This is a genomic window from Citrobacter sp. B72 (assembly GCF_016894305.1).
GTDB classification, from domain to species: domain Bacteria; phylum Pseudomonadota; class Gammaproteobacteria; order Enterobacterales; family Enterobacteriaceae; genus Citrobacter; species Citrobacter portucalensis.
The window spans coordinates 2,126,495-2,241,837 of sequence record NZ_CP069801.1; the positions used below are offsets into that span (position 1 = coordinate 2,126,495).

The 115,343-nt window shown below is 50.6% G+C and carries 107 protein-coding genes, 1 tRNA gene and 2 pseudogenes (2 of these 110 running past the window's edge); 51 read left to right on the top strand and 59 right to left on the bottom strand.

The window, feature by feature from the left end; all coding sequences use genetic code 11:
- Positions 1 to 1,014, top strand: the end of a protein-coding gene (prc, locus tag JQN59_RS10165; RefSeq protein WP_149607417.1) for a carboxy terminal-processing peptidase. 1,035 nt of this gene lie to the left of the window's left edge; 1,014 of the gene's 2,049 nt are visible here — the last part of the coding sequence; its start codon lies beyond the left edge, outside the window; its stop codon occupies positions 1,012 to 1,014.
- Between the two features lie 192 nt (positions 1,015 to 1,206).
- A complete protein-coding gene (htpX, locus tag JQN59_RS10170) occupies positions 1,207 to 2,088 on the top strand; it encodes a protease HtpX (protein ID WP_003034964.1) in 882 nt (293 codons plus the stop codon).
- 46 nt (positions 2,089 to 2,134) lie between these two features.
- Here htpX and JQN59_RS10175 read toward each other — a convergent pair whose 3' ends face one another.
- Positions 2,135 to 3,508, bottom strand: a complete 1,374-nt coding sequence (locus tag JQN59_RS10175; RefSeq protein ID WP_048216186.1) for an MFS transporter — start codon at positions 3,506 to 3,508, stop codon at positions 2,135 to 2,137.
- Positions 3,509 to 3,682: 174 nt separating this feature from the next.
- Between JQN59_RS10175 and kdgR the strand changes: the two genes are divergently transcribed.
- Complete coding sequence (kdgR, locus tag JQN59_RS10180) at positions 3,683 to 4,474, top strand: DNA-binding transcriptional regulator KdgR (RefSeq protein WP_003833778.1); 792 nt, start codon at positions 3,683 to 3,685, stop codon at positions 4,472 to 4,474.
- A 114-nt stretch (positions 4,475 to 4,588) separates the two neighbouring features.
- Here the strand turns inward: kdgR and JQN59_RS10185 are convergent, their stop codons facing one another.
- Positions 4,589 to 4,828, bottom strand: a complete 240-nt coding sequence (locus JQN59_RS10185) for a YobH family protein (RefSeq protein ID WP_003034975.1) — start codon at positions 4,826 to 4,828, stop codon at positions 4,589 to 4,591.
- A gap of 164 nt (positions 4,829 to 4,992) precedes the next feature.
- Between JQN59_RS10185 and mgrB the strand changes: the two genes are divergently transcribed.
- The 6 genes from mgrB (at position 4,993) to rlmA (ending at position 9,335) form a co-directional block, all read left to right on the top strand.
- Positions 4,993 to 5,136, top strand: a complete 144-nt coding sequence (gene mgrB / locus JQN59_RS10190; protein WP_003034977.1) for a PhoP/PhoQ regulator MgrB — start codon at positions 4,993 to 4,995, stop codon at positions 5,134 to 5,136.
- Positions 5,137 to 5,210: 74 nt separating this feature from the next.
- On the top strand, positions 5,211 to 5,495 hold the full coding sequence (locus JQN59_RS10195) for a YebO family protein (RefSeq protein ID WP_149607419.1): 285 nt from the start codon (positions 5,211 to 5,213) through the stop codon (positions 5,493 to 5,495).
- Positions 5,496 to 6,131: 636 nt separating this feature from the next.
- A complete protein-coding gene (locus JQN59_RS10200) occupies positions 6,132 to 6,275 on the top strand; it encodes a DUF2627 domain-containing protein (protein WP_003034983.1) in 144 nt (47 codons plus the stop codon).
- 12 nt (positions 6,276 to 6,287) lie between these two features.
- Positions 6,288 to 6,497 carry a transcription antiterminator/RNA stability regulator CspE gene (gene cspE / locus JQN59_RS10205; protein ID WP_001062678.1) on the top strand — a complete coding sequence of 70 codons (210 nt, stop codon included), beginning with the start codon at positions 6,288 to 6,290 and terminating at the stop codon, positions 6,495 to 6,497.
- A 219-nt stretch (positions 6,498 to 6,716) separates the two neighbouring features.
- Entirely contained in the window at positions 6,717 to 8,462 is a 1,746-nt protein-coding gene (gene ftsI / locus JQN59_RS10210) for a peptidoglycan glycosyltransferase FtsI (RefSeq protein ID WP_003833773.1), read from the top strand.
- Positions 8,463 to 8,525: 63 nt separating this feature from the next.
- Positions 8,526 to 9,335: a 23S rRNA (guanine(745)-N(1))-methyltransferase gene (gene rlmA / locus JQN59_RS10215; protein WP_149607420.1), complete on the top strand. Its 810-nt coding sequence runs from the start codon at positions 8,526 to 8,528 to the stop codon at positions 9,333 to 9,335.
- On the opposite strand, the gene mntP is transcribed toward rlmA, so the two are convergent.
- From mntP to manX, 5 genes are all read right to left on the bottom strand, one after another.
- Entirely contained in the window at positions 9,332 to 9,898 is a 567-nt protein-coding gene (mntP, locus tag JQN59_RS10220; protein WP_020996621.1) for a manganese efflux pump MntP, read from the bottom strand. The two genes, rlmA and mntP, sit on opposite strands and share 4 nt — an antisense overlap.
- A 434-nt stretch (positions 9,899 to 10,332) precedes the next feature.
- Complete coding sequence (locus JQN59_RS10225) at positions 10,333 to 10,791, bottom strand: DUF986 family protein (RefSeq protein WP_048216190.1); 459 nt, start codon at positions 10,789 to 10,791, stop codon at positions 10,333 to 10,335.
- A 60-nt stretch (positions 10,792 to 10,851) separates the two neighbouring features.
- Positions 10,852 to 11,703, bottom strand: coding sequence for a PTS mannose transporter subunit IID (locus JQN59_RS10230; protein ID WP_003833769.1), 852 nt, complete (start codon positions 11,701 to 11,703; stop codon positions 10,852 to 10,854).
- Positions 11,704 to 11,715: 12 nt separating this feature from the next.
- Positions 11,716 to 12,516: a PTS mannose/fructose/sorbose transporter subunit IIC gene (locus JQN59_RS10235; RefSeq protein WP_003021004.1), complete on the bottom strand. Its 801-nt coding sequence runs from the start codon at positions 12,514 to 12,516 to the stop codon at positions 11,716 to 11,718.
- A gap of 58 nt (positions 12,517 to 12,574) precedes the next feature.
- Positions 12,575 to 13,537: a PTS mannose transporter subunit IIAB gene (gene manX / locus JQN59_RS10240; protein ID WP_003833768.1), complete on the bottom strand. Its 963-nt coding sequence runs from the start codon at positions 13,535 to 13,537 to the stop codon at positions 12,575 to 12,577.
- Positions 13,538 to 13,850: 313 nt separating this feature from the next.
- On the opposite strand from manX, the gene JQN59_RS27245 reads away from it, so the two are divergent.
- Together JQN59_RS27245 and yoaE are read left to right on the top strand one after the other, a co-directional pair.
- Positions 13,851 to 14,009 carry a protein YoaL gene (locus tag JQN59_RS27245; protein ID WP_370766360.1) on the top strand — a complete coding sequence of 53 codons (159 nt, stop codon included), beginning with the start codon at positions 13,851 to 13,853 and terminating at the stop codon, positions 14,007 to 14,009.
- Entirely contained in the window at positions 13,997 to 15,556 is a 1,560-nt protein-coding gene (yoaE, locus tag JQN59_RS10245; RefSeq protein WP_008785026.1) for a CNNM family cation transport protein YoaE, read from the top strand. Before JQN59_RS27245 ends, yoaE begins: the two co-directional genes overlap by 13 nt.
- 6 nt (positions 15,557 to 15,562) lie before the next feature.
- On the opposite strand, the gene JQN59_RS10250 is transcribed toward yoaE, so the two are convergent.
- The 4 genes from JQN59_RS10250 to pabB all read right to left on the bottom strand — a co-directional run bounded on the left by JQN59_RS10250 (position 15,563) and on the right by pabB (position 20,786).
- Positions 15,563 to 17,164, bottom strand: a complete 1,602-nt coding sequence (locus JQN59_RS10250; protein ID WP_008785025.1) for an EAL domain-containing protein — start codon at positions 17,162 to 17,164, stop codon at positions 15,563 to 15,565.
- Positions 17,165 to 17,294: 130 nt separating this feature from the next.
- Positions 17,295 to 18,659, bottom strand: a complete 1,365-nt coding sequence (gene sdaA / locus JQN59_RS10255; RefSeq protein ID WP_003833765.1) for an L-serine ammonia-lyase — start codon at positions 18,657 to 18,659, stop codon at positions 17,295 to 17,297.
- A 183-nt stretch (positions 18,660 to 18,842) separates the two neighbouring features.
- Positions 18,843 to 19,421: a CoA pyrophosphatase gene (locus JQN59_RS10260; protein ID WP_003020991.1), complete on the bottom strand. Its 579-nt coding sequence runs from the start codon at positions 19,419 to 19,421 to the stop codon at positions 18,843 to 18,845.
- Positions 19,422 to 19,424: 3 nt separating this feature from the next.
- On the bottom strand, positions 19,425 to 20,786 hold the full coding sequence (gene pabB, locus JQN59_RS10265) for an aminodeoxychorismate synthase component 1 (protein WP_188110090.1): 1,362 nt from the start codon (positions 20,784 to 20,786) through the stop codon (positions 19,425 to 19,427).
- 83 nt (positions 20,787 to 20,869) lie between these two features.
- Between pabB and JQN59_RS10270 the strand changes: the two genes are divergently transcribed.
- Entirely contained in the window at positions 20,870 to 21,049 is a 180-nt protein-coding gene (locus JQN59_RS10270) for a YoaH family protein (RefSeq protein WP_003020986.1), read from the top strand.
- Between the two features lie 6 nt (positions 21,050 to 21,055).
- Here JQN59_RS10270 and JQN59_RS10275 read toward each other — a convergent pair whose 3' ends face one another.
- The gene (locus JQN59_RS10275; protein ID WP_003020984.1) at positions 21,056 to 21,400 is read right to left on the bottom strand and encodes a RidA family protein; all 345 of its coding nucleotides are present in this window, start codon (positions 21,398 to 21,400) and stop codon (positions 21,056 to 21,058) included.
- Between the two features lie 141 nt (positions 21,401 to 21,541).
- Between JQN59_RS10275 and JQN59_RS10280 the strand changes: the two genes are divergently transcribed.
- The 5 genes from JQN59_RS10280 (at position 21,542) to rnd (ending at position 27,975) form a co-directional block, all read left to right on the top strand.
- Positions 21,542 to 23,452 carry an ATP-dependent DNA helicase gene (locus tag JQN59_RS10280; protein ID WP_003020980.1) on the top strand — a complete coding sequence of 637 codons (1,911 nt, stop codon included), beginning with the start codon at positions 21,542 to 21,544 and terminating at the stop codon, positions 23,450 to 23,452.
- Between the two features lie 58 nt (positions 23,453 to 23,510).
- Positions 23,511 to 24,206 (top strand): tRNA (adenosine(37)-N6)-threonylcarbamoyltransferase complex dimerization subunit type 1 TsaB, encoded by a 696-nt coding sequence (gene tsaB / locus JQN59_RS10285; RefSeq protein WP_057066805.1) that lies wholly within the window; start codon positions 23,511 to 23,513, stop codon positions 24,204 to 24,206.
- 94 nt (positions 24,207 to 24,300) lie between these two features.
- The gene (locus JQN59_RS10290; RefSeq protein WP_003020975.1) at positions 24,301 to 24,885 is read left to right on the top strand and encodes a Slp family lipoprotein; all 585 of its coding nucleotides are present in this window, start codon (positions 24,301 to 24,303) and stop codon (positions 24,883 to 24,885) included.
- A 204-nt stretch (positions 24,886 to 25,089) separates the two neighbouring features.
- Positions 25,090 to 26,775 carry a long-chain-fatty-acid--CoA ligase FadD gene (gene fadD / locus JQN59_RS10295; protein ID WP_125362605.1) on the top strand — a complete coding sequence of 562 codons (1,686 nt, stop codon included), beginning with the start codon at positions 25,090 to 25,092 and terminating at the stop codon, positions 26,773 to 26,775.
- Between the two features lie 84 nt (positions 26,776 to 26,859).
- On the top strand, positions 26,860 to 27,975 hold the full coding sequence (gene rnd, locus JQN59_RS10300; RefSeq protein WP_057066803.1) for a ribonuclease D: 1,116 nt from the start codon (positions 26,860 to 26,862) through the stop codon (positions 27,973 to 27,975).
- Positions 27,976 to 28,024: 49 nt separating this feature from the next.
- Here rnd and JQN59_RS10305 read toward each other — a convergent pair whose 3' ends face one another.
- The 4 genes from JQN59_RS10305 to JQN59_RS10320 form a co-directional block, all read right to left on the bottom strand.
- Positions 28,025 to 28,990, bottom strand: a complete 966-nt coding sequence (locus JQN59_RS10305) for a PDR/VanB family oxidoreductase (RefSeq protein WP_149607422.1) — start codon at positions 28,988 to 28,990, stop codon at positions 28,025 to 28,027.
- Positions 28,991 to 29,061: 71 nt separating this feature from the next.
- Positions 29,062 to 30,186 carry a carnitine monooxygenase, oxygenase subunit YeaW gene (gene yeaW, locus JQN59_RS10310; protein WP_003833746.1) on the bottom strand — a complete coding sequence of 375 codons (1,125 nt, stop codon included), beginning with the start codon at positions 30,184 to 30,186 and terminating at the stop codon, positions 29,062 to 29,064.
- 44 nt (positions 30,187 to 30,230) lie between these two features.
- Positions 30,231 to 31,832, bottom strand: coding sequence for a BCCT family transporter (locus JQN59_RS10315; protein WP_149607423.1), 1,602 nt, complete (start codon positions 31,830 to 31,832; stop codon positions 30,231 to 30,233).
- Positions 31,833 to 32,083: 251 nt separating this feature from the next.
- Positions 32,084 to 33,166 (bottom strand): tartrate dehydrogenase, encoded by a 1,083-nt coding sequence (locus JQN59_RS10320; RefSeq protein WP_149607424.1) that lies wholly within the window; start codon positions 33,164 to 33,166, stop codon positions 32,084 to 32,086.
- 103 nt (positions 33,167 to 33,269) lie between these two features.
- Between JQN59_RS10320 and JQN59_RS10325 the strand changes: the two genes are divergently transcribed.
- Positions 33,270 to 34,187 carry a LysR family transcriptional regulator gene (locus JQN59_RS10325; protein ID WP_003833741.1) on the top strand — a complete coding sequence of 306 codons (918 nt, stop codon included), beginning with the start codon at positions 33,270 to 33,272 and terminating at the stop codon, positions 34,185 to 34,187.
- 86 nt (positions 34,188 to 34,273) lie between these two features.
- Here JQN59_RS10325 and minE read toward each other — a convergent pair whose 3' ends face one another.
- Genes minE through minC form a run of 3 tightly spaced genes read right to left on the bottom strand, consistent with a single transcriptional unit; the run spans position 34,274 to position 36,087 of the window.
- Positions 34,274 to 34,540, bottom strand: coding sequence for a cell division topological specificity factor MinE (minE, locus tag JQN59_RS10330; RefSeq protein WP_003833739.1), 267 nt, complete (start codon positions 34,538 to 34,540; stop codon positions 34,274 to 34,276).
- A gap of 3 nt (positions 34,541 to 34,543) precedes the next feature.
- Positions 34,544 to 35,356, bottom strand: coding sequence for a septum site-determining protein MinD (gene minD, locus JQN59_RS10335; RefSeq protein WP_003020956.1), 813 nt, complete (start codon positions 35,354 to 35,356; stop codon positions 34,544 to 34,546).
- A gap of 23 nt (positions 35,357 to 35,379) precedes the next feature.
- Positions 35,380 to 36,087, bottom strand: a complete 708-nt coding sequence (gene minC / locus JQN59_RS10340) for a septum site-determining protein MinC (protein WP_003833736.1) — start codon at positions 36,085 to 36,087, stop codon at positions 35,380 to 35,382.
- Between the two features lie 126 nt (positions 36,088 to 36,213).
- On the opposite strand from minC, the gene JQN59_RS10345 reads away from it, so the two are divergent.
- The 3 genes from JQN59_RS10345 (at position 36,214) to JQN59_RS10355 (ending at position 37,775) form a co-directional block, all read left to right on the top strand.
- A complete protein-coding gene (locus tag JQN59_RS10345) occupies positions 36,214 to 36,507 on the top strand; it encodes a YcgL domain-containing protein (protein WP_003833735.1) in 294 nt (97 codons plus the stop codon).
- Between the two features lie 69 nt (positions 36,508 to 36,576).
- A complete protein-coding gene (locus tag JQN59_RS10350; RefSeq protein WP_103014318.1) occupies positions 36,577 to 37,236 on the top strand; it encodes a fumarylacetoacetate hydrolase family protein in 660 nt (219 codons plus the stop codon).
- Between the two features lie 92 nt (positions 37,237 to 37,328).
- Positions 37,329 to 37,775, top strand: a complete 447-nt coding sequence (locus JQN59_RS10355) for a YcgN family cysteine cluster protein (RefSeq protein ID WP_003020944.1) — start codon at positions 37,329 to 37,331, stop codon at positions 37,773 to 37,775.
- Positions 37,776 to 37,801: 26 nt separating this feature from the next.
- Here the strand turns inward: JQN59_RS10355 and JQN59_RS10360 are convergent, their stop codons facing one another.
- The 6 genes from JQN59_RS10360 to JQN59_RS10385 all read right to left on the bottom strand — a co-directional run bounded on the left by JQN59_RS10360 (position 37,802) and on the right by JQN59_RS10385 (position 41,393).
- Positions 37,802 to 39,085 (bottom strand): tyrosine-type recombinase/integrase, encoded by a 1,284-nt coding sequence (locus tag JQN59_RS10360; RefSeq protein WP_149607425.1) that lies wholly within the window; start codon positions 39,083 to 39,085, stop codon positions 37,802 to 37,804.
- A 34-nt stretch (positions 39,086 to 39,119) separates the two neighbouring features.
- On the bottom strand, positions 39,120 to 39,368 hold the full coding sequence (locus JQN59_RS10365) for an excisionase family protein (RefSeq protein ID WP_047500635.1): 249 nt from the start codon (positions 39,366 to 39,368) through the stop codon (positions 39,120 to 39,122).
- A 57-nt stretch (positions 39,369 to 39,425) separates the two neighbouring features.
- A complete protein-coding gene (locus tag JQN59_RS10370; protein WP_149607426.1) occupies positions 39,426 to 39,674 on the bottom strand; it encodes a hypothetical protein in 249 nt (82 codons plus the stop codon).
- A gap of 69 nt (positions 39,675 to 39,743) precedes the next feature.
- Positions 39,744 to 40,052, bottom strand: a complete 309-nt coding sequence (locus tag JQN59_RS10375) for a hypothetical protein (protein ID WP_149607427.1) — start codon at positions 40,050 to 40,052, stop codon at positions 39,744 to 39,746.
- A 100-nt stretch (positions 40,053 to 40,152) separates the two neighbouring features.
- Positions 40,153 to 40,731, bottom strand: a complete 579-nt coding sequence (locus tag JQN59_RS10380; protein WP_121539944.1) for an HNH endonuclease — start codon at positions 40,729 to 40,731, stop codon at positions 40,153 to 40,155.
- Positions 40,728 to 41,393, bottom strand: coding sequence for a hypothetical protein (locus JQN59_RS10385; protein ID WP_442781401.1), 666 nt, complete (start codon positions 41,391 to 41,393; stop codon positions 40,728 to 40,730). The genes JQN59_RS10380 and JQN59_RS10385 overlap by 4 nt, the downstream gene beginning before the upstream one ends.
- Positions 41,394 to 41,419: 26 nt before the next feature.
- On the opposite strand from JQN59_RS10385, the gene JQN59_RS10390 reads away from it, so the two are divergent.
- The 3 genes from JQN59_RS10390 (at position 41,420) to JQN59_RS10400 (ending at position 44,054) form a co-directional block, all read left to right on the top strand.
- Positions 41,420 to 42,567, top strand: a protein-coding gene (locus tag JQN59_RS10390) for an IS3 family transposase (RefSeq protein ID WP_204528199.1) whose coding sequence is annotated in 2 segments (ribosomal slippage) — positions 41,420 to 41,657 and positions 41,657 to 42,567 — 1,149 coding nt in all. Because the reading frame shifts where the segments join, the coding sequence is not laid out codon by codon here.
- A complete protein-coding gene (locus JQN59_RS10395; protein WP_149607694.1) occupies positions 42,530 to 42,853 on the top strand; it encodes a hypothetical protein in 324 nt (107 codons plus the stop codon). Before JQN59_RS10390 ends, JQN59_RS10395 begins: the two co-directional genes overlap by 38 nt.
- Positions 42,854 to 42,908: 55 nt before the next feature.
- Positions 42,909 to 44,054 carry an acyltransferase family protein gene (locus JQN59_RS10400; protein ID WP_188110101.1) on the top strand — a complete coding sequence of 382 codons (1,146 nt, stop codon included), beginning with the start codon at positions 42,909 to 42,911 and terminating at the stop codon, positions 44,052 to 44,054.
- 270 nt (positions 44,055 to 44,324) lie between these two features.
- On the opposite strand, the gene JQN59_RS10405 is transcribed toward JQN59_RS10400, so the two are convergent.
- The 3 genes from JQN59_RS10405 to nhaB form a co-directional block, all read right to left on the bottom strand.
- A complete protein-coding gene (locus tag JQN59_RS10405; protein WP_003020940.1) occupies positions 44,325 to 44,666 on the bottom strand; it encodes a DUF1971 domain-containing protein in 342 nt (113 codons plus the stop codon).
- A gap of 110 nt (positions 44,667 to 44,776) precedes the next feature.
- Positions 44,777 to 45,307, bottom strand: a complete 531-nt coding sequence (dsbB, locus tag JQN59_RS10410) for a disulfide bond formation protein DsbB (protein ID WP_149607696.1) — start codon at positions 45,305 to 45,307, stop codon at positions 44,777 to 44,779.
- Positions 45,308 to 45,448: 141 nt separating this feature from the next.
- Positions 45,449 to 46,993, bottom strand: a complete 1,545-nt coding sequence (gene nhaB / locus JQN59_RS10415) for a Na(+)/H(+) antiporter NhaB (protein WP_008785014.1) — start codon at positions 46,991 to 46,993, stop codon at positions 45,449 to 45,451.
- Positions 46,994 to 47,229: 236 nt separating this feature from the next.
- Between nhaB and fadR the strand changes: the two genes are divergently transcribed.
- Positions 47,230 to 47,949, top strand: coding sequence for a fatty acid metabolism transcriptional regulator FadR (fadR, locus tag JQN59_RS10420; protein WP_003833559.1), 720 nt, complete (start codon positions 47,230 to 47,232; stop codon positions 47,947 to 47,949).
- 102 nt (positions 47,950 to 48,051) lie between these two features.
- Here fadR and JQN59_RS10425 read toward each other — a convergent pair whose 3' ends face one another.
- Positions 48,052 to 49,584 (bottom strand): SpoVR family protein, encoded by a 1,533-nt coding sequence (locus JQN59_RS10425; RefSeq protein ID WP_149607697.1) that lies wholly within the window; start codon positions 49,582 to 49,584, stop codon positions 48,052 to 48,054.
- Positions 49,585 to 49,906: 322 nt separating this feature from the next.
- Here JQN59_RS10425 and JQN59_RS10430 point away from each other — a divergent pair, with 322 nt between their 5' ends.
- Both JQN59_RS10430 and dadX read left to right on the top strand, forming a co-directional pair.
- On the top strand, positions 49,907 to 51,205 hold the full coding sequence (locus JQN59_RS10430; RefSeq protein ID WP_003833553.1) for a D-amino acid dehydrogenase: 1,299 nt from the start codon (positions 49,907 to 49,909) through the stop codon (positions 51,203 to 51,205).
- Positions 51,206 to 51,217: 12 nt separating this feature from the next.
- A complete protein-coding gene (gene dadX, locus JQN59_RS10435; RefSeq protein ID WP_003833552.1) occupies positions 51,218 to 52,288 on the top strand; it encodes a catabolic alanine racemase DadX in 1,071 nt (356 codons plus the stop codon).
- Positions 52,289 to 52,458: 170 nt separating this feature from the next.
- Here the strand turns inward: dadX and JQN59_RS10440 are convergent.
- Positions 52,459 to 54,126, bottom strand: a pseudogene (locus JQN59_RS10440) (potassium/proton antiporter); the annotation flags it as partial.
- Between the two features lie 97 nt (positions 54,127 to 54,223).
- Complete coding sequence (ldcA, locus tag JQN59_RS10445) at positions 54,224 to 55,138, bottom strand: muramoyltetrapeptide carboxypeptidase (RefSeq protein WP_149607699.1); 915 nt, start codon at positions 55,136 to 55,138, stop codon at positions 54,224 to 54,226.
- Positions 55,139 to 55,236: 98 nt separating this feature from the next.
- Between ldcA and emtA the strand changes: the two genes are divergently transcribed.
- On the top strand, positions 55,237 to 55,848 hold the full coding sequence (gene emtA / locus JQN59_RS10450) for a membrane-bound lytic murein transglycosylase EmtA (RefSeq protein WP_003020914.1): 612 nt from the start codon (positions 55,237 to 55,239) through the stop codon (positions 55,846 to 55,848).
- Between the two features lie 11 nt (positions 55,849 to 55,859).
- Here the strand turns inward: emtA and ycgR are convergent, their stop codons facing one another.
- Positions 55,860 to 56,594, bottom strand: a complete 735-nt coding sequence (ycgR, locus tag JQN59_RS10455; protein WP_003833545.1) for a flagellar brake protein YcgR — start codon at positions 56,592 to 56,594, stop codon at positions 55,860 to 55,862.
- A gap of 201 nt (positions 56,595 to 56,795) precedes the next feature.
- Here ycgR and JQN59_RS10460 point away from each other — a divergent pair, with 201 nt between their 5' ends.
- Positions 56,796 to 57,050: a GlsB/YeaQ/YmgE family stress response membrane protein gene (locus JQN59_RS10460; RefSeq protein WP_048212573.1), complete on the top strand. Its 255-nt coding sequence runs from the start codon at positions 56,796 to 56,798 to the stop codon at positions 57,048 to 57,050.
- Positions 57,051 to 57,425: 375 nt separating this feature from the next.
- Here the strand turns inward: JQN59_RS10460 and JQN59_RS10465 are convergent, their stop codons facing one another.
- From JQN59_RS10465 to JQN59_RS10545, 17 genes are all read right to left on the bottom strand, one after another.
- Positions 57,426 to 59,396, bottom strand: a complete 1,971-nt coding sequence (locus tag JQN59_RS10465; protein WP_149607700.1) for a TonB-dependent receptor plug domain-containing protein — start codon at positions 59,394 to 59,396, stop codon at positions 57,426 to 57,428.
- Between the two features lie 23 nt (positions 59,397 to 59,419).
- Positions 59,420 to 60,277 (bottom strand): ModD protein, encoded by an 858-nt coding sequence (gene modD / locus JQN59_RS10470; RefSeq protein WP_149607701.1) that lies wholly within the window; start codon positions 60,275 to 60,277, stop codon positions 59,420 to 59,422.
- Positions 60,274 to 61,086 carry a class I SAM-dependent methyltransferase gene (locus tag JQN59_RS10475; protein WP_032943738.1) on the bottom strand — a complete coding sequence of 271 codons (813 nt, stop codon included), beginning with the start codon at positions 61,084 to 61,086 and terminating at the stop codon, positions 60,274 to 60,276. Before JQN59_RS10475 ends, modD begins: the two co-directional genes overlap by 4 nt.
- A 9-nt stretch (positions 61,087 to 61,095) precedes the next feature.
- Positions 61,096 to 61,857, bottom strand: a complete 762-nt coding sequence (locus tag JQN59_RS10480; protein WP_149607702.1) for an ABC transporter ATP-binding protein — start codon at positions 61,855 to 61,857, stop codon at positions 61,096 to 61,098.
- Positions 61,854 to 62,813 (bottom strand): FecCD family ABC transporter permease, encoded by a 960-nt coding sequence (locus JQN59_RS10485; protein WP_394810792.1) that lies wholly within the window; start codon positions 62,811 to 62,813, stop codon positions 61,854 to 61,856. Before JQN59_RS10485 ends, JQN59_RS10480 begins: the two co-directional genes overlap by 4 nt.
- A 26-nt stretch (positions 62,814 to 62,839) precedes the next feature.
- On the bottom strand, positions 62,840 to 63,862 hold the full coding sequence (locus JQN59_RS10490) for an ABC transporter substrate-binding protein (protein ID WP_149607703.1): 1,023 nt from the start codon (positions 63,860 to 63,862) through the stop codon (positions 62,840 to 62,842).
- A 207-nt stretch (positions 63,863 to 64,069) separates the two neighbouring features.
- Positions 64,070 to 65,782 carry an alpha,alpha-trehalase gene (locus tag JQN59_RS10495; RefSeq protein WP_128612278.1) on the bottom strand — a complete coding sequence of 571 codons (1,713 nt, stop codon included), beginning with the start codon at positions 65,780 to 65,782 and terminating at the stop codon, positions 64,070 to 64,072.
- A gap of 170 nt (positions 65,783 to 65,952) precedes the next feature.
- Positions 65,953 to 67,383, bottom strand: coding sequence for a dihydroxyacetone kinase phosphoryl donor subunit DhaM (gene dhaM / locus JQN59_RS10500; protein WP_149607704.1), 1,431 nt, complete (start codon positions 67,381 to 67,383; stop codon positions 65,953 to 65,955).
- Between the two features lie 10 nt (positions 67,384 to 67,393).
- Positions 67,394 to 68,026 carry a dihydroxyacetone kinase subunit DhaL gene (dhaL, locus tag JQN59_RS10505; protein WP_020996617.1) on the bottom strand — a complete coding sequence of 211 codons (633 nt, stop codon included), beginning with the start codon at positions 68,024 to 68,026 and terminating at the stop codon, positions 67,394 to 67,396.
- A gap of 11 nt (positions 68,027 to 68,037) precedes the next feature.
- Positions 68,038 to 69,108 carry a dihydroxyacetone kinase subunit DhaK gene (gene dhaK, locus JQN59_RS10510; RefSeq protein ID WP_149607705.1) on the bottom strand — a complete coding sequence of 357 codons (1,071 nt, stop codon included), beginning with the start codon at positions 69,106 to 69,108 and terminating at the stop codon, positions 68,038 to 68,040.
- A 325-nt stretch (positions 69,109 to 69,433) separates the two neighbouring features.
- Positions 69,434 to 70,708 carry a Glu/Leu/Phe/Val family dehydrogenase gene (locus JQN59_RS10515; RefSeq protein ID WP_020996616.1) on the bottom strand — a complete coding sequence of 425 codons (1,275 nt, stop codon included), beginning with the start codon at positions 70,706 to 70,708 and terminating at the stop codon, positions 69,434 to 69,436.
- A gap of 322 nt (positions 70,709 to 71,030) precedes the next feature.
- On the bottom strand, positions 71,031 to 71,999 hold the full coding sequence (locus JQN59_RS10520) for a Csu type fimbrial protein (protein WP_149607706.1): 969 nt from the start codon (positions 71,997 to 71,999) through the stop codon (positions 71,031 to 71,033).
- A 13-nt stretch (positions 72,000 to 72,012) separates the two neighbouring features.
- Positions 72,013 to 74,298, bottom strand: a complete 2,286-nt coding sequence (locus tag JQN59_RS10525; protein ID WP_149607707.1) for a fimbria/pilus outer membrane usher protein — start codon at positions 74,296 to 74,298, stop codon at positions 72,013 to 72,015.
- Between the two features lie 55 nt (positions 74,299 to 74,353).
- Positions 74,354 to 75,076, bottom strand: a complete 723-nt coding sequence (locus JQN59_RS10530) for a fimbrial biogenesis chaperone (RefSeq protein WP_048224094.1) — start codon at positions 75,074 to 75,076, stop codon at positions 74,354 to 74,356.
- A 14-nt stretch (positions 75,077 to 75,090) separates the two neighbouring features.
- Entirely contained in the window at positions 75,091 to 75,621 is a 531-nt protein-coding gene (locus JQN59_RS10535) for a Csu type fimbrial protein (protein WP_149607708.1), read from the bottom strand.
- 309 nt (positions 75,622 to 75,930) lie between these two features.
- Positions 75,931 to 76,662, bottom strand: a complete 732-nt coding sequence (locus JQN59_RS10540; protein WP_103014328.1) for a MerR family transcriptional regulator — start codon at positions 76,660 to 76,662, stop codon at positions 75,931 to 75,933.
- A 203-nt stretch (positions 76,663 to 76,865) separates the two neighbouring features.
- Entirely contained in the window at positions 76,866 to 78,095 is a 1,230-nt protein-coding gene (locus tag JQN59_RS10545; protein ID WP_149607709.1) for a diguanylate phosphodiesterase, read from the bottom strand.
- A 318-nt stretch (positions 78,096 to 78,413) separates the two neighbouring features.
- Here JQN59_RS10545 and ycgZ point away from each other — a divergent pair, with 318 nt between their 5' ends.
- The 4 genes from ycgZ (at position 78,414) to JQN59_RS10565 (ending at position 79,949) form a co-directional block, all read left to right on the top strand.
- Complete coding sequence (gene ycgZ / locus JQN59_RS10550) at positions 78,414 to 78,650, top strand: regulatory protein YcgZ (protein WP_003833500.1); 237 nt, start codon at positions 78,414 to 78,416, stop codon at positions 78,648 to 78,650.
- A gap of 40 nt (positions 78,651 to 78,690) precedes the next feature.
- Positions 78,691 to 78,963, top strand: coding sequence for a hypothetical protein (locus JQN59_RS10555; RefSeq protein ID WP_008784991.1), 273 nt, complete (start codon positions 78,691 to 78,693; stop codon positions 78,961 to 78,963).
- Between the two features lie 34 nt (positions 78,964 to 78,997).
- Positions 78,998 to 79,264 (top strand): biofilm development regulator YmgB/AriR family protein, encoded by a 267-nt coding sequence (locus tag JQN59_RS10560; protein WP_008784990.1) that lies wholly within the window; start codon positions 78,998 to 79,000, stop codon positions 79,262 to 79,264.
- Between the two features lie 133 nt (positions 79,265 to 79,397).
- Positions 79,398 to 79,949 carry a LuxR C-terminal-related transcriptional regulator gene (locus JQN59_RS10565; RefSeq protein WP_149607710.1) on the top strand — a complete coding sequence of 184 codons (552 nt, stop codon included), beginning with the start codon at positions 79,398 to 79,400 and terminating at the stop codon, positions 79,947 to 79,949.
- 76 nt (positions 79,950 to 80,025) lie between these two features.
- Here the strand turns inward: JQN59_RS10565 and JQN59_RS10570 are convergent, their stop codons facing one another.
- The 3 genes from JQN59_RS10570 to JQN59_RS10580 all read right to left on the bottom strand — a co-directional run bounded on the left by JQN59_RS10570 (position 80,026) and on the right by JQN59_RS10580 (position 83,765).
- Positions 80,026 to 81,285 carry an MFS transporter gene (locus JQN59_RS10570; protein ID WP_149607711.1) on the bottom strand — a complete coding sequence of 420 codons (1,260 nt, stop codon included), beginning with the start codon at positions 81,283 to 81,285 and terminating at the stop codon, positions 80,026 to 80,028.
- A gap of 65 nt (positions 81,286 to 81,350) precedes the next feature.
- The gene (locus JQN59_RS10575) at positions 81,351 to 82,298 is read right to left on the bottom strand and encodes an aminoimidazole riboside kinase (protein WP_149607712.1); all 948 of its coding nucleotides are present in this window, start codon (positions 82,296 to 82,298) and stop codon (positions 81,351 to 81,353) included.
- Positions 82,299 to 82,328: 30 nt separating this feature from the next.
- The gene (locus tag JQN59_RS10580; RefSeq protein ID WP_149607713.1) at positions 82,329 to 83,765 is read right to left on the bottom strand and encodes a glycoside hydrolase family 32 protein; all 1,437 of its coding nucleotides are present in this window, start codon (positions 83,763 to 83,765) and stop codon (positions 82,329 to 82,331) included.
- A 174-nt stretch (positions 83,766 to 83,939) separates the two neighbouring features.
- Here JQN59_RS10580 and JQN59_RS10585 point away from each other — a divergent pair, with 174 nt between their 5' ends.
- The 7 genes from JQN59_RS10585 to fucO all read left to right on the top strand — a co-directional run bounded on the left by JQN59_RS10585 (position 83,940) and on the right by fucO (position 92,034).
- Positions 83,940 to 84,935 (top strand): LacI family DNA-binding transcriptional regulator, encoded by a 996-nt coding sequence (locus JQN59_RS10585; RefSeq protein ID WP_048216224.1) that lies wholly within the window; start codon positions 83,940 to 83,942, stop codon positions 84,933 to 84,935.
- Between the two features lie 522 nt (positions 84,936 to 85,457).
- Positions 85,458 to 86,312 (top strand): amidohydrolase family protein, encoded by an 855-nt coding sequence (locus JQN59_RS10590; RefSeq protein ID WP_103014332.1) that lies wholly within the window; start codon positions 85,458 to 85,460, stop codon positions 86,310 to 86,312.
- A 13-nt stretch (positions 86,313 to 86,325) separates the two neighbouring features.
- Positions 86,326 to 87,705, top strand: coding sequence for a PTS transporter subunit IIC (locus JQN59_RS10595; protein WP_053071042.1), 1,380 nt, complete (start codon positions 86,326 to 86,328; stop codon positions 87,703 to 87,705).
- A 28-nt stretch (positions 87,706 to 87,733) separates the two neighbouring features.
- Positions 87,734 to 88,729 (top strand): aldo/keto reductase, encoded by a 996-nt coding sequence (locus JQN59_RS10600; protein WP_048216225.1) that lies wholly within the window; start codon positions 87,734 to 87,736, stop codon positions 88,727 to 88,729.
- Positions 88,730 to 88,776: 47 nt separating this feature from the next.
- On the top strand, positions 88,777 to 89,877 hold the full coding sequence (locus tag JQN59_RS10605) for a mandelate racemase/muconate lactonizing enzyme family protein (RefSeq protein ID WP_048216226.1): 1,101 nt from the start codon (positions 88,777 to 88,779) through the stop codon (positions 89,875 to 89,877).
- Between the two features lie 29 nt (positions 89,878 to 89,906).
- Positions 89,907 to 90,803 (top strand): dihydrodipicolinate synthase family protein, encoded by an 897-nt coding sequence (locus JQN59_RS10610; protein ID WP_149607714.1) that lies wholly within the window; start codon positions 89,907 to 89,909, stop codon positions 90,801 to 90,803.
- 79 nt (positions 90,804 to 90,882) lie between these two features.
- The gene (fucO, locus tag JQN59_RS10615; RefSeq protein WP_149607715.1) at positions 90,883 to 92,034 is read left to right on the top strand and encodes a lactaldehyde reductase; all 1,152 of its coding nucleotides are present in this window, start codon (positions 90,883 to 90,885) and stop codon (positions 92,032 to 92,034) included.
- A 53-nt stretch (positions 92,035 to 92,087) separates the two neighbouring features.
- Here fucO and JQN59_RS10620 read toward each other — a convergent pair whose 3' ends face one another.
- A complete protein-coding gene (locus JQN59_RS10620) occupies positions 92,088 to 92,699 on the bottom strand; it encodes a GntR family transcriptional regulator (RefSeq protein WP_048216229.1) in 612 nt (203 codons plus the stop codon).
- A gap of 529 nt (positions 92,700 to 93,228) precedes the next feature.
- Between JQN59_RS10620 and JQN59_RS10625 the strand changes: the two genes are divergently transcribed.
- From JQN59_RS10625 to JQN59_RS26945, 6 genes and pseudogenes are all read left to right on the top strand, one after another.
- Positions 93,229 to 94,149, top strand: a complete 921-nt coding sequence (locus JQN59_RS10625) for a helix-turn-helix transcriptional regulator (RefSeq protein WP_048216230.1) — start codon at positions 93,229 to 93,231, stop codon at positions 94,147 to 94,149.
- A 38-nt stretch (positions 94,150 to 94,187) separates the two neighbouring features.
- Positions 94,188 to 95,285: a hypothetical protein gene (locus JQN59_RS10630; RefSeq protein ID WP_048216231.1), complete on the top strand. Its 1,098-nt coding sequence runs from the start codon at positions 94,188 to 94,190 to the stop codon at positions 95,283 to 95,285.
- 46 nt (positions 95,286 to 95,331) lie between these two features.
- Positions 95,332 to 96,903, top strand: coding sequence for a cobalamin adenosyltransferase (locus JQN59_RS10635; RefSeq protein WP_149607716.1), 1,572 nt, complete (start codon positions 95,332 to 95,334; stop codon positions 96,901 to 96,903).
- Positions 96,900 to 97,166, top strand: a complete 267-nt coding sequence (locus tag JQN59_RS10640; protein ID WP_048224059.1) for a YkgJ family cysteine cluster protein — start codon at positions 96,900 to 96,902, stop codon at positions 97,164 to 97,166. Before JQN59_RS10635 ends, JQN59_RS10640 begins: the two co-directional genes overlap by 4 nt.
- Positions 97,167 to 97,268: transfer RNA gene (locus JQN59_RS10645), tRNA-Thr, on the top strand. It abuts the gene before it with no gap.
- A gap of 167 nt (positions 97,269 to 97,435) precedes the next feature.
- A pseudogene (locus JQN59_RS26945) lies at positions 97,436 to 97,630 on the top strand (tyrosine-type recombinase/integrase); the annotation flags it as partial.
- 6 nt (positions 97,631 to 97,636) lie between these two features.
- Here JQN59_RS26945 and JQN59_RS10650 read toward each other — a convergent pair.
- Positions 97,637 to 98,137, bottom strand: coding sequence for a hypothetical protein (locus JQN59_RS10650; protein WP_048216234.1), 501 nt, complete (start codon positions 98,135 to 98,137; stop codon positions 97,637 to 97,639).
- A complete protein-coding gene (locus tag JQN59_RS10655; protein WP_239484220.1) occupies positions 98,127 to 98,918 on the bottom strand; it encodes a winged helix-turn-helix domain-containing protein in 792 nt (263 codons plus the stop codon). Before JQN59_RS10655 ends, JQN59_RS10650 begins: the two co-directional genes overlap by 11 nt.
- A gap of 277 nt (positions 98,919 to 99,195) precedes the next feature.
- Between JQN59_RS10655 and JQN59_RS10660 the strand changes: the two genes are divergently transcribed.
- Both JQN59_RS10660 and JQN59_RS10665 read left to right on the top strand, forming a co-directional pair.
- Complete coding sequence (locus JQN59_RS10660) at positions 99,196 to 99,729, top strand: hypothetical protein (protein ID WP_128612292.1); 534 nt, start codon at positions 99,196 to 99,198, stop codon at positions 99,727 to 99,729.
- 371 nt (positions 99,730 to 100,100) lie between these two features.
- The gene (locus tag JQN59_RS10665; protein WP_149607730.1) at positions 100,101 to 107,066 is read left to right on the top strand and encodes an autotransporter outer membrane beta-barrel domain-containing protein; all 6,966 of its coding nucleotides are present in this window, start codon (positions 100,101 to 100,103) and stop codon (positions 107,064 to 107,066) included.
- Positions 107,067 to 107,286: 220 nt separating this feature from the next.
- On the opposite strand, the gene ychF is transcribed toward JQN59_RS10665, so the two are convergent.
- Both ychF and pth read right to left on the bottom strand, forming a co-directional pair.
- Positions 107,287 to 108,381: a redox-regulated ATPase YchF gene (gene ychF, locus JQN59_RS10670; protein WP_003020818.1), complete on the bottom strand. Its 1,095-nt coding sequence runs from the start codon at positions 108,379 to 108,381 to the stop codon at positions 107,287 to 107,289.
- Positions 108,382 to 108,496: 115 nt separating this feature from the next.
- Complete coding sequence (gene pth, locus JQN59_RS10675) at positions 108,497 to 109,081, bottom strand: aminoacyl-tRNA hydrolase (RefSeq protein ID WP_048216236.1); 585 nt, start codon at positions 109,079 to 109,081, stop codon at positions 108,497 to 108,499.
- Between the two features lie 274 nt (positions 109,082 to 109,355).
- Here pth and ychH point away from each other — a divergent pair, with 274 nt between their 5' ends.
- Positions 109,356 to 109,637 carry a stress-induced protein YchH gene (ychH, locus tag JQN59_RS10680; protein WP_003833480.1) on the top strand — a complete coding sequence of 94 codons (282 nt, stop codon included), beginning with the start codon at positions 109,356 to 109,358 and terminating at the stop codon, positions 109,635 to 109,637.
- Positions 109,638 to 109,763: 126 nt separating this feature from the next.
- Here ychH and lysC read toward each other — a convergent pair whose 3' ends face one another.
- Positions 109,764 to 111,125 carry a lysine-sensitive aspartokinase 3 gene (lysC, locus tag JQN59_RS10685; RefSeq protein ID WP_048216237.1) on the bottom strand — a complete coding sequence of 454 codons (1,362 nt, stop codon included), beginning with the start codon at positions 111,123 to 111,125 and terminating at the stop codon, positions 109,764 to 109,766.
- Positions 111,126 to 111,733: 608 nt separating this feature from the next.
- Here lysC and JQN59_RS10690 point away from each other — a divergent pair.
- Both JQN59_RS10690 and JQN59_RS10695 read left to right on the top strand, forming a co-directional pair.
- Positions 111,734 to 113,119 (top strand): diaminobutyrate--2-oxoglutarate transaminase, encoded by a 1,386-nt coding sequence (locus tag JQN59_RS10690; protein WP_008784983.1) that lies wholly within the window; start codon positions 111,734 to 111,736, stop codon positions 113,117 to 113,119.
- A gap of 15 nt (positions 113,120 to 113,134) precedes the next feature.
- Positions 113,135 to 114,598 carry a pyridoxal phosphate-dependent decarboxylase family protein gene (locus JQN59_RS10695; protein ID WP_149607717.1) on the top strand — a complete coding sequence of 488 codons (1,464 nt, stop codon included), beginning with the start codon at positions 113,135 to 113,137 and terminating at the stop codon, positions 114,596 to 114,598.
- A gap of 97 nt (positions 114,599 to 114,695) precedes the next feature.
- Here the strand turns inward: JQN59_RS10695 and dauA are convergent, their stop codons facing one another.
- On the bottom strand, positions 114,696 to 115,343 hold the end of the coding sequence (gene dauA, locus JQN59_RS10700) for a C4-dicarboxylic acid transporter DauA (RefSeq protein WP_239484225.1). It continues 1,008 nt past the right edge of the window; the window shows 648 of its 1,656 coding nt (coding positions 1,009–1,656); its start codon lies beyond the right edge, outside the window; its stop codon occupies positions 114,696 to 114,698.

Sequence of the window (115,343 nt, forward strand, 5' to 3'; positions counted from 1 at the left end):
AAAATGTCCGTGAAAACCGTTGGCAAAGAAAAAGTCGGCGTACTGGATATTCCTGGCTTCTATGTAGGCCTGACTGATGATGTCAAAGTCCAGTTGCAGAAACTGGAAAAACAAAATGTCAGCAGCGTGATTATCGATCTGCGTACCAACGGTGGTGGCGCACTGACCGAAGCGGTCTCGCTTTCCGGTCTGTTCATTCCTTCCGGCCCGGTGGTTCAGGTTCGTGACAATAACGGTAAAGTGCGTGAAGACAGCGATACCGACGGCGTTGTGTACTACAAAGGCCCGCTGGTGGTATTGGTCGATCGCTTCAGCGCCTCAGCATCAGAGATTTTCGCTGCGGCAATGCAGGATTATGGCCGAGCGCTGATCGTTGGTGAACCAACCTTCGGTAAAGGCACCGTTCAGCAGTATCGCTCCCTGAACCGTATTTACGATCAGATGCTGCGTCCGGAATGGCCAGCGTTGGGTTCTGTTCAGTACACGATCCAGAAATTCTACCGCGTAAACGGTGGCAGCACGCAGCGTAAGGGTGTTACGCCAGATATCATCATGCCGACAGGTAATGAAGAAACTGAAACCGGCGAGAAGTTTGAAGATAACGCGCTGCCGTGGGACAGCATTGATGCTGCGACCTACACCAAGTCAGATAATCTGACGCCGTTCGGACCTGAATTGCTGAAAGAGCACAATGCACGTATTGCGAACGATCCTGAGTTCCAGTACATCATGAAGGACATTGCGCGTTTCAATGCGATGAAGGATAAGCGCAACATCGCTTCTCTGAATTACGCTCAGCGTGAAAAAGAGAATAACGAAGATGACGCAATGCGTCTGGCGCGTATTAACGATCGGTTCAAGCGTGAAGGCAAACCGCTGCTGAAGAAACTGGACGATCTACCGAAGGATTACCAGGAACCGGATCCGTACCTGGATGAAACGGTAAAAATCGCGCTCGACCTGGCGCATCTTGAAAAAGAAAAGCCAGCGGAACAGCCCGCAACCAGTCAATAACCTCGAACAGGCACAAGAAATTGTGCCTGTTTTTTTAACAAGCGCATGAAGACGTCAGTCTGATACGATAAAATGTAAAGTTGTGTCTTTCTGGTGACTTAGCACCTATGGATGCTTGAAAATAGTCATAAGACCCATACGATATGGGTAATCGCATAGTGCGTTTTGTTAAATTGAGGTTAAAAGAAAATTATGATGCGAATCGCGCTCTTCCTGCTGACGAACCTGGCTGTGATGGTCGTTTTCGGGCTGGTATTGAGCCTGACAGGGATTCAGTCAAGCAGCGTTCAAGGCTTGTTGATCATGGCACTGCTGTTTGGTTTTGGTGGTTCCTTCATTTCGCTGCTGATGTCCAAATGGATGGCGTTAAAGTCCGTTGGCGGGGAAGTGATCGAACAGCCTCGCAATGAAAGAGAACGCTGGCTGATGAATACAGTCGCGAACCAGGCCCGCCAGGCCGGGATCGCTATGCCGCAGGTTGCAATCTACCATGCGCCAGATATTAACGCGTTTGCTACCGGTGCGCGCCGGGATGCCTCGCTGGTGGCTGTAAGTACTGGCCTGTTGCAAAACATGAGTCCGGATGAAGCCGAAGCGGTTATCGCGCATGAGATCAGCCACATTGCTAATGGCGATATGGTTACCATGACGTTAATTCAGGGTGTGGTGAACACTTTCGTTATCTTTATCTCACGTATTCTGGCGCAGATTGCCGCTGGGTTTATGGGCGGCAACCGCGATGAGGGAGAAGGTAGCAACGGTAACCCGTTAATCTACTTTGCGGTAGCGACGGTACTGGAGCTGGTATTTGGTATTCTGGCGAGCATTATTACGATGTGGTTCTCACGTCATCGTGAATTCCATGCGGATGCAGGCTCAGCGAAACTGGTGGGTCGTGAAAAAATGATCGCCGCGCTACAGCGCCTGAAAACCAGCTATGAGCCGCAGGAAGCGACCAGCATGATGGCGTTCTGCATCAACGGTAAATCCAAATCGTTGAGTGAGCTGTTTATGACTCACCCGCCGTTGGACAAACGTATTGAAGCGCTGCGCAGCGGTGAATACCTGAAATAATTGGCAGCAGACTTAAAATAAAAAGCGCGTCGACAGACGCGCTTTTTTATGCCTGAACTCGCGGTTGTGTGATTCGTAAGCCACTCACGATTGCGGCTAGCGAAGCCAGAATACCCGCTGTTATCAGCGAAACGTGTGTTCCGCTGTCGCCAAACTGATTTAGCATCAGCGCAACCAGTGCGGCCCCGGTACTCTGGCCCAGTAAACGCGCCGTTCCAAGCATACCGCTCGCGCCTCCGCTACGATCACGCGGCGCGGAGGTGATGATGGTGTGATTATTCGGTGACTGGAACAAGCCAAAACCCGCACCGCACAAAATCATTGGCCAGATGATATTAAAATCAGAAGGTGATGCGGGCAGCAACACCAGCGAAAACAGCCCACACGCCATTACTGCCATGCCCAGCGCGCCCAGCAGACCCGCATGAACACGTTCAATCAAATATCCTGCCAGTGGGGCCATCACCATGGTTGCCAGTGGCCACGGCGTCAGCAGCAGGCCCGTTTCAACCTCGCTGCGCCCGAGAACCGTTTGCATGAAAAATGGGAGAGAAACCATCGCCAGCATCTGTGCGCTGAATGAACAGATTGAAGTACAAATAGAGAGTGAAAACAGCGGAATGCGCAGCAGATCAACCGGTAGTAACGGTACTGGCAATGCGAGTTGGCGGCGGATAAAGAAAAACCCTACCACGAGAAGCCCCACAAGTTCAGCACCAATCAGTTTTAGCGACTGTCCCTGCGCAAATCCGCTGAGTGCCGTGATTAACAAACCGAATGTTAAGGCGTTCATCACTGCGCTGGGCAGATCGAAGCGCGGTTTATTGCTACGTGATGAATTGGGTGGCAAAAAACGCATAGCCAGTAGCAGGGCGATGATCCCCAGTGGAACGTTAATCAGGAATAGCCATTTCCACGAGGCAATAGAAAGAATAGCCGCCGCAATAGTCGGACCCGCTGCCGAGGATACAGCCACGATAAAGGAGTTAATACCCATTCCGCGGCCAAGCTGGCGCTGAGGATAAATGAGTCGGATCAATGCCGTATTAACGCTCATCAGCGCCGCGCCGCCAAACCCCTGAGCCACGCGCGCTAACGTCAGCATATGCAGCGAGTCTGACAAGGCACAAAACAGCGACGCCAACAGAAACACGACCAGACCACACTTATAAATGCGTCGGTAGCCAAACATATCACCTAAAAAAGAGAGCGATAACAGCGAAACAACGATCGCAATTTGGTAGGCGTTCACAATCCAGATTGAGCTGGCGGGTGAGGCCTGAAGATCGGTGGCGATAGTGGGGAGGGCAACATTCGCTATTGCGCCGTCGAGTACTGCCATAGAGATGCCAATAACAATGGTTAAAATTGCGCCATATCGCTGGGGCAATGGCAGACCATCGGTCTGAGTTTTTTCCATAGGAAGTCAATATTGTCGGAATTTATGATGAGAATAATAATTTTAGCATTGATATTCAGGCGTTAGGTCGCAGATTTGTAACTAAGTAAGCAAAGAGCGATTGCGAGGGCTGATACGTGAAATTATAATAAAAACCGGTTCTGATTTTTATAAAACACTCGAAAGGGGTGATAAATGGCAATCGCAGATCTGGATAAACAACCCGATTCTGTATCTTCCGTGCTGAAGGTTTTTGGCATCCTGCAGGCGCTGGGTGAAGAGCGCGAAATTGGTATTACCGAGTTGTCGCAACGCGTCATGATGTCGAAAAGCACCGTTTATCGCTTTTTGCAGACCATGAAAACGCTGGGCTATGTGGCACAAGAAGGGGAGTCTGAGAAATACTCACTGACCCTGAAACTATTCGAGCTGGGTGCTCGCGCGTTACAAAACGTCGATCTTATCCGTAGCGCTGATATTCAGATGCGCGAACTTTCGCGCCTGACCAAAGAAACAGTACACCTTGGCGCACTGGATGAAGACAGCATCGTCTACATTCATAAAATCGATTCCATGTACAATCTGCGCATGTATTCTCGCGTAGGTCGCCGTAATCCACTGTACAGCACGGCTATCGGTAAAGTTCTACTGGCATGGCGTGACCGCGATGAAGTGAAGCAAATTCTGGATGGTATTGAGTACAAACGCAGTACCGACCGTACTATTACCAATACTGATGAATTGCTGGTACTGCTGGATAAAGTCCGTGAGCAGGGCTACGGTGAAGACAACGAAGAACAGGAAGAAGGTCTGCGCTGCATCGGTGTGCCGGTGTTTGACCGTTTCGGTGTGGTGATTGCAGGCTTGAGTATTTCATTCCCGACGCTGCGTTTCTCAGAGGAACGTTTGCACGAGTATGTGGCGATGCTGCATACGGCTGCGCGGAAAATTTCAGAACAAATGGGTTATAACGACTATCCGTTCTAATCTGGCGTAATAGCGTCAACTTAAAAACCCCGGGTATTTTTGTATCTGGGGTTTTTTATGAACAGTCATAACGTTAGTTGGTGCAAATAACGTAGCGTATGTATTGTTGCTATATTAACCGTTATCAATAATGACCGTACTTTTTCTTAACAAGGGACAATCCGACAGGCCAATGATACCGCTGTTTGTGTGGACGTATTGTGCGGTGCTGGTTCCGCGGGCGGTCAGATATTGGCATTGCAAGCCCAGACCCGCTGCATTCTCCTTACTTCCAATCAAAATTCCGTAGCCGCTCAGTAATAAACCGATCCAAACCAGAGCTAACAACACAATAGCGCGGATTATCAGACGCATTACAACCTCTTATCTTTTCTCGTTATTATTAGATTAGCCTGTACATGGGATGAAACAAGTGAATCATTCCTAAAAAGATTGAATGCCGATACAGTTAACGCTGGGTTTAGGTAACGCATGATAATTTATAGACATAAGATGTAGATTCGAAGAGTGGAGCTGGAGTGAAAAAAATTCGCTGGGTAGTGCTGATAGTTGTCGTGCTGGTATGCATACTGATGTGGGCGCAAGTGTTCAACATCATGTGCGATCAGGATGTACAATTTTTCAGCGGTATTTGTGCCATCAATAAATTTATTCCCTGGTAAGCGCATTTTTGCCACAGTTGATTACCTTCTTGTGCGGCAGTGGTAAACTACGCTGTCTACATTGAGGTGGTGAAATGAACGAAGTTTTGAATTCTGGCGCGTTGAGTTTGGCGTCTTTGGCTGTATCGGTGGTGATTCTGGTTGTCGGGCTTGTACTGTGGTTTTTCGTCAATCGGGCAAGTTCGCGTACTAATGAGCAGATTGAGCTGCTTGAAGCATTGTTAGATCAGCAAAAAAGACAGAACGCATTGCTCCGTCGCCTTTGCGAAGCTAACGAACCTGAAAAAGCAGCAGAGCCTGCTGCGGTCACAGCGAAGGATGACGATGATGACATCATCCGCCTGGTAGCTGAGCGGTAAAAACGGTATGACAGGGTGAGGATCTGTTGCTTTTGTTCTCAGATGTTTCATCCTGTCACCAACGTGCCAGATTATTTTCTTCTGTATATGTCGTGTAATTAGCACTCTGATACGCGTGTAAACTCAGTATTTTCAGATGCTTCAACCAATTAATATCTTATCCCCGGTCTGATATAAATATAATTTCCCATACGATAAAAATATGATTATGTCATTTTTGTGATAGCGATCGTTTTATTAACAGCGAAACGTTTCTCTTACTTTTTTTGTGCATTGTCATCATTCTTTCATTATTTTGGTGCAAAAGCAGAAGGCGGATCTCATTTTTACGCTTGTGACATTTTATGCATTACTAAGCATAAAAAATGATATCCGGCACACCCTGTAACAGCTAATCTGGAACAACCGAAGCTATTGAGCTATGGTAGAAATGTCCCGGCTATGGTGCAAGCCAGGCGGGGGATGGGGCGAGCGGCGGGAATATAACACTACTCGGTGTGGCGCATAACTGTGCAGTTGCTGTTTGATGAACGACGGGATTTGTGCGACCGATCGAGACACGTTTAAAAATGGCTTGCCATTATTAACGTTGTATGTGATAACACGTTTTGGGTTAAACGAGGTACAGTTCTGTTTATGTGTGGCATTTTCAGTAAAGAAGTCCTGAGTAAACACGTTGACGTTGAATACCGCTTCTCTGCCGAACCTTATATTAGTGCCTCAAGCAGTAATGTCTCAGTTTTATCTATGTTATGCCTGCGGGCGAAGAAAATACTCTAAGGAATTTTGCAAATGGCAAAGATTAAAGGTCAAGTTAAGTGGTTCAACGAGTCTAAAGGTTTTGGTTTCATTACTCCGGCTGATGGCAGCAAAGACGTGTTCGTACACTTCTCCGCTATCCAGGGTAACGGCTTCAAAACTCTGGCTGAAGGCCAGAACGTTGAGTTCGAAATTCAGGACGGCCAGAAAGGTCCGGCTGCTGTTAACGTAACAGCTATCTGATCGACACCACTGATTTGAAGCGCATATGCGCAACCATCTCAGATATAAAGCCTCGCCTATGCGGGGCTTTTTAATTCAAAATACGTCTAAATATTTCTAAATGCCCTTCCATTAGCGCTTTGTTGCAAAGGCGTGATGTTCGTAGCATAGTTTTCCCCGCTTTCTTACGACATTTCTCGTTAAATCAGACACCTGAAAAACTATCTTGCTGGAGACCAGGTGAAAAAGAAAAACGACGGCGACGCGCGCAATTTTACTCCCGTACGTTTTGCCCTGCTTTGTGTGGCAATATTATTGAGTCTGGGATTGCTGCTGGGTCGGGTTGCGTGGCTGCAAATTGTCACGCCGACGAGTCTGGTGAAACAGGAAGACATGCGTTCGTTACGTGAGGTAACTATTGCCTCGCCGCGCGGGATGATTACCGACAGAGAAGGGCGACCGCTGGCGGTAAGTGTTCCGGTTAACGCCGTATGGGCCGATCCTAAGACCATCATCAGCAAGGGAGGCGTGGGTTACAACGAACGCTGGCAGGCTCTGGCAAGGACTCTGCATTTGTCACTGAGTACGCTGGCGGAACGCGTTAACAGTAATCCTGGCGGACGTTTTATTTATCTGGCACGACAAATTTCCCCTCAGCAGGCTGAGTGGGTAGATGATCTTAATCTCCCGGGCATCAACCTGCGCGAGGAATCCCGCCGGTTCTATCCCGCAGGCCACGTAGCGGCGAATCTCATTGGTTTTACCAACATTGATGGACAAGGCATTGAAGGGCTGGAAAAGAGCTTTAATAACCAGCTGATGGGTAAACCTGGCTCCCGTCTGGTACGTAAAGACAAATTTGGCCATGTCATTGAGAATATCACCGAAGTTACGCCTGTACCTGCACACGAATTACAGCTCAGCATCGATGAGCGTCTGCAGACGGTCACCGAAGATGCGTTGGACAATGCCGTTACGTGGAATAAAGCAGAATCAGGAGCCGCAGTGCTGGTCAACATTGCTACCGGTGAAATACTGTCCATGGCGAGCTTTCCTGACTTCAACCCCAATAATCGTGATGGCGCGGTACTGGATGATTTTCGTAACCGTGCAATTAGCGATACGTTTGAACCCGGTTCAACCGTTAAACCGCTGGTGATCATGACTGCACTCCAGCAGGGGATAGTACAACCCGACAGCGTGATTGATACCCATCCTTTTTACCTTGATGGGCATCGTATTCGTGACGTCGGATTTTACCCGGAACTGTCGCTGACCGGAATTTTGCAGAAATCGAGCGATACCGGCGTGTCGCACCTTTCATTGGCTATGCCTGTCCAAAAATTGCTGGATACCTATAAGAGCTTTGGCTTTGGCGATCCAACCGGACTGGGATTAACCGGTGAAAGCAGCGGTTTAATGCCTCAACGCCGCTACTGGAGCGATTTGGATCGCGCGACCTTTGCATTTGGTTATGGATTAATGGTAACGCCGCTGCAGTTGGCACACGTATATGCAACCATTGGTAGTTTTGGTATCTATCGGCCCCTTTCGATTACCCGTATTGACCCGCCGGTAATCGGTACCCGAGTGATGCCGGAGGCGCTGGTTCACCAGGTTGAACATATGATGGAAAGCGTTGCGTTACCCGGTGGTGGGGGAACTAAAGCCGCGGTCAGGGATTATCGCGTGGCGGTTAAAACAGGAACGGCAAAGAAAATTGGTGATGACGGTAAGTATGTCGATAAATACGTGGCCTACACGGCAGGCGTTGCGCCAGCGAGCGACCCGAAATTTGCACTGGTGGTCGTCATCAATAATCCGCAAAACGGTGCTTATTATGGTGGGGCTGTCTCTGCGCCTGTCTTCAGCCAGATAATGGGTGATGTCCTGCGTCTGGAGAACGTTAAACCGGATGGCATGCCTGCTGACTCCGATCATCTGCTGGTGATGCACGGCAGCAACGTATCCTCGCCGTCGCTGTAAGTTATTTTCCCAGGGCGCAATTCGCGTTACACTTGCGCCCTTAAGTCACCTGCCGGAGTTGTCATGTCGTTTTCCTGTCCTCTTTGCCACCAGCCTCTTACTCAAGCGAATAACAGTTTTGTCTGCCCCGGGCGGCACCAGTTTGACGTGGCGAAAGAAGGGTATGTCAACTTACTGCCGGTTCAGCATAAACGATCGCGCGATCCGGGTGACAGCGCTGAGATGATGCAGGCGCGACGGGCATTTCTTGATGCCGGGCACTATCAACCGTTGCGTGATGCGATTGTGAATGTGCTGAAAGAGAAGTCGACTTCAGAAGATGCAGCGATCCTGGATATTGGCTGTGGGGAAGGGTATTACACCCATGCGTTTGCCGACGCGCTGACGGGTTGTACAACCTTTGGTCTTGACGTCTCCAAAGTGGCAATTAAAGCTGCAGCCAGACGCTATCCGCAGGTGACCTTTTGCGTTGCCTCCAGCCATCGTCTGCCGTTCGCAGATGAGTCAATGGATGCCATCATCAGGATCTACGCGCCCTGTAAAGCGCAAGAGCTGGCACGCGTGGTTAAACCGGGGGGATGGGTTATCACCGCCACGCCAGGACCGCGTCATTTAATGGAACTGAAAGGGCTTATTTATGATGAGGTGCGTTTGCATGCGCCGCACACAGAGCAACTGGACGGTTTTGTTCTGCAACAGAGTATTGCGCTGGGGTATCAGATGCAGCTTCAGGGCAGCGAGGCCGTTGCGTTACTGCAAATGACGCCGTTCGCCTGGCGGGCAAAGCCGGAGGTGTGGAAAACGTTAGCGGAGAAAACGACGTTTGACTGCCAGACCGATTTTAGTATTCATGTCTGGCAGTGTCTGAATTAACCGTGGAAGTGTGCCCAGAGGATCTGGGCACCGATACCAATCAGCACCACCCCACCCAAAATTTCTGCTCGTTTGCCCAGCATCGGGCCAATGAAACGACCAATCATCATGCCGAGCGTGGACATAATCAATGTGGCGCAGCCGATGGCCAGCGCGGTGGCAATAATATTGACCTGCAGGAAAGCCAGACCCACCCCGACGGCCATTGCGTCGAGACTGGTGGCAATGGCGGTGGTAACCAGCAGCCAGAAACCATGACGGCGCTGCGGTTCTTCATCCTCATCACCGTTATCGCGAAAACCTTCGATTATCATTCGCCCGCCTAAAAAGATCAGCAGAATGAAGGCGATCCAGTGGTTCCACTCCAGCACGAATTTGCTGGCCAACATACCCATGCCCCAGCCAATCAGCGGCGTAAGCGTTTCAACTGCGCCGAATATCAGACCTGTGCGCAATGCTTCAGAAAATTTGGGTTTATGCAGGGTGGCGCCTTTGCCAATTGATGCAGCGAAAGCATCCATCGACATGCCAAAAGCGAGAAGAACGGTAGCGGTGAGATTCATAACAGCGTCCTGACCGGGGTATCCATAAAACACATCACTGCCCCCAGTAACCATGCATACAGGCCGGAATCACTGTAAATACAGCGCCATTCAGATATGCATTGCAGTTGATGTGCCTATGGTCTCGCCTGACTGAACCTGTAAATTCAGTCCGTACGCGCCACGTTTTTCAACGAGTATGTTGACACGTACATTTCCGGAGTCTGGAAATCGGCTACTCCCCAACGACGGGCGCAACCTTAACATATTTTGAGAATATAAAACAAGAAACGCAGAAATAATAGTTGACTTCTAATTGAAAACGATTTTCATTTAGATTTATTTTATAAATAAAACGTTAAAATAAATAACATTGTGGACAGTTAAATATAGCCTTGGCTATGTTTGTTTTTATACTGATATATAAAAAACATAGTTCAGGCTATATTTGTAACCTATTGATTTGAAATTAAAAGTTTATATATCTTCTCAAGATCGTCTATATTTCGTACGCGGATCAACAATCTTCGATGTTCTAATTGCATCACTAATACACCGTCTTCAGATAAATTCATCTCTTTAATGCGGTTATATTCAATCCAGACGTTGGCGAAGAAAAAACCTTTCTGCTTGAAGATGATTTTTGGCGTACGGATCCAGAACAGATACAACCCCATCAATACCAGTGCACATAATAACCATGTGGTAAATTGCGCGCCGTGGCTGGTGATGTTGTTGTAGATAAGAATAGCTACCAAGCCAAGGAAGATAACGCTGTCGACTCTGCTGCGGGGAAGCAGGGCGACAGTAAGCAGAGTAGGGCCATTACGGCGGGGCATGATGAACTGATCGTAAATGGCATACGCCAGCAGCGAAAAGATGAATAGAACCAGCACCAGGTCCGTGATAGTCATGAATCCTCAACCCTCTAAATAGAAAAACCGGGGGCAAGCCCCCGGTGATGTACAACAGTCTTACAGGCCGAGCAGTCCGACAGCGTAGCCCGCGATACCGATGACGAAGAAGCCAACGATGATCCACAGCGGGTTCACTTTTTTACGCAGCAGCCACATACAGGCGAATGTCAGCAGCAGAGGAACCAGACCCGGCATCAGCTGGTCAAGGATAGTCTGCACGGTGGTAACACGAGTCTGACCATCCTGACCGGTGATAGTGGAAACCACCAGCGGGATGTTTACGTGCGTCCACTTGTTAACCAATGCTCCCATGACAAACAGGCCGAGGATTGACGCCCCCTCGGTCAGTTTCTGCAGGAAGCCGCCGCCCATATCTTTAACGATATCGACACCTTTACGGTAGCCATATGCCACACCGTAATAACGGGTTGCCAGACGAACCAGGTTAAACAGGATGAAGAACAGCAGTGGCCCCAGCAGGCTGCCGCTCATCGCAATACCTGCGCCGAGTGCGGCGAAGACCGGACGTACGGTACCCCAGAAGATCGGGTCACCGACGCCTGCGAGCGGACCCATCAGACCAACTTTGATACCGTTGATGGCACCATCGTCAATCTCTGCGCCGTTTGCACGCTGTTCTTCCATTGCCAGCGTAACGCCCAGTACTGGAGCCGCTACGTATGGATGGGTGTTAAAGAATTCCAGGTGACGCTTAATCGCTTGCTTACGTGCATCGTTGTTTTCCGGGTACAAGCGGCGGATAGCCGGTACCATGGAGAAACAGAAACCCAGCGCCTGCATACGTTCGAAGTTCCATGAACCCTGAAACAGGTTAGAACGAATGAACACGCCACGAATGTCACTCGGAGTGAGTTTTTTCTCGGTGGTAGTTTTAGTCATATCAACCATTTCGCTCACCTGCTAGTCCAGTTCGTTATCGAGATCGTTATTGCCAGCCGCCGCAGCAGGTGCACCGGCTACGCGGTTATATTTCGGGCTCAACTGAATGTAGAGGATGGCCATGACTGCGCCAATCACACCCAGAGCAACCAGGTTGAAGTTAGTAAATGCCGCGGTGACGAAGCCGAGGTAGAAGAATGGCATCAGATAGCCTGCGCGCATCATGTTGATGACCATCGCATAACCAACCACTACGATCATACCGCCTGCGATGTTCAGACCACCGGTTACGACTTCCGGAATGGCGTTAAGCATGCTCTGAACTTCACTGGTACCAACAGAAATCGCAACGATTACCGCCGGGATAGCGATACGCATAGCCTGCAGGAACAGAGAGGATACGTGCAGCCAGGAGAGCGCAGTCAGGTTACCGTTTTCGGCTGCCTTATCCGCTGCGTGCTGGAATGCTACGGTGATTGTACGAACGATAATGGTCAGTACCTGGCCTGCTGCTGCCAGTGGGATAGCCAGCGCGATACCGGCACCAATGCTTTGGTGACCCGCGATAACCAGAACGGTAGAGATAATTGAGGCCAGTGCGGCATCTGGTGCAACCGCAGCACCGATGTTCATCCAGCCCAGGGCGATCATTTCCAGGGTACCACCGATGATGATACCGGTTTTCATATCCCCGAGAACGGCACCAATCAGCGTACAGGCCACCAACGGACGGTGGAACTGAAATTCATCGAGTACCGACTCCATACCCGCGATACATGCGACGATGAACACCAGCACAATCTGAAGAGTGGTAATCTCCATTGTACTTCTCCTATTGCTATACAGACTTAAGTGTGAAAACTAAGTAAATGCCAGGGAATTATTTCACCTTGGCAATCAAATCCATCATTTTCAGTTTCTGATCGGTAGAAACCTTACGGGCCTCAAGCTCAATACCGCGTTCGTTGAGTTTCTTGAAGGCTTCGATGTCTTTGTCATCGACAGAAATTGCGTTGTTTACCTGCGTTTTACCCTGACGGAAAGCCATACCGCCAATGTTCACGGAGGTAATTTTCACACCACCTTCAACGATACGTTCTACGTCGGTTGGGTTGGTGAACAACAGCATCACACGCTCACCTGCATATTTCGGGTTGTTGTAGACGCGGATCATTTTCGCGACATCAACCACATGCGCCGTCACACCCGGAGGTGCTACCTGAGTCAGCAGCGTTTTACGCACGGTATCGGCGGCAACTTCATCACTGACGACGATAATGCGCGTTACGTTGGTTTCTTTGGTCCAGCGAGTTGCCACCTGACCATGGATTAAGCGGTCATCAATACGCGCCAGGCCGATCTGCATATAATCGTTCGGACCCATCGGTTTCGCGGGGGTTGCTGCTTTAGGTGCCGCGACGGGGGCAGGAGCGGCTTTTTCCACCGGTTTTGCTTTCAGCGCTTTCACGCCTTCGCTACCGGTTTCAACGGCCAGTGCCACTAATTCATCAAAGCTTGGGTTGTCATCACGCGCCATGAAGGTCTCAACCAGCATGGGAATGTTCACACCGGCGATTACTTCGTAATGCTCTTTATCGACGACAATGCGGCTCGCAGCGTTAAACGGGCTGCCTCCCCATGTGTCAACGAGAAACAGCACGCCTTTACTGGTATCGAGTTTTGCCAACTGAGCGTTGTACTTTTCGATCAGCGTTTCAGCATTTTCGCCTGGAACGAAATCGATCCAGCCGACGTTTTCCTGCTCGCCTAACAGCATCTCTGCCGTCTTAAGTAACTGCTCTGCAGCCCAACCATGTGTGCCTATTACAATAGCAATGGTCACTTGCTACCTCCTTTATTATCGTTAACACATCAACGTGAAGATGTATTTGAATCGTCGTCCGCAATCGAATCGATTCAGATAAGGGTTACAAAGAAAAACCTATGATTTTCGTGAATTATTTTAGATATCGAAAAAAATATTTTATGTGATGAAGATCCGTAATTTAACTTCCGATTAAAAGAAATTTCGAAGGGTGAAATATCTCCGAAACGACTTATTGCAAAGGAAGGTAAATCTTTGCTACAAACCACTTCTCTCTGTTATGTTTAGCATCTGTTTAATTACTCAGGAGTATAGGGCAGTAGCCCACCATATGGATCGTCACCGACGTCATTTCACCTTCAGGCCGTATCAAGCCTGTCAGATTGGCACTTTTTGCCACAAATTTTCTCTGCATATCGCTTTAACGCCTGAGATCCTCAGCGCGCAGTTTGGTCATTCCTTAAGCAGGAGCTTGTCATGGAACTATTAATGGACCCGCAGATTTGGGTGGGTTTGCTCACGCTTGTCGTTCTCGAAATTGTTCTGGGTATTGATAACCTGGTCTTCATTGCGATCCTGGCTGATAAGCTGCCGCCGAAACAGCGAGATAAAGCGCGTTTAATCGGTTTGTCACTGGCACTGATTATGCGTCTGGGCTTGTTGTCCGTGATTTCGTGGATGGTGACGCTGACAAAGCCGCTGTTCACGGTAATGGACTATGCGTTCTCGGGGCGCGATCTGATTATGCTGCTGGGGGGTATCTTCCTCTTGTTCAAGGCTACGACAGAGCTGCATGAGCGACTGGAAAACCGTGAACATGATACCGGGCAGACGAAAGGGTATGCGAGCTTTTGGGTTGTCGTAACGCAGATTGTCATTCTCGATGCGGTGTTCTCGCTGGATGCCGTGATTACGGCGGTCGGCATGGTCAACCATCTGCCAGTGATGATGGCGGCAGTAGTGATTGCCATGGCCGTGATGCTGCTGGCCTCTAAGCCGCTGACACGATTTGTGAACCAACACCCGACGGTGGTGGTGCTGTGTCTGAGCTTCCTGTTGATGATTGGTCTGAGCCTGGTTGCCGAAGGGTTTGGCTTCCATATTCCGAAAGGTTATCTGTATGCGGCGATTGGTTTCTCGATCATCATCGAGCTGTTTAACCAGATTGCCCGTCGTAATTTTATTCGCCACCAGTCGACGCTGCCGCTGCGTGCACGTACTGCCGATGCAATCCTGCGTCTGATGGGCGGTAAACGTCAGGCCAGCGTGCAGATGGAATCCGATAACCCGGTGCCGGTTCCTGTCCCGGAAGGCGCGTTTGTGGAAGAAGAACGCTATATGATCAACGGCGTCCTCTCCCTGGCGTCGCGTTCGTTACGCGGCATTATGACGCCACGTGGTGAAATCAGCTGGGTTGATGCCGACCTGAGCGTGGCGGAAATTCGCGAGCAGTTGCTCTCTTCACCTCACAGCCTGTTCCCGGTGTGTCGTGGCGAACTGGATGAAATCATCGGTATCGTGCGTGCTAAAGAGCTGCTGGTGGCGCTGGAAGACGGTGTGGATGTGGCGGCGATTGCCTCTGCTTCTCCGGCTATTGTTGTTCCGGAGACGCTGGACCCGATCAATCTGTTGGGCGTACTGCGTCGTGCCCGCGGTAGCTTCGTTATCGTCACTAACGAGTTTGGCGTAGTACAGGGGCTGGTCACGCCGCTGGACGTATTAGAAGCCATTGCCGGTGAATTCCCGGATGCCGATGAAACACCTGAAATTATTGCTGATGCAGGTGGTTGGTTGGTCAAAGGCGGTACCGATCTGCATGCGTTGCAACAGGCGCTGGACGTGGATACGTTAGTGAATGAAGACGAAGACATCGCCACGGTGGCAGGTTTAGTCATTGCGGCTAACGGCCATATTCCACGTGTCGGTGATGTTATCGAAGTCGCACCGCTGAGCATTACGATTGTCGAAGCGAATGACTATCGTGTGGATTTAGTTCGCATTGTTAAAGAACAACCCGCTCACGACGAAGACGAGTAACCGGGTTTAGCGAAACGGCATGACGGGCATACTGTGTCGCCCGTTATGTCGGGTGGGCGGCGGCGTGCTGCCCGCCAGCCATTTTGGGAAATCACGCAGCGGCATTGGCTTTGCGTACAAAAAACCTTGCAACAAATGTACGCCGTGTCGGCGCAAATGCTGAGCCTGCGCCTGGGTTTCAACGCCTTCCGCCACCAGTTCTATATTCAATTTTTTCCCCAAAGCGATAATGATGTCTGTGACGGTTGAGTTCACGGCGTCTGTTCCTATGGCCGAAGTAAATGATTTATCGATCTTCAGCACATCCGGGCGTAGTTTTTCCAGCCAGGAGAGCGAGCTGTTACCGGTACCGAAATCATCAATCGCCAGTTTTACGCCAAGCCGATTTAATTCGCGTACGACCCGATAATCCACATCCAGTAACGCATCGCGTTCGGTCAGTTCGATAACCAACTGCTGGATTGGGTGCTGGCTGAACCAGTACTGATTAAGATCTTTTAGCAGCGTGCCGTTACGAAAATGGCTGGCGGCGACATTAATCCCAATATGAAACTGACTGCTCATCGGGAAAACGTGTCTTTGCTGAATGGTTTCTGCGATGACATGACGGGTTAGCGGCACAATCAGGTTGTGCTCCTCAGCGATGGGAATAAACACTTCCGGAGAGATCCAACCCTGGCGTGGGTTATTCCAGCGTAGAAGAATCTCCACGCCCATGCATTGCTGGGTTTGCGCATTAAGCAGCGGCTGGCAAAATAGCTCGAATTCCCGAGCAGCAAGGGCCAGATTAATCTCCCAGGAAAAACTCATTCTGCTGGCAGTCGCCAGCCATGCCAGGTAGCCCACTAATAAACTCAGGATCACCGCCAGCGGCAGCTGTGTTGGCAGATGTTTAATCGCCAGTTCACTGGGACCGGGGCCGGTGACGCTAATGGTAAACGGGAAATGTTGAGATGACAGCTGGTAGCGTTTTTCATCATTTAGCTTAGGCAGAGTATCGACCACACCTTGATCATACAGTAGATGCCGATTACCAACGGTTAAGCTGGCATCGGTGATCTGCGGCGGCTGGGGTTCAAGCAACATAGACGACAATAAATCGATATTGACGATTTCCAGCACGCCATCTTCACCATCGGCAGAGGATGGATACCATTGCGTCAGAATCGGGCTGCCTTTTATCAGTGAATGGTCAGTAGACAGCAGCAGTTGCGGTTCCCGGCTGGGTAATTCGGGCTGTAGTTGACGAATGGGGACATTGCGATACCCAAAAATGCTGGAGCAATAGAGGATCCCGCTTTGAATCAGATTAATAGAACGCACCGTTTGCAGTCTTGCGGCATGTTTGCTTAACGGTAAACGTGCCACTGAGCAGGGGAGGCCAATTAACGGCAGCAATACATCACGTCCGGTCTGCAAGGGTAAAAGCACGTCATCCAGTTCTTCTACAGCATGGTTGGCAAAGGTGACGATATTTCGGTGATTTAAATTACGCTCCGAAATAAATCGAACAGTTAATGTGAGGATGAGCGTCAGTAGTGCACATACTGTGCAGACGATTAAGCGATTCCGGCGATAATTTTTAATGATCCGTTGTGCTGTTTGCATGCGGGCCGCCCGATAAGCCGTTGGTCACAGAAGCCAACAGCAACAGAGCAAGTGTAGTGGGGAAAATTACAGTAGACGAGGGAGAGGGGGCAAATTCGCCCATCCGTCGCAGATGGGCGAAAACTAAGTATTAGTCACATTGAACTTTGATTGCCAGGCCACCGCGTGACGTTTCGCGGTATTTGGCGTTCATGTCTTTACCTGTTTCGTACATGGTCTCAATGACTTTATCCAGCGAGACGCGCGGCGCGCTGGTACGGCGCATTGCCATACGCGCAGCGTTGATCGCCTTCACTGAAGCAATGGCGTTACGCTCAATGCACGGAACCTGTACCTGACCGGCAACCGGATCGCAGGTTAAGCCGAGGTTATGTTCCATGCCGATTTCGGCAGCAACACACACCTGCTCAGGGCTCGCGCCCAACAGTTCAGCCAGACCAGCGGCAGCCATGGAGCAGGCTACGCCCACTTCACCCTGACAACCTACTTCTGCACCAGAGATTGAGGCGTTCATTTTGTACAACGCGCCAATTGCACCGGCCGCCAGGAAATAGCGGGTATAGATATCTGGGCTGACGGACTCGATGAAATGATCGTAATAGGCCAGTACCGCAGGCACGATACCGCAGGCACCGTTGGTTGGCGCTGTCACTACGCGACCGCCCGCGGCGTTTTCTTCGTTAACGGCCAGCGCGAACATGTTCACCCAGTCGATCACGTTCATCGGATCGTTGGACAGCTTATCGCTGGAAACCAGCATACGACGCAGAGCTGAAGCACGACGAGGAACCCGCAGCGGACCCGGCAACACACCTTCGGTGTTCATGCCACGATCGATACAGGCCTGCATGGTTTGCCAGACGTGGCCAAAGTATTCTTCAATCTCTTTTTTGCTGTGCAGAGCAAGTTCGTTCTGCATCGCCATGCCAGAGAGAGACAGGCCGGTGCTGTTGCAGTACTCCAGCATTTCAGTCGCGGATTTGAACGGATAAGGCACGCTGACCTCGCCCGCGGCATCCTGACCAAAATGTTCTTCATCAACGATGAATCCACCGCCGATTGAGTAGTAGGTTTTGCTATAAATGACGGTTTCGCCATTGTACGCATGGATCTGCATTCCGTTTTCATGCAGCGGCAGGTTGCCGTTGTGAAAACGCATCCCGTCATTCTGCGGGAAATCCACTTCGTGCTGACCTTGCGCAAGCAGCAGGCGTCCACGCGTTTCTACGTCGCGGATAAATCCGGGGATGCTATCAATATCCACGGTAGCAGGCTCATTGCCCGCCAGACCCATAATAATGGCGATATCGGTGTGGTGACCTTTACCCGTGAGCGACAGTGAACCATACACGTCGACGGCGACACGAGTAACGCTGTCCAGTAATCCTTTTTCGACCAGGTCATCGACGAACTGTTTACCCGCCTTCATAGGCCCTACGGTATGGGAAGATGAGGGACCAATCCCCACCTTAAACATGTCGAATAGACTAATCACGATAATACTCCTACAGGGCGACTGGGCTTTCCAGTAACGATGTTATAACTGCGCATAGTGTAAGAGGGAACGCGGCGATCGGCTTAACTATTCACATGAATTAAACTAATAGATAACCGCGGTTTTACTAATGTTGTGACCTGAGTTTCAAGTTGTCTATGGCGCGCGTAAAGATAAGTATAGTCAGGGCTTGACGCCAATTTGCAGCGCCAGCTCACGAATTATTCCGGCAGTCATTCCCCAGACGAAATATTGCTCATACCAGGAAAGCCATACGCGATGTGAATCGCCACGACGGTAAATATCCAACGGGTGGTAACGACCTAAATGCAGGGCCTGGGCCAGCGGCATTTCGAACACTGCTGAAACTTCATCTTCACTGGCGCGATACGGCAGATTAGGCGGGATAATGCCTACCACTGGGGTGACCTGGAAACCGGTCACGCTGTCGACCGGCGGCAGAACGCCGATCACTTCTACGCATGAAGGTGGGATCGCCACCTCCTCCTGTGCCTCGCGAAGGGCGGCGGCAATTAACGAGGCATCACTGCTATCCACCGCCCCACCGGGGAAGGCGACCTGTCCGGCGTGCTTGCGCAGGTGAACGGAACGCTGGGTTAACAACAATCCCGGCTGTGGACGACGCACGACGGGGATCAGTACGGCGGCCTGGCGCTGGTTTAACGCGGCATGATTGACCTGCGGGCGCAGGAGTTGAAAGCGCGATAAAAAATCATCAAGCGTCAGGCTGCTGTATTCCACGTCTCAGTTCTCCAGTTGGTGCAAAATACGATTCACTTTATCAAATGTTTCCTGATATTCAGCGTCTTCCTGACTGTCCGCCACTATGCCGCCGCCAGCGGAACAATAAATTTGTCCGTTTGTGGCTGTCAGCGTGCGAATGGTGATGCTGGTATCCATATTGCCGCAGAAACTCAGATAACCGATGCTGCCACACCAGGCATTACGTCTTTGTGGCTCCAGTTCGTCAATAATTTCCATCGCCCGCACTTTCGGCGCACCGGTAATAGAGCCGCCGGGGAAGGCTGCGCGTAGCAGATCGGTGGCGTGTAATGACTCTGGCAGACGTGCGGTAATGGTGCTGACCAAATGATGAACGGCAGGGAACGGTTCGACGACAAACAGCTCCGGAACCTGTACCGAACCCGGTACGGCAACGCGGCCAATATCATTACGCATCAAATCGACGATCATCAGGTTCTCCGCACGATCCTTCGGCGAATTCGCCAGCCGCCGGGCCTGCTCACGATCGGCATCGGCATCTTCAAGCCTGGGCAACGTACCTTTAATAGGACGCGTCTGGATATGCTGGTTCTCCAGCAGAATAAAACGTTCCGGCGAAAGACTGAGGATAACGCCTTCCTCAAGACGAATAAACGCGCTGAACGGGGCGCGGTTAGCGTGATTGAGTTTGACAAATGCCTGCCACTCATCCCCCTCGTAATGCGCCTGAAAACGCTGCGCGAGGTTGACTTGGTAACAATCGCCGCTGTGCAGATAGCCCTGTACCTGGCGGAATTTTTCGCCGTACCGGGCGCGGCTCATATTGGACTGCCACGCCGAGGTCAATATAAACGGCTCACGCGTTGGCGGCTGTTGCGCGTCCAGCCATTTCAGGCGAGCCTCGACATCGGTATGGCTGAGCAGGGATACGGTCTGCAACTGGTGGTCAACAATCAGCGCCCAGTCGTAAATGCCAACGGCCATATCCGGTAGCGTAATATCGCGCTCAGCAATAGTCGGCAGATATTCAAAGCGTCGGCCAAGGTCGTAGCCAAACAGACCTAACGCGCCGCCCTGAAACGGCAGATCCGGGTGATACTCGGGGTGAATCTTGTGTGCAGCTAGCGCGGAATGTAATACCGTCATTGGATCATCAAGCGAGCGCGTGATTGCGTGCCCGTTCTGCACTACGGTCTCTTCAGCACGTGTAACCAACGTGGTGACGGGGTCCGCCACCAGAATATCAAAGCGGTTATGCGGATGGTCGGCTTGACCTGAATGCAACAGCATCGCCCAGGGCAGATGGCTTAATGTCGAAAAATAGCGTTCAGCGGCGTCCTGACGCCAGGGTAATGTGATTACTGCGGGAGATAACGTCTTCATCAGTCCTGACTCGTTGCTACTCTACTGGCTAACTGCCCGGTAGCATGAAATAATTAGCGCAGACAATTTAGCAGGAGTTAACAATGTTTGCAGGTTTACCTTCACTCAGTCATGAGCAGCAGCAAAAAGCGGTAGAGCGTATTCAGGAGCTGATGTCGCAGGGGATGAGCAGCGGACAAGCCATTGCTCTGGTTGCTGAAGAGTTACGCGCCAGTCATACCGGCGAGCGGATCGTGGCGCGTTTTGAAGATGAAGACGAATAACGCCGCTTAAACTGCAGCGATTATCTTAATCTCAACTTTGTATTTCGGGTTCATCAATCCGGCCTGAACGGTACAACGTACCGGCGCGTGGCCAGCAACGACCCACGCGTCCCAGGCTTTGTTCATGGCGGCAAAATCGTTTTTGTCTGCCAAAAATAGGGTGGCATCAAGAATACGTGACTTGTTGCTGCCTTGTTTTTCCAGCACCGCATCAATTTGCGCCAGCGTATTTGCCGTCTGCTCAAAGGCGTCTGCATCCAGATTTTCCGGCACGCCGGTGTAATACAGCGTGTTGTTGTGGATTACCACGTCGGACCAACGCGCTTCGGCATCAATGCGCACAATCGTCATAAATCATTCCTCATTTACGTTTTTTCATAATAGCTTTGGGTTGCGCCAAGACTGCCATAATGTTGTGCCCACGTCACCTCTTCAACTGGCGAAAGACCCGCTGGCCTGACATAATCCCTGTTCAAATGAACAGGGGGCAGTGTGACGGACGATTTTGCAGCAGACGGTCAGTTGGCTAAAGCGATACCGGGTTTTAAACCGCGAGAACCACAGCGGCAGATGGCCATCGCCGTCAGTCATGCCATCGAAAAATCACAACCACTGGTGGTAGAAGCCGGAACCGGAACGGGTAAAACCTACGCTTATCTTGCCCCAGCGCTGCGTGCCGGAAAGAAGGTCATTGTCTCCACGGGCTCGAAGGCGTTACAGGATCAGCTATACAGCCGCGACCTCCCGACCGTCGCTAAAGCACTGAAGTTCACCGGTAAACTGGCGCTGCTGAAAGGGCGTTCAAACTATCTGTGCCTTGAGCGTCTTGAACAGCAGGCGCTGGCGGGTGGCGACTTGCCGGTACAAACGTTAAGCGACGTCATCCTGCTGCGCTCCTGGTCAAATCAAACCCTTGATGGGGACATCAGCACCTGCGTCAGCGTGGCGGAAGACTCTCAGGCCTGGCCGCTGGTGACCAGCACTAATGACAACTGTCTGGGCAGCGACTGCCCGCTGTATAAAGAGTGTTTTGTCGTTAAAGCGCGTAAAAAAGCGATGGATGCGGATGTCGTCGTGGTTAACCATCATCTGTTTCTCGCCGATATGGTGGTAAAAGAGAGCGGGTTTGGCGAACTGATCCCGGAAGCTGATGTGATGATCTTCGATGAAGCGCATCAGTTACCGGATATCGCCAGCCAGTACTTTGGTCAATCGCTCTCCAGTCGCCAGCTGTTAGACCTGGCGAAAGACATCACCATTGCCTATCGCACCGAGCTGAAAGACACTCAGCAGCTGCAAAAGTGCGCCGATCGCCTTGCACAAAGCGCTCAGGACTTCCGCTTGCAGCTTGGTGAGCCGGGCTATCGCGGAAATCTGCGGGAACTGCTGGCCGACCAGCGCGTACAGCGCGCGTTTTTGCTGCTCGATGACACGCTGGAGCTGTGTTATGACGTGGCGAAGCTGTCTCTCGGGCGTTCGGCATTGCTGGATGCCGCGTTTGAGCGCGCCACGCTTTATCGTGCGCGTCTGAAGCGCCTGAAAGAGATCAACCAGCCAGGCTTCAGCTACTGGTATGAATGCACCTCCCGCCATTTCACCCTCGCGCTGACGCCGCTTACGGTGGCGGATAAATTCAAAGAAGTGATGGAACAAAAGCCGGGCTGCTGGATTTTTACTTCCGCGACGCTGTCGGTAAACGATGACCTGCATCATTTCACTGCACGACTGGGTATTGAAGATGCCGAGTCGATGCTGCTGCCGAGCCCATTTGATTACACGCGCCAGGCGCTGCTGTGCGTACCGCGTAATCTCCCGCAAACCAATCAGCCGGGGGCTGCACGCCAGTTAGCATCCATGCTGCGACCTATTATCGAGGCGAACAACGGTCGCTGTTTTATGCTGTGCACTTCGCACGCGATGATGCGCGATCTGGCGGAACAATTCCGCGCTACTATGACGCTTCCCGTACTGCTGCAGGGCGAAACCAGCAAAGGACAACTGCTACAGCAGTTTGTCAGCGCAGGTAATGCGCTACTGGTTGCCACCAGCAGCTTCTGGGAGGGCGTGGACGTGCGCGGCGATACGCTGTCGCTGGTGATAATCGATAAACTGCCATTTACCTCGCCGGACGACCCGCTGTTAAAAGCCCGAATGGAGGATTGTCGACTGCGCGGCGGCGATCCGTTTGAAGACGTCCAGTTGCCGGATGCGGTAATCACCCTGAAGCAGGGTGTAGGGCGTCTGATACGTGATGCTGACGATCGCGGCGTGCTGGTGATTTGCGACAATCGTCTGGTTATGCGGCCATACGGCGCCACCTTCCTGGCGAGTCTTCCTCCTGCGCCGCGGACGCGTGACATCGCTCGCGCGGTTCGCTTTCTTGCCATACCAACGACTGAGTAATTTGTTACGGAGTGTGGTAAGATGCGCGCCAAATTTATTGATCTGATCACAAACACCCATGCGAATTCTGGCTATCGATACCGCCACAGAGGCGTGCTCTGTTGCCCTGTGGAATGACGGTACTATCAAGGCTCTCTTTGAGCTTTGCCCACGAGAACACACCCAACGAATTTTACCGATGGTTCAGGAAATCCTGGCCGCTGGCGATCTCACGTTAACCGATATCGACGCCCTGGCGTTTGGTCGCGGTCCCGGCAGTTTCACCGGCGTGCGTATCGGTATTGGCATTGCTCAGGGGCTGGCGTTAGGCGCAAACTTACCGATGATCGGCGTCTCCACCCTGGCGACCATGGCACAGGGCGCCTGGCGTAAGTCGGGCGCGACTCGCGTACTGGCGGCGATTGACGCGCGAATGGGCGAAGTCTACTGGGCCGAATACCAGCGTGATGACAACGGTAACTGGCACGGTGAAGAAACCGAAGCGGTGTTAACCCCCGAGCAGGTACATGAGCGTTTATTGCAGCTGTCTGGCGACTGGGTGACGGTCGGGACGGGCTGGCCGGCATGGCCTGAGCTTGGTAAAGACAGCGGGCTGACGCTCAGCGATGGTGACGTGCTGCTTCCAGCGGCTGAAGACATGCTGCCCGTCGCCACGCAAATGCTGGCTGCGGGTGAGACCGTAGCGGTTGAACACGCTGAACCGGTTTATTTACGTAACACCGTGGCGTGGAAGAAACTTCCCGGTAAAGAATGAATCTTAGTAGTAGAACCCCGGCTAAGACGTACAGTCGTCAGTAAACAGCATTGTGATTATGCCGGGGCTGGCGCTAAGAAAAGGGAGTCGCAATATGGCGGTGCAAAAGCAGTTATTGAAAGGTGTGTTGGCGGGGGCCTTAGCGTTAATGCTTAGCGGCTGCGTCACCATCCCGGATGCGATTAAAGGTTCGAGCCCGATGCCGCAGCAGGATCTGGTGCGGGTGATGAATGCGCCGCAGCTGTATGTCGGACAGGAAGCGCGTTTCGGTGGCAAAGTGGTGGATATTCAGAACCAGCAGGGAAAATCCCGTCTGGAAATTGCCACCGTTCCGCTCGATAGCGGTGCACGCCCCGTGCTGGGTGAAGCCTCTCGTGGGCGGATTTATGCTGATGTAAATGGCTTTCTCGACCCGGTAGATTTCCGTGGTCAGTTGGTCACCGTCGTCGGCCCGATAAGCGGTACGGTGGACGGAAAAATCGGTAATACGCCGTATAAATTCATGCTGATGCAGGTAACTGGTTATAAACGTTGGCATATTACTCAGCAGATTGTCATGCCGCCTCAGCCTATCGACCCTTGGTTCTACGGTGCGCGTGGCTGGCCTTACGGCGGCTACGGCGGATGGGGCTGGTACAATCCCGGCCCGGCACAGGTTCAGACCATAGTAACAGAGTAACTCTTTGTTTTATTGGTAAAAGAAACAGCGGCTCGTCCGCTGTTTCTGCATTAACGTGGATATAAGAAAAATAAATAGTGACGTGCTTCGCAACCTTGTCGTTGTGTAATAAACAAACTGGTACGCTGAGTTAATATTATGTTAACAGTTTGTTTATTGCCTGGGGTTGTGATGACGACGAATACGCATTTTAGAGGTGATGTATTGAAAAAGGTTTGGCTTAACCGTTATCCCGCTGGTGTTCCTGCGGAGATCAATCCTGACCGTTATCAATCCCTGGTGGAACTCTTTGAACACTCAGTAAGACGCTATGCCGATCAGCCCGCGTTTGTAAACATGGGGGAGGTGATGACCTTCCGCAAGCTTGAAGAGCGTAGCCGTGCGTTTGCCGCTTATTTACAACAGGGGCTCGGGCTGAAAAAGGGCGATCGCGTCGCGCTGATGATGCCGAATCTGCTGCAATATCCGGTCGCACTGTTTGGGATTTTACGTGCCGGCATGATCGTCGTGAACGTGAACCCGTTGTATACGCCTCGCGAGCTGGAACATCAGCTCAACGATAGCGGCGCGTCGGCGATTGTCATCGTGTCCAACTTTGCACATACGCTGGAAAAAGTGGTCGACAAAACGTCGGTGCAACACGTGATCCTGACGCGTATGGGCGATCAGCTGTCGACCGCCAAAGGAACGTTGGTTAACTTTGTCGTGAAGTACATCAAGCGCCTGGTGCCGAAGTATCACCTGCCGGATGCCATCTCGTTTCGCAGTGCGCTGCAAAACGGCTATCGCATGCAGTATGTGAAACCCGAAGTGGTGTCGGAAGATCTGGCGTTCCTGCAATATACCGGCGGGACAACCGGCGTGGCGAAAGGCGCGATGCTCACGCACCGCAACATGCTGGCTAACCTGGAGCAGGTTAACGCCACCTACGGCCCGTTGCTGCATCCGGGCAAAGAACTGGTGGTAACGGCTCTACCGCTGTATCACATTTTTGCGCTGACGATGAACTGCCTGCTGTTTATTGAGCTGGGTGGTCAAAACCTGCTGATTACTAACCCGCGTGATATCCCAGGACTGGTCAAAGAACTGGCGAAGTATCCGTTTACCGCGATGACCGGCGTAAATACGCTGTTTAACGCGCTGCTGAATAACAAAGAGTTTCAGCAACTGGACTTCTCGTCACTGCACCTTTCAGCAGGTGGCGGAATGCCGGTTCAACAGGCGGTAGCTGAACGTTGGGTGAAGCTGACGGGGCAGTATCTTCTGGAAGGTTATGGCCTGACGGAGTGCGCGCCGCTGGTGAGTGTCAACCCTCACGATATTGACTACCACAGCGGAAGTATCGGTTTACCGGTTCCCTCCACTGAGGTCAAGCTGGTGGACGACGACGACAACGAAGTGCCGCCGGGAGAACCGGGTGAGCTGTGTGTGAAAGGTCCACAGGTGATGCTGGGCTACTGGCAGCGACCAGACGCCACTGACGAAATCATCAAAGACGGCTGGCTGCACACCGGCGATATTGCGGTGATGGATGATGAAGGCTTCCTGCGTATTGTCGATCGTAAGAAAGATATGATCCTGGTGTCCGGCTTTAACGTCTACCCTAATGAAATTGAAGACGTGGTTATGCAACACCCTGGCGTGCAGGAAGTGGCTGCGGTTGGGGTTCCGTCCGGCAGCAGCGGTGAAGCGGTGAAAATTTTCGTAGTGAAGAAAGATGCCTCGTTAACCGATGACGCACTGGTCACTTTCTGTCGTCGTCACCTGACGGGCTATAAAGTACCAAAGCTGGTGGAGTTTCGCGATGAGTTGCCGAAATCTAACGTTGGTAAAATTTTGCGACGAGAATTACGTGACGAAGCGCGTGCCAAAGTGGACAATAAAGGCTGAGCGTTAAGTCAGCCAGTAGAAAACGCCGGGAAATCCGGCGTTTTTTTTGGCGCAAACCTAAGAGAGCACGATTTGAATTATCAAATGATCACCACGGACGACGCGTTGGCCACGCTGTGCGAAGCCGTCCGTGAATTTCCGGCGATAGCCCTGGATACAGAATTTGTTCGCACGCGTACCTATTATCCGCAGTTGGGGCTGATCCAGCTGTTTGATGGCAAACACGTTGCTCTGATTGATCCGCAGGGGATCACCGACTGGTCGCCGCTGCGCGATATTCTGCGTGATACTGCCATCACCAAATTCCTGCATGCAGGTAGCGAAGATCTGGAAGTGTTTCTCAACGCTTTTGGCGAACTGCCGCAGCCGTTGATTGATACACAAATTCTGGCTGCTTTTTGCGGTCGTCCGCTGTCGTGGGGGTTTGCCGCGATGGTGGAAGAGTTTACGGGGGTGGCGCTGGACAAAAGCGAATCCCGCACCGACTGGCTGGCCAGACCGCTGACCGAGCGTCAGTGTGAGTACGCGGCGGCTGATGTCTGGTATCTATTACCGATCACCACAAAACTGATGGTTGAAACTGAAGCCAGCGGCTGGCTGCCAGCCGCACTGGACGAATGTCGCTTAATGCAGCAGCGTCGCCAGGAGGTTCTGGCGCCTGAAGACGCATGGCGCGATATCACTAACGCCTGGCAGTTGCGTACTCGTCAGTTGGCCTGCCTGCAACTGCTTGCCGACTGGCGACTGCGTAAAGCGCGTGAGCGCGATCTGGCGGTGAACTTTGTGGTGCGTGAAGAACACCTGTGGGCGGTCGCTCGTTATATGCCAGGGAGTCTGGGTGAACTGGACAGCCTCGGGCTTTCCGGTAGTGAAATTCGCTTCCACGGCAAAACGCTGATTTCTCTGGTAGAAAAAGCGCAGGCTTTACCGGAAGAATCACTGCCACAGCCGCTGCTGAATTTGATGGATATGCCTGGATACCGCAAAGCGTTTAAAGCTATTAAGGCGCTGGTTGCCGAGGTAAGTACTGAGCATAATCTTAGCGTCGAACTGCTGGCTTCACGCCGTCAAATCAACCAGCTACTCAACTGGCACTGGAAATTAAAGCCGCAGCAGACCCTGCCGGAGTTGGTTTCCGGTTGGCGTGGCGAACTGATGTCCGATCGTCTCAACGCGCTGCTGCAGGAATATCCGCAGTAAGTCACCAGGCTCGCCGGGTTGCGCCATTGCTAACCCGGCCTGCGCAACGCTACAAATCAAGCACCAGGCGCTTACCTTTGGCGCGTGAGCAGCAAATAAGTATGCTTTGCTGGCTGGCTTTTTCGTCGTCGCTGAAATACTGATCGCGGTGATCCGCTTCCCCTTCAAGAATCGTCGTTTCACAGGTGCCGCAAACACCTTCCCGGCACAGGCACTCAACGCGCGCGGCTTTGTTATTTTCGATAACCTGCAAAATGGTCATCTCTTCCGGGACCACAAACTCGCGTCCTGAACGCGCCAGAATCAGGGTAAAGGCATCACCGCTTTTATCTTCCAGCGCAAATTGTTCGAAATGTAGCGTATTGCTGTCCAGTCTATGGAGGGAAGCCGCTTCTCTGACGGCATCGTTGAGCACTGCTGGCCCGCAGGTGTAAATATGTGTGCCGGGTTCGACATCGGCCAGCAGGCGAGATAAATCAAGGCGGGTCCCTGCGCTTGACAGATGCAGATGAATACGATCGACGCTGGGGTGCTGCAGGAGTTCGTCATAAAACGCGCAGTTGTCCTGACTGGGAGAGCAATAATGCAGTTGCCATTGCGCCTTAGAGTGTTCCAGTTCCGGGATATGCGATAAAAACGGTGTGATGCCGATACCTCCAGCAATCAACAGATGTTGTTGTGCCTGAGGAGCGAGGGCGAACAGATTGTTTGGTGTGGAGATCGTGAGCGTGTCGCCGGGTTTCACGTTTTGATGCAGATATCGTGAGCCGCCTTTGGATGCTTCCTCCAGTCGTACGGCGATTTGCCAGGCGCTCGTATCAAAGGGTGAACTCATCAGCGAGTAAGCATTGCTGTACAGATTCTCGCCATCGCGCATCTGCACGATAATATGGCTGCCACCCTGAAACGCGGGCAACGGCTCGCCTGATGTCGCCGTTAAGGTAAAGCGTTTTACCTGCGCGGTAATCGTCTCAATCCGGCTGACCCGGACTTCTTGCATTTGATAATCAGACATTGCGGCACTCCCTAAAAAATCTGTCCGGCGCGGCTTAACGATGCGCCGGAACCTGTCGTTACAGCCTCTGGTTATTCCTGAAACACCTGCGCGACCAGATTATGGAAATGGGCAATGCCATGTTCGGAGATACCGCTGCCGCTGGTGTCGGCCATAATGCGGCCCTGACCGCGATACCCGCGCGATTTCAACCCTTTTTGGACGCTTTCAACCAGACGTAAATCTTCAGGGCGGAAGACGTTGCGATACCATTCGATCAGTTGTTTCTGCTCTTCGGTCAGCTCTTCGTTGGTGAAGTAGATGTCATAGTTTTGCAGCGTAGTTTCTGCATCCACTGGAAATTCGTAGATAACGGTCATCATGCCTTTGATTGGCGTAACGTTGAGCATGGTGCACGGCCACAGCCAGAAACCGTGGAAGGCGGCATCAACACCTTCTTCGAACTTAAATGACTGCTCTGACGGTTTGGCGAAACCGTATTGTAGCGTCCAGTTGCCGTGCATAGTATGCCAGTAACGATCAACCTGAACCGAGTCGGAAAAACCAGGGTGAGCCGGGCCGCAGTGGTAGCACTCCAGATAGTTATCGACAATATTCTTCCAGTTGGCTGGAGTTCGGGTCGTAAAGCGCGCCGCCAGCTTCAGGTCATGCACATCAGGGCAGGCTTCGATAACTTTGTCTGCAAGACCTGGGAGTTGCTCTTCCACGCTGCCCGCGTTCGGATCCATGTTGATAAACACGAATCCGGCATATTCTTCCAGCCGTACCGGGGTGAGATGTGCTTTCTCACTGTCGAAGTTGGCAACGTTTTCGCAGTTACGTGCATGCGCCAGGTTACCGTCAAGCTTGAATGCCCAGGCGTGGTAAGGGCAGGTAATCACATTTTTCGCTTTCCCTTCGCCGCTCAACAGCTGATGACCACGATGCGGGCAAACGTTGTAGAACGCGCGCAGCACGTTATCGCGACCACGTACCAGCACGATGTTCTCGCCAATCACTTCCCGGGTTACATAGTCATTGGGTTTCGCCAGTTCGCTACTGTGGGCGACGCAAATCCAGCTCTTAGCGAACACTTTCTCCTGCTCGTGCTCGAAGGCCTGATGGTCGGTATAGAACCGGGCAGGGATAGTCCAGGCGTCCTGTGGGTTGGCACAGAAATTTTGCGGCAGAATAAACTCAGGGCTCAGATTGCTCATTGGAATACCTTTAATTTGTGAGTAAGAGGATTTTTTACTGGCGCTTAATTGTCGCCTTTGAGTAATGTCGCGGCCGGTGGTGTGACGGGGACGTCCACTGGCGTTTCGGGGAGATGACCTTCAATTTGATGTGCAGGAACGTGGGCATAGTCCTGCCGTACCCAACGAAGAAAACCGCCAACCTTCACCAACAGAATGGCGAGGAAGGGAAGTGCGGTCAGAACCACCGTGGTCTTCATGGTTTCCAGGGACGCGCCGGTGAACAAAATTGATAATGGGATCAGGGTGATGACCACGCACCAGAACAGACGTAAGCTACGCTGCGGATCTTCCCCTTCCTGCAGGTTACGCGTGCTGGTGGCCGCCATGGTGTAGGCGACGGCATCCATATGCGAGGCGAGAAAAATAATCATGATCGCCAGATACGCCACCAGGAACAGTTTCCCGGCAGGCAACGACATCAACACTTGCTGTACGGCTGTTTCGCCGCCTAACGTGGCCATAACCTGCGGTACGTCGATCACACCGTTCACAAATTGGTGAATGGAGTAGCTTTCCATCACGCCAAAGAAGAACCAGCAGCCAACGGTACTACCCAGGATTAACGCCCAGATAACCTCTTTGATTTTGCGGCCTCGGGATACGCGAGTGACAAACATTGCCACGCCAGGGGTGTAGGAGATCCACCACAGCCAATAGAACACCGTCCAGTTGCGGGTGAACTCACCGTTGCCTAGCGGGTCGGTGAACAGACTCATCTGCAAAAAGTTTTGTGTCGTCAGACCGATGGCGTTAATGATGTTGTTGGTGATGAACTCGGTCGGGCCGACAATCAGCACCAGCAGCGGCAGTAAAAACGCCCCCCAGCCGACCATTTTGCTCAAACGTTGCAAGCCGTTGTTGATGCCAATCCAGGAGCTCAGACAGAAAATGCCGCCAGAGAACAGGATAACAAACGCCTGTACTGTGAAGTTATCCGGTAAACCCGTGAGAGCAGATAAACCACGGGTAAAGGTGGCGGCGGTGACAACCAGAGAGATGGTTAACGCGCCAACTGTGGCGATCAGGAACATCAAATCAACCAGCCGGCCCCAGACGCCCTGCGGATGCACGCCGGTGATAGCGGCGATTATTCCGGACAGGCTCAGCCCTTTGTTTTTCCGCACATGAAAGTGGTAGGCCATGGTTAATGAAGCCAGCGTATAGGTCGCCCAGGCGCTGATTCCCCAATGGAAAAAAGAGTAGGGTAAGCTGTATTCCAGCGCTTTTTGCGAGTGCGGAGCGATATTCAGACCTGGGGTCTGGTAATAATAGGCCCACTCAGCAACGCCCCAGTAGAGCGTGGAGGAACCTAGTCCGGCACAAATAAACATAAACAGCCAGGACAGCGTGCTGTATTCCGCTTTTCCTTCTCCCAGACGAATGTTGCCGTATTTGCTGGTGGCCAGCCAGACGACCAGACCCATCGCCATCAGAACGAGGATCTGCACGGCGGAACCCAGCATCCGGGTAACGCCGTTAAAAAGGGTATTTGCGACTTGTGCAGACTGCTGAGGGAAGAGACTAAGTGTGGCGGCGATGAAAAGAATAGCCACCAGACTGATGGCTATCAGCGGCATGTCTTTTTTCTTAACGTTGCTCAACATGGGATCTCCTGGGCACAGTTGCCCGCGTATGGCATTAGCCTGTCGTTGTTATCATGCTGTAGGGAATCAGTGATCTTGTATTTAACAATTTTATTATTTGTTCTTTACATGAATTAAACAATTGCTCGATGCGTGAAGCAATAAAACACAGAACGGAAATAATAAAAGGTGAATTGGCGCAGGTTATTGGCGCCATAAAAAGCATAAAAAAGCCGCGTCAGTGACGCGGCTCATATTCCGTGGTTTGACCTCTAACGCAATGCCCGAGAGATGGCCTCACCAACCTGTTGCGTGGTGGCAGTGCCTTTCATATCCGGTGTTTTCGGGCCGCTGGCAATAACCTGCTCAATTGCAGCCAGAATACCGTCGTGTGCGGCTTTATAGTTAGCATCACCGTTGCCAAGGAAGTCGAGCATCATGGCGCCAGCCCAGATAGTCGCTATAGGGTTGGCGATGTTCTTGCCGTAGATATCGGGGGCCGAACCGTGTACTGGCTCGAACAGAGACGGGAAGGTGCGTTCCGGGTTTAAGTTGGCTGAAGGCGCAATGCCAATCGTTCCGGTACAGGCTGGACCCAGATCGGAAAGGATGTCGCCAAACAGGTTGGAGGCAACCACCACGTCAAAACGCTCCGGCTGCATCACAAAGCGGGCGCAGAGTATATCAATATGCTGTTTATCCCAACGGATCTCGGGATAGTGAGCCGCCATTGCTTCTACACGCTCGTCCCAGTACGGCATGCTGATGGCCAGGCCGTTGGATTTGGTCGCCGAGGTCAGGGTTTTACGCGGGCGATTTTGTGCCAGCTCGAAAGCGTAACGCAATATACGATCGACGCCGCGACGGGTGAAGACCGACTCCTGGATAACCACTTCGTGTTCTGTACCTTCGCTTACGCGTCCGCCGAGTGAAGAGTATTCTCCCTCGGTGTTCTCGCGCACCACATAGAAATCAATGTCTCCAGGCTGCTTGCCAGCCAGCGGGCAAGGTACGCCTGGAAACAGACGTACCGGGCGCAGGTTGACATACTGGTCGAATTCGCGGCGAAACTTAAGCAGCGAGCCCCATAATGAGATGTGGTCCGGCACGGTGTCCGGCCAGCCAACGGCACCAAAATAGATAGCATCGAAGGATTGTAACTGCTCATGCCAGTCATCCGGCATCATCTTTCCGTGATAGGCGTAGTACTCGCAGCTGGCCCATTCCATTTGCTCAAAGCTGAGTGACAACCCCCAACGCTCGGCGGCTGCCTGCAACACCTGAATGCCTTCAGGCAGGACTTCTTTACCAATGCCATCTCCGGGGATAGCGGCAATACGACAGGTTTTCTTCATAGCAGCTCTCACTTGTACGCCATCAAAATTGACTTTCCCCGTATCCTATAATTGACTGATTAATAGTTAATCCCCCTAACTGGTGAAACATAAAACACAGATCATGAATAATCTGCCTCTGCTAAATGATTTACGCGTCTTTATGCTGGTTGCCCGTCGTGCGGGATTTGCCGCCGTTGCCGAAGAGCTGGGCGTATCTCCGGCTTTTATAAGTAAGCGCGTTGCCCTGTTGGAGCAAACGCTTAACGTGGTGCTGTTGCACCGAACAACGCGGCGCGTAACCATCACGGAAGAGGGGGAGCGGATCTACGAATGGGCACAGCGGATCCTGCAGGATGTCGATCAGATGATGGACGAGCTGTCCGATGCCAGGCAGATCCCGCAGGGGATGCTACGAATTATCAGTAGCTTTGGTTTTGGCCGCCGGGTGGTCGCTCCGGCGCTGTCTGCGCTGGCAAAAGAGTACCCGCAGTTAGAACTGAGGTTCGATGTTGAAGACCGTCTGGTAGATATGGTCAATGAGGGCGTCGATCTCGATATTCGTATCGGGGATGATATCGCGCCGAACCTGATTGCCCGCAAGCTGGCGACTAACTATCGTATTCTGTGCGCCTCGCCGGAGTTTGTGGCGCAGCATGGAGTGCCGAAACAACTGAACGATCTTTCTACTTTTCCCTGCCTGGTTATTAAAGAACGCGACCATCCGTTTGGTATCTGGCAAATGCGTAATAAAGAGGGCGCACACTCAATAAAGGTTACGGGGCCGCTGTCGTCTAACCATGGCGAAGTGGTACATCAATGGTGTCTGGATGGGCAGGGAATTGCTTTGCGTTCGTGGTGGGACGTTTGCGACAACATTGCCAGCGGACATCTGGTGCATATATTGCCTGAGTATTATCAACCCGCCAATATATGGGCGGTTTATGTCTCCCGGCTGGCGACGTCGGCAAAAATCCGTATTACGGTTGAGTATTTGCGCCGCTATTTTGCCGAAAACTACCCAAAGTTTACTTTGGAATAAATGCTCGATAGGTTAGTCAGAGACAGAAAATAAAAAAGGCAGAATAATCTGCCTTTTTCGTAACCATGATTTAGCGACAAAAGAGTTTATTTAGACTCTTCTGCTTCAGGTAATGTCACGTTAAGTTCGAGGATCGAAATATCGCCGTCTTTTTGTTCAAGTTGTACCGTGACCATTTCGGGATCAATTTGTACATACTTACAGATAACGTCGAGAATATCCTTACGCAGCTGCGGTAAATAATGTGGCTCGGCGTCACTACGACGACGTTCCGCAACAATAATCTGCAGTCGCTCTTTAGCGATGTTCGCTGTGCTCTTTTTCCGCGAGAGAAAAAAATCCAGTAATGCCATAACTTATCCTCCGAACAGGCGTTTGAGGAAACCTTTCTTCTCTTCTTCAATGAAGCGGAAAGGACGTTCTTCTCCCAACAGACGGTCTACGGTATCAGCATAGGCTTTACCGGCATCAGCATTGATGTCGAGAATAACCGGCTCACCCTGGTTAGACGCGCGCAGGACTGACTGATCTTCAGGAATCACGCCAACCAGCTTGATTCGCAGAATTTCCAGTACGTCTTCCATGCTCAGCATGTCACCTTTATTAACGCGGCCAGGGTTGTAGCGCGTCAGCAACAAATGCTCTTTAATTGGATCTTCACCGTTTTCCGCGCGACGAGATTTCGACGCCAGAATACCCAGTATACGGTCAGAGTCACGTACAGAGGAGACTTCCGGGTTGGTGGTAATAATCGCTTCATCGGCAAAATACAGGGCCATCAGCGCACCGGTTTCAATACCCGCCGGAGAGTCGCAGACGATGAAGTCGAATTCCATCGTTTTCAGATCGTCCAGAACTTTCGCGACGCCTTCACGCGTCAGCGCGTCTTTATCGCGAGTTTGTGAGGCCGGAAGAATAAAGAGATTTTCGGTACGCTTATCTTTGATTAGCGCCTGATTTAACGACGCATCGCCCTGAATAACGTTGACGAAGTCGTAAACGACGCGGCGTTCACAACCCATAATCAGATCAAGATTACGCAGGCCGATATCAAAATCAATAACGACAGTTTTCTTTCCCTTCTGGGCCAAACCTGTAGCGATGGCCGCGCTGGAGGTGGTTTTGCCAACGCCCCCTTTACCCGAAGTAACAACAATAATGCGTGCCATAGAAATTCCTTGTTAAAAAGGGATCAATTCAACGGTTGAACTGTCAAAGCGTTCTCTGCTAATTGCAGACGTGCCGCTTTGCCATAAAATTCTGCTGGGATTTTATCACTCAGCCAATAAACACCTGCGATAGACACCAGTTCTGCCGTCAGATGGGTACAAAAAATTTGCGCTTCCCGGTCACCGCTTGCGCCTGCCAACGCACGGCCTCTCATCATTCCATAAACATGAATATTGCCATCAGCGATAAGCTCTGCGCCTGCACTGACGTGGCTTGTAACAATCAGATCACATTGTGGTGCATAAATGCGCTGACCGGAACGAACCGGCACATTTATTAATCGTGTTTTTGTGATGGGAGTAACGTTTTGTGGCGGAGCGACGGGAGCCGGGGCCTCAACGGGCGCAGGACGAATAGCTTTTTCTTTACCTTCAGTCAGTAAAGGAAGACCCATTTCGTCGATTTCAGCCTTGAGTCTGGCGTCTTTGCATCCGCTAACGCCGATAATGCGCAATCCGGTAGACGCGACAACCTTCTGCAGCGCTGACCAGTTTACCGGGCTTTCAAGACCACTCACGTTAACCACTACGGGAGCATGTTTTAAAAAAGCAGGTGCCTGCGCGATTTTGTCTTCCAACGCCTGACGAATAACCTCGGGTTCTGCTTCATGTAAATGAACCACTGATAAGGTGAAGCTACTGCCTTTAAGCTCGATTGGCGTGTTTGACATCCTGGCCTTACTCAATTTGCTATTTATCATCCCCAGCGCGGGGTGATATTCCGAAGACTATAAGGCATGTTATAGTCAGTATTATATTGAGGCAAGCCACCATTCCGTGAATTCAGAGTAAAAGATATGTTTTGTGTGATCTACCGAAGCAGTAAACGTGACCAGACCTATTTATATGTCGAAAAAAAAGACGATTTCTCGCGAGTTCCTGAAGAACTGATGAAAGGATTTGGTCAGCCGACGCTGGCAATGATGTTGCCGCTTGATGGCCGTAAAAAGCTGGTTAATGCCGATCTGGAAAAAGTAAAACAGGCACTCACCGAGCAGGGCTATTATTTACAAATACCACCGCCGCCAGAAGATTTACTTAAACAGCATCTGGCCGCGACGAAACAAAATACACCAGACGATAAACGTTAAACTGCATCCGGCAGCAGCACGCCCCATCGATGCAGTACCTGAAATTGATAACTACGTTAGGGGAAAGTAATGTATCAACATCATAACTGGCATGGTGCTCTGCTGGATTATCCGGTGAGTAAGGTGGTTTGCGTAGGGAGTAACTATGCTAATCATATTAAAGAGATGGGCGGAAGTACCCCGGAAGAGCCGGTGCTGTTTATTAAACCGGAAACCGCGCTGTGCGATTTACGCCAGCCGCTGGTGATCCCATCTGATATGGGTTCGGTTCACCATGAAGTTGAGCTGGCTGTGCTAATTGGCGCGACCCTACGTCAGGCGACGGAAGAACATGTGCGCAAAGCCATTGCGGGCTATGGCGTCGCGTTGGATCTGACCCTGCGTGATATTCAGGGCAAAATGAAGAAGGCGGGGCAGCCGTGGGAAAAAGCGAAGGGCTTTGATAACTCTTGCCCGCTGTCAGGGTTTATTCCGGTGGCGGAATTTAATGGTGATCCTCAGGATACGATGCTCGGGTTAACGGTTAACGGTGAGCTGCGCCAGCACGGCACTACGGCGGATATGATCCATCACATCGTTCCTTTGATTGCCTACATGAGTCGTTTCTTTACCCTCAAAGCGGGCGATGTTGTGTTGACGGGGACGCCAGCGGGCGTTGGGCCGTTAAACAGCGGTGATGAGCTGGCTATCAGTTTTCATGGTCAAACGCTGACGACACGCGTGCTGTAATCTCTTCTTGCCGCCTTTTCGGGCGGCAAAACTTGCATCAGCGTGCCAGACTGGTTATAAGGTGCAGCTTTATTGCAATAGCGGATACCCTGATGAGCGACATACCTTTCTGGCAAAGTAAAACCCTGGATGAAATGACCGATGCCGAGTGGGAGTCATTATGTGACGGGTGTGGTCAATGCTGCCTGCATAAGCTGATGGATGAAGACACCGACGAAATCTATTTTACTAACGTCGCGTGTAAGCAGCTCAATATCAAAACCTGTCAGTGCCGTAATTACGAACGCCGATTCGAGTACGAGCCTGACTGTATCAAACTGACGCGCGATAATCTGCCTACCTTTGAATGGCTGCCGATGACCTGTGCGTATCGTCTGCTAGCGGAAGGTAAAGGGCTGCCGGAGTGGCATCCACTGCTGACGGGATCAAAAGCGGCGATGCACGGTGAACGTATTTCAGTACGTCATATTGCGGTGAAAGAATCGGAAGTGCGTGACTGGCAGGATCATATTCTGAACAAACCTTCATGGGCTGATTAACTCCATGAGGTTAAAGGATTTTGTTTCTACTCGTTTTGAGCATGGGGCATCTGTGGGGCATTACTTCCAAAATTAGCGTTCAATAATGCCAGTTGGTTGTCATTGTTGTCTGTCATCCATTTACCGTAAACGCTGTAAACCATCTGTGCGGACGTATGCCCCATTTGAGCTGCAATGAAGTTGGGGTTAGCCCCGGCGCTTAATGCCCAGCAGGCATATGTGTGTCGAGACTCATATGACTTGCGGTGGGGAATTCCGCTCCTTCTTAATATATTGTTCCACGTTCCAGAGAATGACCCGGGTGAGTACCATTCACCTCCCTTGCCATTCCTTGCCGTTAGCCTGGGAACAAAAACGAATGTGCATTCATCCCGGCGAGTTCTGCCAAACTCTCTTAGGTGAACGTCTATCTGGTGTTGTTTCCCCATTCTGGTATAAGCCATCTGGCTTTTTAGCGCCTCGATAGCCGGAGTGGTGAGGTTGATTGTCCGGTTCCCGCTTTCTGTCTTTGGCGGTGTGAAATGATTGGAAATGGCAAGGTTCCTGCTGATGCGAATCGTCCAGTTTTTAGTGTCGATGTCCTCCCATGCAAGAGCACATATCTCACCGTGGCGCATGCCAGTATTAAACGCAAGCTTCCAGAGGTTCCGTATCTGTTCGCATGGGCATTTCTCAAGAAAGCGATGGTATTCATCATGGGTAAGCGGCGACGGATCTGACTTGGACTTTTTGAGTGGAGTAACTGCAGCAAATGGTGATTTGCTTATGTACCCATTCAATACCGCAAAATCAAACATTCCCTTCATGCAGGTAACATAGACATTAACCGTCCTTACCGTCCTCCCTTTCTTCACTGACCTGTTTTTCTGGTGCGCACCGCATATCTGGTAGCCGGTCAGCAATTCCTTCCTTACGTTAAGCACATCCTCATGAGTTATAGAGTCAACCATCCGGCCGCCTCCGAGAATATCGGTTCCGATCGTGATATACGATACATATCGGAGATGGGCGTTAAGGGTTAAGTCCATCCTCTTAAGCTCCAGCCATTTAGCTGCCAGTTCAGCAACAGTTATCCCCGGCGGCGCGATATTGAATTTCTTCAGGTTGGGTGACTGTGGGAACTGTCTGGCGTAATCGAATGCACCCGTTTTTATAGCGAAACAAACAGAGGCGCGAAGCTCTCCAGCAATGCGCCTGTTCTTTGCAGTATCAACAACACCAAGGCTTTCCCTGACCCTTTTCCCGTTATATATGAACCATATGCGCAACGTGCCGCCGTGGTTCTCCACTCCAGTTGGATAACCAGACATAAAATCTCCTGCGTTAGTTTAGTGTGGAGGGTATTTAAGCAGATTTCTGGCGCGGGATCGCCGGTCGTTGACGTTCAACCCAATTATCGACTTCGTGTCGATTGTAGAGAATAGGGGAGTTCTCCTTTGGTTGACAGTCGCCGGAATAGTGGCGGTACTCTCGCCCCTCCATCCATGAATTTGTGCGTGCTGACTTGATCGCGTTCTTTGTTAGGCCAGTGATAGCCATTAGAACTTCTTCGGATACCCACTTGTTGGGCGTCAATTGGATAATGTCGCTCATGGTTTTCTCCAGGCAAAAATAAACCCCGACATGCGGGGTTTTTTCTTAATTAACTTGTTAATGCTTGCGGCGGGACGACTCGAAAGCCGTTGGTATTTCAATGGCAATTAGTTTCTTTTGCTTTTTCCCAGTAATTGCTTTAGCACCCATACAGTCTGTGCATGCGACGATTTTTGAACCATCCGACATGGTGATGCGTCTGCATTCTAGTCGCGTTTTATTACACCTTTCACAGCGACTTAATCCTTTTATAATCCGTCTGCTTACGGCTACTGGTTTTGACGGTTTGCTCTTCAGTTCAGACATAAAATCCTCCACAAGGATATTATAGCTTCAGAGCTGAGTTGGTCTGCTCATAACTGGCTATCAGTTGCGTCAGTCGTCTTCATCTTCTTGCACCAGAACAGTGTCATCTGGCACCTGAATGGAGAGGACGACGCTATATCCTTTCTCGTGCGTGCTGAACGATGTTTCCCACTGCGGGATAGGAACATCTTCATCAATCTGACAGACACCGATAGACCAACATCCGCTATCGGTGTAGGTAGCGATAACCTGCATCTCACCTTCAGCTGATCTCAGGTGATAAATCCCTGGGTGGCTGTAGCAGCCTATTTCCTCGCGAATGGCACCCTCGCACTCGAAAAGGTCGTCACTTGCGCCATAAAAACGTAATTCCTTCATATTCTCTCCTCATGCCGCCCGCATAGCGCGGAGGCGTTTTAAGTGCTCTGCTGTTTCAAGTTCGGCGCGTATCTGTGCTGCCTCGTGACGTGCTAATGGATTATGGCCTTTGCTGATTCTTCGCAAACTCACCTACCATAACTTTTCTGGCTGCCTCCAAAGCACTAACTGCATCCTCTATTTCATTGAAAAAACCAAGTCGAGTTCTTTTGTAGTTCAGGGTGATGTATGCCTCCCATCGCTTGTGAACATTGCTCCAGCTAACCCCCTTAAATCCGCTTTTATTATTTGATGCTAAGGATTTGTTGTGCCCATTTTGTGATGGGGTTGCCGCTCTCAGGTTGGAAATTCTGTTGTCTTTAATGTCGCCATTAATGTGGTCAACAATCCGTGGCAGGTAACCATGCACATATAGGAAAGCCAGTCTGTGAGATGCATGCCTAATCCCTAAAATCATTATTTTTTCGTATTCACCCTCAACGTGCTTCCCAGCAACCTTGCCGGGGAATGTGCCATTCCATGCCCTAAATGATGCGTCAGTCTGAAAGAAGTGTCTCTCGCGAGGCTTCCATGTGAATACGCCAGTCTCTGGTGAGTAATGAATAAGATTTTTGAGGAGGTCTTGCGTGATGGGGGTTTTATTTCGATTTTTCCACTTACTAATTTCCGGCTTCGTCATATATCTGACCCCGTTGAATTAGCTGGAACATTAGGCACCACCTTAAATTCGATTACCCAAACCCATGGATTGGTCTGCCAATTTTCTTCGCCGTAGATGGATTCCCACAGGTGCTTGAATGCTCCTGTTGCCGTTGGTCTCCCGGTCATGTTGTGGTCTGCAATGCAGTCGTAACAGTCCTGTGAGTCAAAAAGTGCCTCCATGTCGATGCCTTCTGCCTCCGCATCCGTTTCACTGATGCCATTCAATCGCTCAACGCGAACGTCGTTAATCTCCAGCGTGATACGGCTTGCCCAGCGCGGCATGTGAATGGATGGACGCCAGCAGCAATGCAGATTATCGTCAGCATCGTAAAACTCTGGCGCAGGCTTACCATCAGCCCTGTAGATACAAAAATCTGGCTTCTCAAATTTAGAACTGTCTTCGAGATACGACTCCATATGTTCGTAATCGAATAGCGGCCCCTGATAGGTCTCTCGAACCCAGATGCGATCGCCTGGCTTACCAAAAGGACATTTGATGTGAGCAAAATTACGATTTGTCTCTCGGTCATTACTGCCGGAGCCATACAAATATCCTTTCCATGAAAAACCAGAGCCTTTTGTAAGTTCAGGTTGCGGATTAATGAATCGCCACGGGTTTAACAGACACCTCGGAGTCATTTAAGATGACTTAAAGAGAGGTGCCCATGAGCGGTAAACGTTATCCCGAAGAGTTTAAAATTGAAGCAGTCAAACAGGTTATTGATCGCGGTCATTCTGTTTCCAGCGTTGCAACACGTCTCGATATCACCACCCACAGCCTTTACGCCTGGATAAAGAAGTACGGTCCGGACTCATCCACTAATAAAGAACAGTCAGATGCTCAGGCCGAGATCCGCCGACTCCAGAAGGAGTTGAAGCGGGTTACTGACGAACGGGACATATTAAAAAAAGCCGCGGCGTACTTCGCAAAGCTGTCCGACTGAGGTACGCCTTTATTCGTGACAACTCCCGTTGCTGGCCTGTTCGTCTGCTCTGCAGGGTGCTGGATGTTCATCCCAGTGGCTTTTACGCCTGGTTTAAGCAACCGTATTCTCAGCGCCACCAGGTAGATCTGAGACTGACGGGACAGATCAAACAGTTCTGGCTGGAGTCCGGTTGCGTTTATGGTTATCGCAAGATCCATCTGGACTTGCGGGATAGCGGTCAACAGTGCGGAGTGAACAGAGTCTGGCGACTGATGAATCGTGCCGGGATAAAGGCTCAGGTCGGGTACCGGAGCCCGTGGGCACGCAAAGGCGAGGCCAGTATCGTATCGCCCAACAGGCTCCAGCGACAGTTCAATCCGGATGCTCCGGATAAGCGTTGGGTAACGGACATAACCTACATCAGGACCCACGAAGGCTGGCTGTATCTTGCTGTGGTTGTTGATCTGTTCTCACGCAAAATTATCGGCTGGTCAATGCAATCCCGGATGACAAAGGACATTGTCCTGAACGCACTGCTGATGGCTGTATGGCGGCGTAATCCCCAAAAACAGGTGCTGGTTCATTCGGACCAGGGCAGTCAGTACACAAGCCATGAGTGGCAGTCGTTCCTGAAATCACACGGCCTGGAGGGGAGCATGAGCCGTCGCGGTAACTGTCACGATAATGCGGTTGCAGAAAGCTTTTTCCAGTTGCTGAAACGCGAACGGATAAAGAAAAAGATCTACGGAACGCGGGAAGAAGCCCGCAGCGATATTTTTGATTACATCGAAATGTTTTATAACAGTAAGCGTCGGCATGGTTCGAGCAATCAGATGTCAACGACAGAATATGAAAACCAGTATTATCAACGGCTCGGAAGTGTCTAGATTATCCGTGGCGATTCATACATCATCTCCACTTAACGGTTATAGTAGTGTTTTTGGTAAATTCACTGTACACAGCAAGCAGTTGGGGTATTCTGCCGTGTTTAGCAAGCCTCATGGTATTGTTTCACCTGGATGGTTTTTTAAAGGAGTAATGAATGTATCAGGTAGTGTTCCTGACAGGCCATACGGTAATAATAACGGCGACAGATATGATGTAATCACATCGCCAACTAACATTATAGGATATAAATATAATGGCACCGCATGGGTTGAAATAACTATTTAATTGTAAATGTCAATATGTTATAATGAGCCAGGGATTAATTATTTGGCTCATTATAATGAACAAACTAAATTCGATTCAGTTCCTTAGGGGTTTTGCTGCTGTTTTTGTTGTTGCGTTTCACTTTCGCGTTGCACTTAACGATGTATACGCACAAACAAATCTTGGCGATCTGTTGTTTTCAAACGGTGCATTTGGCGTTGATTTGTTTTTTGTTATTAGTGGGTTCATCATTCACTACTCTACTATGAGAGATGGTTCATGCTCTTCTTTTGCTATAAAAAGATTTTTTAGAATATATCCCGTATATATTGTTGCATTTTTGTTTTATCTTTTTTTTGTTCAGTTCGACTTTTCAAAGCTAACATTTTCTGAAGTATGGTTCAATTATAGCGATGTTATCAAATCAGTTTTTTTTATAACATCAGACATGTCTAAGCCGGGTCCTTTTTATGGATATGGTTTGCTATATCCAGCGTGGACCTTGACATATGAGTTGTATTTTTATTTTGTTTTCATGATATGCATGCTTATTTCACACAAGCATAGAGCTTTGTTAGTTGTGTTATCAATATCTTTGATATCAATATGTGGGCAACTATTTTTCTCTGGTAGTTTTACTCTTGATCCATACTCTGCAGGTGTGGGTGATGTATCAGGACATATTGATCATCTGAAGTTTTCGTTTAACCCAATTGTTTTCGATTTCCTTGCTGGCGTTTTGATTTCATGTGCTTATCAGAGAATTAATAATTCTAATTTTTCTTTTAATTTATCATTAATAAAATTCATAACATTTTCAGCGCTTACATTTTCCGTTATTAGCATTGTAAATGGATACAAATCTCAACATGGGGTACTCAATTCAGGAATGATTGCATCAATGTTATTTATATCTATGATAACTCTTGAGGGCCTCGGCATTGTTAGATTTTGGAAGTTCTTTTCTCATATCGGCGATTTATCATATTCTTTATATCTGATTCACGTTCCTATTTTATGGAGCTTAAATAGATATGGAGACTTGATATCGTTTTACCCTGGTGTTAATGGTGTTGGTAAGTTTATAACAAACTTTGTGATTGCTTATGCATTATCTCTGTTAATGTATGCGTTTATTGAAAAACCTTCTATTGAGATGGGTAAGTTTTTTATTAAAAAGTTTAAAACTGGGAAGTCACAATCCGTTAAATCGTATGCGTGATGAGACAAAAGCGGGGCACACAAAGCCTTGCATAGGTTTACAAGGCTTTGCGTTTTTCGAAGATGGGACGTGTGATGGGGCATGGATGGGGCAAAAAATTAGCGCAAAACAACTCAAAACCTCGGAAGGTGGTGATTCGTCTTGCGCTAACGCTCTGCATTATGACTGCTTTCTGTTCACATCAACGCACAATAATTTTATAGTGCCGCCTGTTTTGAACAAACCTTCATGGGCGGACTAAGCCGCCCATCGATTAGCAGGCGTTAAGGCTTAAGACTTTTTCGCCTGATACATCTCATCGCCATGGTTGTCATCTTCAACCCAGAAATTGATGTTGAATTGCGCATCGTCGCTTAATTCAACGCGATGCCAGTACTGCGGCGGACTGGTCGCAAACTGACCGGCATTAATCACCACTTTCACTTCAGGTTCTTTTGCGTCTTCATTGGCAAAGCCGTAATACGTTACCGTACCTTCCATCACACAAAGCTGGCCAAAAACGCCTGCTGCAGTGTTATGGTGAGAAAGCAGTGCTGCTGGGACGTTGTCTTTTGTGAAGAAAGGAGTAGAGCGTTTAACTTTCCAGTTTGCCGGGATGCGTAAATGGGACATAAGACATCTCCTTGGTGTGGCATCTATAAGATGCATTTAATATACATCTTATAGATGCCAGCAGGCAATGAATTTAAAGCAAAAAAAACGCTCCCGAAGGAGCGTCTCTGTTAGCGACCGAAGAGGTCACGTTTTTTCGGTTTGAACGGCTGTGCTATCACTACCAGCACGGCGACCACCAGGTATGCGGCGAAGATCCCCAACAGCCACTGCGGCATTTCCAGGGTTAAAAAAGACCACTGGCGCTCAGCACAGTCACCGGACGCTAAAAACACCTGCGGCAGCCATTTGTCCACTGGCAGCCAGCTTGGGAAGCGTGCGGCAAAATCACAGGTCATAAACGGGGATGGGTGCAGCTGGATCATGGTGTGCTCATACGCTAACTGAAGTCCGCGCCAGGCACTGTAAATCCAGATTATCATCGCCACATAGCGCAGCGGTGTTTTTGGTGCGATAGCACCCACCAGCCCTGCCCCCATCACGCCAAATAATGCGCTACGTTCGTAAATACACAACACGCAAGGTTTTAGTAGCATGACGTGCTGGAACCACAGCGCGACGAGCTCCAGCGCAAAGGCGGTTAACGCCAACAATAACCATGCTCCACGACCTCGGGAGCACTGGTTTAAAAATCGCAACATAATCATTTCCCTGCAACATGCGTAGAGACCGCAGTTTAAACCAATTCACTTTATGCGCCACTAGCGGGAATTGAAAATTTGCGTAATCGGATATTTATCATGCAAAAAGTCAAACCGGGCAGTGATTTGCCCGGTTAATTGTTATGAAAGTGTAGCTAACCAGCCCGTTTGAGTCATCCACTCGGTCACCGGAACTAGCGTGAACTCGACGCAAAGCAGGCCGACGAGCGTCAGGACGAGAGTATAAGGCAGAGCCATCCACACCATGCGACCATAAGAGAGGCGAATCAACGGTGCCAGTGCAGAGGTCAGCAGGAACAGGAATGCAGCCTGGCCGTTTGGCGTGGCCACCGAAGGCAGGTTGGTCCCGGTATTGATCGCCACCGCCAACAGCTCAAATTGGTTAAGGCTGATGGTCCCATGTTCCATCGCGGCTTTGGCTTCATTGATATAAATCGTACCAACAAAAACGTTATCAGAGATCGAAGACAGCAGGCCGTTGAAGAGATAAAACAGCGTCAGTTGTGCATGTTCAGACGACTGCAAAACAAACTGAATAATCGGCGAAAAGAGCTGTTGATCGATAATCACCGCGACAATAGAGAAGAACACGGTCAGCAGCGCGGTGAAGGGTAGCGACTCGGTAAAGGCTTTACCTATCGCATGTTCGTCGGTGACGCCGGTCAACGAGGTTGCCAGAATGATGACCGACAAACCGATCAATCCGACTTCTGCCAGATGCAGTGCCAAAGCAACGACCAGCCAGACGCCAATAATCGCCTGGACAATCAGTTTGATTTTGTCCTGGCGGGTACGTTGTTGGCGGCTTTGATCGTCAAACTGTTGCAGGACATCACGGACGGTCTCCGGCAGCGTTTCGCCATAGCCAAACCAGCGCAATTTCTCGACCAGCACACAAGTTAACAGGCCGCAAATCAGTACCGGGACGGTAACTGGCGACATACGCAGGAAGAAGTCGCCAAAATGCCAGCCAGCCGCTTTGGCGATAATCAGGTTTTGTGGCTCACCCACCATGGTCATCACGCCGCCTAACGCCGTACCGACCCCCGCGTGCATCATCAGGCTACGCAGAAAACCGCGGAACTGCTCAAGAACGACCTTATTGTGCTGATCGATATGGCTGTCATCGAGCATGTTGTTGTCTTCCGCGCGAGAAGAAGCAACGCGATGGTAGATACCATAAAAACCGACCGCAACGCTGATTACCACGGCCACGACGGTCAACGCATCGAGGAACGCAGAGAGAAAAGCGGCTGCAACACAAAAAGACAGTGACAGCAGCGTCTTGGAGCGAATAGTGAGCAGCAGACGAGTGAAAATAAACAGTAATAGCTGCTTCATAAAGTAGATGCCTGCCACCATAAACATCAGCAGCAATAACACCTCAAGATTTGCGGCAACCTCTTCACGCACATGCGTGGCGCTGGTCATGCCAATAATTACAGCTTCAATAGCCAACAGCCCGCCTGGCAGCAGTGGGTAACATTTTAACGCCATCGCCAGCGTGAAAATGAACTCGGCCACCAGCAACCAGCCGGCAATAAAAGGGTTGATGAAAAAAATAATCGGGTTAACGACTAAGAAGACAAGCAGTGCAAGTTTGTACCAGTCTGGTGATTGACCTAAAAAATTGCGCCACATAGCGCGGCCCCATGATAGCTCCATGGTGATTTCCCTACCTTTAAAAATGAAATCATGTTTTTATGTTTGACCGCAAAGCTTAGCGGGAGGAGGGAGTACAGGCAAGCTATTCACGAGACTGGCAAGTTTGGCTGTGCTGTAGCGTTATTTGGAAAATGAAGCCTTGATCCACTTTTTCTTCATTGCGTCAGCTATCAGCTAAGATACCCATCTGGTATGATGTGTGTAACTATGTTTTGCTGTGTAATGGAATTTTTACTATGGTCATTAAGGCGCAAAGCCCGGCTGGGTTCGCGGAAGAGTACATCATTGAAAGTATCTGGAATAACCGCTTCCCACCTGGCACTATTTTGCCCGCTGAACGTGAACTCTCCGAACTTATTGGGGTGACACGTACCACGCTACGCGAAGTATTGCAGCGGTTGGCGCGAGATGGCTGGTTGACCATTCAACACGGCAAACCGACGAAGGTGAATAACTTCTGGGAAACCTCCGGTCTGAATATTCTTGAAACGCTGGCGCGTCTCGATCACGAGAGTGTCCCGCAGTTGATTGATAATCTGCTGTCCGTGCGTACCAATATTTCGACGATCTTTGTTCGCACTGCGTTTCGCCAGCATCCTGATAAAGCACAGGAGGTTCTGGCGACGGCAAATCAGGTGGCCGACCACGCTGACGCATTTGCCGATCTGGACTATAACATTTTCCGCGGCCTGGCATTTGCCTCCGGCAATCCGATTTACGGTTTGATCCTCAACGGTATGAAAGGATTATATACCCGCATTGGTCGTCATTATTTTGCCAATCCGGAAGCGCGCGCGCTGGCGCTGAGCTTCTACCGTAAACTGTCAGAACTCTGCGAGCAGGGCGCTCATGAGCAGGTGTATGAAACGGTGCGTCGCTATGGTCACGACAGTGGCGAAATTTGGCATCGCATGCAAAAGAGCCTGCCGGGCGATTTGGCGATTCAGGGCCGTTAATTGCTCAAAGCCGGATGGCGACGCCAAAGCGTCTTATCCGGCCTACAATGTGTGCACTTCGTAGGCCGGTTTAGGTGTTTACACCGCCTCCGGTAATAAGATTTACAGACCGTTCATCCTTGGCGGGCAACGCTCCAACAGTTCCACGCTGCCATCTTCATTCTGTTGCTCCAGCATCACGTCAAAACCCCAAAGCCGGTGTACGTGCTTGAGCACTTCTTTGCGTCCTTTATCCAGCGGTGCGCGGTTATGCGGAATATAGCGTAAGGTGAGCGAACGGTCGCCACGCAGATCGACATTCCAGATTTGAATATTCGGCTCCAGGTTGCTGAGGTTGTATTGCGACGACAACCTGTTGCGGATCTCACGATATCCTTCCTCGTTATGAATCGCAGAAATCTCCAGATAGTTGTGACGATCGTCATCCAGCACGGTGAACAGACGGAAATCACGCATCACCTTCGGTGACAGGAACTGGCTGATAAAGCTCTCATCTTTGAAATCGCGCATCGCGAAATGCAAGGTTTCCAGCCAGTCGGAACCCGCTATGTCCGGGAACCAGTATTTGTCCTCCTCGGTCGGCGACTGACAAATACGTTTGATATCCTGGAACATGGCAAACCCCAGAGCGTACGGGTTTATCCCGCTATACCATGGGCTGTTGTAGGGCGGCTGAAATACCACATTGGTATGGCTATGCAGAAACTCCAGCATAAACCGTTCGGTGACTTTACCTTCATCATAAAGGTGGTTCAGGATGGTGTAATGCCAGAAAGTGGCCCAGCCCTCGTTCATCACCTGCGTCTGTTTCTGCGGATAAAAATACTGGCTGACCTTGCGTACAATGCGCAACACTTCGCGTTGCCAGGGCTCCAGCAGCGGGGCGTTCTTCTCCATGAAGTACAGCAGGTTCTCCTGTGGCTCAGAGGGATAACGCCGGGCTTCCGCCACGGTTTTCTCTTCCTCTTTCTTCGGCAGCGTGCGCCACAACATATTCACCTGGCTTTGCAGATACTCTTCACGGCTTTTCTGACGGGCTTTCTCTTCCTGTAGGGAGATTTTTTGCGGGCGTTTGTAACGGTCAACGCCGTAGTTCATCAGCGCATGGCAGGAGTCGAGCAGCTTTTCGACTTCATCCACGCCGTAACGCTCTTCACACTGGGTAATATAGTTTCGCGCGAAGATCAGGTAATCGACAATGGAACTGGCATCCGTCCAGCTTCGGAACAGGTAGTTGTTTTTGAAAAAGGAGTTGTGTCCGTAGCAGGCATGCGCCATCACCAGCGCCTGCATGGTGATGGTGTTCTCCTCCATCAGATACGCGATGCACGGATTGGAGTTGATAACGATCTCATAGGCCAGCCCCTGCTGACCATGCTTATACAAGCGCTCGGTTTCAATAAACTTTTTACCAAACGACCAGTGAGGATAGTTGATCGGCATCCCGACGCTGGAATAAGCGTCCATCATCTGTTCGGAGGTGATCACCTCGATTTGGTGCGGGTAGGTATCCAGTCTGTAGAGTTTCGCCACGCGGTCTATCTCTGCCAGATAGACATCCAGCAGATCAAACGTCCAGTCGGGTCCATCGCTTAACCGTGTGCTGTCCTTGTTCATGGAATCAATCGTAGCCATTCGCGCACCCTCATTGTTGGCGGCACTCTCTGTCTGGAGTACCTCATGTCAAGCATAGATCATGGTGTTAAAAAACGTGCTGCGGCAGAAATTTTTTCTTTGCGATTTCACGTTAGCGAGGCGTCGAAAAATGGCATGGCCGCAAAATTTTATGCTGGATAAAAATAACGCACAGCAGGAGATGCCAAAGCGGAGAGTCCCCAGCCATCACCGCTATATGTGAGGTAAGTCACCATAAAAAAGCCATATGTTGAATAATATTTTCAACTGAGTTATCAATATGTAATTAGATGATTGTTCTTTTACTGTTAACGGAGTGGCTATGCGAGTTGTCATACTGGGAAGTGGTGTCGTTGGCGTGACCAGCGCCTGGTACTTAAGTCAGGCTGGACACGATGTCACCGTCATTGATCGTGAGCCCGGTCCGGCACTGGAAACCAGTGCGGCGAACGCGGGGCAAATCTCTCCAGGTTATGCAGCACCATGGGCGGCACCAGGCGTACCGCTAAAAGCAATTAAGTGGATGTTTCAGCGCCACGCTCCGCTGGCCGTCCGTCTTGACGGAACCCAGTTCCAGTTGAAATGGATGTGGCAGATGCTGCGCAACTGCGACACCAGCCACTACATGGAAAATAAAGGACGCATGGTGCGACTGGCGGAATACAGCCGTGATTGCCTGAAAGCGCTGCGCGCCTCTACCGGTATCGAGTACGAGGGGCGCCAGGGCGGAACCCTGCAACTTTTCCGTACCGCTCAACAGTATGAGAACGCTACCCGCGACATCGCCGTGCTAGAAGATGCGGGCGTGCCATATCAACTGCTGGAAGCAAACCGTCTGGCGGAAGTCGAACCCGCACTGGCAGAAGTGGCGCACAAGCTGACCGGCGGTCTGCGTTTACCGAATGATGAAACCGGCGACTGCCAGCTGTTTACCCAGCGTCTGGCGCAGATGGCGGAGCAGGCAGGCGTTAAGTTTCGCTTTAATACCCCGGTCGATAAGCTGCTGAGCGATGGTGAGCAGATTTATGGCGTCCAGTGCGGCGAAGAGATAGTTAAAGCCGATGCCTATGTGATGGCGTTTGGTTCGTACTCCACGGCAATGCTGAAAGGGATCGTTGATATCCCGGTCTATCCGCTCAAAGGCTATTCGTTGACCATTCCGGTGGCGCAAGACGACGGTGCGCCGGTTTCTACTATCCTTGATGAAACCTACAAAATCGCTATTACCCGCTTTGACAATCGTATTCGCGTTGGCGGCATGGCGGAGATTGTCGGCTTTAATACAGAACTGCTACAACCTCGTCGTGAAACGCTGGAAATGGTCGTACGCGATCTCTTCCCGCGCGGCGGTCATGTGGAGCAGGCAACCTTCTGGACCGGACTGCGTCCGATGACGCCGGACGGAACGCCGGTGGTGGGGCGCACCCGCTTTAAGAATCTGCTGCTCAATACCGGCCACGGCACGCTGGGTTGGACCATGGCCTGCGGCTCCGGTCAGCTGCTGAGCGATATCCTTTCTGGCCGCACGCCAGCCATACCTTATGACGATCTGAGCGTGGCGCGTTACAGTCCGGGGTTTACCCCCTCCCGTCCACGGCATTTACATGGCGCACATAACTGATAAGGACGTGAGATGACCCGCCCGATACTGGCCAGCATTGACCTGCAGGCGTTGAAACAAAATCTGACCATTACCCGCCAGGCCGCGCCGGACGCTCGCGTCTGGTCGGTGGTGAAAGCCAATGCGTACGGACACGGCATTGAACGCGTCTGGAATGCGCTGGGCACAACCGATGGTTTTGCCATGCTCAATCTTGAAGAGGCGATAACCCTGCGCGAGCGCGGATGGAAAGGCCCGATACTCATGCTGGAGGGTTTTTTCCACGCCGAAGACCTGACGGTATATGACAATTATCGACTCACCACCTGTGTACACAGTAACTGGCAGCTAAAAGCATTGCAGAATGCGCGCCTGAAGGCGCCGCTCGATGTTTACCTGAAGGTGAATAGTGGTATGAACCGCCTTGGTTTTTTACCGGAAAGAGTTCCCACGGTCTGGCAACAGCTGCGGGCTATGCCCAACGTCGGCGAAATGACGCTGATGTCGCATTTTGCCGATGCAGAGCACCCGGAAGGTATCCAGGAGGCTATGGCGCGTATTGCGCAGGCGACTGAAGGGCTGGAGTGCAGACGGTCACTATCGAATTCGGCCGCCACGCTGTGGCACCCTGAAGCGCATTATGACTGGGTTCGTCCGGGCATTATTTTGTATGGTGCGTCGCCTTCGGGACAATGGCGGGACATCGCCAATACCGGCCTGAAGCCAGTGATGACGCTGAGCAGTGAGATCATCGGCATACAAACGCTGAAAGCTGGCGATCGGGTGGGCTACGGTGGACGTTACACTGCCAGCGGTGAGCAGCGCATTGGCATTGTAGCGACCGGCTATGCAGACGGTTATCCACGCCATGCGCCAAGCGGAACGCCTGTGCTGGTGGATGGTGTACGTACCGGGACGGTGGGGACAGTCTCAATGGATATGTTGGCGGTAGATCTGACACCGTGCCCGCAGGCAGGGATCGGGACGCCGGTAGAGCTGTGGGGCAAAGAGATTAAAATTGACGATGTGGCCACCGCCGCAGGTACGGTAGGCTACGAGTTAATGTGTTCTCTGGCGCTGCGCGTGCCAGTTGTGACGGTGTAACTTTATATAGCATTGCCTGATGCTGCTGCGTTTATCAGGTCTTCAGAGTCAGTGCATTTTGTAGGCCGGGTAAGGCGCAGCCGCCACCCGGCAAAACATCCGCTTTACTCATCCTCATCTTCAGCAACGCGAACACCGACCTTCAGCACTGCATTATCTTCCTTCTCGGCCACAGTCCAGATCATACCCGCGAATTCCACCTGGTCACCGACGACCGGCGCGGCACCAAGCAGATGCTGGACAATTTCACCCAGCGTTTGCTGCTTATCACGATACTCGGTGCCATCATCCAGGCCATAAATCAGTGCCACATCGGCATATTTTGCGCTGGCTTCAAGAATAAAATCACCGAAGAAGCGCTGGTCTAACGACACAGGTGGCGACTGGCTGAACAGCTTGCCAAGAGCCGGGAGATCGCGCTCGCGGCCAATAACACACAATACATCGCCTTCGCGAAGACGCGTACTGCCGGAGGGGTGAAACAGCACGTTGTCACGAAACAGGGCGGCTATTCGCGTTTCTTCCGGCATATGCAGGTCGCGCAGTGCGGCGCCCACACACCACTTATCCGCGCTGAGCTGATAAACAAACTGCTCCCACGGGTTATCCGGATGAATATCCAGACCAATGCGCGACACGGGCCAGCCGACGGGAGGGACCACCACTTTGGCTTTTTTAGCAGCCCATGAAAGCGACGTTCCCTGAAACAGCAACGAGATAAGTACCACGAAGAAGGCGACGTTAAAGAACAGGCGCGCGTTCTCCAGACCCGCCATCATTGGGAAGACGGCGAGGATGATGGGTACCGCACCGCGCAGACCCACCCAACTGATGAAAATGCGCTCGCGCAGATTAAAGCCACGAAACGGCAGCAGTCCCGCGAAGACCGAAAGCGGGCGGGCAATGAATATCATCCACGCAGACAAAATCAGTGCCGGGATTGCGATAGGCAGCAGGTCGGATGGCGTAACCAGCAGTCCGAGCACCAGGAACATGGCGATTTGCGCCAGCCAGGCCAGACCGTCGAAGTTTTGCAGAATGCCAAACCGGTTGCGAATAGGGCGATTACCCAGCAGGAAACCACACAGATAAACCGCCAGAATACCGCTGCCTTCCAGCGCAGTGGTCAGGGCAAAAATCAGGATCCCACCGCTTAACGCCAATAGCGGATACAGTCCGGCAGGCAGCGAAATGCGGTTAATCATCTGCTGGAGCATATATCCACCGCCAAGACCGATAATGATGCCTAAGCCAAACTGCTGGATAATGTGCACCGTGAACATCCAGCTTAAACCGGTCTCGTGGTTTTGGATCATGGCGATGAGCGTGATGGTCAAAAACACGGCCATCGGGTCATTACTGCCGGATTCAATTTCCAGCGTAGAGCCAACGCGTTCGTTAAGCCCCTTACCGCCAAGCAGGGAAAAGACCGCCGCGGCGTCGGTTGAACCAACAATCGCGCCAATCAGGAGTCCTTCGATAAGATCCAGATGAAACAGCCACGCGGCCATCATGCCGGTGAGTCCGGAAGTAATCAGCACACCGACCGTCGCCAACGATAGCGCCGGGCCTAACGCAACGCGAAAAGAGCTGGCCTGGGTGCGCATCCCGCCGTCGAGCAGGATAACCGCCAGTGCCAGGTTACTCACCATGTAGGCGAATGGATAGTTATCGAAAGGTATGCCGCCTATACCATCCACGCCCGCTAACATACCGATAGCGAGAAATATCACCAGAATTGGGATACCGAGACGTGATGAGAATGAACTGAGTAAGATACTGCAGGTGACGAGAACGGAACCCAAAATAAAAAGGCTAATAATTGCTGCGGCATCCAACGTTCGGTTACTCCTGAATTACGCTGTTTCGTATTAATAAACCCTACCATAATAACGACAGAAACAGCGTTTTACTTAGCCCTATTAGCCGCTTTTTTTACGATTTTAGTACCGGATGCCCACTTAAGGTGAGCTGAGTGCCGTTTTTATCATTTTTCAGCACCGCATTGGCTCCCAAAGGCAAGGTGACAGTGCGTTGTTCATGGCCAAAATCGAGGCCGCAGATCAACGGTACTGATAATCTGGCGCGCAGAAAATCACAAACTGAATCAAGATTGTAACCGGCATCGTAATCATTGGGTGCGCTACCGCTAAAACTGCCAAGAATAATGGCGTTTTGCTGGGCCAGTATTCCGGCGTGGTACAGCTGTAGCAGCATACGCTCGATACGGAATGGATGTTCGTTAATGTCTTCCAGCACCAAAATGCCGTTTTTGATAGTCGGCATCCACGGCGTACCCATCAGCGAAATGATCATCGCCAGATTTCCTCCCCACAGTGTACCTTCAGTTGCGCACTGCGGACCGTCACCCTGCCATTCGAGGGTAAATTGGGCATTATGCAAAGCCTGCCAGAAATGGTGCTCGGTGAATGCGTTCATTTCTTCGGCGCCGAAGTTCGCCGCCAGCATCGGGCCGCTGAAGCTAATCACATTCCCCTGTGCCAGCAGACCACACTGGATCGCCGTAAAATCGCTGTGTCCGCACAGCAGTAGCGGATCTTGTTGCTGGCGGGCTGCCAGCCCCTGCCAGTCAATTTCTTCCAGTAAACGGCTCGCGCCATAGCCGCCGCGTACCGCCATCACAATGGTATCGGGGGTTTTCAGATTAACGAGCGAGTTCACATCAGCAAGCCTTTCTGCCTCTGTCCCCGCAAAACGCTGGCAGCGGCGTGCAATGACCGCTGAATTGTCGACCTGATGACCGGCCTCAGTAAGACGCGCAAGCCCACGTAAGGCAGCCTGCTGATTGATACAGTAGCCCGACGGGGCAATTAAGTGAAACCGGGACATGGCATTTCCTTGCTACAACTAAAACCAAATGTATATCATGCCGCGTAGGTATGTCGTTGTCACCTCAGCGACAGGTTCCGGCTATAAGGATAGATGACGTGAAATTGAGATGGTTTGCTTTTTTGGTTGTATTACTTGCGGGCTGTAGTTCAAAACATGATTACAAAAACCCGCCGTGGAATGCTGAAGTTCCGGTTAAACGCGCAATGCAATGGATGCCGATCAGTGAAAAAGCCGGTGCGGCCTGGGGTGTCAGTCCACAATTGATTACCGCTATTATTGCCATTGAATCAGGCGGAAATCCGAATGCGGTCAGTAAGTCCAATGCGATTGGTCTGATGCAGTTGAAAGCCTCAACTTCAGGACGCGATGTTTATCGCCGCATGGGTTGGAGCGGAGAGCCGTCGACCAGCGAGTTGAAAAACCCCGAACGCAATATCTCCATGGGGGCCGCATACCTGAGTATTCTCGAAACCGGGCCGCTGGCCGGGATTGAAGATCCGCAGGTGATGCAGTATGCGCTGGTAGTATCGTACGCCAACGGCGCGGGCGCATTGCTGCGAACGTTCTCTTCCGACAGGAAGAAAGCCATCAATAAGATCAACGATCTCAGCCCGGATGAATTTATTGAACATGTTGCGGACAATCATCCGGCGCCGCAGGCCCCGCGCTATATCTGGAAGCTTCAACAAGCGCTGGATGTGATGTAGTTCGTGTGAGTTTACTCGCGCACCTTATTCGATTTTTCCCGGGCCTCGCGTTCAAGGGAAAAAATAATCCGCTGTAAGTTCCGCTCCACCGCCGGGCCGACGTTGAGAAAACGAAAGCTCAGGCGGGGAGTGGTAATGGTTTCGTTTTTGCTGTCGATAACTTTGCGCTCGCTAATGGAAATGAGCTGGGCGTCAACGTGATACACCCCCCATTGCTCCATATTCAGTTCAACCTGCGCGAAGCGTATACCTTCTACCAGTCCTTCTGGTTTTGCCGTTTCTAACAGCCCGCCCATACCGCCAAGCGATAAATCGAATAAGCGAAAGCACAGCGTGCTGTTGTCCGGCATTTTTGCCGTGCAGCGATAGGGAGGGTGCAGCGGAGCGCCGATGCGGAAATATTCACGACGCTGCACAAACCACAGAGAAGGCGGCAAGGATGAAATAAACGCCGGCAGTTGCTGATACTCGCCTTTTTTCAACTGTGGCAGGGTGAATTCTACTTTGGCTCCCTGCGTTTCGGCGATAATCGAGATCTGGCTGGCCCGCTGTACGGCCTGGTTTTCATATTCCTGGCTGCCAAAATCCATGACCAGCTCGTCCGGGCTGACGGCCAGAACTTTGCTGATGAACTGGCCGCCCGACCAGGAGATACGCAGTGGAACCTGCTGCGACTTTAAGTCCCGAAGTACACCTAACACCGCTAACGGATTTTGCTTCAGGAACTGCTCATTGTAGTTACTCACACCTAATGACTCCTGGATGCCTGGTTTGTCGTTGGGTTATCGGCATTAATCGACGGAACTTAATACAAATGGATGAAATTTTTTACCAAACCCAATGAATTAAGTCTGAGTGATAAAAGCATGTCGCGATGGCTTGCCTATACTTTAAGTGCTGGCGCAGGAATGTCTTGCGCGTGCGTTCACTGGAAAGAGGGCCTGAAAATGGGAATTATTGCCTGGATTATTTTTGGTCTGATTGCGGGGGTTATCGCCAAACTGATTATGCCGGGGCGTGATGGCGGTGGGTTTATCCTGACCTGTATTCTCGGTATTGTCGGTGCTGTGGTCGGTGGATGGTTGGCAACGATGTTTGGTATTGGCGGCGATGTCAGCGGATTTAATCTCCATAGCTTCCTGGTGGCCGTGGTCGGCGCGATTGTTGTGCTGGGTGTCTTCCGGCTTGTACGGCGAGATTAATCGAACGGCCTCCATGCGGTAATGCCGTTCAGTTAAGCATGTACGGTGAACATGTGATTCTTGTTCAGGGCTCCGTTCACCTCTACGGTGTCATTTCTCTGAAGCGCAGATACCCGTGAACGTGCAAGGGAGGCTCGCCGCCGCCTCCCTTGCAACCCAGGCTCCCGGCGGGATTGTAAAGGGCGTGGCGGAGAACGCCCTTTACACGTTCACAGGAATCGGCGTTTCAGAGAAACTATGAACATGAGGTGAACGGAACCCTTTTTCTGAGAGTGCATATTCAAAACTTCTACCCACACCGGCGATACTTTCTGAAACTAAGGCGTTAACTGAAGAGCATTACTCCGAGTGGGGCCGTTTCTTTGCATCGTTAAATCAGAATTGATACTCAATTCCCGCCCAGTAATTACGGCCTTCTTCGATAAATCCTTCGCTGTACACGTATTGTGTATCGAACAGGTTATTGACTGAAGCGTTGACGCTAAACCCGTGACCGATGGCGTAGTCGGCGCGTAAATGGGTAATGGCGAAACCTGCGGCTTTCTGCGAGCCGTCGCTATTGCTATAGCTCGATGAGCGGGCCTCTTCAGACAGCGTAATGCTCAGCGGATCCCACGGTTTCAGCGTCATCCATGCGGTGAGGGTTTGCGTCGGCAAATCGGTTATTTTGCCGATGTCGCTGCGTTTGACGTCCGCATGAATCAGGCCATAGCTCAGCCCAACATCCAGCATATCAAAGACTTTACCTTTAACGCCTGCATCCAGACCGGTGTAATCCACCCGGCCGCTGTTCTGATTCTGGATGGTATCGGCATCAATATTGTGTGAAAGAATGGCATCGCTGATGCGGTTGTAATAGACGCTGGCTTCGAATCCCCAGTCTTTGCCAAGTGAACCATTCCAGGTCAGATCCACGCTGCGGGCGCGTTCCGGTTTAAGCTGCGGATTGACCAGCGCCACCTGGTTATAGGCCGGTTTCGAGGTGGTGTAGCGCTCTTTCAAAGTCGGGAAACGTGTTCTGTCAGAGTAGGACAGCGCTAATGTGTCTGAATTTTCAAAGTGATATTTGGTCATCATCTGCCAGTTGAAGGCCGACTGATTGTTGTCATCATAGTGGGTGACGCTACCATTTTTTTCGTGCTTCATGCCTTCCAGACTGTCGCGCCAGTCATAGCTTATTCCAGCTACTACATCGACGTTATCCGCCGCTGCCCACTGGTATTCGCTGGCAACGGACCAGGTGCGGTCTTCGTAACGGTCGTAAGCTGCATTCGGAGCGCCTTTCTCGCGGTGAACATCATCTTTCCAGTTCACGGCGAAAGAGAGCAGGTCGTTTTCTCGCATTTCCGCAGCGAGCTGCAGGCCAGCGCCATCGCTGTAGTCTGAATAATGACTGTAGTTGCCTTTCTTGTTTTTCAGATCGGCAAGTGAGTTGTACATCATCAGCGTATTTTCAAAGGTGTCGCGATACAGACGGCTTTTCAGGGTGAAACGATCGCCCAGATGGGTGGTGCCCTGATAGTAATAGCTTTCTTTATCGTACTGTGGCCATTGCCAGTAGCGTGATTTCTGACTGCTGGCTCCAGCGTACGGCGGGTTATCTTTTTCACCGTCCTGATTAATATAGGTCAGCACATATTCGTCATTACCACGTGGGGTAAAGCCCAGCTTCACGATACCGCGTTTGTCATCGGCGGAGGAGTTAATCATCTTGCCGTTGCTGCCCGCAATAGGGTTGTCCACACCGTGCGGTAAGCCAAGGAAATCCTGCTTCAACTGACTGCCGCTGAGTTGGATGTAGCCGAGATCATTGCTGGCGCCAAATGAAGCGTGCATATCGTGGGCATTGTCTTTGCTACGACTCCAGCCCTGGCGATAGCCAATGCTGCCTTCAATCGGTTTGGTAGGCTTTTGGGTGGTGATATTGATGGCGCCGCCCATCTGGTTCGGCCCTTGTAACAGCGACGAGTAGCCTTTGGAGACTTCAACCGAAGCGATATCGGAGGTCAGAAAACGGCCTAAATCGAGGTTGCCATCATAGGGGATGTATACCGGCACGCCGTCAAAATAGACGGGAACCTGACGGCTGTCAAAACCGCGGACTTTCACCTGCTGTTCATTGCGGTTGCCTGACTTTTGCAGCACGACGCCGGGGACAACGCTCAGTGCCTGCGCCACGTTTTGCTTATCCAGTTGCTGCATCGTTTCCTGGCCGAGAACCGTAGTGGTTGCGGCGGAGGCCGGACTTGACCAGACGGTCATGGTTTCGCTTTCCTGCCCAGCAAAAGCACTGTGCGCGAAAGCAAACGACAGGGCTGTGTAAAGACAACTTTTGTTGAAATTCATTATTTTTAGTCCATTTATTAATGTTATATGCCACGTGCGTCCGGGCTCAGGCTAACTTTGATATCCGCGGGCGGAGCGTAGTAAGGCGCGGAAGTGATGAAAAGTCTGATGCCACAGTCGAGATAACTCGCCAGCGAGGCGAGGGTAATGCCGCCAGTCAGCGCCAGCGTGCAATGGGGGGCCAGAGAAGGGGCCTGGCGAACAATTTCTGTTGCTTGCTCAGGGGTAAATTTGTCGAGTTGCAGGACATCGGGCGCGGCGCGTAGCGCGGCTAATGCCTCATCTGGCGTATCTGCCTCAACCACAATCTTTTTTTCTGGCGCATGGCGGCGTAAGCGCGCAATCGCACCTGACCAGTCGTTTGGGTTGGTAAGAAAATGGCGGTGATTAGCAAACAGCAGTACCGTTTCGGCGCATCCTCCGCGATGGATAATGCCTCCCGCGGCGAGTATTGCCTGAGTCGCCAACAAACGCGTGCCGGGAATGGCTTTGCGGGTACAGGCAATCTGCCCATCAGGATAGCGTTGGCGCAGTTGGCTCAACATGCTCTCAAGATAGCCCGAAACCCCACAGCTCCACTCCAGGACATTTTGTACCGCTTTCCAGCCCTGGTGCAGCGCCGCCGCATTCCCATGTGCGCGAATCAATCGCTGTCCTGCATTTACCTGTTCACCATCGGCCACCATGTCGCTGACGGTCAGCCCTAATGAGGTGAGCATTTGTCTGGCAACGGCGGTGCCGCTAACGCATCCGCCCTGGCGATGATAAAACGCCATAACGCCCGGCTGTGCGCCGATCCCCAACGCGCGGGTAGTCAGATCGCCGCCCTGAATATCTTCCAGCAGCAGCGCGTCGGTTTGCGCCTGCGAAAAGTAGATCATCGCAGCGCCTCCCGCGGCACGCTGTCCCACCAGATAAGCGCCCAGTCACGGCTGGCGGGGGCAATCGTGCGTGGATCCTGCTGTTGATACCAGGTTTCCAGACGTTCGACCTCATCGGCGCTCAGTTCACCCATACTCCAGCGCACGTTTTCCAGAAAACGCGTCCAGGTGCTGTTGTCCTGCTGGCAGTTGGGCCCGCGGATAAAATCAACATGCGCGTGGATCCCCATCTGATACAGGACATTAAGCGCATAGATATAGTTGGGGAGCTCAATCACTTCGCGGCCCAGTGCACGCTGAATGGTGGGGGAAACGAAAGATGAACTGACGAGATGAGTGGTGTAAACCCGCAGTCGGGCCTGATTATTCAGTTTGGTCATCGCCTGGCGCATATCGGCAACCAGCGTAGAGCGCGAGGCGACGGCGATATCGCACTGGGGTAAATCATCCCAGTGTTCCTCCCAGGCCCGCTGCACCCACTGCACGTGACGGGCGTTCATTTGCGCAGCGCGGCGGGCAGCTACGCTAAGCATGCCCTGGCTGTAATCTACGCCGTAAATTATTGGCATCTTTTTAGCGAGCGCCAGCGAGACCGTACCGGGACCGCAACCCATGTCAAACAGCGACTCCGCCCCTTTCAGATCGATTTTCCCCAGCAGTTGCAGCAGATAGCTGTCGGTTAATGAGGCGCAATTTTCCGCCATTTTTTCCGCACGTTTATCCCAGTGCTCCGGCTTTTTCTCGGTTCTGTTCGCCAGCTGTAACTGTTTACGGTAAAGATCGGCAAAATCAATGTCGTCAATGAGCATTCTTATTCCTTAGTTATGTGAGCCAAAGAGATGGTGAGCGATTTGTGACGGTGTAACGCCATACAGTTCCGCCAGGCGATCGGTGGCGAGCTGATGTTCAGGAAGTCCTTGTGACACTTCGCCATCCGGTTCAACGCGTACCACGCTGTCGGCAATTGCCCGGGCGTGCAACGGATGATGCGTCGACATCAGCAGGGCCATACCCGAATTTTTCAGCGTCACCAGCGTGTCGAGCAGACGGATCTGATGCCCAAAATCCAGGCTGGAAGCGGGTTCATCCAGCAACAAAAGGCGTGGGCGTTGCGCCAGCGCGCGGGCAATCAACACCAGTTGCCGTTCTCCGCCGCTCAGCGTGTTCCAGCGCCGGGGCGCCAGATGAGAAATTCCCAGCATCGTCATCTGCTGGTGCGCATTTTCACGCTCTTTAGCGCCGGGAACCGCAAATGCCGCCAATTGCGGGGCCAGCCCCATCATCACCATGTCCAGCGCAGTGAAGGCAAACGCGCCGTCATGTGCCTGAGGAACCCAGGCGATAGCGGCGGCGCGTTGCCGATCGTTGAGATGATTTATGGCGATGCCATCAAGCAGAATGTCACCGTGAAGCGGCGAAAGAACGCCGAGAATGGTGCGCATCAGAGTGGTTTTTCCACTGCCGTTGGCCCCAATCAGACAACAGATGGAGCCGGGCGAAACCTGAAATGAGACATCGCGTAACACGGGCTGGTGACTGTGGTATCCCAACGACGCATGGCGGACGGTCAGTAGCGTCATGGGCGATTTCCCCGTAGCAAAAGCAGCAAAAAGAACGGTGCGCCAATAAATGCAGTCAGGATCCCCAGCGGAATTTCCGTGCTGCTCAGCGTGCGGGCAAGAGTATCGGTGAGCAGCAGCAAAATGGCGCCGATCCCCATGGAGACTGGCAGCAACTGCTGGTGGTTATTGCCACTGAGGAGTCTGCCGATGTGCGGTACAACCAGCCCAATCCAGCCGATAATGCCTGCGATGGCAACGGTGCAGGCGGTGATTAACGTTGCGCAGACGATCAGTCCCAGTCGTAATCGCGAGACATTGATCCCAAGCGATCGTGCTTCATCATCCGACAGGGTGAGCAGGTTCATGCGCCAGCGCAGCAGCAATAGCGGGATCAGTCCTGCGAAGATCAGCGGTGCCGAGAACCACAGATCGTGCAGCGTGATCGTCGATAAACCGCCAAGCAGCCAGAAGGTGATAGACGGGAGTTGGGTATACGGGTCGGCCAGCGTTTTGATGAGCGAAATTCCCGCGCCGCATACCGTGCCCAGCGCAATCCCGACCAGCACCAGCGTTAACACCGGGTCGTGACGCTTGACTCGCCGGGTAATCAACCAGACACCGGCGACCACGAATAAACCGCCCATGAACGCATACAGCTGAATGAACAGGATCGGTAAACCTAACAGGATTGCTAAACAGGCACCTAAACCCGCACCCGCCGCCACGCCGAGAATATCCGGCGAGACCAGTGGGTTGCGGAACATGCCCTGATAGGTGGTTCCTGCGCCCGCCAGCGCCGCGCCGAGCAGCAATGCAGCCAGTATGCGTGGCAGGCGGATTTGCCAGAAAACGATTTTGTCCTGCATTGGAACGCCATCTGTACCGGCCACGAGATTCAGAACCTGCTGTGCATCCAGGCGATACGCGCCTGATACCGCAGCGACGCTCGCGCAAAGCACCACCGCAGCAATCATCAGAAAACCGAGGGTTGATGTTTTCATCAGACTGCCACCAACCTTTGATACTGTGCGTCGCTTAGCGTGGTGTGCCAGAACAATTCACTGTAGCGCTGCATATCGGCTTTAAAGCTCGCGTTAACCTGAGGATCAAGCCAGGCATGCAGGCGGCGTAACCCCAGTAAACGGTTGATGCCAGGAGGTGCATCCAGCCAGCCAAACGGCAGACCGCTGAGAAACAGAATGCGCCGGTCAGCAACCGCTTTGACTCCTTGCCAGACCGGATCTTCTCGTAGGAACTGCGCTGTCACCGCATCCTGCACCAGGATAATATCCGGCTGCCAGCTGAGAAGATTTTCCATTGAGACCTGTGTGAGCCCCTGTCGTCCGGGGATGTGCGCCACATTGTGCAACCCCAATAGTTCTGCTGCTTCGGTATGCAGAGAACCTTGTAAACCAGTCTCCAGTCCTCTGGCACCGCGCGCGGCATAAAAACGCAGATTCGCCGCGGGTGAATGCGAGAAAGCTATTGCATCATCGATAAATCGACGGGCCAGAGCGGCCTGCATTGCGGTTCGCGAGACGACGCCCAATACTTCACCGACTGCGCGCAGCTGTTCTGGGGTATGGCGCAATTCGCCGTTAATCAGCAGCCAGGGAATGTGTGTTTGTGCGCTCACTTGTCTGGCTTGAGAAAGCCAGGTTTCATCGGCATTACCGCAGTCAATAACCAGGTCAGGTTTAAGCGCCAGGAGTGCTTCAAGCGAGAGTGTGCTGGCGCGCCCCGCCAGCCTGCCGAGTTTCGGCAAAGTCCGAATGTTATCGTTAAACGGGATGGCTGTCTGGCGAGAGAAATCAAAGGAGGAAAGTCCCACCAGTTTTTCCGGTGCGACGGCCAGCAGCAGCATGTCAGCAGGCGCGCCAGCACTGACCACACGTTGGGTCGTTGCTGGCTTCGGAGAGTCTCCAATGGCCACAGTCAGCGAGGTTTGAGCAAACGCGGGAAGATGGCGTAGCAGTATTGCAGATGCCACGAGTTGGGCAAACATCCGTCTTGTCAGTGGCATTATCGGTATCCTGAAGGTTACAAAATCGCTATATATTTACATATACAGCGAATAAAAACATGTTCAGAATCAATTTCTCACGGATGAAAACCCCGGATACCCCATAAGGGCTAGAGGCCATAGAGACAGCTGGAAGGGGGAAATATAAGAAAGAAAAATCCGCGACGAAGCGCGGATTCAGGAAGTAAAACGGCTCGGGCTATGATGTTATGGCGTCGGTTGAGTCTGTTTTTTAGACTCGACTGGCGCTGTACTTGCCGGGGTAGGTCGCGACGCGGGTACGTTGTCACAGGGCTTTTCTTTGGCGCAAATCAGGTCGAGCATTTTCAGCGTTACGCCGTTGGTCCAGCCGAAACCATCCTGCAACGGATACTCACCGCCACCACCGCCGGTTCCAGTGGTGCTCACGTCATACTTCTCAACCAGCTTTTTCTCGCGATCGTAGGTGTGTTGAACATTGGTGAGGAATCGCCAGGTCACGTCCATGGCGACAGTATCCTGACCGTAATTCTGTAACCCGGATGCTGCGACCCACTGGAGCGGGGCCCAGCCATTGGGGGCATCCCACTGCTGGCCGCTTTTCACCGACGTGGTAGCAAGGCCGCCCGGTTGCAGCAGATGTGCCTGGGTGGCCGTGGCGACTTTACTGGCGCGATCTTTTGCCGCTGCATTGACATATAGCGGGAACAGGGCGGCAGCCGTGAGCTGGTTGCGTACTTTGTGGCTTTTCAGATCGTAGTCGGCATACCAGCCTTCCTTGTCGTTCCACAGGTACTTCTCGATCCCTTTTTGTCGGGCATTAGCGAAGCCATCGTACTGCGCCGCTTTGGCATCATCACCAGCAGCCTTGCTGGCGAGGGCGATCATTTTTTCCATTTTGTACATCAGCGCATTGAGATCGACCGGAACGATGCTGGTGGTACGCAGAGTGCCCAGCTGATTAGGATTGTCCATCCAGCGGGAACTAAAATCCCAGCCGGACGCGGCAGCTGAACGCAGGTCGCGGTAGATTTCTGTGGCCGGGCGGTTCGGGTTGCTTTTAGCGGTGGCGATATCCTCTACCCACGACTCTGGCCGAGGCGAATCGCGCTCATCCCAGTAGCGGTTCAAAATGGTGCCGTCATCCAGTTTAACCACGCGCTTATTTTGCTGACCGGGCTGCAGTGTTTCGACGCCTTCCATCCAGTAGCTGTACTCTTTGAGCATCTGCGGGAGGTATTTTTTCAGCGCGTCATTCCCGTCGTGCTGCGCCAGTAGTTCAACCATAAAGGCAAAGAACGGCGGTTGCGAACGACTCAGGTAGTAGGTGCGGTTGCCGTTAGGAATGTGTCCCCAGGAATCAATCTCGTAAGCGAAGTTTGCCACCATGTCCGAGACCTTATCCCAGTGATTGCTCTCGGCAAGCCCCAGCATGGTGAAATAGCTGTCCCAATAATATATTTCGCGAAAACGCCCGCCAGGTACCACATACGGTTCCGGGAGCGGCAGCAGCGAATCCCATTTTTCAGCGTCGGTTGTCGAACGGGTGAGTACCGGCCACAGGCCATCGATATGTTCGCGTAATGATTGCCCGGCCGGGGGCACGTATTTCTCGCCGTCTTTCGGCAAGGTGAAATTTACTTGCACAAAATGGCGTAAGTCGAATCCGGACTGGTTTTTCTGCATCCGGTAATCGGCAAGGATCATTAATGGATCGCTGTTTGGCACCGCGTCCGCAAAGGTTTTCTGGTCAGGAAACAGTTTGGCTGTTTGTACATCGTTAAACAGGGGGCCAAGCAGAATATCAGGCGGCGCAGGCGTAGCGGCTGGTGCGTCCTCGGCGTTGACGGTAAAAGAGGAAAGGGCAAAAAAGGTGCTTGCGAGCGTCAGTTTTATTGCAACAGAGAGCAGGCCAGGATGGCGAGTTGCTGGCGTTATCATCGGTTAATCTCCTTAGCGGCGTGCCGAAGTAGCGGCATTTACCATGAGAAAACCTTAGTTCAGGAATGACCGTTGCGCGTGATCGGCTCCCCATTTTGCGAATAAACAGACATTTCCCGACGCGAATAGAGAAGAAGCACCCCCTTTGTTGGAAAGGGGGTGCTTCGGTATCAGTTTACGCGAGTTATCCGCTGTGAGACGCAGTCAATGGTCAGAGTATCGCCCATCTTGATGCTATCGAGAGTCTCGCCTTGCTGACACATCCAGCACAGACCCATTTCACGAGCGATAATCGCCGGATGCGAGGCTTCGCTGCCGTCCCGCAGGCAGATACCTTTGATGGTCTTCGGATCGAGTTGCAGGACCGTAGACGGATAAATGACATCAGCGACCAGGATAGTGGGGCGCAAAAATGCGGGAATTTGAGCGCTCTCTCCCGTCAAATGCTGCAGTGAATGGGACAGCAAATCTTCAATATCAATGTATCGCGCCTGCAGATAAGGATCATCGAGCTGTAAATACTGCTGGCTGAGATCGCTCAGCACCTGATGCCAGGCCCAGGCGGCGCTGCACTGCTTTTCGCGCATTACATCGCAGGCCATTTCAAACAGTTCAGGATCGTCCAACAGCGTATGGTGACCGGAGAAGATGGCGGCGATATCTGCGGAATATCGTTCTTCAGCAAGTGCAGTGAGTTCGCTCAGATCGTTTAGCGTACTTTGGATGGCGGTCTGTAAACGCTGCTGCTCAGCCTGGAGTGATGCGACTGGCTGCGGGTTTACCTCGGGCGAGAACGGCGTGTAACAGAATGCCGTCCCCGTGACTTTTGAGGGAGCCTGAGTTGCCTTGTTATCAGCATTAGCGGACTCGAGCGATTCACCAAAATTCTCCGCTGCCAGCTGTTTAAATGCGGCCAGCGCATCCTCTGCCTGTTCGCCTTTGGCAATCAGGCGCAGCGTGTCATTACAGCGTACCTGCAGCAGAGCTATCTGATTCAGGCTATCAGGAACCACACACTTGCCGTTTTTCTCCAGCCACATGTCGGCGTTAAAACCAGACAACGCGGAAACCAGCCGCGAAGCCGGGCGAACGTGGATGCCGTTAGGGTTTTTCACCACAATGGCAACAGAACGGGCATCTGCATCGGGAGACAGTGCAGCAGATGCGGGTTTCGCTGCGGATGGCGAAGGTAAACCCAGTTGCTCACATTTGGCGTCGAGGGCGTTCATGGCATCACGGATGACCCGATCGATATCAGCACCCGCGGCGGCGCTAACCGTCGCGGCCAGTGTGCCTTCAACCAGTGGTGCTGCGCACAAACGCACTTTGGCGGCAATGCCAGGGTCGAGCAGTTCCAGCGCGGTTTCCGCACTCAGTAATGCACTACCGATATCCATCATCACCAGCACGTGGTCCGTATCGGCCACAGACTCGATGGCTTCCATCACCTTGATCGGATCGGTGCCAATCGGATTCTCAGGATCATCAATGCCTGCGGCAATGGCGATTTTGCAATCACCGCCCATTAACATCTGCCGGGCCAGCGCACCGACGCCTTCGCCCAGTTGGGCGCTGTGAGAAACAATAACCAGGTTTACCATCGCTATATCCTTACTCTCTGGACGCCTGAGCTAGCATTTGCATCATAAACATGACCGACGTTGCGCCGGGATCCTGATGCCCAATACTGCGCTCACCAAGATAGCTGGCACGGCCTTTGCGAGCCTGCATGGTGATGGTGCTTTGCGCTGCGGCTTCCGCTTGCTGGCTTGCCGCTTCCAGCGCTGCCTGTACGCTTAACTTTTGCTCGCAGGACTGACGTAAGGATTCGACAACCGGTAGCCAGACGTCGCACATGGTTTTGTCGCCAGGTTCAGCCTTACCGCGGCTAATCACACCTTCTGCGCCATCACGCATCATTTGATACAGCTCTTCAAGCGTCAGGCTTTGATGAGCCTGAGTCACCTGAGCGGCGCGAATAAAAAAGGTGCCAAACAGTGGTCCACTGGCCCCGCCGACGCTTGAGAGCAGCACCATACCGGTGTTTTTCAAAATAAAGCCGATGTCTTTGTCTGCGATGGACGGCAGCTTTTCAACGACTTTGCTGAAACCACGATGCATGTTCAGACCGTGGTCGGCATCGCCGATCTCCCGGTCAAGCCCGGTGAGAAAATCACTTTCTGTGGTGAAGATCTCGCCGCAACGATAGAGCCAGTTAACAATTTGCGTTCTGTTGAGGGACATCATGAATCTCCTTATTTACCCCAGTTGAGGGCAGGGGTGTGAACCGGTGCATCCCATAAGCTCAGCGTTTCGTCATCTACCTGTAACAAGGTGATCGAGAAACCGGTCATATCCAGAGAGGTACAGTAAGAACCGATCAGGTTGCGCTCAATGACGATGCCTGCATCCTGACAACGGCTTTCCAGGCGGTTATACACGCCGAAGAGTTCAGACAACGGCGTCGCACCGAGATTATTGATCAGCGCAATAACGCGATCGCCACTTTGTAACGCACGCTTGCTTTCTTTACCTTCCTGCCACGCGCCCTGGACGTTGTCCCAGTGGCGGAGTGTACGGCTGTAGTTACCGTTTTCTAGCAGGGTATCGAACATTTCATCAACGGTCTGATCGAGAGAGGTGAAGGGGCGACGGTCAATGCCGGGTTCCCCGTGGATACCTACGCCAAACTCCATTTCGTTATCCTGCAGCGTGAACGACGGTTGTCCGGCGGCTGGAACCGTACAGGCGCCAATGGCTATGCCAATGGAGTGGCCCAGGTTATTCAGCTTACGGCCCAACGCCGCACAGGCTTCCAGCGAATCACCGCGTTCGGCGGCCGCGCCGACCAGTTTTTCGATCAATACGGTATTCGCCACGCCACGTCGACCGGCGGTATACAAACTGTCTTTCACCGCCACGTCGTCATCCACCACCATGGTAGTGACTTTGACACCGCTTTCGTGCAGCAACTCGGTGGCGGTTTCGAAATTAAGAATGTCGCCGGTGTAATTTTTGATTATCAGCAGCACGCCTTCGCCACCGTCAATTTGCATGGCGCATTCGAACATTTTATCCGGCGTGGGTGAGGTAAAAATCTCACCTGGACAGGCGCCAGAGAGCATGCCCTGACCAATGTAGCCGCAGTGCATAGGTTCGTGTCCGCTGCCGCCACCGGAAAGCAGAGCCACTTTGCCCATCACCGGCGCATCTGCGCGGGTGACATATACCGGATCCTGATGCAGTGCCAGGGAAGGATACGCTTTCGCCAGTCCGGCGAGTTGTTCATTCAGTACGTCTTCAACACGGTTGATCAATTTTTTCATTATTTATGCTCCGCAGACAGTCCTGGATGGCTGCCAAATTCGGGCAGGCATCTGATGTAGGGTATCGGTTGGTTCAACGTCACGGCGACCGCTCGCTGCCGATAAGGTAATTTTGCACACGGGTAGTCAAAAGAAAATTGATGTGATTGGTGTTTCAATACGGAACATTAGCATCTTTTAATGTTCCATATTGAAACGTGGTGGTGCATAAAACAGCGGAAATGAGAGATCGGGCAGTATTTAATGGGGAAAGACTACGTGCAGGATTTTGCTAAAAAAAACCACCTGCCAGGCAGGTGGTTTATGCGAGGGAAAATTATCGGTATTAGCCCGGATAAATTCCGCGATCTTTACGTGCCAGCAGAATGCGTTCGCAGGCAACAATGTAGGCTGCGGTACGCAGGGAGCAGGATTTCTCAGCTGCTTTTTCCCATACGTGCACCATCGCATCAGTCATGATTTTGTCCATGCGATTGTTGATCTCTTCTTCACTCCAGAAGAAGCTTGCCATGTCCTGGACCCATTCGAAGTAGCTGACGGTTACGCCGCCTGCATTACATACGACGTCAGGTACCACGATGATACCGCGGCTTGCCAGCATATCATCGGCATCCGGGTAAGTCGGGCCGTTAGCGCCCTCAAGTACCAGTTTGCAGGTCAGCATTTCTGCACGCTGACGGGTAATCTGTCCTTCCAGTGCGGCAGGGATAAGGATATCCATCTCCACGCTCCAGAAGGCTTCGCTGGCGATGGTTTCAGCGCCTGGGAAACCGGCAATCTGTTTGTGCTCTAACTGCCAGGCAGACAGCGCGGTCATGTCGATACCCGTGGAGTTAAACAGCGTTGCGGTGTGATCCTGAATAGCGACGACACGCGCACCCGCTGCGGCGAACAGGCGGGCGGCTTCGCTGCCGACGTTACCGAAACCTTGTACCGCCACGCGAGCGCCTTCAACTTCAATGTTCGCACGACGCGCGACTTCCAGACCGCTGACGAAAACGCCGCGACCGGTGGCTTTATCACGGCCTAACGAGCCGCCAAGGTGAATAGGTTTACCGGTGACCACACTGGTCACGGTGGTGCCGTGGTTCATGGAGTAGGTATCCATCATCCAGGCCATGACTTTTCCGTTAGTACCTACATCCGGCGCAGGAATGTCTTTCTGCGGCCCAATGATAATGCCGATTTCGCTGGTATAACGGCGGGTTAAACGCTCCAGTTCACCTTCAGAAAGTGAGAACGGATCGACGCGCACACCGCCTTTGGCTCCGCCGTACGGCAGATTCAACGCTGCGCATTTGATGGTCATCCATGCAGACAGGGCCATCACTTCATTAAGATCAACATCAGGATGATAACGCACACCGCCTTTGCCCGGACCGCGGGAAAGGTTATGTTGCACGCGATACCCTTCAAAATGACGGATAGTGCCGTCATCCATCTGCACCGGGATATCGACAATCAGCGCGCGTTTTGGGTGGCGCAGGGTGTCCACCCAATGGGAAAGTTCGCCCAGGTAAGGGGCCACACGCTCGATTTGTTGCAGGTAGGTATTCCAGGCAGATGTGCTGCTATCTGAAGCGTAAGATAACTTATCCATGATAAACCTTAGTTATAAAAGTAATATGTTCTTAATTTGGCCGTGGTATACAGTGAATCTCACCATATAAACCTAAATTTAACATTTTTTTCATAGAACAACCTGCCTGGCTAACACGGATTATCGGTATGAGTAGTGTGGGTTTTGGCTTGGTGGTGAATAGTTATTCTTTATTTTTGCTGTCATCGCAGTTGTTTTGCAGTTTATTTAGTTTAATATGCATAACTTGTAAAAATCGCAATTTGTCAGATTTATGACGCACCTCTAAAAGTAAACAATATGATAATAAAATGTGTTTGCTTTATTGCTGTTAAGCTGGGCGTCAGTAGGTCACGGCGATGGTGACAGTATCGGCATAGTTGTCTGGCGTGTAGTTCGCGCTGGGAACGGTGGCGTAAACCGGGTAGGTAGTCGTTGTCCCCGTGCCGCTGCCCGCAACGGTATTGAGCGATGTATTGCCCCACACCATACCGGAAGGACCTGGCGTCGAACTAAGCTGGTAGGGGACTTTATCCGTATTTGACCCCGTGCCTGCCATCACGCCGCCGCCTGCCGTATTGCCGTTGGAGGGTTGAAGTCCGATGGTATAAGGCGTGTTATTGGAACAGGCTACGCCTACGTTATTTGACGCCGTGAGATTACGACCTGTTCCGCTGGTGGGAGCAAAGCTGATGTTAGTCGCGGAGGTGATATTACACTGTTTGCTGACAGCAGCTGTGACGGTGAAAGGAAACCTGGCGGCAACGGTATCACCACAGGTGGTCGGCGGGAAAAGTAATCCAGGATTAAGGGTGACAAGGGCTGTTGCCGTCGTATAGTTATCCTGATAGTTTCCGGGGACGGCTGAAGTTTGTGGCGTGACGATCTGCGCCGATACCGTGAGTGAACCTGTCACTGGCGTCAAATTCAGCAGGTTAAGCTGTACCATGGGAAAAGTGGTTCCCGACTGATACTGGCTGCCCCAGACTTTGGTGCGCCCGCTATCCTGGTAAAGCTGGTATGCCAGCGTTCTGGCGGGGTTTCCGCTTAATGACATATTTCGCGGTGTCACCTGGCCACTGACGGCCGAGGCGCCAATATTAAAACAGAGATTGATCCCAGCCAACGTGTCACCAAGCTCTTTGGCGCAAGTGTAACTGAACGTCATTGATGACGTAGCGCCTGTCGCAGACAGTGGATTGACCGAACCTAAATTTATGGCTTGCACATTGCTCACCGAACAGGTTACCGCATGGCTAATTGCCGGACAAAAAAGTACGGCAGCGATGAGTAGCAGATGTCTTAACCTCATGAGCGCACTCCTGTTAGTGTGGGCGACAAACCAGTGGACCTATTTGCACAATCCCCTTTGCTGACGCGGGATAGTCAAATTGCACGCGACAACTACCGATGTCCGTATCAACGCGCAGCGTGTTGTGCTGCTCCAGGGTGTCGAACCATGTCATTCCATCAAAGCCAACGACAGACGATTGTCCTTTTCCGTTGATGGCGTAAGCCATGCTGCCTTCAGGAATTGGCTTACCCTGATTGTCGACGAGGATAATCTGCGCAGCGCGGACGGGGGTGATGCCAAAGCTAACCAAAGTACCGGAACGATCGGCTGGCGTGGCATTCGTCTCAACGCGTGCGATCCGCATATTGGCAGGGAGATCCATCGGGTCAATACTGATCAGGTTTTTTTGATAACTGTTCAACGGGGTGACCAACAGTAGTCCCTGGTCATCGCTGCGGCCAATCAGGTTATTTTGCAATTTGACTGGAACATCAGGCACGCCGTCAGTTGAGACGACGGCAAAACCATTATTGATTTCTCTTGCTGCAAACAGGCCGCCTCCCATGGTCACCAGCGATCCGGTTGCGCCTGCATAACCGTAATGGTTATCCGGTAAACGGCTGAATCCCGCGTACGCTTTACCATAACGTCCCAGATATCCCACTTCGCCCTGGCCACTTTGCCGGGAAGCCTGCTGACTGGCAGCCAGATTCCAGCCCCAGCCGCCGTCGGCAGGGGGCGTCAGGCTGGCGTTGAGCTGGTAACCGGTTTCGTCGTTGGTACGTTGTAGGGTGCTGCTGGCGCTCAGATTGTTGTCGGTCGTGATGGTTACCATCAGATAGAGGCTACGATCGCGGTTGTCGTCAATGTTCTGGTTGAATCCGGCATTCAGTGAGATGTTGTCGGTGAGAGATTTAAACCAGCTGGCATTGGCGTAGCGCGCCGCATTTTCGTGTGGATAACGAAACTGCAAATAGCTCAGGCTGACATTTCCAGCTGCTTCCAGCGAATAGCCAATGACAGTGTTGCTGTTAAGCGTGGGGGGCGGCTCACCGTAATGGGTGGCGACATCGCGATAATCGCCGGAAGTTGCCGTGGTACTGGTACTGAAATTAAACCGTTCGCCGGACCAACGGTAACCAAAACTGTACAAAAACCCGTTCTTTCCTGAGTCGGTACTTGCGGCAAGTGAGGTCGAAAACGTGCCGCTGCGGGTTCCTGGGATCCAGTCGTTACTGAAGCCCGCGTTAATCAGTCCATCGCTGGTTTCCGCGTGAGTCCCGGCGGTGAACGTATTGCTAAACCCGCGACGCCACGTAGCGCTCAATACCGGTGCGCTGGCATAATCAAAAGAGGAGTAACCATAATTTTCGCGTACCGTGCCTAATTCTGCCGACCAGGCGGTTAATCCTTCCCGCAGGAGTTGCTGATCGTTGTAGAACGAGAAATTTTGTACGCTCGTTCTGCCCAACGCATCTGTCATCATCACCTGACCCGTTCCCGCGCCGCTGATGTTAGGCATTGTGTTGATCTGAAAGCTACCTGCGGGGACTTCTCCGTTGTAGTACCTGACGCCGTCGACGTACAGCTCAACGTTTGACGGTAACGTCGCGGATCCCAGATATGCTGGAAGCGGGGTGGTTGGCATATAGGGCTGTAACCCAAAATCGGTGCCTATCTGAATGCCGCCGATTCGCGTCGGTCGGGACCAGATGAGTGAACTAGTCAGGGTATCGCCAACGGTTAACGCCAACATCGAATCAGGAAATGACGTACGCCAGCTGGTGTCGAGGCGCTCAACGCTGTTATCGGCATATTCCTCGGTAGAGTACTGCGTCAACTGAGTGGTGCTGAGCACGCCGGTCGCATTGAAGGCGCGAATTTCGCTGAAGGTATTGATTGCGCTTTCATCCCCCTGTTGCGTATAGATATCATAATTGAGCAGCGCCCCGCGTGATGTTGTTGCCGTTGGCGCGGTTTCGGTGGGCGAGTTAAGCTGCGTGGTTGCAAGATCGAGTGAACTGAGTGGCGCAGTAAGCGAGAGCGTTTGCAACTGAACGTTGTAGTCAATGGTTAGCTGGGGGATATCGTTCAGGCAGACGGCGTTAGTGACGTCTGGAGCAAAGCGAAAGCCCATTTTACGCAGAGTATCTGCTCCTGCATAAAGCTTTCCATTATCGTAGCCAAAATGTACCAGCCCAACGGGATTCCCATTTAAGGTGACGTCGAGATACAAATCGACTCCCGTAATCTGTGAGGCGCTATTAATAACACCATTTTCGTTCTGGTTATTATTCAGCGTTTGTGCGCAAACCATTCCCGATATTAATACTCCATTGAGAAAGCAATATTTCACCAGAAGCCAGGATCTGTTACAGATCTTGTACTGTTTTTTGGCCATTGATTGTGACTTCAACTTTCCCGCCGTAATGATTATTCCTGGCTGACGGGGAGACTATCCAGCGCATTGTTGATCCGGGTAAAACGTAGCCTAATAGTCCGGGTGTAATGACTTTTTTAGTACCGTCAGGGCTTATAAATGTTGCAGCAGATAACTGAGCATGCCCATTTCCCTGATTACTGACTTCAATAAATTTTTTGCCATCCAGCTGCTGTAATTTCCATTGCAGTTTTGCCTGCGTTTGTGCCGCTGATGTTGGTTGAATGAAAACGGGAACAGAATAATGCAGCACAAACTGAAGCTTGTTTTTTTCTACTTTTGCAGGCGGTAACTCATCTATCGATAAACGATAAGCGTCTTCGGCATGTGCCGAGGGAGGGTTTGTGCGAATAACACGAATCAACTGACGTTCTCCAGGGGCTAATGCTAACATCGGCGGGCTAATCACCAGCCCCTGAGAGGGAGAAAGTTTGTCGTCATAAGCGCTTTGACTCCAGCGAAAAACCCGAACCTGGGCATTGAGCACATTTTCACCCGCGTTACTCAGCCAGATACCATCGGCATTTTGCGTCGCTTGCAACGTTAACGTGACCGGGGCTATTTGCAGTCCGCTGGCGGTGGCAAGATTGATGCTCGCAACCATCCCTAGCAGGCATGCGCAGGCACACTGCTTTACAGGCAGTTTTACTCTCATATGGCTTCCTGAAGTTAGTAGTTAACGTTAACCGTTACTGTGTCGGCATAGTCGTCAGGAGTGAAGTTGGCGCTCGGTGCGGTGGCATAAACAGTATACGTTTGCGCCAGACCTGTACCCGTCGCCGCTACCCCATTTCCAGGTGCGGTGTCGGTGGCGGTATTCCCCCACACCGGACCTGTTGCTGACGTACGATTTAGCTGATAGGGCACTTTATCGGTATTGGTGGCAGCGTTAGCTACGGAGGACATGGCGCCAGAACCCGTTGTCGTCCCTCCATTGGCAGCCGATGGTGCCAGGCCGATAAAATAGGGCGTGGTTTTTGAGCAATTAATTGAAATAGTGTTGCTTGCACTGGTATTTGTCGCCGTGGTATTCACCGGACCAAGTGTAATATTTGAAGCCGAACCGGCAGTCACGGTACAGGCCTTTTGAATCGTCATCAGCACCTGAAATGTTCCGTTAACGGTTGCTGCATTTGCCACAGAAATAATGGAAAAGGCGCAGTAACAAAGAATTAAGCGTTTGTCTAAGACTAGAGCCATATCCTTTACCTTTTTCAAATAACCACATTTATTACTTTAGAAAAACAATAATGTGGCACAAGAAGACATAATTTAACCCTAGAATAAGTATTAGACGTACGCCAGTTGTTCTAATAAATTTTACTTAGGAAAAAGGTGATGTCGTCTGCAAAAAAATAATACCAATGGGTTAGTATATTGTTTTGTTTTTATGCTATGGCCGGGGTTAAGTCAGGAGGATCGAGGGCAACATATTCCTTGGATGGTACTCAAAATAACCACCCAAAAAATGAGAGTTGAATGATTTATCTTACACGTATTACGTGTAGGTTACGGGCTGTGGAAAATGACCTTATAACCTTGTTCATTCCAGTGTTGGAGCAGTTCATTTTGTCTGCGGGTTGGCGTAATACCTGTCCAGACAAAAAGGGTTTGCCCAGGGAAAAGTTCAGGTCTTGGCGATTCAATGGGTTCAGCCAGAACGGCAATATGCCAACCAGATTGCGATAAGCGCCAGGCTTCGAGCCACAGACGGGTTCTGTCTTCAACATCCCAGGCCATCAGGAGGGCATCCTTTCCTGACTTGCGCCGCGTTTCAGACAGCAGTGTGGCAACATATTCAATCAATGCGCCATCAAGCATGCTGTTCATTATGCGGGATGTATTATGGTCAAGTATCAGCCGTTGACGTACGGGAAGATAAACGTGATCGATCAGCGCATCTACGGGGTGAACGCGACCGAGTGCGGTAATTTTAGCTCGCAGCTTCGGTGGATGCGCCATGCGAAGAATGCTCATCATCTCTTCTTGTGATTGATTCCAGTCGTCGTCAGCTTGACGGGTACTGGTTTCCAGCAATGCCTTAACTTTCCCAACAGGTATGCCATTGCTAATCCAACGTTTTATTTCTTCAATACGCTGAATATCTTCTTCATCAAAGAGTCGGTGGCCGCCTTCACTGCGCTGAGGTTTGAGTAAACCGTAACGTCGTTGCCATGCCCGAAGGGTGACAGGATTTATCCCGCAACGTTCTGCGACATCCCCAATGCTGTAATAAGCCATAGTTCCCCCGGGCACTCCTGATTCTCCGTCACCGATATGCGGTTCCTGTTACTTTGTACAACATGCATCAAATTGTACAAAACATACAGAGGATTCTAGCAAAATTAAGATTTACTTTACTATCACGCAGGGGGTAAATGCTGAATTTTTATGTTCAGCATGAGGGCGGTTGTGGTGATTGTTTATTTATAACAATGCGTTAGTTATTTTGACGCTGAGAAATCATTTTTCTCTGGCCATGCAACAGACGGAATACCATTCAGGCAGGCTTGTGCAAAAAGGTTACCCTGGAAGATTTCAATACCTGCGGACTCAAGCCACATCCACTCTTCAGGTTTTTCAACGCCGACTGCGGAAATCATGATTTCCAGTGAAGTGCAACATTTGATAATTGCCTGAATGATGGCCTGTCTTGGTCCACTTTTATGCACATCCGTGATCAGCTCGCGGCTTATCTTAATTCGGTCGGGTTGAAAACGAGACAGAAGCTGAAGCCCGGCAAAACCTGCCCCAAAATGATCTATCGCCACACAGATCCCCGCAGCCTTGAGTGACTTTACGGCCTGCGCGAACGTATCAAAGCGCGATATAACTTCGCTTTCGGTAAACTCTACAATGATTTGTTCAGGCACCAGTCCGTGCGCCGCGATTTCGTTTATCAGAAAGCTGACTGCATCGGGTTTGTTTACCAGGGTCATGGGGAGCAGATTGACTGACAGCATTTTGTCGTTAAGTCCCAGCGCGCTTGCCATTGCAAAAGCAGTCTTTTTGCTCTGCAGATCCGCGGTATACAGTTCTTCAGGATTTAAGTTGCCAAAATAAGTTGCGGGCGTTTCACCGTCTCTACCACGAATAAGTGCTTCCAGAGCAATGACGCGCTGCGACATAGGATCGATAATGGGTTGAAAAGCAAAGCTGAAATTGATATTGGACGGGAGTGTGCTTTCATCCAGGAGAGTACAAGAGTCGTCGGCAATAAAACTCCAGTAATCAGGCGCAGGTATTTCAAAATAACTCGATTTTTCCGTCGCAAGGACAAATGTGCGGAAAAACTGTAATGCCCGGTCATCATAGGTGAGCTGAAATTTTGATGTTCCCTTGTTAAGTACCGCTTGCAGGACGTCATTGCGTTCATGTTTTTGTAAATCAAATAACTCCATTCCCGCCTTTCCGAATCTTCTCGCAGGCGCGTAATCACACATCAGCTCAACGATATTGTGGTGCCGTGGATCGTTACATATACAACGATAAATCTCTTTTACCTGCTCCTCAGGTCCTTCAAGCAGTTGGAAAAAGTGGCGGCCATTAAAGAGTAAAATCCCCGTAACATCGGATCGCCGGTTTTTTAGATTTGCGGCTGTCACCATATCCTCAAGCGCTCTGAGGGGGGCGTCATCACGTAGATGGCTACGGTAAATAATGGTCGTGAGCATGGACAGTCCGGGATCAAGGGAAGGGAAGAGATATGGACAGTATCAAACAAACCAGCTTATGTCCTGATTTTAATACATTATTCTAACTTTATTTTTACAAACAAAGACCCTCAAACAGATCGAATTCATTCGTTAAACGAAGTGAATTGTACAACTGAATTTGATTTTATGTAAATTAATATTTATCTAACTTACTGATTGTATTGATTTAGCACTTTTTGATAAAAATTGATGGTTAGCGTTGTACACATTTTTGGTACAACTTTGCTACTGTTATAAAACTTAATATTCACCAGCATTTTGTTACAGGAGCATGACATGCAGCAGCATACCGTTCGCACTGATACTGCAAGCGCGATTTCTCGTTACTTTGCGAAGGCGCATCTGCCAACTCAACAGGAAACATTGGGAGAAATCGTCACTGAGATACTCAAGGATGGACGAAATCTGAACCGCAAATCACTTTGCACCAAGCTTCTGTGTCGTCTTGAAAAAGCATCCGGGGAGAAAGAACAGAAACATTACAATGCGTTAATTGGCCTGCTTTTTGAATAAAATAAACCCCTTACTTATAGGGGTAAGTAGTGAAGGAGTTATGAAGAAAACTGATAGTGAACGCCTGAAACATGAAATTACAGGTTTGGCTGTGCTAGAAATTTTGCGAATGCATACAGACGTTTCGTTAGCTGCAGTGATTAAGCAATTGCGACTTATGCAGGCCAGTGAAATAGATGGCACACGCAAGCAATTAATTGACAGCGTTATCAATGATTTTACAAACATTAATCCGGGGAAGATAAGTAGAAAACCGGATAAAACCAGAGATGAGAGTGCTTTCAGTGCCAGCAAAAACCCTAAATTACATTAAAGATAATCTTCCAGACTATACAAGCGAGGTTACCATGCTTCATGAAATTAATGTCCACAGTGTAATGACGGATAAAGCTTTATCAAGTTACTTCCATAATGCAGGTGAGCTATTAGCAGATGAGTCTGTGGTATTGGGTCAGGCGGTAACCAATGTAATTCTGGCAGGTGATAATGTTAATAATAAAAACATCATTTTAAGCCTGATTAGTTCTCTGGAATCAACAGTTGACGTTGTCCAGGCAGATGTTATCAGAAAAACCCTGGAAATAGTGCTGCGCTACACAGCTGACGACGTCTAAAAAGTCTTCATATTAATATAATATGTACAGTACCTTTGTTATATGCTGAAAGCACTCATGCTGAGCATTTTTTTGATTAAGACTATACATAGCATCCTCTCTAGAACAATTGTGATTTTTCATTGAGGCCATAATGATGAACATCGTTCAGGAACACACTGGAAACGCAGAGTTATGGATTGATGATATTTTTATCAGGCAAGGGCTAAAGAATATTCTTGCAGATATTGTTTTCGAAGATGATAAGACGCATCTGGTTTTTTTCACCGCCAATCACTTTGAGGCGGTAAAAAGGCAAAATTACGATCTGAAAACGCATCGTCTGGTACTGCTGATTGATGGTCATCTGTACAGATATCTCAATGAGTTATCACTTTACAGACTGCCAATAGATGTTAGCGTTGCCACATTTAAAAAATTTATTATTGATATTACTCGTTCTGGCGGAATACACGACAATCAGTCGGAACTAAATATTTCGCTGACTGCGCGAGATAAATATATTTTAACGCAGTTAGGGGAGGGGCGAACTATTTTTGAGATATCCGCCTTGTTAAATCTACATTTAAAAACGATTTACCAGGCCAGGCAGAATCTGATCAAGAAGCTTGGTTGTTCTGGGCTGATTGATTTTCAGGGAATACTGCGAGCGAAAATATTCCGCAACTGGCTGGAACATGCCTGAGTAAATCGACAGTTCGTACTTACTGTTGGGGGATACGACAGGGCCAATGGCCCTGTCCGATATATTTTAAACTTCGCTACTCTGTCACCAGTTCATTTTCCATCTTCTGCTGATGATGCTTTTTGCTCAACGAGAAATAGCCAAATATTAGCGTTATTACCACAATGCTGGCCATAATCAGGAAGATTTCCTGATAGCCCACTTTATCAAACAACTTACCGACAGGCAGTGACAGCACGATAATGCCAATGGAACTGGCGATATTGAAGCCAATGAGATATATCGTTGATGACAGGCGTTTGTCAAAATTCGCTACGCTGAATTTAAACACTGAAATAACAAACAGTGGAACTTCCAGCGCATGAAGCATTTTAATCAAGGAGATAATATAGATATCGGTGAACAGTGCTGAACCCAGGATTCGACAGGTCATGATTGTGCCACCCAGCAGCAATGCGGATTTAGGCCCGATGCGGTTAATCAGGAATGGAACCAGCGCCATACCGACGGCTTCCATAAAGACCTGTACCGAGTTGAGGTAGCCGTATACGCGTGGTGCCAGTTCGGGATCGTCAAATAAGCTGGCGTAAAACACCGGGAACATCTGCTGATCGTAGATGCTATAGAACGACCAGGTACCGACGACAAAGATAACGAAAAACCAGAACTGCGTATCTTTAAAGATAGTGAGAAAATCATTTCGGGTCAGCGCGTTGGGTTCAGGAGAGCGCGTTTTTACAGAAGATGGGGCGGGTGAGTTGGTTTTGAACAACACGTTAATCAACAGGAATAACACCCCCATTACCGATACGCACCAGAAGTTAATGTGTGGGTTGATGCTGAAGAAGATACCGCCAACAAAAGTCCCTGCGGCGTAGCCAAGCGATCCCCACAAGCGGGCGGTGCCGAATTCAAAGTTGAATTTGCGGCTCACTTTTTCGACGAAGCTTTCAACCAGACCACAACCCGCGAGGTAGCCAAGGCCAAAGAAAATAGCTCCCAGCGCCATACCAAGCTTGAAGTTGGAGGTCAGCAGCGGTTCGTAAACATAAATCAGGAACGGGCCGCTGAGCGTGATGACTATCCCCATCAGCCAGATAAGGTGTTTACGGGTGCCGAGCTTATCCTGCAGAAAACCGTAGACCAGCATAAACAGCATGCTAAAGAACTGGTTTACGGCATACAGCATTCCCAGCTCCGTTCCGGACAGGCCAAGTTTATTTTTTAGCCATATCGCATAAAAAGACCACCACAACGACCAGGCGGCAAAGAAAAAGAGCAGATACCCGGATGAGTATCGATATTTGTCATTACTGAACGGCATATTTATCTTCATGATTTTTCCAATCCAGATCAGGTCATTGTAAGGTCTTTCTGATACGACGTAACGAGTGCGCTTTATTACGGGGTAATCGTTCTCCGTAGCGACGGTTGTGACTGAATAAAGCTGCTCAGGTGTTGGCTGTCGGGAAACGCGCTTAGCGCGCCACGCCGGGTGGTCGCCAGAGCACCACAAGCGCTGGCCTGCTCGATAAGTGGAAGTAGCGTTGACGTCGATGTGGGCCAGCCTTCCTCGGCGAGTGCCGCCAGCAGCCCGGCCATAAAGGCGTCACCGGCGCCGGTAGTATCGATACTTTCGACGTTATAGCCGCTTAAAGTTAGCCTGCTGTTTTGCCAGAAAGCGATAGCGCCGTCGGCACCGCGGGTGACGATTTTCAAGCGTGCAGGAAAATCAACCAGACGTTCGCAGGCGCAACTGAGACAGTTGGTCTGTGTTAGCCACAGCAGCTCTTCTTCCGACATCTTCAGAATGTCGCTCCGCCGGGCAAACTCGTTGACAAGGTCAAACATCTGCATCTCGTTGCTCCACATCTGCGGACGCAGATTGATGTCAAAGCTCAGAGTACCGCCGGTCTGTCGCAATGCGGCCATAGCCTGGGCGAGGGTGGCGCGGCAGTCAGGGGCAACCAGCGCCAGCGAACAGAAGTGCAGAATATCGGCGCCAAAGTCGGGTAGTCTCGCCGGGCTGAGAAATTGATCGGCAGACGGATTGACCAAAAACTCAAACTGCCGCTCGCCGTTGGGAGCCAGTGAAACCAGTACGGTACTGGTGTGCTGATGTGCATCAAACTCCAGACTTCCTGTATCCACCTGCGCTGTTTCCAGCGTCTGATGCAGAAATCGACCAAAAGTGTCATTGCCCACACGGCCAATAAAACCGCTGGCGCGGCCAAGGCGAGCCACGCCGATTGCCACATTGAAGGGAGCGCCTCCCGCGCAGGCTTCAAACTGCATATTGTCGCGCGGCAATAAATCCACCACAGCGTCTCCGAGCGTCCAGATAGTCATTATTTTTCCCCAAAGCAGTAAGACGGATGTTTATTTGGCGCTGAGCGGCCAGGCATGCCCTTGATTAAAAATGGCGTGTCCGTTCAGGCTGAATAAGGTCAGTTGGCGATCGTCCGGTTCAGGATAAATACGACTGCTAAGGGTATATTCACCGTGATTGACAAATACCTCTACCGAGGAGCTGTCGATAAATAAGCGCAGATCCAGCCGGTCACCAACTGGCAGCGGCACGCTGCGATAACCAGAGAGACCATGCTGCGGGTAGCGACGATCCAGCACCAGACGCTGTGCCTGAGCATCGACGTAGACCCGTAGTCCATCACCCAGCGCGATACCATATTCTTCAGCACTGCTGCGGGCGATATCGAGGCTCAGTTCGACTTCAATAGCGTGCGCCTGCCCCTCTACCATCAGGGTGCGATTGTGTAGTTCGCTGACCGGCCAGACATGAAGCTCACCGCGTAATAATTCCAGCTCTTTCACCGGGTTCATACGCAGCCGCTGATCGGTATCGAGCGTCACCTCGCGGGGGAGGGTAAGCATGCCCGCCCAGCCGTCGGCTTGTTCTGGCATTGGCGATTCCCACATCGACAGCCAGCCAATCACGATGCGGCGCCCATCCGGGGTGGTAAATGACTGGGGGGCGTAAAAATCATGCCCGTGATCCATCTCCTGGAAGGCGTGGGTGACGTGAAAATGGAGATTATCCTGCCATTCGCCGACCATATAGCCGCTCTGGAACAGGTTACGGTAATCGTATCCGTCTGCGGCGATGCCCTGCGGCGAGAACATGAAGACGAGCTTATCGTTGAGTGGGAAGAGGTCTGGGCACTCCCACATGTAGCCCATGCCGTCATCGGCCCTGCCAAGCGTGCTGGCAAACTGCCAGTGCTGTAGATCTTGCGAGCGATAGAGCTGCACTTCGCCCACGTCATCGACCCGGGCGCCCACCACCATGTACCAGTTGTCTCCCTCTTGCCAGACTTTCGGATCGCGAAAATGGTGTACGCCTCGTGGGGTATCCAGAATCATGCCCTGGCGTTCAAAGTGAATTCCATCGGTGCTGGTGGCCAGGCACTGTACCTGATACAGGTTTTCCTCTTTCGCCTCGCCGTCAAACTTATGTCCGGTGTAGATCAGAGCCAGCTTATTGCCTTCAACCACCGCTGAACCGGAAAAACAGCCGTCTTTATCTTCCGGCCCTTCTGGTGCCAGTGCGATGGGTAAGTGCTCCCAGTTCACCATATCGCGGCTGCGCGCATGGCCCCAGTGCATTGGTCCCCAGACCGGCTGCCACGGATAGTGCTGATAGAACGCATGGTAGTAACCATCGAACCAGGACAGACCGTTGGGATCGTTCATCCAACCCGTTGGTGGCGCCAGGTGATAGCGTGGATACCAGCGCGGGTTTACAAGGTCTTTCTGCTGGCTTAAGGCTTCGTTGGCTTTGGAAAGTAGTGACGTCATTTGCTTGTCCCTGTAAGTGAATTGATCAAAAGATAACGTTAACATTCTCGGTTTTCTCGCAGATTTGATGGTAATATCGATGTTAATCACAAAAGTTAACGTTAACATTTTGCGGGCGTTATCGAGATCGCATTTTCAGACCCCGGCAAAGTGAACATCGGCGAAGGAGAGGGTATGGCATCTTTAAAGGATGTGGCGCAGCGGGCTAACGTCTCGTTAATGACCGTATCGCGGGCGATTAACGAGCCCGAACGACTACGGCCTGAAACCTATAAAAAGGTGATGGAAGCGGTAGATGCGCTGGGGTATGTCTCCGATCTCTCCGCTAAAAAAATTCGTGGCGCGAAAACCACGGCTAACACGATTGGGGTGCTGGCGTTGGACACCATGACTACGCCATTTTCCGTGGAGATAACGCTCTCTATCGAAGAGACCGCGCGGGCGCACGGTTGGAATAGCTTTGTGGTGAATATGTTCAGCAATGACAAGCCAGAGAAAATGGTTGATCTGCTGTTGGCGCATCGCCCGGACGGTATTATCTACACCGCGATGGGACTGCGCCAGGTACCGGTACCGGAAAAGCTGCATAAGTATCGCTGCGTGCTGGCGAACTGTGAAAGCACAAGCGGCCCTTTCCCCACCTATATTCCCGATGATGAACAAGGGCAATATCTTGGCGTGAAAGCTCTGTTGGCCGCAGGCTATCGCCGACTGCTGTGTATCCACCTACCGAAAGGAATTGTGGCGACCGATCGCCGTCGGGCGGGAATGGAGAGGGCTTGTCGTGAAGCGGGTGTCGACCCTGATGCAATGTTCCACCACTATCTTCCGCCGGGCGAGCGCCACCATATTGATGCGGCGGAGATTGCCGGGCATTACCTGAGCGGCGCGCGCCCGATGTTCGATGCGGTGGTGTGCGGTAACGACCGCGTGGCTTTTGTTATCTACCAGCTCTTGCTGGGGCGAGGGCTGCGCATTCCGCAGGACGTCGCTGTGCTGGGCTATGACAATATGGTGGGCACCGGCGAGCTATTTTTGCCGCCGCTCTCAACGGTACAGCTGCCGCACTATGAAATCGGGCGTCTTAGCGCGCTGCATCTTATCCAGGGGCTCGATCACCGGGATACCGTGCGGGTAGACAGCCCCTGGCTTCCGCGCGCCTCAATCTGATTAACCTAACTGCTTCGTTTCATCAACCGGAGGGATGTGTGAATTATGTGGGGGTATCGCTAATTTGCTGGTGGATGTTACAAAACTGAAACGTGGGGGTACTGCTAAGTCACGGTTTAGCGCGCAAGGCTCAAAGTTGGGGCGTGTATTAAACTCTCGTCGTAATTTTGGGTTTCAATAAAATAACCGTTATTTATTAATGTTAACGTATCAATACATCGTAACTTACGAAACGTTTAGATTTTAGTTCGTACTTACCCATCTATCGCTCTTCTCTGCTCATTCTGCTTCTGTAACTTCAGCGGGACGCACAAGCGTCCACCACATTAACCACATGCAATAGTTCAGCTCAGTGACATCGGATTCTACGGCGGTTATAGGCTTTTACGTCCCTTTTTTAGCCTACAGATAAACCGTGAAAATTGTGATCCCGTACTCAGATAGTGCATTCCGTGGTTGCCTTTTAACCACAGACTTTTATTGTATTCTCATTGTATACAATTAAAATACAGGAGGGTGAGTATGAAAGTGATTGATACCCATAACCATGTTTGGCATTGCCAGGGAGAGCATTTTGCCTGGATCACAGACGATCTGGCGGCAATTCGCCGTGATTTTCTTATTGACGATTTGCAGGCCGTATTGGCTGAAAACCACATCGAAGGCGCCATTTTAGTACAAGCCATCCCTTCAATTGAGGAGACCGAATGGCTGCTGGAAATAGCTGAGCATCACGATGAAGTAAAAGGTGTTGTGGGATGGGTGGATATAAACCGCGGGGCTGGGATCGCAGAGGATTTGCAGAGACTGCAGAGAAAATCCCGCTATCTGAAAGGGATCCGCTATATGTCTCAGGGCTTGCCTGAGAGCCATTTAGTGACCCCGCAATTTATCCAGGGGGTACGTTGCGTTGGAGAGCAGGGGCTGGTGTATGAACTGCTGGTTACGCACCAACAGCTGGAGGCGGCAAGCCAGCTTATCTCTGCTTGTCCGGAAGTGACCTTTGTTATCGAACATGCGGCAAAACCCGCAGTTCGCGACGGAGAAATTACCCGCTGGCGTGAACAGTTAATGTTGATTGGTGAGGCTTACAGCAATGTTTTTTGCAAACTATCAGGCCTGGTCACGGAAGCAGATTATGCCCGCTGGACGGGACCTGGGCAGGCGAGCCAGGAGCTTGAACCTTATTTTAGCTCGGTTTTTGCCGCATTTGGTGATGAGCGAGTGATGTATGGATCCGACTGGCCTGTTTCTCTACTGGCATTACCGTATGCCGACACTTTAGGGCTTTACCAGAACTACCTGCAATCTCACCAGGCTCTTTCCAGCGATAACTTTTTTTATCGCGTGGCAGAGAAGGTTTACTCATTAAAGTAACAGGGGGGCACTTATGGAAGTCGTTCAATATATCCTCGGATTTGGCCCGGCAGTGGTCATTCCAATGATTATGTTTTTATTTGCCGTGCTATTTGGCGCGAAACTTGCCGATGCGGCGAAAAATGCAATGACGGTAGGTATTGGGTTTCTCGGTCTTTCGTTGCTGATCGGTTTTATGGTGACATCACTTAGCAGCTCGACAGAAGCGATGGTAAAAAACCTCAATCTTCATTATGAAGTATTGGATCTGGGCTGGCCGTTAATTAGCGCCTTCAGTCTGGCTGCGCTTTCTCTGCCGATTGTTTATGCGTTATGTTTTGCCACTAATTTGTTGATGATTTCAACCAATACCACCAAAACCCTTAACGTTGATTTTTGGAATTACTGGCACTTTGTATTTGCCGGAATCATCGTTGAACAGGTGACGGGTTCATTTTGGATGGGGATTTTTGCAAGTTGGATCACATTTATTATTACGCTAAAAATCGCCGATTACATTGCCCCACATGTGCAGAAATTCTGTGACACGCCAAACGTGACCATTACTCAGGCGGAGATCGTCGCATGGGCCCCGCTGGCATTTTTAATGGACCGTGTAATTGATCGCATTCCGTTGATTAACAAAATTGACCTTAATCTCAGCAAAATTGAAGCCAAACTAGGGTTTTTTGGTAGTCCGTTAGCGATGGGGGCCATTCTGGGGGTGATCATCGGTATGCTTGGCGCGCTACCGTTCAGCGATATTATTAAGAGTGGAATGAATTTTGCTGCGGTCATGGTGTTATTACCGACGATGGCGGGAGTGCTGGTCAGTGGTCTGGTACCGATTACTGAAATTGCTTCTGAATGGGTAAAGAAACGTTTTCCAACAAAGTCACTTTATTTTGGTATCAGCGGTGAAATTGCTTTTAAAAATCCTGCGGTATTGTCTGTAGGTATTTTGATGGTGCCACTCACGATTCTGATTAGTACTATTTTGCCTTTTAATACCATGATGCCATTCGCCGATATTCCTTATCTGCCGATATTTGTTGTCTTTGGTACGGTTGCATGCAACGGAAACATGTTCCGTGGATTAATTAATGGCATTGTCATCGTGTGTGGGATCCTGTGGTTTGGTTCGGATCTCGCTGTAGTGTCGCAGGCTTTGGCCGAAAAGGCACAATTGAATGTGCCAAAAGAGATGATGGCCTCATCAATCGATGGTGGCTCACACGCTATATCTTATATCTTCTACAAAATGTTCGAGCTGTTAAAAGGAATGAATCCTGCGCTCTTGTGTCTTTTTTCTATCGTAGTGACCGGGATTATTATTTATGTGCTGAAGTTGATTTTTAATATTAATAATAAATCAACAGCAGCGACCTCATTAACTGCAAACAAAGTTGACTAAGAATACTGATAAACATCAGGGGAATATTATGATTACTCAGAATACAATTAAAAGTGTAGAGCTTAGTGTACCTTCTTTAACCTTCGGCGCAGCCAGCCTGGCTAATTTATTCAGAACGCTGAGCAATAACGAAGCCATGGACATTGTTGATAAGGCAATTCAGGTTGGCTGGCGCTACTTTGATACTGCACCACATTATGGCAGCGGACTTTCTGAACTGCGTTTAGGTCTGGGATTACGTGGACTGGAGCGTAGCGAATATGTTTTGTCCACCAAGGTTGGTCGCCTGCTGCAATCCCGGAAACAAGAGCCAGGCCTTGAAGCAGGGGAATTTTTTTATGATGAGAACCCTTTTAACCGACAGGCTGATTACTCCTATGAGGGCATCATGCGCTCATACGAAAACTCTATCCAGCGGCTGGGAACCCGTTATATCGACATTCTCTATGTACACGATCTCGGCACTTATACCTACGGCAATACGGAACTGGAACGCCAACATTTTAAAACCTTCTGCGAGTCAGGGCAGAAGGCTTTAGAAGAGCTAAAGCGCAATGGTGATATCAAAGCCTGGGGCGCAGGCGCGAATGAAGAGGCAATCCTGATGGAGGTGATGGATAACGCTGCCCCGGATATCTTAATGCTCGCCAACCGCTACAACCTGCTGGAAACAGACCGCCAGGCGTTCTTTGCTAAATGTGAAAGCAACAATGTTTCGGTGGCAGTTGCCGCACCTTTCGCTACCGGAGTTTTAGTCGCGAAAGATAAATCTAAGGCGTTGTATGAATACGGTTCCGCGCCAGCGCAGGTTATTGAAAAAGTCAATGCGATAGAAGCGCTATGCGCAAAACATGCCGTGCCAATTGGTGCTGCGGCGCTGCAATTCCCATTAAGAAACCAAAATGTGGTCACCGTAACCTGCGGCGTTCAATCCGTAGAACAAGCGTTGACTAATTTTGCCTGGGCTAACTGGGATATTCCGCAGGAATTGTGGGATGAACTGGCCAGCATTGGTATTCAGTAAGCATCATTTGTAACTTTGCGAAAAAATTAACAGATATTGAGGATGTAATGAAAATAGTTAAAGCCGAAATCTTTATGGTTGATTTGAAACCTAAAGTAAAACGTGTCGATGCGATTCAGTCTTTTGTCTCACAAGAGACGCCGATTATTCGTTTAACAACATCGAGTGGAGAAATTGGTGAGGGCTATACCTACACAATTGGCACCGGCGGCTCATCTGTGGTTGCGCTGTTACGAGATCACCTGTTACCGAAATTGATTGGTCAGGATGCTACGATGATTGAGGGCATCTGGGAATCATTGCTGTTCTCAACTCACGCGACCTCGGTTGGCGCCATTACGTCTCTGGCACTGGCAGCCATTGATACCGCATTATGGGATTTGAAGTGTAAGCGCATGAATTTGCCGCTGTATAAAGTCGCAGGTGGTGCGAAGTCGCGCATGAAGTTATACACCACCGAAGGGGGCTGGCTGCATTTAAGCACTCAGGAATTAGTTGATGATGCGCTGGCTGTTAAGGCGCAGGGATTCTGCGGTTCTAAAATCAAAATTGGTTCTGAAAGTCCGGTGCGTGATATCGAGCGTTTGACTGCTGTACGTGAAGCGGTGGGTGATGAGTACGTGATCATGACTGATTGCAACCAGGCGTTTAAATTCTCGGAAGCCAAACAGCGCGCTGCGTTGTTGGAGCATATTAATCTTTCATGGATTGAAGAGCCGTTTCTGGCGCATGATGTTGATTCCCATCAAAAATTGTGTGAGTCAACCACCATTCCTGTCGCGGTGGGTGAGTCCATTTATTCTATCCAGCACTTCAAAGAGTATTTACAGAATAATGCCGCAGATATTATTCAGGTTGATGTGGCTCGTATTGGTGGTATTACACCATGGCTTAAAGTTGCACATATGGCGGAATGCTTTAATAAAATTGTCTGTCCGCATTTCTTGATGGAATTGCATATATCATTATGTTGCGCCATTACTAATAGCCGTTGGTTGGAATATATTCCACAGCTCGATAGTGTTACTCTAAATAAAGTGAATATTCGCGAAGGATATGCTTTCCCACCAGAAGAACCTGGTTTGGGTATTCAGTGGGACTGGCAGAAAATACAGGCTGATACTGTTGTTTACCATGTCATTGAATAAAACAATTTTTATTTTCTCAGGAATATATTATGTCTGAAAATCATGCTCAATTTCACGGTGCATGGTGCCCATCAATTACGCCTTTTGATCAACAAGGAAATATTGATTTATCGGCACTGCAGCAGCATTTGCGACGTTTGGAAGAGGCTGGGACTCATGTCGTATTGCTAATGGGAAGTATTGGGGAGTTCACCGCATTAACGCTGGATGAACGACTGATGCTTATCCGTGAGGCACGGAAAATGTCATCGCTGCCGCTGGTGGCAAATATCTCAGCTACCTGTATGGCGGATATGATACGTCTGTCAGAAGAGGCCTGGCATTGCGGGTATCAAGCAGTGATGATTCTACCTCACTACTATTTTCAACAAACGCCGGCCCAACTATTGGCATACTACCGCGGTCTGGGGCAGCGCCTGAATGGAAAATGGTTCGCATACAACTTTCCTGCCCGAACTGGATGCGACCTGGACGCGGTACTGGTAGCGCAATTAGCGGCAGAATTTCCCAATTTTGTGGGTGTTAAAGATACTGTTGATTGTCTCTCTCATACTCGCGAAATTATTCAGAAAGTCGCGTCCGTTAGAGACGATTTTGTTGTTCTGTCCGGTTATGATGAATATCTTATCCCAAATCTTCTCGCGGGTGGCGCGGGAGTTATTTCAGGATTAAATAATATTTGTCCAGAACTTTTTGTGCAGGCAATTAAAGCCTGGGATGAAAATGATCTTACCCAGCTTACTGGCATACAGCGTGAGATAAGCCGACTTTCTGCTATTTATAATATTGGTAATGATTTTGTTACTACAATTAAAACCGCGGTGGCTCATAAGTTTCAGTATTCTGGAGAGAAATCAAGAAGCTTTGCGGGGGAACTAACTCGTCAGGAATCGCAACAGATTGACATAATGTTCAGTATCCAATAATCAAAAATCAATAACAGCATACATTATGCTACGGCAATGCTGTATTGCTGTTATACCTCTCTGTTATAAGGTATAGAATATGTCTTATAGAATGATATTAAATGAAACCTCATATTTTGGCTTGGGTTCAATTAACGCTATCGTTGATGAAGTTAAAAAGCGAGGTTTCAAAAAAGCGCTGGTAGTTACTGACCACGATCTTATCCAGTTTAATGTAGCGACCAAGGTACTTGATATTCTTGATAGCGCAGGGTTGCCTTACCAAATTTTTGATAAGGTCATACCTAACCCTACGATTGACGTCGTGCAGCAAGGTGTTGAGGCATTTCGTCAGGCGGGGGCAGATTACCTGGTCGCTATTGGTGGCGGTTCACCGCAGGATACGTGCAAAGCGGTAGGGATAATCATTAACAACCCTGAGTTTGCCGATGTCCGCAGCCTCGAAGGTGGGGCTGACACTAAAAATGCCGCTGTACCGATGATTGCCATTCCAACGACCGCGGGTACGGCAGCTGAGGTGACTATTAACTATGTGATTACCGATGTAGAGAACCGACGTAAGTTCGTTTGCTACGATCCTCATGCTATTCCGGTCGTTGCCATTATTGATGCTGACATGATGGCCAGCATGCCGCCCAGTTTAAAAGCGGCAACCGGTGTTGACGCACTGACTCATGCAATCGAAGGATATATTACGAAAGGGGCATGGGAATTAACCGATACGCTTCATTTAAAGGCGATTGAGATGATAGGGCGTTCGCTACGCGGTTCGATACAGGGAGTCGCCCAGGACGCTGAAGGCATGGCGGTGGGGCAGTATATTGCCGGGATGGGCTTTTCTAATGTCGGATTGGGCCTGGTGCATGGGATGGCCCATCCTCTGGGTGCATTCTATGGTACGCCACACGGCGTCGCCAATGCAGTGCTATTGCCGCATATCATGGCATACAACGCCGAGTTTACAGGAGACAAATATCGCCAAATTGCACAGGCTTTGGGCAATACTCAGGCCATGGTGATGCCGATCGAAGAGGCGCGTCAGGCGGCCGTTGAAGCCGTGGCACAGCTTAACCGCGACGTAAATATTCCCGCCCGACTGCGCGATATCGGCATGAAATATGAAGATATCGATGCTCTGGCAGCCGCGGCAATGGCGGACGTCTGTACAGGTGGAAACCCTCGAGATACTTGCATTGAAGAGATTAAGGCGTTGTACCGACAACTCTACTAATTTTTAACTTTCCACATGACCGGTAGAAATACCGGTCATGTTATATGCATAGCCTATTTAAAGCTGGAGAACAGGCGGTTGTAGGAGTTGTTGACGTGATGGGCAATGGCCTCACGGGTTTGTTCTATATCGCGGGCAATAATACCGGCGCAAATTTTCAAATGTTCTTTGGATGAATCAATAATTGAATCATTTTTCATTTTGTCTGAACGCAGCATGCGTAACCGGTCATACATGAAGGTCAGCGTTTTAGTCACAATAGCGTTGTGGCAATCGGATAGCATTTGTTCATGTAGCTCGTTATCAGCTTCGAGTAATAAAGACACATTCGAATCATGAAAACCGACTTCAATTTTATCTTTAATTGTCTGGTAGCGTTGCGGGTCCTGGTTCTCCCATGACAAATTCAATACCATAATTTCAATGTCTTTTCGGATCTGGAAAATATCACGTATTTCACTGAGCGTAATGGGTTTAATGGTTTTCGTTTTATTTTTGGAAGGCTCAATCCAGCCTTCAGTCATCAGGCGAAACAAAGCTTCGCGCAGCGGCGTACGGCTGACATTAAGTTCCTGACATAGCTCATTTTCTGAGATAGCCCCCACCAACTCATTGGCGATGATTTTGGCCTTCAATTGATGATATGTTTTTTCGCTGATGTTCATAGTCTGGCTTTAATGAGGGTCATAATCATGTTTAATGAGATACAAATTAGCCCCTTGTCACTATGAAATCAATGGGTAAGCCCGGTTGTACAACGAATTAGCTCGTGTTTCAACGACTCAGTCAGCAGCACTAACAGCTGCCAGCGCGTCCACATCCTTCTGCAGATGATGTTTTTTTACTCAGCGTGAAGAAACCAAATACCGGCGTTCATACCACGATACTGGCCATCATTAAGAAACTCTCCTGACAATCCACCTTTGCAAACTCAACGTTGAATTTGGCTTAGTGGAAGAGATAGCCGTTAGCCAGTTTGATGAGGATGTATGTAGGTGGTCTTTTGGCCGCCATGTCTCTGGCATTTACTCCTGATGAGGAGCGCTTTTTGTCCCTAAAAATTGTCCAATGCGACTAATGGTCAAATAAATTGTCGATTTCTCTAAAAAAAATGATCAGCGTGCCGATACACTGACAGGATATGTCAGCATTTTATATATAATTCATGTCAGGAAAACAGAAAAGTAGGTGCTTATGGCTGATTCAGCAAGGAGTTGCTCAGCAGAACGTTTAGTCGATATCCTAATAGAGCTGCAAACTTGTGGCGTAGTGAATCGCTATCAGTTGATGAAGAAATTTAATATCACTGAACGAACGGTCTATCGTGATCTTAATATGCTTTCCTCCTTTATTGAGGGGTGTGGTGGAGGAGAGTATCGATTGATACCGATTCGCGCGCAGAATAATAGCGCCTATGCCCTTCATGACCCACTGGCAAAGCTGCTGGACGCCGACGCGGTTTTTCCTGATAGAGATGAGGATTTTTGGCTTAGCTTAGAAAAACGAGCGGTAGAACAGCATGTTAGAGTTCAGTTTGGTCGCCCTGAACATTCAGTCAGAAATGATTTGCGAAAGTATTTTAACTTATTAGAAAAAGCGATTCAGAAAAACAGTGTCTGTCATATTTTATATAAAGACAAAACGCGCACCGTTCACCCTTATAAATTAGTTAACCAGAAAAATATTTGGTATCTGCAGGCGACCGAGGACGGAAAGCTAAAGTCTTTTTCGTTAAGTAAAATTCGGTGGTTGGATATCCGGAAAGAGCATTTTACGGTCGATACACCCACACTGTCATTAATTGATGAGCATCGCGATCCTTGGGTAAGTGAAGAGACGTTTGAGGTGCGGGTGCGTATTAAACACAGCATTGCTGGCTACTTCGCAAGACGAGATTTACTGCCTCAGCAAGAATTAGTGCGTGAAGAGAATGATGGCGTGACTTTGCTTTGCAAGGCAGCACATCAGAATCAAATTATTCCATTAATTCTATTCTGGTTACCGAATATAGAAATTCTGGAACCTGAATGGTTGAAAACAACGGTCATCAACATACTGCATAACTACATCACTGGCGATCGCGACTCTGTTCCTGTTCTGGAATGTGATGCGTAGCGGGTAACAACGACTTATTGCACAGGAGATTTTTATTTATGGCGTTACCTTTCATTATTCTGGGCGTCGCGGCAGCGGCAACGGCGTTTGGTGGCAAAAAAGCTTATGATGGCTACCAGAAAAAATCAGAAGCCGACGATGTTTTAGATCGCGCGCAACGTCGCTTTGATAAGCATAAAGAGAGCTTTGATCTGGCGAATGAAACAACGTCGAAAAAACTGGCCGAGCTGGGTGAAAAAGAACTGAAGATCGGTAAAGATTTCAATGAATTTAAAACGATTGCCGACGATCTGTTGGCGCGTATGGCTAAGGATGGGCATAAAGATCTTCGTCTGAAAGTACCGCAGCACAACATCAATAAAATTCAGAGTCTGGCGATTTCCGCCACGGAATATCTGACGACGGTCGTCGGTGCCGGGGTGTCCGGTGCTGCCGCTGGTTTTGCCGTGTACAGCGGCGTGATGGCGTTTGCCGCAGCGTCTACCGGTACGCCGATTGCCGCCCTGTCTGGTGCGGCGGCGTATAACGCCACAATGGCGGCTATTGGCGGCGGTTCTCTGGCCGCAGGCGGCTGGGGAATGGCGGGCGGTGCGATGGTACTTGGCGGCGCGGTAGTGGCTCCGTTGATTGCTATCGCAGGCTGGGCTTACGATAGCCATGCCGAAAAGGCGCTTAACAATGCTTATCAAAGCTCCCGTGAAGTGACAGCTGCGGTGGAAAAAATGAATGCGGCTGAAGCGCAGCTGACGAAGGTGCAGCAGTATGTAAATAGCATTTATGAATCAATAACCCGTATGCATAGCGTCTTTGTTCAACACTACTTTGAACCGCTGAAAGCGATGCATGCCATCATTGTTGAACGTCATGAGAAGAATATAACCACCGAGATTAGTGAGTCGGAAGAGATCATGGCGATTATCGACCATGGTTATGAATTAGCCGCCATCATGACCGACGTGATCACCACGCCGCTGTTCAAGCCGGTGACGCAGGAAAACGGTGAAGCCGTTATCGAAGATGGCGTGATCCAACTGCAGACCGACAGCAACGGTATGAACCTGCTGAACAAAGAGATTCTGGACGAAAAACTGGCGGTTTCTGCTTCTGAGTTTGACGCATTTTCTTCTCGTATTTAATCGACGCGCCGGGCGAATCTGCCCGGCATTGCTATGGGCGAGCACAATGAACACAGCCAGGTTTGACTGGGGTGAAGAGTTACATCAGACGGTGGTTAAGAGTCTGACCACCTCTTTTGGGTTGGATTTTCTCTTGCTGGAGGATAAACACGGCGGCGATGTGAATACCATTCATAACGCTCGCGAGGGAGTGTATGCCACCGATGCCGAGCGTCAACGGTACGAGCAACGTGAAGGGTATGATTCTCATCATTACCATAGCCACGAAAACTACATTGCCACCAACCGGGCGGGAAAAAAGGCGCACGAGGCCGGTACGTTGACCGATACCTACACCGGTGAGAAATTTGCGGCTAATGATAAAAAGAACCTCGACCATATTATTGCCGCCCATGAAATTCACAACGATCCCGGGCGTATCCTTGCCGAATGTGATGGTGCCGATCTGGCTAATGATTCATCAAATCTGACCTTCACGAATGAGTCGCTGAATAAGGCGAAGAAGGCGAAAACGATGGATGCCTTCGTGCAAACGCTACAAGAACAGCATGCTGTGACCACGCAGGAAATTGCCCGTTTACGCAGCCAACCAACGCTTTCCGAGCAAGAGCAAAAACAGCTGAATAAGCTGGAAAATAAAGCCGCCGCCGATTTTGAACGGATGAAAGAGGCCGACAAAAAGGCGCGGGTAAAATACAACAGTACGATCAATCAGGAATATTATACCAGCAGTAAGTTTGCGAAGAATGTCGCCACCGCCACAATGAACAATGCGTTTCGCATGGGAACGCGGCAGATGTTGGGACTGATTCTGGCAGAGACCTGGTTTGAGTTCCGCGCGCGTATTCCCGTGATGTTTGAGAAGCATCGTCATTCATTCGATGCCGGAGACTTCCTGCAAGATGCGGCGGAGGCATTACGCGCAGTCTGGCAGCGAGTGCAGGGTAAATTCAGCACTTTCCTGACGTCCTTTAAAGACGGAGCCATCGGTGGCGTGCTCTCCAGCATTACGACGACGCTCTTCAATATCTTCTTTACGACTAAGAAGATGATGGTGCGCCTGATTCGTGAGATGTGGAACAATTTGGTACAGGCCTTTAAAGTTATGGTCTTTAACCCTGAAGGCTTAGCGCCGGGGCAGCTCGCTAAAGCGGTAAGCAAGCTGGTGGCTGCGGGTGTGGCCGTGGCTGCTGGTGTGGTGGTTAACGAAGCTTTAGCCAAGATGCTCGTCTTTCCTTTTGGTCCGGAACTGGCCGCTTTCTGCGGTGCGCTGGCGACAGGTATTCTGACGCTGGTAATGAACTACTTCCTGGAACACAGCGCATTGATGAAAAAGGTCTGGGCGTTTCTGGATACGTTTAAAGATAAGTATCAGAAAGCACTAGAGTATTATCAACAGGTGAATGCTGAACTCGATCGTTATCTACTGGAGCTTTCGGCGTTAGAGTTTGCTATTGATACGTCAGCGTTATCGCGTTTCTCGCTGCATCTTAACGCGGTGAACAGTGAAATTGAGCGTGGTTTGTTGCTGCGTGCAGAGGTTGAGCGCCGAAATATTGCGCTACCGTTTGAAGCAGGGAATACCCGCTCTGTACGTAGCTGGTTAAGTAAGCTATGACGCTCACGCCCGCGTTTCCCTGTAACCAGTGTGGCGCTTGTTGTCGCCACGTCGATCGCGCCAGTGAAACGCAGTTTCTTGATCGCGGTGACGGCATTTGTCGTCACTATCAGATGGAGACAAAGCTGTGCGCGATTTATGAAACACGTCCGCTTATTTGCCAGGTAGAAAAGCAGTATCAGCTTAACTACCAACAGCAATATAGCTGGCAGGAGTTCATTACGCTTAATCGTGAAGCGTGTTTAATTCTGGAGAAACTGTAGGGCGGTGTGCTTCACGAAGGGGTCAGGGTCAATATGTACTCATTATGGAGTTGGCTCGCTTTCGTAATGCGAAGGTCGTAGGTTCGACTCCTATTATCGTGCCATTTAAATCAATAGGTTACAGTTTATTATTTGCATATAATCTTACTGTTTTCTCTCCCGCGTACTTACTGGCGTACTTACTGGCGTACTTATTTAGCATGGCATAGCTGAGTGTCATGTTCCCGTTCTCAAATAAATTCAGATCCTACAAACTATTCCCTTCATAGGCTACTAAGAAGGGAATCCAACAGAAGTATCTAACTGAAAACTCATTGCGTTTACATGAAAGTGGTCAAATGCTTGATATACCTCATTGGACGTCCCATGATCTGTGCCGCCCTGTACGGACAGGGCTATCTCGTTTGCAATGTCCAAACGAGGTAGCTGAGGCTAAATTGGGGCATATGCGTGGCGGCGTTGAAATGGTATTAGGATTTACTGACACATAAAAGTGATGGTGAAAAAATGTTGCCTATCAGATATGCATTTTGAAGTTTTGATACATGCATTCGTTTCTCTGGTTCAGAGCTATCGTAGATGGCTTTAGTAAAAAAATCATCAGGCATTGTGTCAGCTGATTTCTTTCTCAGTCGTGCTTCAGAAAGCCTTACGGTGCCAGAATCTAGCATCACGTATTCAAACGCAATGGTACGCTGGACGCTACTTTTCCCAACGCCATGCTCTCCTGTTTCCGTAACGACACCAGAAAAATCAACCTCACCGGATCCGTCTTTATAAATCTGAACGTATACACTGCCATTGAATTTCACCCCATGAGGTAATTCTGGCATCGAGATCGTCGATACACAGTTGATGCTTATCCCATTATTGGGTGCCCAGTCAGCGATTCCTGTCGCGCGAACAGCAATTGCTGAAACAAACGCAATTGCTGAGACGCTTATCAGTGTTTTTTTCTTATTAATTTTCATGGATATAGATATCCTTGCAACCTGCAAATTTAGTTTTTTCTTTGTTATTCCAGGTGCAGCGGGACAAAAATACGCGTCCTTTTTCACCGTAGGTGTATAGATCGTCAGGCTGGAAGAAGTAGGTCGCACCCTGAATGCACGGAAGGTAAGTGTTTGTTAACAATCTGGCTTTTTCGAGTTTGACGGACATCATTTCTGGGGAGTTGTTATAAAAAGTATACACAGGGCACTGATCAATCTTACCGAGTTTCCAAGTCTTTATAGCTGAAATCATATCAGAAGCACCATTTTGTGATGGGTAAAAGGCTATAACCAGTGAACTCAGCAACAAAATCATTACAAAAATCCAGATTTTTGCCGATACTTGCGTTTTTTTAATTTGCACCGTTGACTGAACATTTAATGAATTGATTTCACGGTAGTTATCAGTCTCTCTGATAGATATAGAGTCATCAGGAACCAAGAAGCCCACCCGGGGTATAGTCTGAATGACTTCCTGATTACAGCCCAGATCGTGGAGTCCTCTTCGTATAAATGAAATGTACTGGCTCAGAGAGTTATTCGAGGCCTGAAACCCATTCTTATCCCAAACATTAACTAAAAGATCCTCACGGGAAACGACCTTGCCTCGTTGCTCAAGCAGGAACGAAAAAATACGATTCGCCGTGATGGAAAGTACAACCGAATTTTCGGGTGATGAAAGACTGGCAAGGACACCATCATCAGTTCTGAATGTTACTTCGTTGTAAATTTGGTAAAGCATATGTGTATTCATCTGCATATGATTGTTCCTCTCTATTTTAGCTGATATTTCACGTTTTGACATTGTGCTCTATCACGCATACGCATTTTGCAGTTAGATATTTTATAAAACTATTTCTTCTATTGCTTTATCAGAATATCTACCTATATGACATGACATTACTTCTATAGATTCCTGGGTAAGGTGTTGTTGTATTATTATTTTCGTCTCAAACCCTCCCAGTAACGAGGCTCTTCGTGAAGGTTCTGTCAATTAATTTTGAGAACATCATGAAGGGCATTATCAGGATTTACTCATGATGGATAGGCAAACATTCATGGTCATCACGCATGATACTTTTCTTCGTCAGTCTATTTTCGCTTTAATGAAACAAATTTGTTGTGAAAATAGAATATGTTTCATTGATGTCGATTCATTTAACTCGCTTGGAGAACTGAATGACACCCTATATCACTTTTCCAAAGAGGATGAAATTCGAACGATTTTGATCTCTCGCGGGTTATGGATCTCTAAGGTTATCTCATCTCAAATTGATTTATCTGTGTATGATGATTTAAACAAATGGCGACACCTTATAACGATAGCTAAACTAAAATCGGTGAGTAATGTAATTGAAAAAATTGAATTTTTCAAGGACTTCAAAGGAATGAGCCAATGTGAAGTTAAAACAATTCAATCACTAAAACTTTCAGAGAGTATTTTCTTGGCTGCAAAAAAATCAGGCGTAAGTTATAAAAACTTTTTGAGAAATACACTCGCCATAGCAAAGAGGTATAATCTTAAAAACACCGCCAACCTGCACTTCTTTGTTTACAGGTTTAATAAATAGGATTACTCTCAAAAAAGTTTTTCCAGGGTGGTAATCCCCCCTGGAGCTTTTTAATCATGAAGCTATTAGTTAACGACATGCTGAAAATATATATCGATAATATGTACTCACCAGAATGTATACTTCCGCTAACCAATAAAATGTCGTGTAACACCATTTAAAATTCAGCACAATAATCTTTAAATGTTTATTTTTATAGATGATGTATCTATAAATAACGCATTATTCATTATATATACCCTAGAAGAGGGGCGGCAAGTAAAATCACTCACGAAACGCCTGAGCTAAAAATCAGGCACTGATAATTTTGGCCCAAATTCACCTGTGAAGTAATCGCGAAAGAAAATGGGCTGTTAAAAGCGAGTGAGATGATGAACAAAGTATTTAAGGTTATCTGGAGCGTAGCCCGCTCGTGTGCCGTTGTTGTTTCCGAACTGGCACGTGGAAACGTACAATCAAGCAGTTCTTCGCTTATTACGGAAGAACAATACAGCGCAGAATTCCAGAATGCATATGTTTTTCGAATGGCACCTGTCGCTTTATTAATGCTTGCACTTTTTCCAGCGAAATCACAGGCAACAGATTATGTAGTAGACTCCATGACCCCACAAGATGCCATAGAGATAACAGTGAGTGGACGGGATAATACATTGTCAGGTAGCTTTTCGAATGTTTCGTATGGTAATAGTGGTTACACCAATATGACTCTGGGTGAGGCTTATGATAAAGGTCTTCTAGGTACTAATAGTGAGTATGTTAAGAATAACAACATATTTAACATCGGCTCGCAAAGCAAAGTAATTGACTTTATAGATCCAGTTACCGGGAATACGACATCAATAGCGGTCTACGATAATGATGCGATGGTCATTAACTCTCTCGCCGACTTTAATGTTACGATTTCAAATGCCGTGGGTGCTAACGGCCAGTATATAGATCGTAATCTATACAACGTTAATAGTGGAGCCACTCTTGATGTCAATGTTGGAAGTCAGGATGCCAACTGGATTAATGATAGGGAAAACTTATTTAGCGCTGTTTTCAAAAGTTCAAATACGAGTAGCATAAATAAAGCATCAGTTTTTAATGTTTCCAGTGAGTCTGGTGACAAAGCAGAGCTTAATTACCATTCTAAAACAATAGCCCAGTTAGGTAATGATTACAACAATCACAGTGGTGGCACGGCTATTGCGTACCCAGTGATTGACGAATTTACAGGTGAGTTCACCAGCAAACTTGGGCCACAAAATGTGACAAATGTGGAGGAGTTTAAAGCTTACAACGCTGCGTTAATCGCAGCGATTGAAAAAGGTGAGCTCTCAATGACCAGTGCAGAGTACAACGCTGAACTGAATTTGGCGCGAACTACCGGGTCTATCCCTATTTATGCGAATGAGGATGGGATTGCGTCTGATGATGCAGTTAGAGGAACGGTTAATCGTGATACCGTCTCCTACATCCACGGAACCGGCAAAGATGCCGTTATTAACATTGATAAAGACGCTAATCTGCAACTTTTTTGGTCTGATGCATCGCTGGTTAACCTGGAAAATGGTGCAACCTTAATCAATGAGGGCACACTAGGGTCGAATAACAATACGCTTCGTGGGGCCTATGTCGTCGCCGTTCACAGTGGTTCTGTATTTGAGAACAACGGGGTTGTTGATGCAGGGACTAACCCTGACATGGCTGAAAAATTGGGTTCGAGCGCAGCATTAGTCGCAGCAGGCCAGCACACGGCTATCCTGGCAAACGGCACATCCACTGTTAATAACAATGCCACTGGCGTGATTAACCTGGCAACGAGCTCTTCTCAATACAGTAATAAAGGTGTCCTACTCTCTTCGTCTGCGGTGCTGACAAATGACGGCACGATAAATGTCGCATCAATCGCGCAGACGAATACCACTGGCACACCGGTCACAACAGGTGTTGAGGCCGGCCAGCAATCAACATTTAACCATAACGGCATGTTGTACATCGGCCGGGAGGCTCAACGTGAGGGGACGGATGCGACTAACGATCTTCGTATTTCGGGAGACTCCATCGGTGTTCTGTTATCAGGCAGTGCGACGTATAACGGCGATAGGGCCTCAAAAATTGTAATTGGTTCTCAGACAACGAACGCAACAGCCATCGTTGTTAAAAATACCGCGACGTTAAATCAAAATGGCACGATAGAGATCAACGGCGATCTGCCCGGCGAATCCTCGATTGCGAACGTGGGGATCAACGTAAAATCAGGTACCGGTGAAAACCGGGTCGTGAACAACGGCGTAATCAATCAAAACGGGCAAAACAGTATCGGTATTGATGTGGAAGCCGGAGGAAAAATCACGCACGCGGGTGTCATTAACGTCAACTCCGGTGTAGATGAGGGGACGCATTACGCGAACTACGGTATCCGGGCGAGTGGTGAGGATGCCCTCGCCGTGGTATCAGGCGACGTCAATCTCAATGGCGATTATGCCATCGGTGTTCAGGCGCGTGATAAAGGCACCATCACCCTGGTGGATGACGGAACGGTGACCTTCAATGAAGGGAGTCACCAGACGGGGTATTACATCTACGGTGCCGGATCGTCAATTATCGATAATGCCACGAGTAATCAAACGGTTTCGACGACAGATTCGACACTTTATCGCGTCGATGGCGGCGCTGCGTTTGATGGTTCTAGTACCAATAAGTCACAAATGAATGCAACGGGTGATAACTCCACCATTATCCTTACGACGGATGCAGGTAGCAGTTTTAACTCCGGCAAGCTGGCGTTAAGCATTATGGGTGAAGGCTCAACTGGCGTTCGTATTGAAGGCGGTGCTACGGGGACAATCACGGCGGATGCCGATATTGTTAAAGTCGCCGGTAAGGGCACAACGGCGGGCATTGTTGACGGAAACTACTATGGCCTGGATGGTGAAGTCGTTGAAGCCAAAAAAGGTGAGTCGGTATTAACCAGCTATGCCACCCTTGAAACGGCCAACACCGCTGACGGCGCTTTCGGCTATATCGCTCGTAATGGTGGTACGCTGAACCATAAAGGCACTATTGATTTTGATCAGTCGGACAGTACCGGAGTGCTGATTTCCGGCGGTACGCTGAACAACGACGGCGATATTCAGGTGAATGGCGTGGCGGTCAATATTCAGGGCGCAGATTCCGTGGTGAACAATAGCGCGACCGTTTCTGCAACCGATGGCACCGCGGCGTATCTGGTCGAGAGCGACGCAACGCTTAACCTGACCGGTGAAGGGCAAACTTCCGCTGACGGCACGGCGCACGCCATTCTGTTGGCAAGCGGGGCGAAAGGGCTGGTCGTTGATGGCGCAACCATCACGATGGCCGCGGGCGGCAGCGGTAACGCCATTGAAAACCAGGCCAACCTTGCCGGTATTCAACTCAAAGAGACCCACATTACCGTCGGAAACGGCGTTGGTGTGCATACCGGGGCTTCCATGGATCGGATCAACTCTGGCACCATCAACGTCACTGGCAGCGGCACAGGTATCCTGTTTGAAAGTATGGACGGTTCGCAAACCGATCAGACCCTGGATATGTCCGACTCGCGCGATCTGGTCATCAACGTCCAGCAGGCGGGTGGTAAAGGGATCGTCACCAATTCCTCCGCAGACCTGAAAACCGGTGCCAGCGTCAACGTGCTGGACAGCGATGGCGCAGAGGCGCTGGTTGTCGGCGGGACCACGAAAAATATTGAACAGTCGGGCGAGCTGACGTCAGTTTCCACTTCGCATGCGGTGGTCGATGCAGATAACGGCTCTCTGGAAAGCTTCCTTAATAAAGGGGTGATCCGCGCGCTGGATGCTTCGCAAAAAGCGCTGGAAATCGTTAAAGGGAAGGGCATTGCCTTTACCAATGCCGCGGAAGCCAGCATCACCGGGATGGTAAATTTACTGAGTGGCGATAACACCGTCACGCTGGAGTCCGGCAGTACGGCAACCGATATCACCACCGGTAACGGCAGCGATCTCTTCTTGCTGAAAGACATCAAGGCGACGGAAACCTCGCTCTTCACCAGCCTGAATGGTGGAGAAGGTGAAGACACGCTCCGGTTGCAGAACGCACAGTACACTCTGAACAGTGCCGACGCCATTACCGGCATGGAGCATATCGATCTGACCAGCAACTCCGTGTTTACCGTCAATAACGTCGACTTCGTCCTGGGTGACGCAAAAGATGATGCAGCGAATACGGGTTACAGCATTGATACGAACAGTACGCTGCAACTGAACGCGACCGGCGATATGGCGTTCAACAGCCACCTCTCGGGAACCGGGACCGTGTCTGTGGATGCGTCCGGCAAGGCGTTTGATTTTACCGCCAACAATGCCGCAGACGGTTTCCAGGGCACGCTTGCGCTGCAAAACAGCACCCTTGAACTGGCCGGGTTAAATACTCAGGCCCTGGCTAAAGCGACGCTGAGCGCGGGTGAAGGCAGCCTCACGCATGTCGGCAAGGGCGAACAGAATATCGGCGGGCTGGCGTTTAACGGGGGCACGGTGAGTTTCGACGGTGTTACGCCGGGCAAAACGCAAGCGGATGGTACGATCCATGCGGGTAAAATGGATCTGAGTGGTCGCGGGACCGTTCAGGTGGATACCGGCAGCGTCAGCAATGATCGTCCACAGGCGGATACGACGCTCTCCCTGCTTGAGCAGGACGACGCACAGGAGTTGATCAAACTGGCCACCTCTGACTCCGCTGTGCAGGGTGGCGCGGGCAACCTGACGTTAACCGACAAAGACGGCAACGTCATCAGCGATGGCGTGGTGGCCGACATCGAGCAGAATGATGAAGTGGTGGCCAAAGGCACTTATGACTACCGCCTGACCGGTGGAGAAAACGACGACGGGTTGTATATCAGCTACGGGCTGACGCAGGTTGAACTGCTAGCGTCCGGCAGTAACGCGCTGGTGCTGGATGCCAACGATAAAACAGGTAATGCCGCTGACCTCAGCGCCCGCGTCACTGGCACCGGCGACCTGGCATTCGACAGCGCCAAAGGCCAGACCGTGTCACTTTCCAATATGGATAACGACTACACCGGCATCACCGATGTGCGTAGCGGCAACCTGCTGATGAATAACAACGACGTGCTGGGGCAGACCAGCGAACTGCGTCTGGCATCTGACACTGGTTTTGATATGAACGGCTACAGCCAGACGGTCGGTAAACTGACGGCCGCTGTCGATTCTTTGCTGAATATCCATGGTGGCAGCCTGACGATTGCGGATGGCGGTGAGGCGAACGGCACCTTAACAGGTAGCGGCGCGCTCAACCTGAACGGAGGAACGCTGACTGTCACGGGTGAAAACAGCACTATGACCGCGAAAACCACGATTGCCGAAGGGGCCACGGCGTTGCTGAACTCTACGCTGGGCCTCGGTACTGGTGACATCGTGGCGGCCGGTACGCTGGCGTTAAGTAATGCCGCAGGCGTGCTGTACAACGCCATCAGCGATAACGGCAGTGTCGAACTGACCGACAGCGATGTGGTGCTGGCCGGTAACAACAGCGAGTTTACCGGAACCTTTGACATTGATGGTGGATCGCAGCTTACCGCGTCCGTGGCTGAACATCTGGGCGATGCGGCGGTGAAAAACGCCGGTTCCCTGGTGCTCAACAGCGCCAGTAGCTGGGACCTGAACAACATTGTTTCCGGTGCGGGCAGCGTTACCAAGCTCGGCAGTGGCACCATCACCGTGGGCGAGAATGCCGAGTGGACCGGTGCCACACACATTGAGCAGGGGGGCCTGCAGCTGGGCAGCGAGATTGCTTCAGTGGTGCTGAGCAGCAAGCAGGTCAATATCGCAGAACAGGGAACGTTATCCGGGTTTGGCGGCGTGGCAGGTGATATCAACAACGCTGGTCTGCTTCAGGTTGGCACCGCTGAGAGTATAGGTACGCACACCTTTACGGTGGGTGGAAACGTCACCAACAACGGTACGATGGCCACCGGTGTGTCCGGTCAACAAGCCGGTAACCAACTGGTGATTAAGGGTAACTATGCGGGCAACGATGGGCTGCTGTCACTTAACACCGCGCTTGGCGACGATAAATCTGTCACCGATAAGCTGGTTGTGGAAGGTGACACCTCCGGCAACACGTATGTCACGGTGACGAATGCCGGGGGCAAAGGGGCGGCGACCATCAACGGTATTGAAGTTATTACCGTTGAGGGGGCGTCCGACGGTGATTTCACCCAGAAAGGCCGTATTGTTGCCGGGGCGTATGACTACACCCTGAACCGCGGTACCGGTGAAAACAGCAGTAACTGGTATCTAAACAGCAGCAAAACGGACCCGGGCACGGATCCGGGTGATAAAGAAACGCCGGATCTGCGTCCGGAAGGCGGCAGCTACACCGCAAACCTGGCGGCGGCAAACACCCTGTTTGTGACCCGTCTGCACGATCGCCTGGGTGAAACACAGTTCATCGACGCGTTAACCGGCGAGCAAAAAGTCACCAGCATGTGGATGCGTCACGTGGGCGGTCACAACAACTGGCGTGATGGCAGCGGGCAGCTCAAAACGCAGAGCAACCGTTACGCCGTTCAACTGGGCGGTGATGTGGCGCAGTGGAGCCAGAGTGGTCTTGACCGCTGGCATCTTGGTCTGATGGCCGGTTACGGCAACGACCACAGCAATACCCACACGTCACGTACGCAGTATGGTTCGAAAGGGTCTGTGAACGGCTATTCCGCCGGGGTTTACTCAACCTGGTATGCCAACGACGAGACGCACAGCGGGCTGTATGTCGATACCTGGGCACAGTACAACTGGTTTAACAACAGCGTGAAGGGTGAAGGTCTGCAGGGCGAATCCTATAAATCGAAAGGGGTGAACGCCTCGGTGGAAACCGGCTACACCTGGAAAATGGGGGAATACCAGACGCGTGAAGGTTCGACCAACGAATGGTATATCCAGCCGCAGGCACAGGCCGTGTGGATGGGCGTGAAAGCCGACGATCACCGTGAAAGCAACGGCACCCGCATCACCAGCAGCGGTGACGGTAATGTGCAAACGCGTCTTGGTGTGAAAACCTGGATCAAAGGCCACAGCCAGCTCGATAACGGTAAAGCGCGTGAGTTCCAGCCGTTTGCCGAAGTTAATTGGCTGCACAATACCCGTGATTTCAGCACCCGGATGGACGGCGTTAACGTCAGCCAGGCCGGAACGAAAAACCTGGGTGAGGTGAAAGTGGGTGTCGAAGGGCAGGTCAGCCCACGTTTCAACCTGTGGGGCAATGTCGGCGTGCAGGTGGGTGATAAAGGCTATAATGACAGTGCGGCAATGATCGGCGCGAAATGGAACTTCTGATAATCGTCTCCTGACCTTTTTGCCAGGCAACCAGTGGTTTGCCTGGCAATCCTGCTGGTTGGACTGACCCCACGCTCGTAGACAAATTCTTTCCTCACGACGGGGCCTGTTCAATAAGTTGAGACATTATGAAATGAAAAATCCACGCAATTGCGTGGATTTTATAGGTTTTGTCATTTTCATGAGATTCGTTGCAACCTCATGAGACAACACATTTTATTTAGACGTTGAACAGGAAGTTCATGATATCGCCATCTTTGACGATATAGTCCTTACCTTCGGCACGCATTTTCCCAGCTTCTTTCGCACCTTGCTCACCTTTATAGGTGATGAAATCTTCAAACGCGATGGTTTGTGCGCGGATAAAGCCTTTCTCGAAGTCGGTATGGATTTTACCGGCTGCCTGCGGAGCCGTGGCACCGACAGGAATGGTCCATGCACGGACTTCTTTCACGCCAGCGGTGAAGTAGGTCTGCAGGTTCAGCAATTCGTAGCCAGCACGGATAACGCGGTTCAGGCCCGGCTCTTCCAGACCCATTTCAGCCATGAATTCTTCACGGTCAGCATCATCGAGTTCTGCGATGTCAGCTTCAACGGCTGCGCAAACGGCAACCACAACAGAACCTTCGGCAGCCGCGATTTCGCGCACTTTATCGAGGTACGGGTTATTTTCAAAACCGTCTTCGTTGACGTTGGCGATGTACATTGTTGGCTTCAGCGTCAGGAAACTCAGGTATTTGATAGCCGCTTTGTCTTCGTCAGTCAGCGTTTTCAGCGCGCGCAGCATGCCAGCGTTTTCCAGCTGTGGCAGGCATTTTTCCAGCGCAGCCAGTTCTGCTTTAGCGTCTTTGTCGCCGCCTTTGGCCTTTTTCTGCACGCGATGGATAGCGCGCTCACAGGTGTCGAGGTCGGACAACGCCAGCTCGGTATTGATAACTTCAATGTCGTCAGCCGGATCCACTTTGTTATTAACGTGGATGATGTTGTCGTTTTCAAAGCAACGCACCACGTGGCCGATAGCTTCGGTTTCACGGATGTTGGTCAGGAACTGGTTACCCAGACCTTCACCTTTGGACGCACCTTTTACCAGACCGGCGATGTCGACGAATTCCATCGTTGTTGGCAGGATACGCTGCGGTTTGACGATTTCGGCCAGCTGATCCAGACGCGGATCGGGCATCGGGACAACACCGGTGTTCGGCTCGATAGTACAGAACGGGAAGTTTGCCGCTTCAATACCCGCTTTTGTGAGCGCGTTGAACAGGGTGGATTTGCCTACGTTTGGCAAACCGACGATACCGCATTTGAATCCCATGTTTAAATCACCTTAATCTTTTGATATTCAACCTGTTATGGAAAACAGATTGTAGAAATGTAAATAACTTTGCCTATTATACACAGCACGCGAGAAAAATGCCCCACATCGCTACTTATTGCGCTTTAAAGGTGTGTAACCGGCTCGTTGCTTTGGTCAGGCCATCTTTGAACAAAATCTCGGTACAACGTACCGCTTCGTCAATTGCTTCATCAATTAACTTCTGTTCTGAAACAGGTGGTTTGCCTAAAACAAATCCGACAACTTTGTTTTTATCGCCCGGATGGCCAATTCCAACGCGTAAACGATGAAAGTTGGGGTTATTACCTAACTTGCTAATGATGTCTTTCAGGCCATTATGTCCGCCATGGCCGCCGCCAAGCTTAAATTTGGCCACGCCAGGTGGCAGGTCTAACTCATCGTGTGCGACCAAAATTTCATCGGGGTTAATACGATAAAAACTGGCCATCGCACCGACAGCCTTGCCGCTCAGATTCATAAATGTGGTTGGCACCAGCAGACGGACGTCTTCACCTTCAAGCGTAACTCTGGAGGTGTAGCCGAAGAATTTCGGCTCATCGCGCAGGGGAGCGCGTAATCTTTCTGCCAGCAGATCGACATACCATGCTCCTGCATTGTGTCGCGTTGCCGCATACTCTGCGCCGGGGTTCGCCAGGCCGACAATCAATTTAATCGCCACGTGTTTTGTCCTGAGTGTTTCGATAAACGACGTGTAGTTTACTGTCTGACGCTGCTGTTGACAAAAAACTGCGTGCTTATCGCCAAAAGCTGAATAATTGCACAAATGGACTATTAGAAAATGAGTATGTTCAGTAGCTTATTTGTAAAGTTTTGTTGCATGAGTGTTTGTAATTGTGATCGCTCCCGCACTTGCGAACGGCAGTGTTGTCTATACTTTACACATAAGGATTAGGGGTATTCCCTGTAACAACCCAAAGTTCCGGAGGTGACACATGAAACGCAAAAACGCTTCGTTACTCGGTAACGTGCTCATGGCTTTAGGGTTGGTGGTGATGGTGGGTGGTGTTGGTTACTCTATTTTAAACCAACTGCCGCAATTTAATCTGCCACAGTTTTTCGCACATGGTGCCGTGCTCAGTATTTTTGTTGGTGGTGTCCTCTGGTTGGCGGGTGCCAGAGTGGGGGGGCACGAACAAATCAGCGATCGTTACTGGTGGGTGCGCCACTATGACAAACGCTGCCGTCGCGGTGATACCAATCACCGGCATAACTAAATAGCTCTCCCAACTCGGAGTGCAGTTGTTTGAACACAAAGTCCTGGTTTAAAAACCAGGGCTCTGCTTGTTCGTCAGTACTGGATTAAACGACTTCTACCCTTGGTGGCATACTACAAAGAAGCGTTATTCGAATAACCGATAATGTAACGCTTTGATCGCGCTGTCTGCATTGTCAGCCGGCAACAGGATGCTCAGGTTGTCGTTTGACGCCCCATGGCAAATCATTCGTACCGTATGCTCTTCAAGCCAGGCAAAAACGTCTTTGCAAACTCCCGCAGCCTGTGTGAGTTGATTCCCCACCAAAGTGACCAACGCCAGCCCGGTTTCCACTTCCACCCGACAGTGGGAGGACAATGCGGTAAACAATGCGGTGGTCAACACATGGTCTTCACCTGAGGTTGCATGAGTGGCGTCCAGCGCCAGCGCAATACTATTCTCTGAGGTTGTAACCAAATCCACCGTGACCGCATGGCGAGCTAAAATGGCGAAGGACTGCGCCAGGAAAGAACATGAAGTTTGCTTCTCCAGACTGTGTAACCGCAACAGCGTCTGTTTACGACGCACGGCGAGCGCGCGATAGCGAGGTGGATTATCGGTGGTGTTGTGCACCAGCGTACCTCCGGCGGCAGTATCCTTACTTGAGCCAACAAAGACCGGAATGCTTTTACGCATTGCCGGGAGCAGTGTCGCCGGGTGGAGGACCTTCGCACCATAGGCGGCCATATCGCTGGCCTCGGAAAATGAAATATGGTCGATTCGTTTGGCCCGCGGCGCAATGCGTGGGTCGGTGGTGTAGATCCCTGCGACGTCGGTCCAGATGTCAACGCGTGTGGCGTGAAGCGCCTCACCGAGAAGCGTAGCCGTGTAATCACTACCGCCGCGTCCAAGCGTTGTGGTGTGCCCTGCGGCATCACGCCCGATAAATCCCTGAGTCACCATAATCGCTTGCTCAAGACGAGGGCGCAGGTGAGTCTCCACCTGGTGGTGCAGTGTGCCAAGCTCGGGTTCGGCACAGCCGAAGTTCGAGTTAGTACGCATCACGCTACGGGCGTCAAACCACCCGGCCTCAGCATGCCGTTCACGTAACACTTCAGTAAACAGTAGCGAGGACATCAGCTCGCCATGGCTGACTAATTCATCGCTTAACGCATCAGACGGCGAAACCATCGCCGTTTGTGCAAGACGACGGATATTGTTTAGAAGATTATCGATTTCCGTGCTGATAACGGACGGCTGCTTCAGGCGGGAAATAATGTTGTATTGGATGGCGCGTAAAGTCTCAATCTTATCTAATTGTTGATGTGTTTCCAGACCTTCAGAAAGCTCAACCAGTAAGTTTGTCACGCCTGCTGAAGCAGACAAAACGACTAAACGGACATCTTGATCAGCAAGGACAATGCTGGCGCTGCGGTTCATCGCATCAAAATCAGCGACGCTGGTGCCGCCAAATTTGGCAACGACGGATGGTGGATAAATGCGAGTCATAACAATCTCATATCAGGGCGCCATAAAAGTATGGCTAGAAAATTTTCATTCTCGGCATAAGGGAACGAAGTTCGCCTTACGAAATGTCCGCCCGCGAACATTTCTGCTGACAACCCAGGGAATACCTGTTGTCGATAACGCGTGTCGCCTGTACGCGTTATCGGGTGCTGCGCATTAATTTTATCTACATAGCCTGCAAATAAGCGCGCCATACTAAGTGATTTATATTGAGGGATCGACTTTTTTATTCGATTTATCGACAAATAAGTGAAAAATCATGTCATCACAAGATATTGCGAGCATCATTAATGGTAAAAACGTGTAAAAAAATAATAAAAACACGAAAATTCCATGGTTTTTATTAGATTGTCTGCGTTGCAATTAGCTACAACATTGTTAATTAAATAGATATATTTCTTTAGGATTTAGTAATGGTAAATGGTTGTTACACTTTGAATTTAAAGGGGAAAGTTGTTATTTTTAATGCCGAAAAATAAATGATTGAGTCCTAAGCTAAAACAACATATATTAGCCGCGCTTTTTTACAGGTAATCCTTATAACCATTTATTCAATCAGGCGTTAATCTACACCTGGTTGTAGGAGTGATATGATGACGGATAAAGTCCGTATTGATACTTTAAGTGCTAATTCATTACCGCAGAGCAATGATACCTTTTTAGCAAGACAGGCTGAGTTTGAATCTAATGTCCGCAGCTATCCACGTAAACTGCCATTAGCGATCGCTAAAGCGCAGGGCGTCTGGATTACTGATGTAGAAAATAATCAATATCTTGATTGCCTGGCAGGTGCCGGAACCCTGGCGCTTGGTCATAACCATCCTGAAGTGCTGCAGAGCATTCAAAGTGTCATCACAAGCGGCTTACCGTTACATACGCTTGACCTTACCACGCCGTTAAAAGATGAATTCTCATCTTATTTACTTTCTTTATTACCGGGTCAGGGCAAAGAATATTGCCTGCAGTTCACCGGTCCGTCCGGCGCAGATGCTGTTGAAGCGGCGCTGAAGCTGGCGAAGAAAGTCACCGGCCGTTCCAGCATCATCAGTTTCTCCGGTGGCTACCACGGGATGACCCACGGCGCGCTGTCCGTGACCGGCAACCTGTCGCCGAAAGAAGCGGTCAGCAACATGATGGCGGAAGTGCAGTTTATGCCGTATCCGCATCAATACCGTTGTCCGCTGGGTATCGGCGGCGACGCTGGCGTTAAAGCATTAACCTACTACTTCGAAAACCTGATCAACGACGTTGAAAGCGGCGTGCGTAAACCGGCTGCCGTGATCCTCGAAGCGGTGCAGGGTGAAGGTGGCGTGAATCCGGCTCCGGTCGAGTGGCTGCAACGCATTCGTAAAGTGACGCAGGAACACGGCATTCTGCTGATCATCGATGAAGTTCAGGCGGGCTTTGCACGTACCGGTAAACTGTTCGCCTTCGAACACGCCGGTATTGAGCCAGATATCATCGTGATGTCCAAAGCGGTTGGCGGCGGTCTGCCACTGGCGGTGCTGGGCATTAAAAAGCAGTTCGATGCGTGGGCTCCGGGCCACCACACTGGTACTTTCCGCGGCAACCAGTTGGCGATGGCGACCGGTCTGACAACGCTGAAGATCCTCAAAGACGACAAGATTGCCGATAAAGTTGCTGCCCAGGGCGAGTGGCTGAAAGGCAAACTGGCTGACCTGCAGAAACGCTACCCGGTTATCGGCCAGGTGCGCGGTCTGGGTCTGATGATCGGCCTGGAAATCGTGAAGCCGAACGAAGCGCAGGATCACATGGGCTGCTACCCGGCCGATGGCGAGCTGTCCGCGTTGCTGCAGAAAAAATGCTTCGAAAATGGGCTGATTCTGGAGCGTGGTGGCCGCAATGGTTGCGTGCTGCGCCTGTTGCCGTCACTGCTGATCACCAACGCTGAGCTGGAAATCTTCCTCGATAAATTCGAAAACGCCCTGCTGGGCGCTGGCGTGAAGCCGGTTTAAACGGAGTTGGATCGAATGTCAGACGTAAACCCGATTCTGTCCGGCTCGGCGCAAAGCATTGCAGCTTATCAGGACGCTATCGAGCAGAGTACGCAAGCGGTCGTTGAATGGTTAAAGCAGCCTGAGATGTATCAGGGTAAAACCGTTGAGCAACTGCGTGAACGTATCAACCTGAATTTTACGTCTCAGGGCCTGGGCAACCAGGCCGCTATTGAGCGTGCGGTTGAATACTTTCTCAAAGACAGCTTGTTGGTTCACCATGCGCAGTGCGTGGCGCATCTGCACTGCCCGAGCCTGGTGATTAGCCAGGCGGCGGAAGTGCTGATCAACGCCACCAACCAGAGTATGGACTCCTGGGACCAGAGCCCGTCGGCCACCATCATTGAGATCAAGCTGATCGAGTGGTTGCGTGAGCAGGTTGGATACCCGGCAGGCGATGCGGGCGTATTCACCAGCGGCGGTACGCAGAGTAACCTGATGGGCCTGATGCTGGCGCGTGATGCTTTTTTCGCTCGCCAGGGGCACTCCATTCAGCAGGATGGTCTGACCGGTGATCTGAGTAAAATCAAAGTGTTCTGCTCTGAAAGCGCGCACTTCTCCGTGCAGAAGAACATGGCGCTGATGGGGCTGGGCTACCGTTCCGTCACCCAGGTGAAGACCGATGCGTTTTCACGCATGGATCTGGCTGACCTGAAAGACAAGCTGGCCCAGGCGAAAGCCAACGGTGAGCAGGTGATGGCAATCGTCGCCACTGCCGGTACTACCGATGCGGGCGCAATCGATCCGTTAGCGGATATTGCAGCGCTGGCTGCAGAACATCAGATCTGGATGCACGTGGATGCGGCATGGGGCGGGGCGTTACTGCTTTCTGAGAAGTACCGTGACTTCCTGAACGGCCTTGAACTGGCAGATTCCGTGACGCTGGATTTCCACAAGCAGTTCTTCCAGACCATCAGTTGCGGTGCGTTCCTGTTAAAAGATGCGCGCCACTACGAGCTGATGCGTTACCAGGCGGCGTACCTGAACTCTGATTTCGATGAAGAGGCTGGCGTACCAAACCTGGTATCGAAGTCACTGCAGACCACGCGCCGTTTCGACGCGCTGAAGCTGTGGATGGGCCTCGAAGCGCTGGGCAAAAAGCAGTATGCCGAGATCATTGATAACGGTGTGACGCTGGCGCGTGATGTTGCTGAGTTTGTCAAAACCCAGCCACATCTTGAACTGGTGATGGAGCCGCAGCTGGCAAGTGTGCTGTTCCGCTTCCGGCCGCAAAGTGACGACATGGCGTTTGTCGCGCTGCTGAACCAGCGTATTGGTGACGTTCTGCTGGCTTCTGGTAGCGCCAACGTCGGCGTGACCGAAGCAGATGGTGTCACCTGCCTGAAGCTAACGCTGCTCAATCCGACGGTATGTCTGGAGGATGTTAAAGTCCTGCTGGCAAGGGTGAAGGCAACGGCTGAGCAACTGTTGAACGCGTAAGCAATAAGCTTGTTATAAAAATGGCTCCCAGGTAAGGGAGCCATTTTTTTGTCTGTCATTTGCAATCCGGCGGCGTTTCGCCTGGCCGGGCTACACGTTAGCGGATATCTGCTAGCGCAGCATCTTTATTCGGGAAGAACGTCAGGCGCCCGGCAATCGGCTGAATACCCGCGCGCGCCATGGTTCGTAGCGGCTGGAATTCCAGATTACTGATGCGTAATTCACAACCTTCCGGCAGACGTTTTACAAAGCGCTGGAAAGCGTCCAGACCACCGGCATCCAGTACCGGGACCGCGTCCCACTTCAAGACTACGATGCGTTTACTTTCAATACGCGACTCAAGATCGGTAAATAATCCTTCCGCCGCGGCAAAGAACAGCGGACCAATAACGCGCAGCACCAGCACATCGTCCGGTACGTCTACGTTGACCGGCGCCAGGCGAGTCATGCGCGCAATACGACGCATAAACAGCAGAGAGGCGAGAACGATACCGACGCTGATGGCAATAACCATGTCGAACAGTACCGTCAGCGACATACACATCAGCATGACAATGATGTCGTCTTTCGGTGCATGGCGCAGCAAATCCACCACTTTATGCGCTTCACTCATGTTCCATGCCACCATCAGCAGTAGGGCGGCCATGGCGGAAAGCGGTAACCAGGAAAGCAGCGGTGCAAGTACCAGCAGGGCAAGGATCACCAGAATCGCGTGTATAACCGCAGAGATTGGCGAGGTCGCCCC

Bases quoted from the DNA above. Each gene is read 5' to 3' on its own strand.
- fadR (WP_003833559.1), top strand. From the start codon at position 47,230: ATGGTCATTAAGGCGCAAAGCCCGGCTGGGTTCGCGGAAGAGTACATC.
- minC (WP_003833736.1), bottom strand. From the start codon at position 36,087: ATGTCAAACACGCCAATCGAGCTTAAAGGCAGTAGCTTCACCTTATCA.
- yeaW (WP_003833746.1), bottom strand. From the start codon at position 30,186: ATGAGCAATCTGAGCCCTGAGTTTATTCTGCCGCAAAATTTCTGTGCC.
- ycgZ (WP_003833500.1), top strand. From the start codon at position 78,414: ATGCAGCAGCATACCGTTCGCACTGATACTGCAAGCGCGATTTCTCGT.
- JQN59_RS10565 (WP_149607710.1), top strand. From the start codon at position 79,398: ATGATGAACATCGTTCAGGAACACACTGGAAACGCAGAGTTATGGATT.
- JQN59_RS10465 (WP_149607700.1), bottom strand. From the start codon at position 59,396: ATGAATTTCAACAAAAGTTGTCTTTACACAGCCCTGTCGTTTGCTTTC.
- JQN59_RS10545 (WP_149607709.1), bottom strand. From the start codon at position 78,095: ATGCTCACGACCATTATTTACCGTAGCCATCTACGTGATGACGCCCCC.
- JQN59_RS27245 (WP_370766360.1), top strand. From the start codon at position 13,851: ATGGATCGTCACCGACGTCATTTCACCTTCAGGCCGTATCAAGCCTGT.
- JQN59_RS10345 (WP_003833735.1), top strand. From the start codon at position 36,214: ATGTTTTGTGTGATCTACCGAAGCAGTAAACGTGACCAGACCTATTTA.
- JQN59_RS10385 (WP_442781401.1), bottom strand. From the start codon at position 41,393: ATGACTCCGAGGTGTCTGTTAAACCCGTGGCGATTCATTAATCCGCAA.
- JQN59_RS10185 (WP_003034975.1), bottom strand. From the start codon at position 4,828: ATGCGTCTGATAATCCGCGCTATTGTGTTGTTAGCTCTGGTTTGGATC.
- JQN59_RS10490 (WP_149607703.1), bottom strand. From the start codon at position 63,862: ATGCCACTGACAAGACGGATGTTTGCCCAACTCGTGGCATCTGCAATA.
- JQN59_RS10570 (WP_149607711.1), bottom strand. From the start codon at position 81,285: ATGAAGATAAATATGCCGTTCAGTAATGACAAATATCGATACTCATCC.
- JQN59_RS10580 (WP_149607713.1), bottom strand. From the start codon at position 83,765: ATGACGTCACTACTTTCCAAAGCCAACGAAGCCTTAAGCCAGCAGAAA.
- JQN59_RS10515 (WP_020996616.1), bottom strand. From the start codon at position 70,708: ATGGATAAGTTATCTTACGCTTCAGATAGCAGCACATCTGCCTGGAAT.
- ychH (WP_003833480.1), top strand. From the start codon at position 109,356: ATGAAACGCAAAAACGCTTCGTTACTCGGTAACGTGCTCATGGCTTTA.
- JQN59_RS10325 (WP_003833741.1), top strand. From the start codon at position 33,270: ATGAATAATCTGCCTCTGCTAAATGATTTACGCGTCTTTATGCTGGTT.
- JQN59_RS10620 (WP_048216229.1), bottom strand. From the start codon at position 92,699: ATGAACATCAGCGAAAAAACATATCATCAATTGAAGGCCAAAATCATC.
- JQN59_RS10405 (WP_003020940.1), bottom strand. From the start codon at position 44,666: ATGTCCCATTTACGCATCCCGGCAAACTGGAAAGTTAAACGCTCTACT.
- JQN59_RS10375 (WP_149607427.1), bottom strand. From the start codon at position 40,052: ATGAAGGAATTACGTTTTTATGGCGCAAGTGACGACCTTTTCGAGTGC.
- JQN59_RS10200 (WP_003034983.1), top strand. From the start codon at position 6,132: ATGTGTGGCATTTTCAGTAAAGAAGTCCTGAGTAAACACGTTGACGTT.
- JQN59_RS10275 (WP_003020984.1), bottom strand. From the start codon at position 21,400: ATGACGATTGTGCGCATTGATGCCGAAGCGCGTTGGTCCGACGTGGTA.
- JQN59_RS10595 (WP_053071042.1), top strand. From the start codon at position 86,326: ATGGAAGTCGTTCAATATATCCTCGGATTTGGCCCGGCAGTGGTCATT.
- JQN59_RS10535 (WP_149607708.1), bottom strand. From the start codon at position 75,621: ATGGCTCTAGTCTTAGACAAACGCTTAATTCTTTGTTACTGCGCCTTT.
- minE (WP_003833739.1), bottom strand. From the start codon at position 34,540: ATGGCATTACTGGATTTTTTTCTCTCGCGGAAAAAGAGCACAGCGAAC.
- JQN59_RS10315 (WP_149607423.1), bottom strand. From the start codon at position 31,832: ATGTTGAGCAACGTTAAGAAAAAAGACATGCCGCTGATAGCCATCAGT.
- dhaM (WP_149607704.1), bottom strand. From the start codon at position 67,383: ATGGTAAACCTGGTTATTGTTTCTCACAGCGCCCAACTGGGCGAAGGC.
- JQN59_RS10480 (WP_149607702.1), bottom strand. From the start codon at position 61,857: ATGACGCTACTGACCGTCCGCCATGCGTCGTTGGGATACCACAGTCAC.
- JQN59_RS10425 (WP_149607697.1), bottom strand. From the start codon at position 49,584: ATGGCTACGATTGATTCCATGAACAAGGACAGCACACGGTTAAGCGAT.
- lysC (WP_048216237.1), bottom strand. From the start codon at position 111,125: ATGACTCGCATTTATCCACCATCCGTCGTTGCCAAATTTGGCGGCACC.
- JQN59_RS10395 (WP_149607694.1), top strand. From the start codon at position 42,530: ATGAAAACCAGTATTATCAACGGCTCGGAAGTGTCTAGATTATCCGTG.
- JQN59_RS10370 (WP_149607426.1), bottom strand. From the start codon at position 39,674: ATGTCTGAACTGAAGAGCAAACCGTCAAAACCAGTAGCCGTAAGCAGA.
- minD (WP_003020956.1), bottom strand. From the start codon at position 35,356: ATGGCACGCATTATTGTTGTTACTTCGGGTAAAGGGGGCGTTGGCAAA.
- JQN59_RS10355 (WP_003020944.1), top strand. From the start codon at position 37,329: ATGAGCGACATACCTTTCTGGCAAAGTAAAACCCTGGATGAAATGACC.
- JQN59_RS10230 (WP_003833769.1), bottom strand. From the start codon at position 11,703: ATGGTTGATATGACTAAAACTACCACCGAGAAAAAACTCACTCCGAGT.
- JQN59_RS10235 (WP_003021004.1), bottom strand. From the start codon at position 12,516: ATGGAGATTACCACTCTTCAGATTGTGCTGGTGTTCATCGTCGCATGT.
- kdgR (WP_003833778.1), top strand. From the start codon at position 3,683: ATGGCAATCGCAGATCTGGATAAACAACCCGATTCTGTATCTTCCGTG.
- dhaK (WP_149607705.1), bottom strand. From the start codon at position 69,108: ATGAAAAAATTGATCAACCGTGTTGAAGACGTACTGAATGAACAACTC.
- JQN59_RS10585 (WP_048216224.1), top strand. From the start codon at position 83,940: ATGGCATCTTTAAAGGATGTGGCGCAGCGGGCTAACGTCTCGTTAATG.
- rnd (WP_057066803.1), top strand. From the start codon at position 26,860: ATGATCACCACGGACGACGCGTTGGCCACGCTGTGCGAAGCCGTCCGT.
- JQN59_RS10290 (WP_003020975.1), top strand. From the start codon at position 24,301: ATGGCGGTGCAAAAGCAGTTATTGAAAGGTGTGTTGGCGGGGGCCTTA.
- JQN59_RS10655 (WP_239484220.1), bottom strand. From the start codon at position 98,918: ATGCAGATGAATACACATATGCTTTACCAAATTTACAACGAAGTAACA.
- JQN59_RS10460 (WP_048212573.1), top strand. From the start codon at position 56,796: ATGGGAATTATTGCCTGGATTATTTTTGGTCTGATTGCGGGGGTTATC.
- JQN59_RS10400 (WP_188110101.1), top strand. From the start codon at position 42,909: ATGAACAAACTAAATTCGATTCAGTTCCTTAGGGGTTTTGCTGCTGTT.
- mntP (WP_020996621.1), bottom strand. From the start codon at position 9,898: ATGAATCTCACCGCTACCGTTCTTCTCGCTTTTGGCATGTCGATGGAT.
- JQN59_RS10575 (WP_149607712.1), bottom strand. From the start codon at position 82,298: ATGACTATCTGGACGCTCGGAGACGCTGTGGTGGATTTATTGCCGCGC.
- cspE (WP_001062678.1), top strand. From the start codon at position 6,288: ATGGCAAAGATTAAAGGTCAAGTTAAGTGGTTCAACGAGTCTAAAGGT.
- JQN59_RS10360 (WP_149607425.1), bottom strand. From the start codon at position 39,085: ATGTCTGGTTATCCAACTGGAGTGGAGAACCACGGCGGCACGTTGCGC.
- JQN59_RS10365 (WP_047500635.1), bottom strand. From the start codon at position 39,368: ATGAGCGACATTATCCAATTGACGCCCAACAAGTGGGTATCCGAAGAA.
- fucO (WP_149607715.1), top strand. From the start codon at position 90,883: ATGTCTTATAGAATGATATTAAATGAAACCTCATATTTTGGCTTGGGT.
- nhaB (WP_008785014.1), bottom strand. From the start codon at position 46,993: ATGGAGCTATCATGGGGCCGCGCTATGTGGCGCAATTTTTTAGGTCAA.
- dhaL (WP_020996617.1), bottom strand. From the start codon at position 68,026: ATGTCCCTCAACAGAACGCAAATTGTTAACTGGCTCTATCGTTGCGGC.
- dsbB (WP_149607696.1), bottom strand. From the start codon at position 45,307: ATGTTGCGATTTTTAAACCAGTGCTCCCGAGGTCGTGGAGCATGGTTA.
- JQN59_RS10270 (WP_003020986.1), top strand. From the start codon at position 20,870: ATGTTTGCAGGTTTACCTTCACTCAGTCATGAGCAGCAGCAAAAAGCG.
- JQN59_RS10690 (WP_008784983.1), top strand. From the start codon at position 111,734: ATGATGACGGATAAAGTCCGTATTGATACTTTAAGTGCTAATTCATTA.
- JQN59_RS10225 (WP_048216190.1), bottom strand. From the start codon at position 10,791: ATGACTATCACGGACCTGGTGCTGGTTCTATTCATCTTTTCGCTGCTG.
- JQN59_RS10660 (WP_128612292.1), top strand. From the start codon at position 99,196: ATGATGGATAGGCAAACATTCATGGTCATCACGCATGATACTTTTCTT.
- JQN59_RS10640 (WP_048224059.1), top strand. From the start codon at position 96,900: ATGACGCTCACGCCCGCGTTTCCCTGTAACCAGTGTGGCGCTTGTTGT.
- modD (WP_149607701.1), bottom strand. From the start codon at position 60,277: ATGATCTACTTTTCGCAGGCGCAAACCGACGCGCTGCTGCTGGAAGAT.
- ychF (WP_003020818.1), bottom strand. From the start codon at position 108,381: ATGGGATTCAAATGCGGTATCGTCGGTTTGCCAAACGTAGGCAAATCC.
- JQN59_RS10600 (WP_048216225.1), top strand. From the start codon at position 87,734: ATGATTACTCAGAATACAATTAAAAGTGTAGAGCTTAGTGTACCTTCT.
- JQN59_RS10625 (WP_048216230.1), top strand. From the start codon at position 93,229: ATGGCTGATTCAGCAAGGAGTTGCTCAGCAGAACGTTTAGTCGATATC.
- JQN59_RS10695 (WP_149607717.1), top strand. From the start codon at position 113,135: ATGTCAGACGTAAACCCGATTCTGTCCGGCTCGGCGCAAAGCATTGCA.
- JQN59_RS10630 (WP_048216231.1), top strand. From the start codon at position 94,188: ATGGCGTTACCTTTCATTATTCTGGGCGTCGCGGCAGCGGCAACGGCG.
- JQN59_RS10350 (WP_103014318.1), top strand. From the start codon at position 36,577: ATGTATCAACATCATAACTGGCATGGTGCTCTGCTGGATTATCCGGTG.
- htpX (WP_003034964.1), top strand. From the start codon at position 1,207: ATGATGCGAATCGCGCTCTTCCTGCTGACGAACCTGGCTGTGATGGTC.
- JQN59_RS10530 (WP_048224094.1), bottom strand. From the start codon at position 75,076: ATGAGAGTAAAACTGCCTGTAAAGCAGTGTGCCTGCGCATGCCTGCTA.
- JQN59_RS10495 (WP_128612278.1), bottom strand. From the start codon at position 65,782: ATGATAACGCCAGCAACTCGCCATCCTGGCCTGCTCTCTGTTGCAATA.
- JQN59_RS10665 (WP_149607730.1), top strand. From the start codon at position 100,101: ATGAACAAAGTATTTAAGGTTATCTGGAGCGTAGCCCGCTCGTGTGCC.
- JQN59_RS10555 (WP_008784991.1), top strand. From the start codon at position 78,691: ATGAAGAAAACTGATAGTGAACGCCTGAAACATGAAATTACAGGTTTG.
- yoaE (WP_008785026.1), top strand. From the start codon at position 13,997: ATGGAACTATTAATGGACCCGCAGATTTGGGTGGGTTTGCTCACGCTT.
- pabB (WP_188110090.1), bottom strand. From the start codon at position 20,786: ATGAAGACGTTATCTCCCGCAGTAATCACATTACCCTGGCGTCAGGAC.
- JQN59_RS10380 (WP_121539944.1), bottom strand. From the start codon at position 40,731: ATGACGAAGCCGGAAATTAGTAAGTGGAAAAATCGAAATAAAACCCCC.
- rlmA (WP_149607420.1), top strand. From the start codon at position 8,526: ATGTCGTTTTCCTGTCCTCTTTGCCACCAGCCTCTTACTCAAGCGAAT.
- JQN59_RS10590 (WP_103014332.1), top strand. From the start codon at position 85,458: ATGAAAGTGATTGATACCCATAACCATGTTTGGCATTGCCAGGGAGAG.
- JQN59_RS10475 (WP_032943738.1), bottom strand. From the start codon at position 61,086: ATGCTCATTGACGACATTGATTTTGCCGATCTTTACCGTAAACAGTTA.
- JQN59_RS10520 (WP_149607706.1), bottom strand. From the start codon at position 71,999: ATGAGGTTAAGACATCTGCTACTCATCGCTGCCGTACTTTTTTGTCCG.
- JQN59_RS10540 (WP_103014328.1), bottom strand. From the start codon at position 76,662: ATGGCTTATTACAGCATTGGGGATGTCGCAGAACGTTGCGGGATAAAT.
- JQN59_RS10525 (WP_149607707.1), bottom strand. From the start codon at position 74,298: ATGGTTTGCGCACAAACGCTGAATAATAACCAGAACGAAAATGGTGTT.
- JQN59_RS10175 (WP_048216186.1), bottom strand. From the start codon at position 3,508: ATGGAAAAAACTCAGACCGATGGTCTGCCATTGCCCCAGCGATATGGC.
- JQN59_RS10605 (WP_048216226.1), top strand. From the start codon at position 88,777: ATGAAAATAGTTAAAGCCGAAATCTTTATGGTTGATTTGAAACCTAAA.
- JQN59_RS10635 (WP_149607716.1), top strand. From the start codon at position 95,332: ATGAACACAGCCAGGTTTGACTGGGGTGAAGAGTTACATCAGACGGTG.
- JQN59_RS10320 (WP_149607424.1), bottom strand. From the start codon at position 33,166: ATGAAGAAAACCTGTCGTATTGCCGCTATCCCCGGAGATGGCATTGGT.
- JQN59_RS10430 (WP_003833553.1), top strand. From the start codon at position 49,907: ATGCGAGTTGTCATACTGGGAAGTGGTGTCGTTGGCGTGACCAGCGCC.
- tsaB (WP_057066805.1), top strand. From the start codon at position 23,511: ATGCGAATTCTGGCTATCGATACCGCCACAGAGGCGTGCTCTGTTGCC.
- JQN59_RS10250 (WP_008785025.1), bottom strand. From the start codon at position 17,164: ATGCAAACAGCACAACGGATCATTAAAAATTATCGCCGGAATCGCTTA.
- JQN59_RS10560 (WP_008784990.1), top strand. From the start codon at position 78,998: ATGCTTCATGAAATTAATGTCCACAGTGTAATGACGGATAAAGCTTTA.
- JQN59_RS10610 (WP_149607714.1), top strand. From the start codon at position 89,907: ATGTCTGAAAATCATGCTCAATTTCACGGTGCATGGTGCCCATCAATT.
- JQN59_RS10305 (WP_149607422.1), bottom strand. From the start codon at position 28,990: ATGTCTGATTATCAAATGCAAGAAGTCCGGGTCAGCCGGATTGAGACG.
- JQN59_RS10485 (WP_394810792.1), bottom strand. From the start codon at position 62,813: ATGATTGCTGCGGTGGTGCTTTGCGCGAGCGTCGCTGCGGTATCAGGC.
- JQN59_RS10650 (WP_048216234.1), bottom strand. From the start codon at position 98,137: ATGAAAATTAATAAGAAAAAAACACTGATAAGCGTCTCAGCAATTGCG.
- ldcA (WP_149607699.1), bottom strand. From the start codon at position 55,138: ATGTCCCGGTTTCACTTAATTGCCCCGTCGGGCTACTGTATCAATCAG.
- JQN59_RS10195 (WP_149607419.1), top strand. From the start codon at position 5,211: ATGAACGAAGTTTTGAATTCTGGCGCGTTGAGTTTGGCGTCTTTGGCT.
- dadX (WP_003833552.1), top strand. From the start codon at position 51,218: ATGACCCGCCCGATACTGGCCAGCATTGACCTGCAGGCGTTGAAACAA.